Origin of the sequence: Actinobaculum sp. 352 (assembly GCF_003957265.1) — a bacterium.
In the GTDB taxonomy this organism is placed as follows: domain Bacteria; phylum Actinomycetota; class Actinomycetes; order Actinomycetales; family Actinomycetaceae; genus Asp313.
On record NZ_RQSN01000003.1, the window covers coordinates 115344 to 230686 of the forward strand.

Here is a 115343-nt window from a genome sequence, read left to right on the forward strand (position 1 = left end):
GCTAGGCGGCTTTGACGCCGCAGTGGTCTCCTGCGTGCCACTGGGAGCGGGGCTGTCATCCTCGGCGGCGTTGGAATGTGCGATGGGACTTGCGCTCGACGAGGTGTACGGGCTCGGCCTTGCCACATCCCCCGCAGTTCGAGCCGAATTGGTAGCTGCGTGTGTCAGCGCTGAGAACGACGTCGTCGGTGCACCAACCGGGGGTATGGACCAAGCGGCGTCGTTACTCACTACGAAGGATCATGCGCTACAGCTCGACTGTCTGACGGGAGCAACAACGCAAGTGCCATTCGACCTTGCCGCGCAGGGCCTGACAATACTTGTTATTGACACGCAGGCCAAGCATTCCTTGGTGGATGGGCAGTATGGGCAGCGGCGTGCGGTTTGTGAGCGGGTCGCGGCACTGGAAGGAGTGGAGACGCTACGGCAGTTGCCTGATCCGCAGGGTACGCTTTCGCGCCTGAATGATCCGGAGGCGGTGCGAAGAGTCAGGCATGTGGTTACCGAGATCGAACGCACGCAGGAGTTCGTGGAACTGCTGACGGAGGGTGAATACGGCGAGCTCGGCGCTCTCATGAATGCATCACACGCATCGCTGCGTGACGATTACGAAGTGAGTTGCGCCGAACTTGACACTGCGGTGGAGGCTGCCCGTGCTGCTGGGGCATGGGGTGCCCGTATGACCGGTGGCGGCTTCGGCGGCTCCGCCATTGCGCTAATAGAACAGGGCAATCTGGAGGCAACAATGGCTGCAGTGGATAGGGCGTTCGTAGACAATGGATGGATCGCGCCACGATTTTTGGAGGCGACAGCCTCCGAGGCCGGACGGCGCATCAACGAGGAGGAAGAGGCACTATGAGCGATAAGGGTCTGGAGGCTGCCGCCGTGCGTATGCGTGCAGCGGGAATGCCGGAACTGTTCATCCGCGTCTTCGGTGAGTACTACCGCCAATTGGAAGAGGGAAGCACCGGTTTAATACCGGAGCACAGCATTCAACCCGTGACTGCGGTGGCGGATGCGCGGGGCATTGAGCCGCCCGTGTCTGAACAGGCGGAGGCCTTGCGCCATACCGTCTTCATCAAACTCAACGGTGGACTCGGTACCTCCATGGGCATGGATCGTGCCAAGTCTCTGTTGCCGGTTCGTACCGGTCCCCCCGACGGCGCCATGCTGAGCTTCTTGGATATTATCGCCGGTCAAGTGCGCCATGTGCGCAGCGCCTTCGGTGTTCGGATGCCACTGATCTTCATGGATTCCTTCCGCACGCAGCGCGACACCCTCGCCGCGCTCGCGGCGTACCCGGACCTGGTGCAGGAGGGTTTGCCGCTAGACTTCGTGCAACACCAAGAGCCGAAGCTGCGGGTGGACAATCTGGAGCCGGTTGACTGGCCGGAGGATCCCTCCCTGGAATGGTGTCCGCCCGGGCACGGGGATATCTATGTGTCACTGTTGGATACTGGGTTGCTCGACACCTTGATCGAGCGCGGATATCGGTATGCCTGCACTTCGAATGCGGATAACCTCGGCGCCGCTCCGGATGGGCGTATTGCCGCCTGGTTCGCCGCCTCTGGAGCTCCCTACGCTCCGGAAGTGTGCGAACGCACCCCCGCCGACCGCAAGGGTGGTCATCTGGCACGGCGGATCTCCGATGGGCGCATCGTGCTGCGCGACACCGCACAGACCCCCGCGGATGATATGAAATGGTTCACCGACGAAACCCGGCACCCCTTCTTCCACACGAATAATCTGTGGTTCGACCTGCGGGCATTGCGCGAGGTACTGAACGAGGGTGGCGGCATGGCTGGACTCCCACTGATCCGCAACCAAAAGACCGTGGACCCCTCAAATCCGGATTCGCCGCAGGTGTATCAGATTGAGTGTGCTTTGGGTGCCATTGTGGAACGTTTCGACGGAGCGTTGCCGGTGTTGGTTGATCGGTCACGTTTCCTGCCGGTGAAGACAACTGACGATCTGCTGCTGTTGCGCTCGGATGCCTACGAGCTGGGAGAGGATTTCCAGTTGCGGCTCGTCCCGCAGGCGGCGCCATTGGTGGAGTTGGACTCGCGTTACTACAAGCGCATGGCCGATTTCGATGCCCGCTTCCCGCACGGTGCACCATCGCTGCGAGAGGCCACGCGGTTGGCCGTGACCGGCGATTGGACCTTCGGTTCCGAGGTTCACCTGCGTGGCGATGTGGAACTCGTCGCCCGCGACCCGCAGACCATTGCCGACGGCACTGTTCTCGATGCAGGGGTGGAGGCATGAGCGGCGCGGAAGCGGTGTCGAATCGCGGCAATGTCGGTAGTGCCGAAGACGTTAGGATCGCGTGCGGCGATGCGCAGGCGCTTGTGACGCCACGTGGAGCGGGCCTGCGCGCGTACCGGGTGGGCTCGCGCGACGTCGTCGTGACCTACCCGGGGCCAATACCCCCGGCCATGCACGGAGCGATTCTGGCTCCCTGGCCGAATCGGCTCGCTGACGGTCGATACGAATTCGGTGGCAACGAGTACCAGCTCCCGGTGACCGAACCCGCGCGCCGGGTGGCGAATCACGGTTTTGTCCATGACCAGATATGGGCGGTGACAGATCGCAGCGCCGATAGCGTGGAGTTCCGCTTTGATATTGGCGGGGAGCTGGAGGGTTACCCCTTCCCCTTAGAATTACGGGTTCGTTACCTGCTCGACGACGAAGACCTGGTGGTGGCCTTTACCGCGACGAACTGCGGCGAGGTGGCCGCGCCCTTCGGGGTCGGTTTTCATCCCTGGCTCTCACCGGGGGAGGCCACGGTGGATGAGTGTGAGTTGCGCGTTGCGGCAAGTGGATGGGTGCGCGCCAATGAGCGTCTACTGCCGGAGGAGTTCTGCGCTCTGCCGGCGGATAAGGACTTCCGCACACCTCGATCATTGCGTGGAGTTTCGCTAGACGACGGCTTTGCGCCCGCAGTCTTCTCCGGGGAGTACACCTGGGCCGAGTTGATATCGCCCGATGGCATGACCGCCGCGGTGTGGGCGGAGCACCCGCTAGAATACTGGCAGATCTGCACGGGGGATTTCCCCGAGATCGGAGCTTTTGAACGTTCCGGTGTTGCCGCCGAACCGATGTCGTGCCCGGCGGACGCTTTCAACTCCGGCAAAGGGTTGGTCACGCTGCAACCCGGTGAGACATATTCGGTGAGGTGGGGGTTATGCCTGCGAAGGACGAGCGATCACGCGCGGTCCGTTTAGCGTCAGATGGTGAGCGGAGTGCCGATACGCCCAGCCATTTGCCGGGAAGGGGTGGAGCTGCGGTCGAAGGCATTCCAGCGAGCGGGCGTTCGCGCCTGGGAGGGCGAGGAGTGTCGATCCGCGACGTCGCTGCCCTGGCGGAGGTCTCCCCGCAGACGGTATCCCGCGTGGTGCGCGGCCAATCGAATGTGCGCGAGCAAACCGCGCGGCGGGTTCGCGAGGCAATGGATCAGTTGGGTTATGTGCCGAATCGGGCGGCGCGTGCCCTGCGTTCTGGGACGCTGGGCACGATCGGCGTCGTCGGTCATCAGCTCTCCCGTACCGGTGAAGCTCATATCACCGAGGCTGTTGTTGCGGCTCTTCGTGAAGCTGACCGTCCCGTGACCTTGGTGGATACGCCCTCCAGCAATCCCGAGGATATTTCACGCGCACTGGAATTCCTCGGGCAGTATGTGGATGGTCTGATCGTGCTCCGCCTGGAGACTCCATTGGCGGCACTGTCCAGCGGGCGGCGGAATTTGCCGATAGTGCTGAGCGATTTCCGCCCGTCGGTGCAGTACACCGCGGTTGGAAGCGACCAGGCGGCGGGCACGAGAGCGGCGGTCAGCCATCTGCTCGAACTCGGGCATGAGACCGTCCATCACATTGCCGGTCCAACGCATTCTTTACAGGCATTGGCCCGCGAACGCGCATGGATGGAAACATTGTGGGAAACCGGGCGTAGCGTTCCTCCCGTGTTTCGCGGGGATTGGACGCCGCGCTCCGGATACCAACTGGGTCAACGGATTGCCGAAAACCCGGATATTACTGCGGTGTACTGTGCCAACGACGAAATGGCGCTGGGCCTCCTGCGTGCCCTGTACGAGGCGGGCAGGCGTGTTCCCGACGACGTCTCGGTGATCGGCTTCGACAATCTGGTGGCGGAATGGATGTGGCCACCGCTGACCACCATCTCGCAGGACTTCGCGGCGGTAGGAAGAAATCTGGTGTCGGCGCTACTGGCGGTTATGGAGGATCCGGAAGGCGTGCAACCGCAGCAGATTCTTATTCCCACGCAATTGATCGTGCGGGAAAGTACGGCTCCGCCGCGCACTATAGGCCCATCCACTCTTCACCGCGTACTCTGAGGAGCATGGTTGCGCCGCGCATGGCCATGAACACCCCGGCGTAGGCGGCCCATAGCGCCAGCAGTCCTACCTGCCCGCGCCCGAAGGCCACAACAGCTGCGATGCATGGTGCTAGTACCAGCAGGGATGCCAGCATATACCAGGCGAGACGGCGAGCGTCGCCCGCTCCGATAAGAACACCGTCGAGCATGTAGGCGACGGCGGCGATCGGCAGGCAGAGCGCGGTGACCCACAGCGAGTGGGTGGCAAGGCTGTGCACGGCGCCGTCGCCCGTCATGAGGAGCGGGATCAACGGGCTGAGAATGATGAGGAGTGCTCCGAGCAGTGCTCCAGTTGTAACCCCACGATTGAGGCATCGGGCCAAAACTGCGCGAACACGTACTTTATCCTTCGCACCAAGTCCCTGACCAACCAGTACCTGCGCCGCGGTGGCGAGGGCATCGAGCCCGTAGGCCGCGAAGTTCCACACGGTCATGGTGATCTGGTTCGACGCTAACTCCTCGGTACCCAGACGGGTGGCCGCAGTTAACTGCCCGATGATGGCTGCACGCAGGCAGAGTGTGCGGATTATCAGCGGCATGGCGCTGCTGAGCGAGGCAAGAACTCCGGCGCCGCGGAAGGATGTGCGTGCCCCTTCTCGCCGCGCTCTGCGCACGACGACGCTCACCAGCCACAGGCCCATTCCGGTCTGGGCAAGCGCTGTGCCGACGCCTGCTCCAGCCACGCCCCAGCCCACGGGGTAAATGAGAAGAAAGTTCAGCGGCACATTGGCGGCGGCCCCGCCCGCGGCCGCATAGAACGGAGTGGTGGTGTCGCCCAAACCGCGTAGCGTACCGTTGGCGGCAAGAACCACCAACATGCCGGGCAGTCCAAAGGCGGAGGTATGTAGGTAGCGGCGTGCTTGTAGTGCGACGTCGGAGGAGGAGCCAAAGAGTTCCAGCAGCGGTCCACCGAAGGCCAGCAGTCCGGTTGCAAGTATGACAGCCAGAATGAGTGCCAACCAGATGCCGTCGATACCGCGACTAAGCGCCTCCCGGTGGCGGCCGGCACCGAATAGTCTTGCGGTCGACGCCGTCGTCGCGTAGGCGAGAAAGATACACAGGCCCACAATCGTGGTGAGGACGGTTGATGCCAGCGCTAGGCCGGCCAATTCGGAGGTTCCGAGGTGCCCGACCATGGCCGAATCGACGGCCACCAGAAGTGGCGCGATGAGGAGCGCACCGAGCGAAGGAAGAGCAAGACGCCGAATCTCTCGGTCTATATCGCGTTCAGGCACGCCGCGATTGTACACGGAGGGCTTGCAACCGTGTGGGCTGGGTCGTCATCCGTTGGAGTCCTTGGTGTGGAAGCGGAGATGAGTCGCGCATAGAGGGGAGTCCGCCCTACTGACCGGCTCTCGTATCGGATCGACTGGTAGATGCAGGCGTTGTGTGGAGTACGTCATCGCGCGATCAAATCGGCTGCATAACCTGCTCCGAGGGCGTATTTTGCTAGGTGGACATTTGTTTCCATAAATGCGGATTTGCGCGATTCACTACTCGTTTCCACTTGGAGCGCACGACGCGTGTTATCTGGTGATGAGTGCGTAAGGAAAGGAAGCCCAGCCGATGAGTAACCGGGCTGCGAAAGGTCAATCAACCGTTCAATCGGTCAGCCGAGCACTCGAGATTCTCGAAATTGTTGCACGGGCCGGCATGCCGATTGGTATCACGGAGATAGCGGAAGCAACGAAGCTTCCGATGCCGACCATTCATCGCCTGCTGCACACCCTGATCGCATCTGGGTACGTGTACCAAACCCCGCGGCGCAGATACGCCCTGGGAACCCGGCTCATTTCGCTGTCCCGTTACGCAGGGGGTGCCCTCGGCGTCGCTCTGCGGCCACTGTTGACCAAGACGGTGGAAGAGCTGGGTGAATCTGTGTCGGTGGCCATGCTCGATCAGGACTTCGCACGATACATCGCGCATGTTCCCTCGGAGCGTTCGATGCGAATGTTCACAGAGGTAGGGAACCAAGTGTCGCTACATGCGACGGGGGTGGGGAAGGCCATCCTCGCGGCAATGCCATCGAGCCAGGCCGGAAAAACGATTGACCGGTGCGAGTTGCGTGCCCTGACTCCGCGCACGATCACCGATCCGCAAGCATTGCGGGAACATATCGATTTGGTGCGTGAACGCGGATATGCCATCGACGATAACGAGCACGAGGTGGGCGTGTGCTGCGTTGCGGTAGCCGTACCGGGTGATCTGTACTTGGCAGTGTCAGTTGCTGCGCCCGTTGGGCGTATCGATCTGGACACGGTGGAGACGCATGCTGTACCGGTTCTTCGAGAAACGGCGAGCAGTATTGCGCAGCTTCTTGCGGAAGAACGGCGTGCTGCGGAGGAGGAGCGTCAGGCGGCGGGAATCGAGTAATCGCAGCTGAAAGGTTCCTAGCTTGTAGTTCATTCGGTGTACTCGGCTCGTGTAGGGCGCCGGTGATGCGTTGTTGTGTGGATGTGTGGGCATACGCTCCGCCCGGTGCAGATAAGCCATGTTGCCACCGACGGTGCTTGCGTGCACACCGATCACATAGACTCGCACCGGGACTTGTGCCCGGGAACAGCGATCCCCTCCCTACGGGTCGGCTCCTCTACCATGCGCAGCCCCAATGTGTCTGAGAACACATTTCCATAGACGTGCTGCATGGCGGCTACAGCTCCCAATGGTGGGAGGAGCAAGGGCCTCCAAATACGCCTATACGAATGGCGGTGGCACCTCTCTTTCCCGTATGACGGAAAAGAGAGGCACGCCCTCAATCCCTCGATGTGTGCCCGTTTTTGCGTGATATCAAGCCGATTTCTGCGCAACTCGTACTTTTTATGCCCTTCTTACGCTGCGGTACCTTCTTCTAACTAGCGAAAAAAGTATTCCATCTGACGGAAAGCCGTGGTACTGTGATCGAAACGAAGAGGAGGACTCGATGAAGATCCTTGTAGTCAATGTGAATACAACGGAGAGCATGACGCAAAGCATCGGCGATGCGGCACGGGCCGTCGTGGGCCCGGGAACGCAGATCGTCGAGCTGACTCCGTCATTCGGTGCGGAGTCCGTGGAAGGGAACTTCGAATCCTATCTAGCGGCGGTGGCCGTTATGGATGTTGTCGCGACCTACCGGGACTCATATGACGCTGTCGTGCTCGCTGGATTCGGAGAGCACGGCAAAGAAGGGGTTATGGAACTGGTGGAGACACCGGTGGTTGACATAACCGAGGCTGCTGCACATATGGCCATGCTGCTCGGTGATCGCTTCTCCGTGGTGACCACCCTCGACCGAAATGTGCCTCCGATTGAAGATCGCCTGCTTTCATACGGGCTTGATCGCCACTGTGCGTCTGTGCGCTCGACCGGGCTCGGTGTTCTTGAGTTGGAAGACACTGTGACCGCAAAAGCGGCCATCACGCGGGAGGCCGAACGAGCGGTTGCCGAAGACCACGCGGAGGTGATTGTGCTCGGTTGTGGCGGAATGGCGGGACTGGACCGCGAAATATCGGCGCAGCTGAGCATTCCCGTAGTCGAAGGAGTTACCGCGGCGGTCAAGCTCGCCGAGTCGCTGGTTGCGCTCGGGTTGAGTACATCGAAGGTTCGTAGCTATGCAGCTCCGAACCCAAAGAAAGTAACTGGCTGGCCGCTCAGCGGAAAATAGACGCTGCGCAGCGAGCAATTGAGCGGGCGAATGGCCCAATGAGAAAGGACGGAAAGGACGGAGATGTCCGCAAACGCTAGACAAACCGTCGTCATTGCCGTTGGCGGCAATGCACTTATACGCGACAAACACCATGTTGCAGTAACCGATCAGGTGGAGGCTGTCCGGGAATCGTCATCGTATATAGCCGACTTGGTCCAGGAGGGCTACACCCCGGTTATCACGCACGGCAATGGGCCACAGGTAGGGTTCCTGCTACGGAGAGTGGAGCTCGCCTCGGCCGAACTCCCTGCTATTCCGCTCGACTACCTCGGCGCTGATACGCAGGGCGCGACCGGGTACATGTTTTCGCGTTCACTTCGTAACGAACTAGCGAACCGTAACATTGACCGTTCCATTGCTGCAGTGGTCACGCAATCCATCGTGGATAAGAACGACCCAGCTTTTGCCGATCCAACCAAGCCAATCGGCTCTTTTATGGATGAGGAAACGGCAAAACGGCGCGAGGTCGAGGATGGTTGGGCCGTGCGGGAGGATGCCGGACGCGGATATCGCCGCGTCGTTCCTTCACCCATTCCGCGCGATATCGTCGAGAAGGACGTCATCACAACGCTTGTTGCAGCGGGCTGCCTGGTGGTTGCCGTAGGTGGCGGCGGAATTCCGGTATCACGCGAAGAATCGGGAGAACTAAGCGGTGTAGAAGCCGTGATCGACAAAGATCGCGCCTCTGCACTTCTTGCTTCCTTGCTCGGGGTGGAAACGTTTGTTATCTGCACTGCCGTGGACACGGTCGCGATCAACTTCAACACCCCCGAGCAACAAGAGCTGCACCGACTCACCGTGGCTGAAGCCAAGAAGTACCTTGCCGAGGGACAGTTCGGCGCAGGCTCGATGGCGCCGAAAATCGAGGCTGCCATCAACTTCCTCGAACAAGGGGGAAAGAGAGTCATCATCACATCTCTTCCTCTCCTGAAAGACGCCGTTGCCGGCAACGCCGGCACAAGCATCACGCAATAACCAACACACACTAGCGGCCCTGGCCGCCGTTCGCACCAGAAAGGTACGACATGAGTTCACAAGTTCCGCAGACTGGTGGTGAGATCACCCCCAGCCTAATCAATGAGGATCTTGCTCCTGCCAAGACCAGGCACTGGAGCTTCTACTCCCTTTTCGCTATGTGGATGTCTGACATCCACTCTATCGGTGGCTACACCTTCGCGGCGGGGCTCTTCGCCCTGGGCCTAGGCGCGATCCACGTCTTTGCAGGTCTCTCGATCGGCATTATCGCCGTCTTCTTCCTTATGAATCTGGTGGGATTCGCCGGGCAGAAGACTGGATTGTGTTATCCCGTATTGGCACGTATTGCCTTCGGCACTATCGGTTCCAACCTACCGGCCTTGACCCGCGGGTTTGTGGCAATTTGCTGGTACGGCATTCAGACCTGGTTGGCCTCCCGCGCCGTGATTGTGCTGGCGGCAGACATCTGGCCCGACATCAACGAGTGGGGCCAGCAGAAGTTCTTAGGGGAAACACTCCTTGGGTGGCTGGCATTCCTCTTCATGTGGGCGTTGCAACTGTTGCTGCTGCGCAATGGCATGGAGACGATCCGCAAGTTCCAAGACTTTGCCGGTCCAGCGGTTTGGGTTGTTATGGCGGCGCTGACCATCTGGGTTATGTACAAGTGCGACTGGAACATTTCTCTGACCGTCGCCTCCGGAACGGCGACTTGGGGAATGTCTCATGCCTTCCTGGCCGCCATCGCGCTGACCGTCACTTACTTCTCGACTCTGTTGCTGAACTTCTGTGACTTCGCCCGGTTCTCTCCGACGAAGAAGGCCGTATGGTGGGCCAACCTCTGGGGCCTTCCGGTTAACTTCATCGCCTTCTCGGTGGTGTCTGTGCTTGTGACCGCAGGATCCTTCCAGATCTACGGGGAGTACGTCTACGACCCGGTGGAGTTGGTAGGACGTATCGATTCCGTTACCGCTTCGATCCTCGGAGCCTTGACATTCACGGTGGCAACACTGGGAATCAACGTGGTTGCCAATTTCGTCTCGCCCGCCTACGACCTGGCAAACGCATGGCCGTCGAAGATCAACTTCGTTCGTGGCGGTCTCATCTCGGCGGTGATAGCGCTTCTGATCACCCCGTGGAATCTCTACAACAACCCCTTCATTATCAATACCTTCCTTGCTGCCCTCGGCGCGGTACTTGGACCGCTGTTTGGCATCATCATCGTTGACTACTTCATCCTGCGAAAGCAGAAGGTGCAGGTCTCGGAGCTGTTCAAGGCCAAAGGCATGCACAGTTTCGACAACGGATGGAATATGCGAGCCGTGGCAACCTTCTTCATTGCCTCGATTCCGTCAATTCTTGTGGCCGTTGGTCCGTGGCAGTGGGCGAAGTTCCTCAGCCCCTTCTCGTGGTTCATCGGGGCAGGCATTGCCTTCGTGGTCCACTACTTCATTTCACGCAACGACCCGTACCTCTTGGCCGCTGTCCAGCAGGCCATGCAGGTTGATTTGGATGCTGACCGGGACTCGGTTGAGGTTCCCGGCTCCGCAGCCTCTGAGGCGACGGCGAGTAACTCAGCGGCTGCTGCAACAGCAAAGGAGAGCAATCAACAATGAGTACAACACTAGTGATCCGGGCCCAGCGCGCGGTTCTTCCAACGGGAATTGAGTCCGCTGCCGTCGTCGTGACGGATGGAGTCATTACCGATATTCAACCGGTCGACGCCGAGATCGTTGCCGACGACGAAATCGTGGTACCGGATGACCAGGTACTTCTGCCCGGTCTACTCGACTCCCACGTGCACGTTAACGAGCCGGGGCGTACGGAATGGGAGGGATACGAGTCGGCGACGCGTGCGGCACGTGCCGGTGGAATCACCACCATTATCGATATGCCGCTGAACTCCGATCCGCCCACTACAACGGTGGAGAACCTGGAGTTGAAGCAGGAGGCCGCCGCCGGAAAGCTCTCCGTTGACGTTGGCCTCTGGGCGGGAGCCGTACCGGGAAATCGTGGAGAACTCGGGCCGCTGTGGGAGCGAGGAGTCTTCGGCTTCAAGTGTTTCACCGCGCATTCGGGTATCGATGAATACGGGTACCTCGGCTACGACGAACTGCGCAATGATCTGGAGGAGATCGCGCGCCTCGACGCCGTCATGATTATTCACTGTGAGGATGCGGGAATCCTGGCACAGGCACCGCAGAACTTCGGCCCGTCCTACGCCAATTACCTCGCCTCGCGGCCGCGCGAGGCGGAGAACGAGGCCATCCGGCAGGTCATTGCTGCGGCACGCGACACCGGTGCCCGGGTACATATCCTGCACCTGGCCAGTGCGGAGGCGCTGCCACTGATCCGTGCGGCGAAAGCGGACGGAGTCCGCATCACCGTGGAAACCTGCCCGCACTACCTCACATTCGCGGCGGAGGAGATTCCCGACGGCGCAACTGAGTACAAGTGTGCGCCGCCGCTGCGTGAGGAGGAGAACCGCCGGGCCTTGTGGCAAGGGCTGTTGGATGGGACGATCGATCATATTGCCTCGGACCACTCTCCCTGCACAGCCGATCTCAAGCGGCGCGAGAGTGGTGATTTCGGAGCCGCATGGGGAGGTGTGTCGTCCGTCCAACTCGGACTGTCGGCCGTACTGACCGCCGGAGCCCAGTTCGGCGCCACACTCTCCGACATTGCACGCTGGTTCGCCTCCGCTCCGGCTGCAACCTTCGACCTTCCGACCAAGGGCGCCATCGCAGTGGGCAAGGACGGCGATTTCGCGGTGGTGGACCCGGAGGAGACCTTCACCGTGGACGTCGAGAGACTTGAGCACAAGAACAAGATCAGTCCCTACAACGGTCGCATGCTCAAGGGGGTCGTCCACCAGACAATCCTGCGCGGGAGGGCGGTGGACCGCGATTCCAAGGCGGGGCGGCTCATTCGCCGCGGCTGAACGCAGTGACCCGGTCGGTCGTGCACCAGAGAGTGCGCACCACAAATTGGCGGGGCGCCGCAGGCCGACCGGGCCGCAAACCAACACCAGAAAACAGGCAAATCAAAAACTAAGGAGATAACCGTGTCCGAATACATGCGTTCGATGAAGGAAATGATTGAAGCAGTCGACAATGTCGGCAAGTCCTTCATCTCCATTAACGACCTCAGCCCCGAGCAACTGCTCAAATTGTTCGAACTGGGTAAGAGCCTCGAACTATTCAACAGGTCGAAGATCGACCTGTTCGACGACAAAATGCTGGCGTTGATGTTCTTCCAGCCCTCCACCCGCACCCGGATGTCCTTCCAGACAGCCATGGAGCGTATGGGCGGCCACGTCATCGTGGAAGCGAACCCGAAAGTGACTTCCTCGGTTGCCAAGGAGGAGTCCATTGAGGACACCATGCGTTGCATCTCGCAGTACGCAAATGTGGCGGTGATTCGCCACTACGACGAGGACGAAGCGCGGCGCGGAGCCGAGGCTGCTGAGTGTCCGGTGATTAACGGCGGGTGGGGCCACTGGGAGCATCCAACACAAGCCCTGCTCGACCTTTACACCATCTGGCGTCGCTTCGGGCACTTCGACGGTCTGAAGGTCGCCGTCGTCTCGCCGAATATGATCGAGGCCCGCACCGGCCACTCCATGGCCTACGGCCTGGCACGCCTGGGTGCCGATGTAACCATCTGTTCCGACTCCGATCTGCGTACCCCCAACGAGGTAACTGATCGTATCCGCACAGAGTTCAACGTCGACTTGAAGGAAGAATTCGACTTCGATCAGGACGGCTTCAACAACTTCGTACGCACCCAGGACTACATCTACCTACCCGGCTGCTCGGCACCGGCGGGCGCGGAGGCGGAAGCCTTCAAGAAGTTGATGGACCGTTACCTGATCCGTTACGACACCCTGCGCGACGAGGCGGAGAAGGGCCACATGGTGTACGTGACCCACACGCTGCCCCGCCGTGCCGGCGAGATGGACCTCGCCATCGATAACACCCCGCATCAACTCTACTTCCGGGCGATCCTGCAATCCGTGTCCATCCGCATGGCCCTATTGGCATCGATCCTCGGCCTGTGAGAGTAGCAACGACTCAAAAATTGTAGCGACGAAAAGATTGGAGAAATAACAATGAAGCTCGAGATAACCGCCGGTGGTTTCACCTTCATCGCAGAGTACCAAGAAGAGGAAGGACCGAAGACGGTCAAGGCCTTCCGGGAAAAGCTCATGCCTCTGACCTCGCGCATGATTCACGTGCGCTGGTCAGGTCAGGCGGGCTGGATCCCCTTCGGTGATCTGGACCTGGAATTGGAGCCCGAGAACGGCACCTGCTACCCACATCCGGGTGAAGTCGTGATTTACCCGGGAGGCAAGTCCGAAACGGAGATCCTGCTGGCATACGGGTACACGAATTTCGCGTCCAAGGCAGGGCAGCTGCCCGGAAATCCGCTGGCACGGATCGTGGAGGGCAATGAGCACCTGGCGGAGCTGGGCGAGAAACTCCTGTGGGAAGGCGCGCAAGAGATCACCTTCCGTGAAATCGACGACTGAGGAGATTGACGAACCACAGGCCGGGGGCCGGTCTCTTCGCCGGGGCCGGCCCCGCCCCTTCGGGCTTGCACCGGACGCAAGCGCCCCGATGCGACAGAACCCACAGTAAAGAAAAGGTGACAAGCGTGGATTCAGAAGAAACAAGCAAACTGCGCGATATTGCCAAGGAATGTCGACGCGATATCGTCCGGATGGTTCATCATGCGGGAAGTGGGCATCCAGCGGGATCACTGTCGGCGATTGACGCCATGGTTGTTCTCTACTTCCGGCATATGAATATCCGCCCAGAAGAACCCGAATGGCCCGAGCGTGACATGTTCTTCCTCTCCAAGGGGCACTGCACACCCGCCTATTACTCGGTAATGGCAGCCCGGGGCTACTTTCCACGAGAGGAACTCATGACCTTCCGCGACCTCGGGACTCGGTTACAGGGGCACCCATCCAATACTCATCTGCCAGGAGTTGATTCCTCCTCGGGATCGCTCGGGCAGGGGCTGTCGCTGGCCAACGGCGCGGCGATGGCCGCGAAAATGGATGGCTTAACCTCACGCTACTACGTGATGATTGGCGACGGCGAGGCGCAGGAGGGGCAGATATGGGAAGCGGCAATGACATCCGCCGATCACTGCCTTGACAACGTGTGCGCAATCCTCGACGCGAACTCCATCCAGCTCGATGGTCCGGTTGATTCCGTGAAGTCCCTGGGCGACATCGTCGCCAAATGGGCGGCTTTTGGCTGGTATGTGATCGAAGTGGACGGCCACGATTTGGGTGCGCTCGACGATGCCTTCGCCGACGCGGCTGCAAGCAGTGGCAAGCCCACCATGATCATCTCCCGCACCGTGAAGGGCAAAGGTGTGTCTTATATGGAGAACACCGCAAAATTCCACGGTTTGGCACCTACCGATGAAGAACTCGAGCAGGCTCTGGAGGAACTGCGATGACCACGAAGACTGCACCTCGTGAAGGGTACGCGCAAGGCCTTCTGGAACTCGGAGCCCAGCACAAGGACGTCGTTGTGCTGGACGCGGATTGCGCAAAATCCAATTTCACTGATCGCTTCCGCGACGCCTACCCGGATCGCTTCATCAACATGGGGATCGCGGAATGCGACCTCGTTGGAACGGCGGCCGGACTGGCGGCGATGGGTAAGGTGCCCTTCGCCAACGCCTACGCCAACTTCCTTACGGGACGAGGCTTCGATCAAATTCGAGTTTCCGTAGCCTATTCGGCGCGCAATGCCAAGATTGTGGGGCATAACGCCGGGATGTCGGCCGCGCAGGAAGGTGCGACCCATCTTCCGTTAGAGGACATCGGGCTGATGCGTGCCATCCCGGATATGACGGTGATTGTGCCGGCGGATTCGGAAGAGGCCCGCAAGGCCGTGGTGGCCGCCTATGAGTTGCAGGGACCGGTGTACCTGCGGATCGGCAAGTTGCCGGTACCCGATGTGACAACGGCGGGCACGCCCTTTGAAATCGGGAAGGCACATACCATGCGCGAGGGCGCCGATATCACGATTGTCTCCACCGGTTGCGTGCTATACGAGGCGCTTGCGGCTGCCGAGGAACTGGCACGGGAAGGGCTCAGCGCCGAAGTGCTCAACGTTCATACCGTCAAGCCTTTGGACGCGGCTGCCATCCTCGCTTCCGTAGCTAGGACGGGTTGCGCCGTGACCGTGGAGGAACACTCGATTCTTAACGGTTTGGGTTCTGCCGTGGCGGAAGTATTGAGTGAGGGTCACCCGGCTCCGCTCGAACGTGTTGGATCACGGGATGTTTTCGGACTTTCCGGCACGTTGGATGAGCTCTTCGACTACTTCGGTTTGCGCGCTGGGAACATTGCCGACGCCGCCCGCCGCGTCGTCGCCCGTAAATCCGCATAGCTTCTTGTTCCTCGCACAACGGAGCGGTGGGTTGCTGACAGAGAGGGAATGACACCAGCGTTGCGGGGTCTTTCCGGCTGCGGCAAGTTCCTGCCGCCCAAGGGCAGAGCACGTAGCACTGTGGAGCAACCCGGTTGGCGCAGCGGACCATGCCAGCGGATCATCGCCTGTGCCGCGAGTGATCACGTGAGGACCGCGGGTGCTGCGCGCGGACCCGGTTTACCTACCCGACGAAGTGAAAACGTTATCAAACCGCAGCTGTTGCGCACGGACGCGGTGCAAGCACTGACTACACTATCCACCCCTTGCACGACACCATCACATATTGAAAGGACATCATCATGAAGGACGATCTGCATAACTATATTCGCCCCGGCATCATTCACTTCATGGCCTACCCCTTCGCCAGCTCAGGAGATGGCCCTATCGCGGAGTCTGTGGAACGCATCGTCAACGATGACTTCTTCGAGGCCATCGAGATTACGCGGATCAATGGTGCGAAGGAACGGGCCGCAGTGAAGAAGCTGATTGACACCGCCGGCATGGCCGTCGGCTTCGGAGCTCAACCCTACATTCTGAAGCAGGGGCTGAACCTCTCGGATTTCGATGAGGAGAAGCGTCTGCATACAGTCGAGGTGCTCAAGGGCGCCGTCGATCAGGCCTATGAGATGGGTGCGAAAAAGTTCGGTTTTCTCTCCGGGCCCAAGCCGAAGAACAAGAAGGACACAGATGAGGCCCTGGAACGGCTGGCCCAATCGATTATCGAAATCGGCCGTTACGCCAAGTCGAAGGGCGACATCCTCCTTTCGCTGGAGACTTTCGACGACTCCACGGAGAAGTTCGCGCTTATCGGTACCAATCGACTCGGCGTCGAACTGGCACGAGAGGTTCGCAAGGCGATACCGGACTTCGGACTCATGGTTGATCTGTCGCATCTGCCCATGCAGGGCGAGACGGTGAAGGAGGCCATGACGGTGACGGCCGAATACCTCAACCATGCGCATATCGGCACGTGCGTGATTTCCGATCCGGAGGATCCCGCCTATGGTGATAAGCACCCCTACTTCTCCCATCCGAAGTCGGAATGCCATGTGCCGGAGGTGCGCGAATTCCTGGCTGGACTCTTCGACATCGGGTACCTGCGGGAGGACGCCCCGGAGCGCAATATCGTCTCCTTCGAGGTTCAGCCGCTCGGCGACGAGAAGGTTGACGGTGTTATCGCCGATGCTAAGCGCGTGCTACGTGAGGCGTGGCGCCTGCTTTGATCGGCCCTGGCTGAGCGAACCATGCACCCGCACAAGCGGCAGAGGGCCGGAATGAACAAGGGAAGAAGCCTAGCTTTCCGCCCACGCAAGCGGCGGAGCCACCTGCAGTGGGGAACCGTCACCGCTGGTTTTCGCCCGTGTGGGCGGAGAAGGAAGCCAAGCAATCGGTCGTACTCGGTATCCGGCCTAGCTGAGGGCCGGATACCGGAGCCCGGCGGTGGGAGGCAGGCCGAACCTATGAAACAACACTAACCATTCAAGCTGCTAAAGAAATGAGTGAAGACTAATGCCCCGTATGCGCGTCGTCGACGCAATCGTTGAGATCTTACAGAAGGAGGGATGTACCCAGGCTTTCGGTGTTCCAGGAGCGGCCATCAACGGTCTTTATTCCGGCATGGAGAGAAATGGGAATATCCGCCACATCCTCGCCCGCCACCCCGAGGCTGCCGCCCATATGGCAGAGGGCTATACCCGGACAAAACCCGGTAATATCGGCGTGGCACTGGCGACATCCGGCCCGGGAGGTACCGACCTAATAACAGGTATGTACTCGGCCTGGGCGGACTCGATTCCAATCCTGTGTATCACGGGTCAAGCCGCGCGGCCCATGTTGCATAAGGAGGAGTTCCAAGGCGTTGATATTGCGTCAATCGCCGCGCCGGTAACGAAGATGGCCGTCACCATTTTGGAGGCGGCACAGGTTCCCGGCACCTTCGCGAAGGCTTTCCAGCTCATGCGAACCGGCCGACGTGGTCCGGTACTGATCGACCTGCCGGCCGATCTGCAGGTTGAGGAGATCGACTTCGATATCGACGCCTACGAGCCCCTGCCGATTGCGGTGCCGCAGATGTCCCGCACCCAGGCCGATCATATCCTCGACATGATTGACGCGGCTGATCATCCTATTCTGCTGGCTGGAGGCGGAATACTCAATGCTGGCGGTGAGAAGGAGTTTGTGGAGCTGGCGGAATATCTAGGTATTCCGGTGATTTCGACACTGATGGGATGGGGCAGCATTCCGGATAATCACCGCCTGGCGCAGGGCATGGCCGGATTCCAGACCTCGCAGCGCTACGCCAACGCATCCTTCCTCGAATCGGATCTAGTCATTGGATTCGGCAACCGGTGGGCGGCCCGCGCCGTCGGCAATCTGGATGTGTACAGGGCGGGGCGGAAGTTCGTTCATATCGATATCGAACCGACGCAGATCGGGCGGGTCTTCCCGCCGGAGTACTGGTCGGTATCGGATGCGAAGGTGGCGGCCGAGGTGCTATTGGGGGCAGCCCGCGAGCGCTATGGTGCCTCTCCGGCTCAGCGTTATGAGCAGTGGGTGGCGGAATGCAACGAGCGGAAGGCAACTATGCTCCGCAAGACGCATTTCGACAACGTACCGCTGAAGCCGCAGCGCGTGTACGAGGAGATGTGCCGTGCATTCGGACCGGAGACCAGGTATGTCACCACCATTGGTCTCAGTCAGATCGCCGCCGCGCAAATGCTGCACGTGTTCAAGCCGCGGCATTGGATTAACGCCGGCCAGGCCGGCCCGCTGGGCTGGACGATTCCGGCGGCCATTGGCGCGGTGACGGCCGATCCTACGACGCCGGTGGTGGCGCTTTCGGGCGACTATGACTTCCAATTCCTTATCGAGGAGTTGGCCGCCGCGGCACAGCACGAGGTCCCGTGGGTGCACGTGGTGGTCAACAACGCCTACCTTGGTCTGATCCGCCAGTCGCAGCGCGGTTTCAATATGGAATACCAGGTGTCACTGGCATATAAGAACATCAACGTTCCTGAGACCGATGGCTACGGGGTGGATCATATCGGCGTTGTCGAATCCCTGGGATGCAAGGCGATCCGCGTGCGCACGCCCGAAGAACTGGCCGAAGCTCTGCCACGTGCCCGCGCCATGGCGGAAACCTTCCGCGTGCCGGTTGTCGTCGAGTGCATCGAAGAGCGTGTGACGAATATTTCCATGGGCACGGCGCTGGATTCGATGACCGAGTTCGAGCCGCTGGCAGAGGACCTGCCGGTGGACGCACCAACTGCGCTGGCGTTCCGGGACGATTTCGCAGGTCCGGCTGATCCTGGAAGTCGCAGCGACGGCGCGGGCCTGGTCGATTTTGGAAGTGCGACCGGTGACCAGAGCCTGGTCGATCCTGGAAGTGCGCGTGGTGATGGTACCGCAGACAACTGACGGGCCCAGGTACGCGGTCTGTTCCTTCGGAGGAACGATCGCCATGACCGGCGATGACGGTGTAGCGCCGGCGCTCGACGGCGACGATCTGGTCGCCGCTGTTCCGGCGCTGGCCGACATTGGTCGGATGGAGTGCCGCGCGGTGGCGAACGTGGGTTCGCCCTCGGTCTCCTTCGACATGTTGCTGGAGGGCCTTGCTTGGGCGCACCGCATGGTCGACGACGGCGCCGCCGGGGTTATCGTCACCCACGGCACCGACACGATGGAGGAAAGCGCCTATCTGCTCGACCTTCTCTGGGATCGTCCGGAGCCCTTGGTGGTGACAGGCGCTATGCGTTCGCCGGAGGAGCCGGGAGCGGACGGCCCTGCCAACCTGCTCGATGCCGCCATTGTGGCGGCGTCTTGGCAGGCGTGCGGGGCAGGGGTCCTCGTCGTGATGAACGGTGAGGTCCACCGGGCGGTGACCGTGACGAAGACGCATTCCTTCGCCATGGATGCTTTTGCAAGTCCGTGGATGGGGGCACTTGGACGCGTGGTGGAAGGGGCATTCGAACCCGTCACTCGGCCGGATGGGCCGTGCCCGGCGGCGCTGCCGATTCCGGAACGCGTCGTCAACGTGCCGATTGTCTACCCCGGAATGGGGTGCGATGGGACGGTGCTGCGTGCCTTGCTGGCCACGGAGGATTGCCCGGGGATTGTCATTGCGGGCATGGGGGCCGGGCATGTGCCCGAGTCCTATCTTGATGCGGTAGACGAAGCCGTAAGCCGCGGCATCCCACTGGTGATGACCACGCGCACGTGCGGAGGCCGCACCGGGCGTACAACTTACGCCTATCCGGGTGCGGAAATCGATCTGGAGCGCAGAGGCGTGATCTTCGCCGGCATGCTCCAACCACTAAAAGCTCGGATTCTGCTGGGCGTTCTGCTGGGGCTGGGCGAATCCGGGCAGACCATCGCCGAACAGTTCGAGAGGAGAGGTTATTTGCTGTAATGCCGCCGGGCGGCCCCACATCTTGGGTGGATGTCGGCACCCAGGCCGACATTGGCACTCGGGTGGAAGTCGGCATCCGGGCCGGGTATCGCTCGCATAAGGGTGGGTCAACGCCCGCTGAGGGTCAATGCTCGCGGTCACCGCCCGCGTGAGGGTCAACGCCTTCACAGGGGCGGATGCCGACGCAAAGGTCGGATGGCCCTCACCCGGACCGCCGTGGGCGCCATCGGGGTCAATCCGGACGTTCGGGGAGGCGCGGCAATATCCCGGGCAGGTGCGGAAACCCGGGCGGTTCCGGGAAACCGGCCAGGTGCGGAGATAAGTGCCCCGAGTGGGCCCGGCCACACACGAGGTGCTGCAGAGCGGGGCACGGGTCGTATGCCTGGCCACGCATGCGGCCGGTGCCTGACCACATATGAGCCCGGTGTCTGACAACGCATGCGGCCGTCCGAAAGAAATGCCACCAGTCCCTCCCATCGGAAGGACCTCAACAACGATGTTAGGAGAACAATTATGAGAGCCGAAAGCGTCAGCTATGACGAACTACGAGCCGGTGATAAAGACGGGCGACTATTTAACGAGGACCTCGCCCCGGCTCTTCCTGATGACCGAAAATGGTCCAGCTATTCACTGTTTTCACTGTGGATGAATGATGCACATAATGCCTCGAATTACACCTTTGCGGCAGCGCTATTCATCGGCACGGGAACGCTTATGGGTATGACACCTCTGGCGATAGTGATCGGGGTGCTTATCGCGACATTCATCATCTTCGTCGCATGTTGCGTATCCGGAATCATGGGCTATGAGACGGGCGCCCCCTATCCAGTGGTATCGCGTGTAACGTGGGGAATCTGGGGAGCCAACTTCCCGGCAATGGTACGCGGTATCGTCGCTATCGCCTGGTATGGGATTCAGACCTACCTGGCGTCTATATCACTCGAACTATTGATGATGCGAGTTTTCCCCTCCATGTTGGGGTGGAATGCGAGCTTCCTTGGCTTGCGTGCATCGGGCTGGCTGGCATTCCTTATCTTGTCAGCTGTTCAGTTGGTCATCGTGTGGCGTGGCATGGAGGCGGTGCGGCACTTCCAGGGGGCCGCAGGTCCGATTATCTGGGTGATTATGATCGGCCTTGGTGTGTGGATGCTGTACCAGGCCGACTGGAACTTCAGCTGGACCACGAATGCCGACGGCGTATCTCCCGCTCTCGGCCAGCAGACGTACCAGATTTTCGTGACGGTGGGTCTGACGATCGGCACCCTTGCGACTCTTATGCTCAACTTCGCGGACTTCGCAAGATATGCGCCGACGAAGCGCTCCGTCGTCGTCGGCAATGTTCTTGGCCTGCCATTGAACTGGACGGCTTTTGCGCTGACGGCAGTTCTCTGTTCCGCAACTGCCATCCAGGTGTACGGGGAAGCATTCGAGGATCCGGGTGATTTGCTGGCCCATATTGACAATGACTTCATGTTCTATGTGGTCTCCTTGGCCTTTATCGTGGCGACGATCGGTGTGAATATCGTGGCGAATTTCGTCTCCGCCGCATTCGACCTCTCGAACCTGAATCCGAAGCGCATCTCCTTCCGTATTGGAGGAATTGCTGCGGTAGTACTCTCGATCATTGTCACGCCGTGGAACCTGTACGGAAGTCCGACTGCTATCACCTATTTCCTCGGGTCTTTAGGCGCGCTGCTCGGCCCGTTCTTCGGAATTTTGGTGCTCGACTATTACTACTACAAGCGCTCGCGGGTGGATCTGCGCGACCTGTATTCGCCTGACAAGAGTGGCAAATACTACTACCAGCACGGTTTGAATATGAATGCGGTGTGGGCGTTCATTCCCTCCGCTGTCGTGGCACTATGCATCGCATTACTGCCGGTGCATTTCTGCCAGGTGTTGGCACCGTTCTCCTGGTTCATCGCCGCGCCATTGGGGGCTTTGTGCTATTGGGCGATTCATGCTTTGCGGGGGCAGAAGGCAGATGCGCCGCTGACTGCCGAGGAGCGAGCGCGCGAGTAGCAAGAACGAGCGCGCTAGTAGTAAGAAACGAGCGCGCTAGTAGTAAGAACTGAGCGCGCTAGTAGTAAGAACTGAGCCGCGATGGATTGGCGACGGCGAATGTTCACAGTAAGGCGCAATATACCTGGGCAGCCCGACCTCGGGGCGGCGGGCGGGCCCGCATAGGATCCGGTTCTTGGGATAGGCACGTCCGGCTTTAGGCGGCGCCGGACTGCGAAATGGTCAGTGCTGGATCCACGGGTGTGGCGGTTCTGGGGAGGGCCGCCACACCCCTACTGGGAGGGAGTTGATCGGCAGTGTGGGCAGTGGGGTCGAGGAGCCGACACCATGACCACTGATAACAGGAGCCCATTGGTCGCGTGGGGAGTGGGGTGCGATTTCTGGATTGGAGAGTCCGTCGGCAGTGTGGGCAGTGGGGTGCAATCCTCTCTGCTCCCTTGGCAGGGGAACCCGTCAGCTGCGCGGAGAATGCAGGTACGGTCCACGCTTGATTGCCACTTGTGGGGCAGAACCTGTTACCCGCGCGGGGGACGCGGAGGGCGAATCAGTCGCGGGAGCGACAGCTACGGGAATCTGTTACCGGCGTGGGGAACGCGGAGGCATCTGAGGGTTCACTCAGTGGGTGATTTACCGGGGTGGCGGCCTTGCTGGGGGTGAGGTCTCCCAGCACTACCGATCATCTTGGGAAGCCGATATCCATTCGAAACGAGGTCAGTGTGACTACCCGGTTGGCGCGGACTGAGCTTGAATCTCATATTGTGGGAAGGTCAGGCGGAACACTTGGCGCAGGGTGGTGCTTCGTATGTTCGTTGCATCGCGCTTAGCAGGGCGGCTACTGCTTAACGGTTGAGACTCGAGACAGCGCGGGAGTGTGGCGACTGGTGCCGCGTGTCTGTACCTGTAGTCCGCGTGTGGTTCGGCCTTGCCACGCTCACAAAATCTTGGTTATTGCGCTCGTGGTATCCCAATTGTCTCGCCGGTAGAGCTCCGATTGTCTCGCCGACGACCTCCCGCGGTACATGGAGAAGCGGAATCCCCGTCGGTGAACCTCAACTTGGGGTTGAGCTTTTCTCACGGCGAGCCAGTTTGCAAAAAGTTGACCTTGATTTTGGACTTATCCACGCTTGTGGACAAGTATGGGGACGGAATCGCAAACACTTCACCCCCTTTATACACAGTTGGGGATAAAAACCTGCAAAAAAGTGGATAAATCGGGGTCTTTACACACAGGTTATCGACAGCTTATCCACCGTGTCACGGCGTGTATTAACAGGGCGAATGTGATCGGCACGATTTCGTGTCGGAGCTTGTCGGTACCCTTGTAGTGTTCCCAGCGGCGATGCCTGAAGCAGGAGGCTGCGTGGCAGATCGGTGGGGCATGGAGGCAACCCTTTGGCAAGGCTATTGGCGATGAGATCAACGGTACATCAGCCGTTGATCTGGCATTGCTTGATAGGTAGAGGCGCGATAGGGAGTTGACGCTTCACGTGGTTGGCGGTCGCTGGCTGGCGAACGCCAGGTACAGGTCATCTCCTGAGCGCGCACTGAACTATCGGCACGGCTCATGAACGGCGGTCGGCTTGGTCGAAGGGTGAAGATCCGGAGTGTCGGTTTAGGAGACGTCGGCACACCGGGTATACAAGGAGGAATGGGCATGACGACGGTGAGTGAGCAGACGCGAGTTGGCTCTTCATTCGAACGGGTTCCACCACGTAACATCGAGGCCGAAATGTCGGTACTCGGCGGCATGATGCTGTCCAAGGACGCCATTGCCGACGTCGTGGAGATCGTGAAATCTACGGATTTTTACCGCCCAGCGCACCAGGCGGTCTTTTCCGTCGTCGTGAAACTCTTCGGCGCCGGTGAGCCGGCGGATGCCGTGACGGTTGGTGCGGAACTGCAACGCACGGGCGATCTTGAGCGTGTGGGCGGTTTGCCCTACCTTCACACGCTGGTGGCGTCCGTACCCACGGCCGCTAACGCCGCGTACTACGCCCAGATCGTCCGCGAGCAAGCCCAGTTGCGTTCACTGGTGGAAGCCGGTACCCGCATCGTCCAACTCGGTTACACCACCGACGGCGCCGATGTCAAAGGCCTGATTGACATGGCCCAGGCCGAAGTTTATTCCATCACCGAGGATCGTGCCACCAACGAGTACATGACGCTGGAGGAAATCGTTCCCGGCCTGTACGACGAGCTGGAGAGCAATGAGAACCGCGATGGAGGCCTGCAGGGCATTCCCACCGGATTCGTGGAATTGGACAACAAGCTCAACGGCTTGCGTGGCGGGCAGATGATCATCGTTGCCGCCCGTCCGGGTGCGGGTAAATCAACGCTCGCCATGGACATTTGCCGTAGCGCGGCCATTGCCAATGGTCTTCCCACGGTGTACTTCTCGCTGGAAATGAACCGTAATGAACTGTCGATGCGTGTGCTGGCGGCTGAGGCAAAGGTGTTCCTTGACCGCATGATTAAAGGCGAGATGACTCCGGAGGACTGGCAGTCGGTGGCACGCACGCTCGACCGTATCTCGCAAAAGCCATTGATCGTGGACGATTCACCTAATCTGACGCTTACGGAGATCCGGGCCAAGTGTCGGCGTATGAAGCAGCAGCATGACATCCAGCTGATTGTTATCGACTACCTGCAGCTCCTCAGTTCAGGCGCGCGGGCGGTGGAATCGCGGCAGCAGGAAGTCTCGGAGTTTTCGCGCTCTATCAAGTTGTTGGCAAAGGAACTGGATGTGCCGATTATTGCGGTCGCCCAGCTCAACCGAGACTCGGAGAAACGTAACGATAAGCGTCCGCAAGTGGCTGATTTGCGTGAGTCTGGCTCTCTGGAGCAAGACGCCGACGTCGTACTGCTCATCCACCGGGAGGATATGTACGACCGAGACTCGGCGAAGGCCGGCATGGCCGAGATCATTATCGGCAAGCAGCGCTCCGGACCGACGGGAACGCTTGAGTTGGCCTTCCAGGGCCATTACGCGCGATTCGCCGAGCTGGCGCAGTAGAAGCGCGTTTTCGCATGCGCGGTTATACCGTGGCGCGGTGCGGAAGGTAGTTGGTTAGGCTGCGGCGGCCAGATCTGCTTTAGTCGCAGATGCGTCGGACCGAAAGGTACCCGATGAGCGTCTGAACGGTGTCAGTCTGGATTGATTCATTTCGAGCAGTGGCGGAATTATGCGGACTAGCGCACCTGCCTGGGCTGCACCGTTCTTGTTTGGATGCTAATGGAACATAGCGGATGTAAGTGGCTGCTCGGTGCGGGTATGCGGCTCGGATCCGGACTGGCAGTTCGGTTGGGTTTGTCTTGAAGGTGACCCGTCCCCGTTGCTATTGCGCGTTGTGTGGCACAACACGTGCCTGCCTCATGCCCCTGGACCCGTCCCCGTTGCTATTGCGCGTTGTCCTGGTCTCGATGCTAGTGGAGATTCTGATCGCTTGTGAAGAGCACGAGCGCTCGCATCGGCGCCCGTCGGGGTGATCGATCACGATATGCTCCTTTACGCTTTGGTACGTGAAATCGAATGCGGCGCGTACTTCTTTGGGTTGGCGGCTGTGCGCCGCAGTAGTCGCCTCGCGACATCGCCATAGAGCAGTTCCCAGGATAATGACAGCCAGACCGATCATCACTGGCTGCGGGAGGTGATTCGCGAGAAATCCGAGCAGCTGCTCTGTATTCACGGTGATGTTCATTTCAACTCTCTCGGTGTCATGCAGGCGATGGGTGCCATATGACCCATCGGTGCTGGGTGGCCGCGTATTCAACTCGGCGGGAGGGTAACGCCCTCTTGAATGGAGTAGTGTGCGGGGCCGTCGATAACGCCGGACTCGCAGCGATTGGCGGCAAACAGACAACCCACTTCTGAAACAGACAAGTCACTTCCGCGGTCTGGGATGGGAGCGCCGCGTTTTTCTGGGGTTGTTCGGATCGGGGCACCTCTGCGGCCGGAGATAGGGTGTTTGAGTCGGTCAACTCAACGTGCCTGGTGCCTCCGGGGCGTGGCATGAGTGGAGGCTGTCCAAATCCCGTCCAAACGGAGGTAAAGTGGAATTGCTCCATTTAAGGAATGGCGGAATCATGCGGATTTGAGGCGATGGCTGTTTGGCGAGCTCATCGTTTGGACGGGATTTTGACACTGTCCCCTCGAATCCCTACCGTCAGGGCCCCGCACGATGGGCAAACAGCAGAAAAGGCGTGGGGTGTTGGCTCGCGTGCTGCACTAATACGACGAAGGTCGGACCGGCCGCTCAGTGTGCGACAACCGCGAACGCGGGGGAGGAGCAACTGCCAATCGGGCGGGCCACTCAGCTGGCGCAACTCGGCGCGGGTGCGTGGTCGTGTGGTTTGCGGAGGCGGAACTAGAAAATGCGCCTGGGAGTGGGGGATATCTGCTGTGCGTTGGACGACGCAAAGACATATCCCAAGCGGTCGCGGCCGGAGATGAGGGTGTCAATGCCGGTGAACTCACCATGCCTGGTGCCTCCGGCTCACTCAGTATGAGACAAGATGCTAGTTCGCACGTTGCGCCAATGCCAGTCAATTGCCTGCCGCACCACGGCGCCTACCCTTTTTGTTCTCGCAGCAAGAGTGTGCCGGGAAGCGCCGCCGCAATCTGCGCCTCTAACGCGGCGAAGTACTCATTCTGCGCGTCAAGTGCTTCAATCCAGCGCCGTTGGCAGGCGCCGGTGGCGCATGCGTATTCGCGTTCTCGCGCTAGACGCTGCCGGTAACCGGCAATGAAACTGAGCTGCTCATTGAGTTCCATTCCGAGAAAGTCCACGTATTGCAGAGTGTCATAAACACGGTAGGCGCCAAAGCGGTCAACGTTATCGCAGTCGCCGACCGAGCGGGCAAGTACGCTCGGCTCCTCAGAGTAGTCAATGGCGCCGGTGTAATCGGGGGACTGCGGTGGGTAGTTCCATCGCCCGTCCGTGTGCATGGCAATCCCCTGACATATCTCGTCAATAAGAGCGGGGTGCGCCCCCTGCTCTGCAAGGAAACGCCGGGCTAATTTTGCGCCAGCGCGACCATGGTCGACATGCCAGGCGGGATCGAATTTGCCGACATCATGCAGAACACATGCCAGTTCTAAGGTATCTGCATCCATGCCCGCTTCTTCCGCAACGGCTCGCCCGATTGCTGCGACCCGCAGACAGTGCTGGAAGCGATAGCGCTGCTGAGCAGCGGCGACGTCGCGCGTGCTCAGGTGCTCGTGTACGAATCGGACGGCCGCAGCGAAATAGGGTGATGTCATCGGGGTTCCTTCCCAGAATGCGAGTGGCGATATAGCGACTGATACGAAACAGAGGTGTGCGCGGGCCGCCCTAGTCGTACATTGATCCACCCGCTGAGCCGGGTGACTAGATGAGCTGCGGGTAGCTTCGCCGCCGCAATGAAGGCCCACGACCCCGCTTCCCAGAAAAGGGCGTGTGGAACCCTGCCCGGGGAAACATGTGCTCCGCGCATGACCGGCCGAAAACCGGCGCGCCGAGCCAGGAACTGAGCCCGTGCCACATGCGGCCACGAGGTGACAATAACGGCCGGCAACTTCCGCTGAGCAGTGAATCCGACAGGAGGGGCAGTTGCGAGCGAAGGGCTGACACCTCTGCCCGCAGAACCGGGATCTACAGGCCGGTCGCCGCCGGAGCCAGTGGGTCGCGTACCGCCGGAGCCAGTGGGTCGCGTACCGCCGGAGCCAGTGGGTCGCGTACCGACCTGGCTCACCGACTCAGCACTCACCGAGCCCGTCGGCCATGTACCGTCCGAGGCTGAGGGTTTAGCACCGACGAGGCCCACAGGCTCAGTACCGCCGGACTTCGTCGGTCGCGTGGCACTCTGCCTTCTAGGCGGGGCGCTTACCGCAGTCGTGCCCGCATGATGAGCCCGGTCGTCATGATCGGCCATATGCATGCCGGAGGTGACGTCGAGGAGAATACGCTGCGCATTCATCAGGTTCTCCTCGGTGGAATGCGAGGCATCTTCTACAAGCAACAGATCCTCCGGAATGCCGCGATCAGCGAGCCAACGCGCCATCACAACCGATTCCGGCTCGAGTTCGTCCTGTCCTTGCCCGCCACAGCACAGAACATAGGCGGTGATTCCGGCGTTGCGTGCCCTTTCGAACTCGACCAGCGCGGTTTCTAATCGGAAGCGCAGCGTCCGCGTGGGGTCATGACCGATCGTACGGCACCCGAGTACGACAATGACGGGCACGGCGGCGCGATTGCCGTCCTGCCCGTCATATGCCACTATCCTGCCTGTCATCGCGATCAGTCGCGCGGCGTATACGCACCTTGCCAGACGGTGTCGAATGGTGTGTTGGCGCTTACGCGCGCTTCGATGCCAGCGGTCACCATGTTCTTTGCCGTCTGTACGGCAGCGTGGATGTCCTGGCCCTTTGCCAGCTCCGCGGTGATCGCGGCGGCAAGGGTGCAACCGGCACCGGAGACCCGCTCCTGCCCGATCTTCGGCACCTTGAAGGGGGTAATCTCTTCGCCGTCCCACAGAACGTCCACGGCATCCGGACCGGGGAAGTCGATTCCGCCCTTGACGACGACGTAGCGCGGCCCCTGGTCGGAGATACGCTTTGCCGCCTCACCAAGATCTTCGACCGTGGCCAGCTCTTCCATGCCTGACAAGGTCAGTGCTTCGAAGTGATTCGGCGTGGCGACGGTGGCCAACGGCAAGATCTTGGCGCGCAGCGCCATATCCGTATCGAGCGCGGCTCCCGGTTCTTGGCCCTTGCAGATGAGGACGGGATCCACCACGATATTTCGCCACTGCTGTGACGCAAGGCCTTCCGCTACGGAGTCGATGGTGTCCGGATGTCCGAGCATGCCGATCTTGACCGTGTCGACGGCCTGCGCAGCGAGAGTGGCCTCGATCTGGTCGCGGATTACCTGCGGATCAACCGGAACGAAGCGATGAGCCCAGTCATGTGCGGGGTCGAAGGAGACGATACAGGTCAATGTGCCCATTCCGTAAACGCCGAGTTGTTGGAACGTTTTCAGATCGACTTGGAAACCGGCTCCGCCGGTTGCTTCCGACCCTGCAATTGTGTACGCAAAGTCAACCATGATTCTCCTCTTTCTGTTTTCGGGATCGCGTATGGTCCAACCGAATGCTGGCACCGAAGGTGCTGGCGCCGAGCTGGCAACCAGCTCATACCGGTTCATACGGTACCGCTCGCGGCAACATGTGGCACCGGACGGGTGCGTCATGCGTGGCGATCCTGACTGGGATTCTAGTTAATACTTGTGCCCGGAGTCTCCTCCGGGCACAAGTTGGACAAGATAAGCGAATCTGTGCCTACTTGTCGCCAATGGAGCCCTTGACGCGCTCCATGGTGTCTGGATGCATTCCCGTGCGGCCCAATTCGCCGCGATCCAGGCTACTGATCTGTTCGACTTCATCCACGGTCAGTTCGATCATCGCCGCGGCAAGGTTCTCTTCGAGCCGCTCGCGATGTACAGACTTCGGGAAGATGATATGCCCTTTGGCAAGATGCCACGCCAGTACGGCTTGTGCGGCCGTACAGTTGTGGTTCTTCGCAACACTTGCCACGCCGGGCTCGTCGGCCACCATTCCGCGTACAAGCGGTGCCCAGGCCTCGACCGCGATTCTGTTTTCGCGGCAGAACTCGGCAATCACCTGGTTCTGGAAATACGGGTGCAGTTCGATTTGATCGACGGCGGGAACCGTCTCCGAGCCTTCGACAATCGTCTCAAGGTGATGGCGTTGAAAGTTGGAAACGCCGATTGACCGCGCACGCCCGTCGGCCGCAAACTCCTCCAAGGTCTTCCAAGTGGAAAGATAATCGCCGTCGTACTGATTGGGCAGTGGCCAGTGGATGAGGAAGAGATCCACGTAGTCGGTTCCCAGCTTCTCCAGTGATTCCGCAAAGGACCGCCGCGCGTCTGCCGACTCGTGGTTCGGGTTATCCAGCTTCGTCGTGATGAAGATTTCTTCTCGCGGCACGCCTGATTTTGCGATCCCGCGGCCGACGGCGGCTTCATTTCCGTACATTTGGGCGGTATCAATGTGCCGGTAGCCGAGTTCTAAGGCGGTGGCGACGGCGTGTTCGGCGTCGTCGCCAAGCATCTTGTACGTTCCGAGGCCCAGCTGGGGTATGCGCTGGCCGGTGTTGAGTGGAATGGTTGGAACGGTCATAACGCTGTCCTCTTTTCTGCTTGGAACCGGCTCTTGCAGGGTGCGAGAACCGGGTGTTGCTGAAAGTTCAGAAGCGAGTCTTGTGCAGGTTCAGAACTGGCTGTAGTCGAAGGTTGCCGGATCGCCGGTCTGGCGAAGACCGGCCTCCAAGCCGTCGATCACGGCGATGTTCTCCTGCGTCAGTGTCACGTTGGCGGATTCCAGATTCTCCGCCATGCGCTCGCGGTGCACGGACTTCGGGATAATGATCCGGCCCTTGGCCAGGTGCCATGCCAAAATTGCCTGTGCCGGGGTGCAACCACGCTCGGCGGCCACTTGTTCAACCACGGGATTGCTCAGGTCAACGCCGCGGCCGATCGGGGAGTACGCCTCGATGGCCATTCCCGCAGCCTTGGATGCCTCCTCAATCTCCCGTTGTTGCAGCGAGGGGTGGCATTCGAACTGGTTGATCATCGGACGCACCTCGCAATGCGCGAGGAGGTCTTCAATATGCTCCGGCAGGAAGTTGGCGACGCCGATCGCCTTGGCACGTCCGGAGGCGTAGATTTCCTCCAGCGCCTTCCACGTCTCGTTGTACAGGCCCCATTTCGCCACTGGCCAGTGAATAAGGTATAGGTCCACGTAGTCCAGGCCGAGCCGTTCCAGAGAGGCATCGAAGGCAGCGAGAGCCTTATCATGGCCTTGATTGCCGTTTTGCAGTTTGGTTGTTACGAAGAGTTCTTCGCGTGGTACGCCGCAGGACCGAATGCCCGCGCCCATCTCCACCTCGTTCTGATAGGCGGCGGCGCCGTCTAGGTGCCGGTAGCCGAGTTCGACGGCCTCTTCAACGGTTCGTTGTGCTTGGTCTGCCGGAACTTCCCAGAATCCGACGCCGATTGTAGGAATTGAAACACCATTGCTGAAAGTCACGTGAGTACTCATAGCTACATTCTGCCTTCTTCTGAACTACTATGCGACTACTATCCGATCACTGATAGAGCAAATGGGGTGTGCGCGAGTGGCGTACCGCACGGTACTAGGACTTAAAGTACAGGTTACCTGCGCGTAAGCATGCCAAAGCCGCATGGGCGCAGTTGGCGCCGAGTAGACTGGAATAGACCTCAGACAGTGCTGTCGGGGCTGTTCGCGAGAGGACGCGGGGCATGGTGACGGTTCGTCAGCCTGCAGTGGCGGGCTTGTTTTATCCGCATGACGCACAAGAGTGCCGTGCGAGTGTAAGAGAATGCCTGGATTTCGCGCGCCAGAACTCGTGCTTGTTGGCGGCGCCCCCGCATGCGATTATTGCCCCGCATGCGGGTTACGTCTATTCAGGCCTGGTGGCAGGCTTGGCATACCGTCAGTTGGAACCATTGCGTGGTCAGGTGACCCGCGCGGTGGTGATGGGCCCGGCTCATCGTGTGCCAGTGCGGGGCATTGCCTGCAGCGAGGCTGACGCGATGGCGACGCCGCTGGGAGTGATGCCGGTTGCCCGCGAGGCGGAGCAGGAAGTTGCGCGGTGTCTGCCGCAGCTCGTTCCCGATTCGCTCGTACATGCGCAGGAGCATTCGGTAGAGGTTCATCTACCGTTTTTGCAGGAAGTTCTGGGCGATATCGAGGTTATTCCGCTTGTAGCCGGCGATGTCAGTATTGATGATGTCGCAGCGGTGTGGGACGCGTTCTGGGGTGACGACGAGACGGTTGTAGTGGCCAGCTCCGACCTGTCCCATTACCACTCTTACGCGCAGGCGCAGCGGATTGACCGAGGCACCATCGGGCAGATCCTTGACGGCGACTGCGCTATCAATCATTTCCAGGCATGCGGTGCCACGCCGATGAACGGTTTGCTGCTGGCGGCGCAACGCCGGGGTCTAATGCCCCGCTTGCTCGGCATGTGCAATTCCGGAGACGTCGCACCGGACCGCTCGCGAGTGGTTGGCTACGCGGCTCTTGCACTAGTTGGCGACGCGTACGACGACGTCGTACTGGACGTTGAAGCGCAGGTGCCGGAGGTGAAGGTGCAGTCGTCGAACTCAGGTACGCCTGTGCCTGGGCTGGATGCGCGGGCGCTGGACGCGGATACACCAGTGCAGGAGAGGAACCCACCTGCGCGCAAGTCCAACATGCAGGTCGTAGACGCGAACGCTCCGGCACCGGGTACGGAAGGCGACGCGTCTTTCCAGAGGAACACGGAAGGTGAGAATAATGACTGACACAATTGCCACCGGTTTCGATGGTGCTGTTCTTGTTCGTTTGGCGCGGGAAGAGATCGAGAGCTGGCTGAGTCTGGACGAGTCGGCCGTCGCTCGCGGGAGGGCAGAGAGGGCGTATGGCGGAGTGCCCTCCAGGGCCGTTCACAGGACTACCTCCGCTAGCGACCGGAGCAATGCGGGAAGTGTGAACTCTGTGCGCGATGGTACGCGTTCCGAGCCCGCTTCACGTTCCATCGCCGACAGCGTGGACTCCGTGCGCGATGGTACGCATGATTCCGTCAAGGTTAAGGCTTCTGGTGCTCTGGTGGACTCCGTGCGCGATGGTACGCATCGCGGGCAGAACGATCAGGCGGCGGAAACGGCGAAGAATGCATGCGGCGTCGACGTCGAAACAGACGCCGAAACAGGTGACCGGGAGGCGAAGGACGTGGAGCTTATGCGGTTGTACCCCCGGCTGGCCGAGCCGGGTGCGACTTTCGTTTCTTTGCACAAGGGTACGGAGTTGCGCGGGTGTATTGGGTCGCTGGTTGCCCACCAAAGCCTCTTGGGTGATGTGCGACGCAACGCCTTTATGGCGGCCTTCAGCGACCCGCGTTTTCCTCCGCTGCAGCCCGACGAATTGGCCGATCTGCACATTGAAGTCTCGCTACTATCACCCCCGGAACGCATGCTCTTCCTTGACCGGCTCGATCTTGAGGAGCAGTTGCGGCCCGGCGTGGATGGGCTGATCTTGGAGTTTGCGCGCCATCGAGGCACCTTTCTCCCCCAGGTGTGGGATCAGCTGCCATCGCCCCGTGATTTTGTTGATCACCTGCTTGTAAAGGCTGGGCTACCGCCATCGTTTTGGGCGCCGGAGATTGCGGTGTCACGCTACACGGTGACGGCATGGAGTGAGGAGCCGGTAGGAGGGGCCTGATGCACGGCGCGGAGCGACAAGGCGGGGCAGACGACGCCACGATGCCAAGCACGCAGACCGCATCCGCCGGTGTCGTCGCCCGATATGGGCACCAAGTGGGTGATCGGGTTCAGTGCGACCTTTGCCCACGCGAGTGCCGCATTGCAGATGGTCAGCGGGGCTTTTGCTTCGTCCGCATGAACCGAGGCGGCGAACTCATTCTCGACACCTACGGACGTTCGTCGGGATTCTGCCTGGATCCGGTGGAGAAGAAGCCACTGAACCATTTCCTTCCCGGCACCGCCATCCTCTCCTTCGGAACAGCAGGGTGCAATCTTGGTTGCAAATACTGCCAGAACTGGGATATTTCCAAGTCGCGAGAAGTTGATCGGCTCGTGGACGAGGCGGGGCCGGAGGAGATTGCCGAGGCCGCGCTGGCCTGCGGTGCCCGCGCCGTCGCATTCACGTACAACGATCCGACGATTTTCACCGAATATGCCGTTGACGTGGCGGCGGCCTGCCATGAGCGCGGTATCGCCGCCGTCGCCGTCTCCGCCGGATACATACAAGGTGACGCCCGCCGCGATCTATTCCGCGCAGTGGATGCAGCGAATATCGACCTAAAGTCTTTTTCGGAGGAGTTCTACCGGAGGATCACTGGCGGGCGGCTGGGGACCGTGCTGGAGACTCTGGAGTTCATTGCCCATGAGACGGCTTGTTGGCTGGAAATCACGACCCTGGTGATTCCCGGTTACAACGACGGCGACGCTGAGTTGGAGGCGCTCAGCGGATGGATAGTGGAGCATCTGGGCTCGGATGTTCCGGTGCATTTTTCGGCCTTCCATCCGGACTTTCGTATGCTGGATGTGCCACGCACTCCGCCGGAAACCCTCACCCGGGCGCGCAAGATCGCTCGGGGTGCAGGGTTGCGCTACGTCTATACCGGTAACGTGCATGATCGGGAGGGAGACACGACGCGCTGCCCGGGATGTAACGCCGCACTGATTGAGCGTGATTGGTTCGCTATCGGTAGCTATCGGTTACGTGTTTCGGATCAGCGGCGCGAATCTGGTGCGTTGCGCGGCACGGGAGCGGGAGTGTGCCCGCAGTGCGGCGAGGAGATTCCGGGCGTGTTTGATCCGGCGGGCGCAGGGGAGTTTGGTCCGCGACGCGTGCCGGTGTGGCTTGGTGCGAGGTGAAAGGACGGAATGCGCGTATCCTAGGGCGGCAAGTCGGGCGGATACGCGGCTTGCGGCGCACCGGAACGGAATCCGCGTGTGCAAGGGAGGCAACCTCCCACATCCTGAACGACACTACTGCCCGCACGGAATCCGCGTATGCTAGCGCGGCAACTTCCCCCGACGGCCGGAGTGACTCTTCATCAGGTGAGGGGTGTGCGGATCAGGTAAGGGGTGTGGTCTCGGGTAAGGGGTATCCGTCAGTTCAGAAGGTTGGGGTTGATGTTGAAACCGTCTTCTGGTTCGAAGCAGAAGGTGGCGAATCCGCCCTCGCCATCAGCGCCGGAGGAGCTGTTGGAGGGTGACGTATCGATGAGTGTGAACGTGCCGACGCCGTCGTGGGTGACGGATTGCCCAAGTTGGAGTTCTTCGTGGATGCCGGTCGACCTGTCTCCGCCGAGGATGGAGGCACGCCTGTTGCCATCTTCGGCTGTGACGCCATGTACGGTGTAACTCGGCCCGTCTGCTTCTGCGCTCAGCCGCAGGTTTGTTGTTTCTTGGATGGTGATGATGGTGCCGTTGTCGCAGTTGAGTTTGTCGGCGGGGATGGTGACCGGCGTGGTTGTTGGCGTGGTGGGCGTCGGTGAGGTGGGCGTGGTGGTACGAGTTGGCGTGGTACGAGTTGGCGTGGTGGGAGCCGGTGAGGTGGGGTGAACCTCGGTCGTCTGCATGCCACAGCCGGACAGTGCAAGGAATAAACAACCAACAACCAAGGCGGCGGGGTAGTGTGAGCGGGTCATAATCTCTCCTTCCGAGTGTTGTGGTGATCTCCTGAGCTATGTGGGTGACTGGCACATATTTGATGCCAGGTCAGCAGTGCCGGGAAGCTGTCAACTGCGCAGTTTCGGATTGACCTGGAAACCAGGTGCAGGCACGAAACTGAAGGTGGCGTAGTTACCCTGCCCGGGCCGCAGCGGCATCTTTGCCACGGGCGTGACATCGATCAAGGTGAAGGTACCGACTCCTGGGTGTGTTACAGACTCTCCTAGCCATAGCTTTTGGTGGATGCCGGTCGATCTGTCCCCTCCGAGTAGGGTCGCCTGCATAATGCCGTCCTTTATCATTACGCCGTGAACTGTGTAACTGGGGCTGTCGTAACCGATGCCGAGCCTGAGATTTGCTGTTTCTTGGATCGTAATAACGATGCCATCATTGGTAGGCATGGAATCTCCTTTGCAAGTCTGATAAGAACAGAAGGATGGGCTGCTGCGCCGTTGTGTAGAACGTCGCGCGATTGCGCGTTTACGGTATTTCGCCCACTTCGACTCCACCGTAGTAATAGCTGAAGTCTTCCCATGACATGGTGAAGGTACCGCCAACCCCCACTCCGGAAGGAGTCCTGTTAGATCCGTGCGGATTGCGGAGGGTAACACCGTTTTCGTCCGCACCGACGACTGCGTATTCGTGTGAACCGTAGATGATGATCGTCTGCGTGGAGCCATCGGGGAGTTGGACACTTGCTTGGGCTGTCCCGTCCTTGTCAAAGTGTTCTCGAGGTGCCGAAGCGGTCTCCGCGGTTGCCGGACGATGCTGAGAAATGGCGCCAATGATCTCCCGCCGCTGGGATTCGCTGTAGTCCCCGTCTCCATCAATCCTGCCGGCGCTGCTACCTGTCACATCTTGTAGCGCTTCCTGCCCCCAACCTCCACTAATACCGCCATCTGATCCATCCAAAGTGCCGCCCGGGTGAAGCTGCCCATAGGCGGACTCAAAGATCGATATGACAGAAGGCGATCCGTCGAGGCCGGTGGCGCCATGTGCGTACACGTCGGTGACAAGAACGGTCTGTTTCGCCTTTTCGTCCGGGTGGAGTGGGTCGTCGTATACCGTAACCAGGTACCCATCCTGCTTGCCGTTCTCGTCGTAATGGGGAGAGATACACGAGCGAAGCCAATCCTGCCCCTCGTCGTACTGCATTACTGCCATTAGGGCGGAGAGGTAGTAGCAGTCGCCGATCGATCCCTGCTGGACGTTGTTGAAGTTGAGATTCTCCAACTCCCTATTGATACGCTCGATGTCCTCCTCGGTCAGTTCTTCGCTCGCGCCAACATTGGTGCCATTGCTGCGGCGGTTCACGGGCTCGAGGTCCAGAGAGTTACGCAATTCTGCCGCACAGACCTCGGCGGCCTCCTTCGCTTGTGAGACGCGGTCCGCGTATTCCTGCGTGATCATCTTGGCGGGGCGGATCAGGGCAGGAAGTACCGCCGCTTTATCGGGTGCGGCGTCATACTGCGAGTCAAGTTTGAGCAGTTCATCGTGTAGTTCCTCGACACGATCTTCGTGGGTTCGCAGTGTCCAGGCGTAGCGGAGGAGCGACTTGCTGCCGTCCTCCGTGCCGTCGGCGAGGACGCAAATATCGTGAATCTGTCCGCGAATCGACTCCTGGTACGCGTCCGCCGATGCTCCGCTCCAACTCGGAGTCATTGAGCGCGAGGATCTAAGACTGGTTTCCGCTTCTGCGGTCCTGCTGGCTGAGTGTTGCACCATATCGGCGTACTCAAAAACGGCCTGGGAGTGACCGGGCATATCACCAATCAAATTGCTGAAGATAGTCATAGTGAGTGGCTCTCGTGTCGGGGATCTATCTGCGAAGCGGGATGGGAGAGTGCCTATTCGTACTTGTCCTGGTGTTTGAACAGCTTATCCCAAGAGAACGTATGCGCTGGGGTGGCGGGGACGTACGCGGGATCAGTAGGCAAGTGCTGGGCATACCAAGCCTGTGCGACATCCTCGTCGGTCTGACCGACGAATTGTGCGGTGAATTGCACTCCATCGGCATTGTTTTGGCACCAGTCTGCGCAATCGGTGCGCCGCGTTTCTTCGTTCGAAGAGAACTCGGCCGCGGTCTCCGCCAGAACCGTAGAGCCAAAGGCGTTTGCCCCAGGGGCGGTGAGAGTGGGTTGTGATTCAAGTGAATCGCCAATTCTAAGAAGGCGTGAATGCAGATTATCCATTTCGGAGGGGTCGAGCCGTATGTCTCCCACGGTGATGTCTCCTACGACTGGTCGTTGGTGAACAGGTACGCAGTCAGCTTAACAGTCTCGTCGGAATTGCGCTAGGATAAGTGCCCGCGACGCCGGGATCCAGCCAGGCGAGGCAGCCTCGTCCGCGTCGCGCGAAGGGGCAGCGGATGTTGACCTGTTCGGCTTGCGTGGCCAGGGCGCCTCGTCCGTATTGCGCAAGCGGCAGCGCTACGGTGCGCGGCTTGTAGAGTGGAGCGCGGCGGTGGGGTTCGCCAGGATTCAGAGTTTTGCCTGGTACTTCGAATCGTGCCGCATTGGTACGCTGTTGGTCGGGTCAACGCCTTTTCCAATGGGGGTCGTCGATTCGGGCGTTATGTTGTCTGCTCCCGTCGGATTCCTGCGTTGCCAATCAAACAACACGCATCGGACTTATCCCCCTTCTGCCTGACAAGCGCGCTGTGGATCGGGTTCTTGCCCTAACTGGTCGGTGCGTTACGTGCTGTACCCGTGATCCGACCGTCAGCTCGCTACGTTGCCGGCCAGGACGCTTGTCGGCTCGAACTGTGCCGCAGCGGGTTGGAATGTCAAAATCCCGTCCAAACGAAGCAAGACTGGATCGGTTCAATATAAGAACTGGCGGAATCATGCGGATTTCTCGATTCGACGAGACCGACTGCCTCTCGTTTGGACGGGATTTGGACAGCTTGGTGCTCCGTACGCCAACAACCGCTGCTCGCGCAAGGCTCGATCATCGGGGCGTAGTAGTCCGGTCCGCCATCCCGGCCCGAAGCAGAAGACCATGGGGCTGAGAGCCCGTAGCTGACACCGACACGGCTTCGCAGGCCTGATCGTGGGGCATAGTGGTCGCCGTGTCCACATCCCGGCCCGAAGCTTCGACCTGAGGTCAAGACCATGAGCCTGAGAGTCCGAAGCTGAGACCATGGGAATGAGAACCTGAAGCATAAGACCACTCAGCGAGAACCCGGAGCTTCTCCCCTGAGGTCAAGACCATGGGTCCAAGAGTCCGAGCCCAAAATCTAAAACCGTCAGGCTAAAACCGTCACGCATCACCCGCGCCGTGCGGGTAGCCTGGTCGCATGGATATGGCGACGTACCGGCTGGAGGGGCATACCCTCAACGAGTATTGGATTGAGGTTCCGCTCGACTATTTTGGTGCAGCGCAGAGCCTATCGGACGATGCGACGGGGCGTTCGGGTGAGGGCTTACCGGACACCATCAACGTGTTTGCTCGCGAGTATGTGCGCGACGGCCATGAGGCCGACCCGCGGCTGGTTTTCTTCCAGGGAGGGCCGGGGTCAGCGGCGCCTCGCATGGCCCCCATCAATTCCTGGCTGAGCACCGCTTTGGACCATTTCCGGGTGGTCCTCCTCGATGAACGCGGTACCGGCAACTCCTACCCCTTGGAGGCCAACGCGATCACTGCGGTGGGACGCCCGGAGGCGCAGGCCGCCCTCCTTGCCTGTTTCCGGCAGGATTCCATCGTGCAGGACGCCGAACGGCTCCGGGAAGCCCTGCAAGGTGACGAGCCGTGGGCCGCGTTGGGGCAGAGTTTCGGAGGATTTACGGTCACCTGTTATCTTTCGCAAGCGCCCAAGGGCCTTTCGGAGGCTTTCATCACCGCCGGTCTGCCGTCCACGCATTTGCACGCCGACGCCGTCTACCGGTACACCTACCCGCAAACAGCGGTGCGTAACCAGGAGTTCTTCGCCCGATACCCGGCCGACGAAGAAACCGCGTGGTACATCGCTCGGCATTTGGCCGATGTGGAGGAAGTGCTTCCCACTGGGGAGCGGCTCACCCCTGCTCGGTTCCGCCAGCTCGGCCTGTACCTGGGATATTCCTACGGCCCGGACAGCCTGCACTTCCTTCTGGAAGACCCTGTGTGGTTCCATCGCGGTGAGCGGCGTCTTCGCCCGCAGTTTCTCGCCCGCGCCGGGCAGAATCTCTCTATGGCGAGCCATCCGCTCTACGCGGTGTTGCAGGAGTCCATTTACGCGCAGGCCTCCACAGGCTCGACGGCGTGGAGCGCGCAGCGGGTGCGGGGAGGGTTTCCCGAATTCCGTCTTCCAGACCTCTCAGCCGGTAGCGAGGGAGAAAAGGAGCTGCGTGCCGAGGGCCACGGCTTCCGGTTCACCGGCGAGCATATGTATCCCTGGCAGTTCGAGCAGGACCCGGCACTGACCGGGCTGGAAGCTGCGACTGAGCTTCTCGCCCTGAAACGTGACTGGCCGGAACTCTATTCGCGCGAGGTGCTGGCGGAGAACACGGTTCCTGCGGCTGCTTGGATATACGTGGACGACATGTTCGTGCCTTTTGATCTCTCCCGGGAAACCGCACGTGAAATCCGTGGATTGAAGCCGCTGATGACCAATGACTTCCACCACGACGGCCTGCGCACCGGCGGACCACAGATGATCGAACGCCTTCTACGAGCGGTACGCAGCTAGGGGAGAGTGGTTGCTGGGACAGCCAGCAATGGAGCAGACAACATTGTTGCGGGTGCTCGCGGGTAACAGTGCGTACCAGCACGCGTCGATCAGGCTCTTCAACACATCGACTGGATGCGCAGCTAGGGGGAGAAAACCGGGACCGGAGTGGGCAGGTCCCGGTTTTCTCCGTGCTGTTCGACCAGCTTCGACGAACCACTGCCCGTATCTGCCCGGCGGGCTCCCGCGCTGATCGCCCCGCCGTGCTACTGCTCGACGAGCTTCGAGTACAAATCCTCGTAGCGTTCGCGCGCGGCGGCGTAATGTGCTCCATGCTCCGCGCGGGGCTCAAAGGTGGCTCCGGTGGTGGGATCCGCTCGCTCCACGTCGGGGGCGAGAGTATCAAGTGCCAGGAGAGCCGTGCCGTGCAAGGTGGCGCGCTTGATCGTTACGGGGAGCACGGGAAGCTGCAACATATCGGCAAGAATCGCGAGCCAGGTGGGATGCGCCTGCATGGCACGACCGGACATGCGAATCTCGCCCGGGCGGCCGGAGACTTCGGCCAGTTGATCGAAAACGCGTGCATAGGACTGGCAAACGCCTTCCATCACGCCGCGTGCCAACTTCGGCCCCTGCGCGTCGAAGGTGATGCCGGTAATGGCGGCCTGTGCGCGGGCGGCCCAGCCGGTGGAACGTTCACCGGTGAAGTACGGCAGCACATGCGGAGTGTCACCACTGGGCTCCCGGGTGAACACCTCATCAAGAGTCGTCTTCTTGAGCCGCAGAGTTTCCTCCATCCAGGTGACGGCACGGCCGACGTCGTTCAACGCTCCACCCAGAATCGCCTTCTCGCGCGATACGCGGTAGGCCCACAGGCCGCTTGGAATGTATTCCGGAATGCCATTGACAATGACGCGCATTGCTCCCGATGTCGCCGCGCTTGCGGCCATCGTGCGCGAATCCGGTGCACCGGCGCCGATATTGGAGACGAGGCCATCCGGTACCACCGGGAACCAGCGCGCGCCGACCAGTCCGGGCCATTCGGCGCTCGCCTTGCCGTGGAGATCCTCAAGCGGCTGGTCGGGGTCGCGGATTTCACCCAGCTGCTCCACCTGCACCCCGCAATGGTTCAGCAGTTCGCCATCCCACTGCCCGGTGTGCCGATCAAGGAGGCCTGTCCATGCCGCTGCGGAGGTGCCGATCGCCGTCGTTCCCAGAAGCTGGAGCCAGATGTACTCGCCGAGAGCCATCCAGCGGTGGACGCGCCCGAACAAGGTGGGATCCGTTTGCCGCAACCAGGTTAGGCGGGGTGCCAGGTAAGAGGAGTGGAAACGCGTACCGGTACGTTGCTGAATCTGGCCTTCATCAAAGGTGGAACGCAGCTCCTGCACTTGGTCTGCGCAGCGTCCGTCGGCATAGGTGTAGCACGGTGTGATGGCGTCTCCGCGCTCATCGACACCCACCAGATTGGCGGAAAATGTATCGATGGCGACCCCGGCGATACGGCCGGCGAGTTTGGGGCGGGCTGCGAAGTCGAGGATCTGACGGCACTCGGTGACGATCTGGTCGGCGTCGATAATCGACGTCCCATCCGAGGATGTGGTGAAGGTGTGCGCGAAGCGCGCCTTTGTATCATCGATCGGAAGGCCGCGCGCGTCATACAGACAACCGCGAGACGCGGTGGAACCAATATCAATGGCGAGAACGAAGGGCTCTTGCGCGTTCTTCAGTTTGGTCCGAAATCCCTGGGCCATGGTTGTGCCTTTCCGTGCTTCGCTGCGCGTCCGAGTTAGCAGTTTAGGGTTAAGTCTAACCTGATTGGCCGCTGTAAGCTACAGCACTGCTTCGACGACGCCGGAGAGCACCGGGCCCCTGTGACGCTGCGGCGTCGACTAGTTGTTTAGCTGGTTGGGGGGCGGGGATGGACCAGGTCCCTGTGACGCTGCGGCGTCGTTCTCGGCAGCGACCTCAGCCGCACAAGGCGGATACGTCACGGTATACCCGTTGCAGGTGTGCGCGGCGGCGATCAGCGGAGGATGCCACCTGACCGAGATTCACCCAGTCGCGCTTGGCAATGCCGAGCTGTTTCATGGAAGCACCGAGGAATACTTTGCCTACGGCATTGCCGCATATGAGCCGCAGGTAGAACGTAGGCGAGGTCGAGGTAGTGAATACCTTGACTCGGCGAATATGCCCGAGCTTGCCCTTGACTCCCCGCCCGGTGGACTCGTATGCCCACTTCTGCTTCATGACCTTTTCTACGAAGCCTTTGATGATTGATGGCACGTCGCTCCACCAGATCGGCGAGATGAACACCAAAGCGCTCGCCTTCTCGATGAGTCCCTGATACTGAGTCACCAAAGGATCCAGGGTTCGCCCCTGAGAGAAGAGGGCGAGCTCCTCCGCAGAGTAACGTGGATCAAAGCCGTCGGCGTACAGGTCGATAACGTTGTAATCCGCGTGTTTTTCCTCCAGAGCGCGCACGGCTTCATCCAAAACGGCATGCGCGAACGACTGCGGGTAGGGGTGGGCGTAGACGACGAGGATGTTGTCCATCATTCTCCTTCTTTCATTGTGAGTAATGCGTTGAGTGTGCGGGCAAGAAAATCGGGGTTGTGATGCGCTGCGCCGCTGGCGACCAGCTTCGAGTAGCCCTGGATAGCGGACCACACGGCAAGGAAGACCTGCTGCCGCAGTTTATCCGGGCCCTCCGGCAGCAGAAGGTCTATGGCTTCCTGGACGGCGGAGAGGAACGGGAAGGCGGCGGTTTGCGAAGTGGTGTCGCGCAATGCCTCCAGCGAGAACGGACTGAAAAGGAGGAAGTCGAGTAGATGCGGGTGATGGACGGCGGTGTCGACAATCTGTTCGGCAGCGTTGAGGAGCACGCCATTTGGATCGGCATCTGCGTCTGGCGGGAGTGCGTGTTGCATGCGATGCGCGGCTTCAATCTGCATGCGATGCGAGACTTCGGTCAGCGCTGCCTGGAGTAGCTCCTCCTTTCCGGCGAAGTGACTGTAGATGGCAGGTGTGGAGACTGAACAGGCGCGGGTGACGGCTGCCAGCTCCACGTGGGACCAGCCGACTTCGTCAATGATCTCAATGCAGGCGCTCACCAGCCGGTCTGCGGTGTTTTGCGACGACGTGCTGGGGCGCATGAGTGCGTCGGTGGTAGGTCCACTTGATCGACGTCGTGCTTGGTTTGACGAGCGTGCTGTTGTCATGCGACGAGCTTAATTTGATTAAGCTGTGATTGTCAAGCGAAAGCCGCTATGAGGCGTCTCTACTAGTCGGTGCCAAGTAGGTGGGCGCGGGCGGCGTCGTCGTCCTCGGCACGCAGGCGTGGCACTGAAGTATTCTCGGGATTGAAGCCGGTCTTCCCGGCATAATAGGCGCGAATGCGATCCATATCGGCGCTGACGTCACCGGTGATCGTAACGTTGCCGCCCCAGCCGTATTCGCGCTTCTTCCGGTTGATGAAGCCAAACTGAACGGGGAAGCCGGTCTCGAGCGCGATCCGGTAGAAGCCGGACTTCCAGTAAGGCTGCGGCGAGCGGGTGCCCTTCGGGGCGATGATGAGGGTGAATGTATCGCTGGCTGCCGCTTCTTTTACGATTTCTCCGACGACGCCGTGGTGACCGGATCGGTTCACGGAGATCCCGCCGACCCAGCGCACAATACGGCCAATGACCGGGGCGCGCATGGCCGAGTCCTTCACAAGGAACTTATACGGTCGGTTGATCCGCCAGAACGCCATAACCATGAAAAAGCCGTCCCAGTTGGACGTATGCGGAGCACCAATCACAATGGCCTGCGGCGGGATGTCCTCGTGCACGAAGGTCCAACGGGAAAAACGCATATACGTGGCGGCAATGGCGCTTTTCAGGCTCATACGGCTCCTCGGGTCCGGTGTTGGCAATGACAACCGCACTGCCGCTCGAAGGGCCCGCCCTCCAAGCAACAGTGGCGTACTGCTCTGATTCTATGCGAGAGCGCGACCGCGAGGGATTTGTGCCACTTACAGCAGGAAGGAGAATGCCGGCGAATTCGGTTCCAGCTTTTCGATATGCAGCGGCGACTTCTCCATGCGTCTTAACAGCTCGCTGATACTCGCTGGATCCTCAATCTCGATTCCGACCAGTGCCGGCCCGGTTTCCCGGTTGTTCTTCTTGGTGTATTCAAACAGGACGATATCTTCGCCATCGGAGAGAACGTCGTCGAGAAAATGCCGCAGTGCGCCGGGCTCCTGCGGGAAGGTGACCAGGAAATAGTGCCGCAAACCCTCGTAGACGCTGGAGCGCTCCACGATGTCGTCGTAGCGCGAGACGTCGTTATTGCCCCCGGAGATGATGCAGGCGACCGGTCCGTCCGGTAGGTCCGGCAAGAAGCGCGAGACGGCGGTAGTGGCCAGGGCACCGGAAGGCTCGGCGATGATACCTTCCACCTGATAAAGCTCGAGCATCTCCGTGCAGATAGCCCCTTCGGGTACGGCGATGACCTCGTCTACCATGTCGCGGGCAATCTGGTAAGGAATATCGCCGACGCGCGCAACCGCCGTACCGTCGGCGAAGGCATCTATTTCCGGCAGGGTGACCGGGCCGCCCTTTTCCAGTGCTGCTCGCATTGACGCAGCACCTTCCGGTTCAACACCGATGATGCGTACGTCGGGGTGGAATGTGCGCAGCCAGATCGCGGTTCCCGCCAGTAGTCCACCACCGCCGACGGGTACGACGACGCCGACTGGCAATTCACTCGCCTGTTCAAAGATCTCTTTGACAACGGTTCCCTGCCCGGCGATGGTGCGGGGGTCGTCGAAGGGATGAATGTAGGTGGCCCCGGTTTGTGCGGCGTAGGTCATGGCGGCGTCGGAGGCCTGATCAAAGGTGCCGCCGCCAATGACCTGCTCGATCCACTGCCCGCCGATATCGCTGATGCGGGCGCGCTTCTGCCGTGGCGTCGTCGATGGTAGGAAGACCTTGCCATGGATGCGTAACTGGCGGCAGGCGAAGGCTACGCCTTGCGCATGGTTGCCGGCCGAGGCGCAGACGACGCCGACGGCCCGCTCCTCCCCAGTGAGAGAAGAGATGAAATTGTAGGCGCCGCGCACCTTGTAGGAGCGACCGACCTGTACGTCTTCGCGTTTGAGAAGTACGGGCTGGTGCCGTTGCCCGGACAGGCGCAGGGAGAGGTCGAGAGGAGTCCTTCGGACCGTGGTCCCGAGAGTCTGTGCGGCGACGACGACGTCAACCCCGGAGGGCAGCTGTTCCGATGCGCTGGTCATGGCTTCTAGTGTGCCGTGTTTGCCAGCCCTGAAGCCAACTGTGCTCAGTTGGGCGGTGAGGCGAGTCGCGTGTAGGCGGGTTGAAAACCACCTGTGGTGGCAACGGGTGTGGTTACGTGCGGAGGGCTACGACCGGTGCGCGGAAGGGGCTGCGCCTGGTGCGGCTGGGGTGTGGATGGTGCGGAGGCGGTGCGGCTGGGGTGTGGATGGTGCGGAGGCGGTGCGGCTGGGGTGTGGATGGTGCGGAGGCGGTGCGGCTGGGGTGTGGATGGTGCGAAGGGGGTGTGCGGATGTGCCCACGGCTGCGACGTCGTGCGAAGGGATACGCGGAGCCGCATATGCTAGTGCTATGAGCGACAACCCGGACGTGGATCAGTTGGAATTCGAGTTTGAACGCAAGTTTTTTGTGCGGGAGATTCCGGCCGAAGTTCTGGAGCACGGATCGCGGCAAGTAATTGTTCAGGCGTACCTATTCGCCGAGGATGGCTACGCGGTGCGGGTACGCATTGCCTTTCCGGGTCGGCAGGTTGATCTGCCGTCCTTCAACGATGCGCTTGACTTCTGTGGCGCCTATGAGCGGCGGCTGCTGGAGAAGCTGTTGCGCACCGATGGTGAGGCTGCGGCTGCGACTATTGCTGTTAAGTCGCCGACGGTCGCGGGCGAGCGCTATGAAATGGAAACGGAGCTGGACCTCGACGTGGCCACCCAAATCCTGCGCCGGGCGCCCAATATGATCCTCAAGAACCGCCTCTCACTCTGGTACGACGAAGACGGGTGGGAGTTCGACGTGTTCGGTGGGCAGAACGAAGGTTTGATCGTCGCTGAGTGTGAGCGCTTGGCACCCGTGGTTGGCCTACGGATTCCGGAGTTTTGTGTGACAGAGGTGTCCGATGATCTGCGCTTCACCAACGACTATCTATCCAAGGAACCTTGGCGGCAGTGGGGTGGCATGTATATGACGGAACTGGCCGCGCGTGGCCCGCATTTCATGGACTTGCCCGGTCCACAGGAGGGGACGGACCGCCACGGATAGCCCAAGCGTTATCGTGATCAACTTGCGCACTCCACAGGATGGTACGGAGTCCGGTCCACAGGATGGTACGGACTTCGCATGAGGGCGCGAATTGAGCAGGCTGTGCGTGATTTTGTGCTTGACCGCCTTCCTGCCAGGATGAGCCTTGCCGTTTCCTGCCTGGATGGATGGCCGACGAAGGTCATGCGGGCGCAATGTTGCCAGTTTTACCCTTTCTACCCGGGTGAAGGCTGCGTGAGGAGCCAGGGCTGTTATGCGCGGCGTAGTTGGAGATTGGCTCAGGTGCGGGCTCTGCGTAGTGAGCCTTGTAGGAGTGACGGTTGAGGCTATGAGAGGGCGTGAAGGTGTGGAGGGCTTGACGTTGTGAAGGCTTGAGGCTCCGAAGTACTGGGTTGGACGCCGGACAGCGGAGCTCCGGCAGCCACGCCGTGGAGGTCCAGAAAGGGGAAGTGATGAACATCACGCGGCTGTTTATGATAGCTGAGAGCGGAATTTTGCGGGTTCTCGGCCGGTCTAGCGGGCGGTCGTGGTGCAGAACTGGCGATATTCCGCCATTTCAGCGAAGGAATTTGGAAACAAAACTGTTACCGAATTGATTCGTGCCGCATTGGAAAATTCTCTGCGGGCAGGTCTATGATAGAGACACAGCGCCGGGAGGTGCTGGATGAAGCGACAGTCGGCTTGGGTCGAAAGTTGCACAAGAAAATAGGGCTTGCGCCGCCTACGTGGTGCGCGCACGGTAAGGAACTTCCGTCCCAGCTGAGGTGAGCGGGTGGGAAAAGGGACCCTTACCCTTCCGCTGGGTGGTACGGGAATGCTGCTGTCGTCCTGTACCACCCAGCTTTATATTCTCTGTCGGCGATGTTTACGCCTGCTGCGGGCGGGCCCCCGCTGCTGGGGGTGGGCCCAGCCTTTGGACTGAGGGCCGACGGGTAGGTTGTGGCCCGCTGCGTAGACCGTAACCCGCCGCGTGGCTGAAGATCAGTGCGTCAGCCTGAAGTCTCCGGCCGTTAGGCCCTGACTTCACACCTGGCGTTCGTTTCCCGCTGCACAGATCATGACAACCAGGCCACGGACCTGCATCGCGCTGGCTATGAGCACCAGCATGGGTACGAGTATGCCATCACCAATAGCCACAGTCGTTGATCGCACGGTCGGGGCGACGCGATTTGCTCAGGTGACTTGCACATGCCGCCGCGTGCCGCAGCATCTACTATCGTCCGCCGACACAAAGAGTCTGCGGGCCTAATGTTCCGCAACCAGAGTCTGACAGCCTTATCTGCGAACGCGCCATTGAAGACTCTTGCAGTAGAAGAGTGGAGGAAGTCAAAATCCCGTCTATTCGATTGACGTTGTCGCACACGACCTTGCGGTTGACGAGCGGCGGGTGTCAAAATCCCGTCCAAACGATGAGTTCGGCAAACACCGATCTCTTCAAATCCGCACGATTCCGCCATTCCTTAAATTGAGAGACTCCACTTTACCTCCGTTTGGACGGGATTTTGACACGACCCCGCAATTGCCCCGACAGGACTTCTGGTATTGGCCGGTGCAACGTTGGTTTCCATGAGCGCCAGCGTTGCAGGCAGATTGCAGCACCACAACCGACCCTCCGCCATCGCTTTCCATGACCGCCATGGCTGCCGCCCCTGAACTGGTCGCTAGGGTGGTCAGCGGAGCTCAGTTCCTCTCCGCTAGGGCTGCCAGGCAGCGGGGAGTGGGATGGCAGGAGCCAAGAAGTGTCGGGTTTTCAAGAAACTCCGCGAAAAACACGACACTTCTCGACAAAGGCGACACTTCTTAGGCGGGTGTCCAGGCTCATCGGGTCTTTTGATCAGTGGTCGAGGTCGGCCAGCTTGATCGGAACATTCGCGACGGCGTTGGCAATAGGAGTTGCACCGTCACGGAACGGGATCACGCGGCCGATACTGCTCGGCTCTGCCAGCACTGCGGCAATGACTGCGGCCACATTCGCTCGCGACGTCGGCGCGGACGACTCGCCCTCCACGCGCCCGACATCAATCTGCCCGGTTGGTTCATCGAGGGTGAGAAGTCCGGGCCCGACAATCGTCCAATCCAACCCCGAGGCGGCGAGATGACGGTCGGCGTCGAGCTTCGCCATCGCGTATGCGCGCAGTGGGTGGTCGGGAGCGACGGGGTTATCTCCGTGCGAGCCGGCCCAGGACACCATGACATAGCGGGAAACGCCCGCTGCCAGCGCCGCGTTGATCGAGCGAATGGCCGCTTCGCGGTCTACGGCATTTGTGCGCGTGGGGCCGCCCTTCCCGGCGGCGCCCGCCGACCAGACAATTGCGTCGGCGCCGGTGAAGGCGGCCGCAAGCTCGTCCTCATCGGCGTCCTCGACGGACAGTACGACGGGTGCGGCGCCCGCTGCGGTGACGTCGCCGCTCTGGCTCTCGTCGCGGATCAGTGAGACGACGTCGTCGCCTCGTGCGGCCAAGAGGGGTGCAAGCAGCAGGGCGACTTTGCCGTGGCCGCCGATGATAATGATGCGGGACATAGAAGACCTTCTTCCCGTTCTGGCGACGATCACGACTTTGCCAGAACATGCGGATGGTTTGCGACTTGCGGAATATTCTCGTCCGCACGGGGAGTGATGTCTGTAATCGAGGTCATATTCCTGGCTGAAGGCGGTCACCATGCCGCGTGCCGCTCCGGTGCAAGCGCCGAGGGCAATGCGGGAAACGTGTAGTGCGAATGCGGGGGTGCGAAGCACGATGCGGGAAGGATGATGCGGTGCCGCCAAGGTGAAGTGCGACGTGAGAAGCATGAGGTATGGCGTCGCCAACGTGCAGTGCTCTGCGGGAAGTGTGTTGTCACAAACGTGGAGCGCGATGCCGCCAACGTGTAGTGCGAATGCGGGGGTGCGAAGCACGATGCGGGAAGGATGATGCGGTGCCGCCAAGGTGAAGTGCGACGTGAGAAGCATGTATGTTGGCGATGAAAAGATGCGGCCATTTGAAAGGACCTCCCTACGCCATGAGCCAGCAGTTACCATCGTCTGCGATCCATCCGCTTGCGCCGGAGTTCATCTCAGCGGCTGCGCTGTATTCGGCGCCGATTGATGTTGACAGCGCCGTGGCGCGGTTGCCGCAGCTTTGGAATGTCGACATCACGCCGCACTGGGAGGAAATCCCCGCCTCGGAGACCTCGCCTGGGGGCCGCTTGCTGCACTTCGATGTGGACGGAGTGACGAGCATGCTCTCAGTTATTCCGCGCCCGCTGGAGGTGGAGCGAGGCCGACTTCCGGAGCATTCCTTCTACCTGGCAATTACGCTTTATGCCCCCTTGCTGGGAGAGCAGGCAGGCTCATCGCACGAGGCGAATGATCTGAGTAATGCTTCGACGCCGCAGCAACAGGACGTGGGCTTGCGACGTCGTGCCCGCATGGTTGCCGCACACACTATGCTCACGCAACTATCCGACGCGTTGATGCGGGAGCCTGCCGCCGTCGGTGTGTACCGCACCGAACTGGGAGTGGTGCATCCAACGGAGATGATCACCTCACTGGCGGAGCTCCTTACCCAAGGGCGTGCGCCACTTCCTTTGTGGGTTGGCGTGCGGACGTTTCACCCTGACCTCACTCACGGGCGCACACTCGGCTTGCCGATGTTTGGGCATCTCGATCTCGAAATCATGGACTCCACTCGCAGCGAAGAAGATGTGTACGAACTGTTGGCCAATGTGGCTGACTATATCGTGGTCGGTGATAGCTATCTGCTGCCCGGCCAAACGGTGGGTTTCCGCGACGGCGAGGAACTGGCACTGACGCAGGCGACTAGTCCAGCCGATCAGATGCCGGTGGTGCGAATTGCGTTTTAGTGCTCTTGGCTCGGTAGGCCTTTACCCAGCATGCGAGTACGCAGCCGGTGTGAGAGCCCCAGCATTGGGGCGAATGCGTGCCGTCGGCGGGAGCACACGGTGGATACGGGAGCGCTCAGCGGACGGGGGGAGTACCCGGCGGGCATGAAAGTGCTTGGGAGACACAAGAGCACTGCGCGTCTGTAGGAGCGAGGTGTCTGTGAAGTACTAGACGATATGGAGCACTCTTCCATGTGAACGCGCTTATCTGCTCTACATGAGCGTACTCATCTTGTAGGCAGGTGTGCCTTCCGGACCCACAAGTACTTTTCCCGATGGGGCGTCGGGATGGAGGATAGGGGTGCGGTCCTGCTAGCGGGCACTTTGGATCAAGGAGACGCCGCGCAGGTCAACGCTGTCATGCCGTCTGCCGTCACCTGCACCGCTCGCGTCACCCGCGCCGCCAGGTTCACCCTCGCCTCCGAGTAGTTCAACGCCGGTGACAACACGCCCCTGAGCCTGAGGGGGAACAGAGAAACGAAGTGTGGCAACGGTGTAATCGCCATTGTCTTCCGCAGTCCGCAAGTCGCTGAGTGCCTTCTCCGAGCCCAACGGCGACAGGGGGAGCCGCGAACCGTCTTCCATGACCAATACGACTTGCAGAGGGGTGTGCGTCAGCTCGTCACTACGACTCCCGGTTGGTGCCAGGTGAAGATGTACTTCCTGCACATCTGATGCCTGAATCGACAATCGGGCGCCACCGCCGCGCGGAAGGCTGATACGCGCCGTCGTCGAGCGCATGGATTGCACTCCGCTCTCGGGGTCGGGGCAGCGATCAGGGTATTGATTCGGGTCCATGCTGGCGTAGGTCCGGCAAAGCTTCACCTGCCCGCCTCCAACGGCTTCGACAGCTCCGTCTGCGTTCTCTGCGGATGTCGCGGTCCAGTGGGCGGCAGCACCGGGCGCGGTCACCAACCACTGCACGGGCACGTCGGCGAGTGTTTCCGGCAGAGGAGCATCGGAGGCCGTTGGAAATGGCCCCGGCTTTCCACGTAGCGTCTGGTCCAACCACTGACTGCTGAAGCTGGTGAGTAGCGCTTCATGCGCTGCGGCATCTGGTGCTGTGTCGCCGTCGATCACGCGGTCGTCAAAATCTCGCTCGGATAAAGCGCGATTAATGTAGTTGTGGCCATATCCGGGCACTCTGACGCCGATGGCCGGGGCGGTACGCTGCTGTGTGATGTGTTCCGTGAGCCAAATGGTTCCCGCCTGCTTGACGTCGCGGTCGGCGTCGCCGTCGACGACGAGGAAAGGTACGTCTGTGGGTGGAGGAGGGCTGAAATCCGGGTCGGGTCCGTCGGGAATCACAAAGTCTCCCCCGTAGGTCATTAGGGACGTGATCGGGGTGGGAGAATCCTTCCAGGCATCAACCGTCGAATTGAACACGGCGGCTGAGCGCGAGTGCATGATGAGCGCGGTGCCACCAGGGCTGATCACGCCGCGCATGCCTGCGCCGAAGGCGGTAGTTCCGCCACTCGACGCGGTGAGAAGCTCGTCGCGCATGCGCTCAACGGTCAGGCGCCAGCCGCGGACCTGGTCATAGGGTGTGGCGGTCTCCTCCCCGGACCACAGAGGCGACAGATCTGGGATGAGCACCGCGTACCCCTGGGCCGCCAACGCCTTACCAAGGTAAATCATGCCTCGATCGGCTCGGATCTCTTCGACACCCGGGAGGCAGGGGTAGCGGAATGTCTCGTCGGCGCAGCCGAAGGTGCGCAGGTGGCTGACAATAACGAGCGGAGCGGCGGGTGCTTCTGCGTCCGGGGTCGTCCCTGTGTTGGCTGTCACCTCGATATCTGGCGTTACCAGAACGCCGCGCACGGGAGCGCGGAAGGTGTCGGCATTGCCGTGCCCACCCAAGGAGATATCGCCGAGATCGAAGTCGCGCACCACCACTCCATCGACGTGTTCTACCTGGGTTTTGGCTGGGGTGCGGTCTTTCGGAGAGTGAGGTCCGGCTTGGTCTGTGGCGGTACTCTCGCTGGGCACCGGGGGCCGGGCAGATGACGAACGCAATAGGTGGTGCAATCCCAAGGCGCAGCAGACCGCTAGCAGTGCCATGAGAGTAACGAGAAGCGTCAAGCGGCGTGGAGGCATCAGGTGCTCCTTTGGAACGACGAGTATCGAGCCTGTTTGGAAGGCAGTAATGATCAAGTCTGGCGCGATGATTACTGTGCAATCTTACGTTGAGATGTGCCTGTAGGTCCAGTCGCGTGGATGACCTGGGTTGCAAGTGGGCATGTACGGACTCCTGGGAGTTCAGGCGGTAAACGGGCACCTGTCAACCATTAGGTGTGCCTCTGGGTTCTGGCGAGTGGAGGTGCTCGGTATACTCTTTGCGGGTCGCCGCGTGAGCGGCGTTCTCCGTGTGGATCGAACCGCGGGGCGAAACACGGGCAGTTTTCGCTACGGCGTCGCCTACCGCTTGGTGGCTCCTCGGTTTGTCGGCCTATTAGTCGGATCGACCGCTTGCCGGATCTACCGCTTGTCGGTTCTTCCGAGCAGTGGCGTCTGATGGGCCGGTGCATGGCACGGGCCGAGGCCGCCGACTGGACCACGGGTCTGAGTGGCGCTGGTCGCTCCGGCTCGAACTGATTCGCCGCGCTCTGCGCCCACACGGGTTCCGGTGGTGGCAGCACCGGGCGAAGGATAACTGTATCCGGCGTATAGCCGTCAGGCGGGTATCGCGCTCGCAGGCGGCGTCGTCGACCATCCGATAAGGAAAGCATGTCTGCCACCGAAAGTCATTCAGCCGGGCGAACGCCTGTGCACGAAACATTCCCCGCCAGTGCCGCGCCGTGCGTCGGCCTATCGCATCCCGTAGATGAGGCATCTGGTCCTCGCACACAGGCCCACTATGCCGCCTCGACTCACGGCTTCTTCGACATCGTCGCCGTCTGCTTCGTCGCCTTCCTTCTACTCTCGAATATCGGCGCAACCAAACTTATAGGCGTGCACCTTGGCCCGTTAGCGCTTGTTTTCGACGGCGGCGCCATCCTCTTCCCCTTGACCTACATCCTGGGTGACGTACTCTCGGAGGTCTACGGCTTCAAGGCCGCGCGCCGCGTGATTCTTACCGGTTTCGTCGTGCAGCTCATCGCCTCCCTGACATTCTGGCTGGTGCAGATTGCGCCAGTGGGCCCCGACTACACGAGCCAGGAGGCCTTCGAGGCGGTGCTCGGCGTGGTGCCGCGTTTCGTGGCGGCCTCGATCATTGGGTACATCGCCGGTCAGCTTCTTAATTCCTACGTGCTCGTGCGCATCAAGGACCGCTTCGGCGAGAAGCGTCTGTGGGTGCGCCTGTTGACATCCACGCTGGTAGGCGAGGCGGTGGATACTATTCTGTACTGCACGATTGCGTGGGTTGGGGTGGCTGGCTTCGGCACCATCGCGAACCTGACGATCACGGGTTACGTGTACAAGGTGGGAGTCGAAGCGTTGTTCCTGCCGCTGACGTACCAGGTGGTTGGGTGGTTTAAACGGCACGAGTCGAGTTATGCAACAGGTGCTAGGAAGACTGCAGATGAGGCGGGTGCCGACGACGCAGGTAGCGGTAGTGCTGGTGGGGCCGTTGCTGCTGTGAGTAACGCCGACGAGCTCGCCCGCGTTACGGCAGGTGACAACCGCAGCAAGGTTCGTAGCGGGGTGGGGGCGAGCCCCGCGGGCGAGGTCGGCGCACGCGAACACGGTCACCTTGCGCCGCCACGCCGGGTGACCCGCGCGGGCGAGACCAGCGACATGTGCGCGGAGATGATCACTGGCGGGACCGGCGAGGATTCGATGGGCGTTGATGCGGGTCCCGGTGGACTAGACGAAAGGAACAACGGGTGAGTGAGGCGACGTCGTCGGAGAACATCGGTTTTACCGTGGGTACGCGCCTGGAGTTGGCGCGTGATGGTGCTGAAACTTCAGCGGGTGCGGGCGGGCGCGTCAGCGTTGGTGCCGCGAGGGCTCGCGGTGCAGGCGTGCGTGATACTGGTGTGCGCGGTGCAGGTATGCATGATACAGGTGTGCGCTCCACCGGCATGCAGACTGCCGCGCTGCGCTCCGGCCGCGGCGGCCGCCCACTTGGCCGCACCGGGGTTATCCACACCCCGCACGGGGATATTCGCACGCCGGCGTTCATTCCGGTGGGCACGAAGGCCACCGTCAAGGCGGTGCTACCCGAAAGCGTCGCGGCTCTCGGGGCGCAGGCCGTGCTGGCCAACGCCTACCACCTCTACCTGCAGCCCGGGTCGGATATCGTGGACGAAGCCGGCGGTCTGGCGCGCTTCATGAACTGGAGCGGGCCGACGTATACCGACTCCGGCGGTTTCCAGGTGCTATCGCTGGGATCGGGATTCAAGAAGGTGCTCTCGGAGGAGTTCTCCGGGTCGTCGCGCGCGGATTCGGACGTCGCCCCTACCAAGGAGCGGCTTGCCGACGTCGACGACGACGGCGTCTGGTTCCGCTCCCACCTGGACGGATCGCGCCATCGTTTCACCCCCGAAGTCTCCATGCGCATCCAGCATGAATTGGGTGCCGACGTCATCTTCGCCTTTGACGAGTTGACGACGCTAATGAATTCGCGTGGCTATCAGGAGGAGGCGTTAGAGCGTACGCGGCGCTGGGCGCAGCGGTGCCTGGCGGCGCATCGGGAGTTGACCGAGGCGCGAACGGGTAAACCCTACCAGCAGCTATTCGGAGTGATTCAGGGGGCGCAGTACGAGGACTTGCGGCGTAAGGCCGCGCGCGATCTGGGTGCCATGGAGATCGACGGGCAGCGCTTCGATGGCTTCGGCGTGGGCGGCGCCTTGGAGAAGGAGAATCTGGGCACGATTGTGGGCTGGGTGTGCGAGGAACTGCCGGAGGATAGAGCACGGCACCTGTTGGGGATATCCGAGCCGGACGATTTCTTCGCCGCGGTGGAGGCGGGGGCAGATACCTTCGATTGTGTCAATCCCTCGCGGGTGGCGCGCAATGCGGCGATCTATTCACCGGATGGGCGGTTTAATGTGGTCCGCGCACAGTTCCGTCGGGACTTCGAGCCGCTGGTGCCGGGATGCGAGTGTTATACCTGCACGCATTATTCGCGTGCGTACTTGCATCATGCCTTCAAGGCGAAGGAGATGATTTCCTCGACGCTGGCAACGATTCACAATGAGTACTTCACGGTGAAGTTGGTAGAAGGCATTCGCGACTCTATCGAAGGCGGATACTACGCCGAGTTCAAGGAGGAGACCCTGGGGCGGTTCTACGCCGGGCAGTGGGGGCGGAAGTAGCAGACGTTGGATGGGTATGTGACCAAATGGTACCCAAGCGGCGCCTGTGGGGAGCGGTGTAAAGCCTGTGGGGAGTGGTAGCCGCCAGGGTTCGCCATGCTGCCCGCCCTCGGTCCAGCTGGTGCTTGTGTGGAGGAGCGACGTGACTGAGGTGGCGGTCATCTGTCCAAATCCCGTCCTGACGGTGCTTGTACGGAGCGGTGCGTGACGGAATCGGGCGTTGATGTGATGGAGCTTGGTGGTGACCTGTCCAAATCCCGTCCAAACGTAAAGATACTCGCTCAGGGCGGGCGTCAAGATCCGCATGATTCCGCCATTCCTTAAAGTGAACCAGTCCAGATTAGCTCCGTTTGGACGGGATTTGGACACTGTGATGCCTGCATACGCGTGTTGATGGTGGAATGAGCATTTTGATGTTGGTTTTTGTCAATTCGGCGTCGTCTGGATAGGTTGATGTCGATATGCGCGTTGATATCAGCCCAAAAGCCTTGATGCTGGCGCGCGCATGTTGATGCTGCTTATACGCTTTGATGCTCGCGCGCTTTTATCGGCGATCATTTCTGTGGGGCATGGAGGTGGTTTACGGTAGACCTGCATTGGCGAAACGAGGAGATGGAGTTGCGGCAGCTTGTGCATGACCTCATGCCGCTAGATCCGCATTCGGATGAGTTCTCTGACGCAGATGCAGACCTTCTGGAACTCATGGGGCACGATTCTTCGACGGCCCTGCGGGTTTTGTTGATCGAACTGTATGAGGGCTGCGTTAGCGTCCCGCAAGAGCTCATGGATCGAGCATGGTATTTCTCGAAAGACTGTGCCTATCTGGAGGAAGATTGCAGAGACCTCATGTAGTCCGTTGGAAGGATCGTTTCCGCAGGCTTCGGCTGGTCGTTTTGGTCGGCTTATTGGAATCGCTTTGGCCGTGTCAATGTCTACAGACAAGTGACCTGGCGATCTGCCATATGGCACACGTGTTTACGCTCCGCAAAAGTGGAAGTCGAGGATAGTTGGTATTTTCTGCCGATTTTCCGGCATATATGCCCCGAGTGATCGGGGGAGAACTAGTTTGTATGAAGCAGGAGGTCTCATGGAAAGGATGGTGCTTCCAAGCTTCTCCGAGGTGTTCCTTGACGCAGCCGGTTGTCGTTTCTGTGGTGGTCCGCTCCGCGCATGCGGAGGCCGAGAACTTCGGGCGCATGAGACGGTAGATGTCACGACGTCCGCTCCGCGCATGCGGAGGCCGAATTTCTTCGGCTTGGTGGCGCCGGGCGCAGCCGGGTGCCGACTCGCCATGGGTGAATATACACGGACTGGGTGTGTGCGTGCATCCTGCGCAACAGCATGAGCAACCTGCGCGGTATCATCCGGCTCAGAAGCAGGGTCCTGACAGAAACCGTTAGTTAGCGCCCGCTGCAAGCTCTTTCTGCAGGTCCGCAAGATCAAGATAGCTTTCCTCCAGGTAATAGTCACCGACGGAAAGATTACGGAGATGCTGGAGGAGATCATCTGAGATGCGGATCCTGTCCTCGTAGAACTGGTCCATCAGTGACACGAGAGCAGCTGCGGGGTCTCCGTCTGCGAGCTCAAAAATGATGCCTTCCATGTCGGGACAGTAGGCAAGCATTTCACGGATAGCTGACAATATGTCCACGGCATGTCCCCTTATTCTAGCGAACCAGGCAGCCCCTGATATGTTGAGGCTACCTCGTTTCGTGCCTGCATATATGCGAAGCATGATGCCTTCGCCTGTGCCAGCACTGTGGCGAACAGCGTCACCGCGGGGAACAAGTGGGGGTGCTCCAAGCAGAGTTTCCCTAGCCAGGGTCCCACACATCCCATGGTGTCCAGCCAGTGGGGACCTTCGGCGGTCGTAAATTGACCCGTAACCTGCGGGCTGTACTCAATGGTATTCATCGTATCCGTTAGGTTAGTGTGTTGATCCGTAACTTGTGGGCTGTACGCTACTGCGTGAGACAAGCCAGGCTGCGAGGAATTTAACCGCTTCCTCGTCCGAGGCCCCGTCATCGGAGCTTAGTCATCGGGACCTTTGATGATCCGAAGCTGGGGTATTTCTCTGACTTCCCCAACTGATGGTGTGCGAGTCATCGGTGAATGGGAAGGATAGCTCGCAGGCTATGGTTGGAGACGTGTTGCATGCGAGTTCCATCTGGCGGCCCCTCGAATGCGCCCGCGCTGTGGTGGGCTGGCTTTTCAAGAACAACCGATTCTCTCACGAGGAGGGAGCCTAGGGTGTAGCTGCAGGAAGGCATCGGCATTAAAGCGGGCCACGCGCATGTCGCTCCGATGTGGCAATATACGTATAACGTTGATCTTCCCAGATTGGGATGCGGTGCAAGGATGGGAAATGAACCCAGGTGACTATGTGGCCTACTGGCGCGGTATGGAAAAACCCCGCCAGCAGCTTGTCCGTGACCTCATCCCCTACTCGCCTGAAGACCCAACTCTTCTTATTGAGCTAATCCGCGCGATTCGTGGGCTGCGCTTCAAACCATGGTCTGGGGCCTTTTGAACGCGAATGCGTACGTTCCAGAAGACTTGCTGGGCAAGATCGAAGAACATGTTGCCGGTGATCCGGAAATGGAGGAAGACTGCCGGGATCTGCGCAAGATTCACGACGAGCTTGAGCGCGAAAAGCAAAATTCATAGGGGTGCCCTCTTGTATCGTCGACGTCGTCTGAAGGAGGAGGGCGTGTCTCGATTCTTACCTGATGGGGTCATGGTGACGTTAGCCGACGATCTCGCCAACGCCTACCTGCAGGCAGGCGGAAACGAGCGGTACATTGAGATCGGTTTAGGCACTGCCAAAGACGAACCGGATGTGGCGCTCTCCTACTTCGCCGACTTCTACCTCGGAGACCGCATCCGCGTCCCCGATGACCTGCTGGCACGTTTCCACGACATCGCAGACGGCGACTATTGCTTATACTCCGACTATGAGGACCTTCTGGCACTCAACAAGGAGCTCGACACCGACGCGCAAGGTTAATTCCCCATGATCTCTTGCGCGGCCGTCACTTGGTCGTGAACCGGGCGATAAGCCTGGGTGTGCGGCGTTGTTGGCCCGGGATCCAGGCATGTGGGAGGTCGGCCGGTAAAACCACCATGCTCAACGTTGTCCAGCACCGGGATCCAGGCATGTAGCAGGGTCCGCGCTACGCGGACCGCCCACCTCCATCCCGGATTCACGCCCGCAGCAGGGTCGTCAGGCGGGTATGTGTCAAAATCCCGTCCAAACGACGCCAATCTGGATTGAGTCATTTTAAAGAATGGCGGAATCATGCGGATTTTGGCGCCGCTCAAACCTAGGAGCTCTTCGTTTGGACGGGATTTGGACATTTTGATGCTCCGGGCCAGGCTGACGACAGTGCAATTGGCTGTGCCTACCACCATGGCGGCGACCATGCTCCGGTTTGCCGAGCAACTGTGAAGCAATCCCATAGAGTTCTCACAGGCTTGAGAACGCTGGGGGCCATGGGGCGCGTGCTCCACTTGCGAGGCCCAGCACGCCCACGCTGACTCACGCCGACCCGAGTGGCGCCCGTCCCGACCCAAGCTGACTCCCGTGCTACCCGCGCTGACTCACGCCGGCTTAGCGGGTGGTGGTCACCGCGTGGGATCGAGGCGGGTTTAAGCGCGTGCGTTGCCGTGCAATAGCACCAACTACGCTCGCGCGGCGTCGATTGATTCACGCGCGGCGGCACACAGCTCGGTGATCTTCTCGAAGCGATGCGCCATGATATCTGCCTCCGGGCACACCCAGCTCCCGCCGACCGCCACGACGTAGGGGGTGCGCAGGTAGTCGCCAGCATTCCCGCTGTTCACGCCGCCGGTGGGGAGGAACAGCATGTCCGGGAACGGCCCATGCAGGGCCTTGAGTGCCTTGAGACCGCCATAAGCACCTGCCGGGAAGAACTTCACCAGTCGCAGTCCCAGGTTGCGGGCGGTGTTGATATCCGTTGGCGTCGCCGTCCCCGGCAGCACGGGCACGTCGGCATCCAAGCAGTGCGTCACGACCTCCACATCCAGTGCGGGAGACACCACGAAGTTCGCTCCTGCCGCCAGCGCGCGGCGGCATTCATCGAGATTACGCACCGTACCGGCGCCCACCAGCATTCCGGGGACCTCGGCGGTGACCGCGCGGATGGACTCCTCCGCGGCGTCGGTGCGGAAGGTGATCTCCATGACGTTGATACCACCGGCCAGCATGGCCCGCGCAAGCGGCACCGCATCCGCTGCGTCCTCCAGCACGACGACGGGCACAAGCCCGCACTTCCTACACTCGTCGATTACATCTACCATCAGAACCTCCTGATCACGCCATCATGACAATGGGACTGTACGCTGTCAGCAAGACTGAGGTTACCGCAGGGGCGGGACCAGATTCGCGCAGGTCCCACTTTCCAACACGTCAACGACGTTCTGCGCCGCCATCAGCGACATCTTCGCGGACGCCTCCCGCGTCGCCGCGCCGGCATGAGGTGTGAGAATGCAGTTGTCCAGCTCCCGCAGCCGGTTATTCGCCTCGTTACTCTCATCGGCAACTGCGTCGAGCGCCGCCGCATATATCTCGCCGTCGCGCAGCGCGTCATACAGGGCATCCTCATCTACAATGCCGCCGCGCGCGGTGTTTACCAACACAGCTGTACTCTTCATCGCCCGGAACTGCGCGGTGCTGAACATGTTGTGTGTCGAATCGTTCAGATTGGCGTGAATGGAGATGAAATCGGACTCGCGGATCAGCGTCTCCAGATCCACGAACTTCCCGCCGACGGCGTCGGCAAACTCCTGGTCCTGATAGAAGGCGTCATACAGCAGCACATCCATGTCGAAGCCCCGGCAACGCCGCGCCACGCCCTTGCCAATGCGCCCGACGCCGATCACGCCCAGGGTCTTCTGGTACATCTCGAGCCCGGACGGGCGTTGCAGCGTCCTGTTCATGTAGCAAATGTTTCGGGCCGCGCTGAGCATCAGCGTCACGGCCAGATCGGCCACCGAATCCCCGTTGGCTCCGGGGGTAAAGGTGACCGCGATCCCGCGCGCCTTCGCGGCCTCCACATCGACCTTGTCATACCCGACGCCATAGCGCGAGATGACCTTCAGATTACGTGCGCTGGCGATAACGTCCGCGTCGTATTCCTCCAGTCCGGCGACGACGGCGTCGGCGTCGACGATTTCGCGCCGCACTTGCTGTTCTACGGCCTCTGTTCCCGCGTTGATCCGCACGACGTCGCAGCCATGCTCCCGTAGAAGCTGCTCTGCTTCGTCGTTGGTTTTCCCGAAGGACCGGGCGGTCACAATTACCTTGCTCATACTCACTTTCCTTGCCCTGTGTCACTGCTTGGCTGTGGCGGTTCGAGTCCGGGCGGTGCCTCGCAGTCGGCGATGCGTTGTCCTATCGATTCCACTTGTCCTATCTATTCTGTGTGTCCAATCTGTTCTACCGCGTGTTGGCCCGTGTCGCATCTGAACAGTTGCCGCACCGTCGCACGAGACTGTTGCACCATGGCGCGAGGTCGCTGCATCACGGCACGGGATTGCTGCACCATGGCGCGAGGTTGTTGAACCACGGCCGACGATTGCCACCTCACAGGCCCGACTCTCGCAACACGGCAAGCGACTCTCGTATCACGGCAAGCGACTCTCGTATCACAGGCCGCGGTCTTCCCACCACGATCCGCGGTCCTCGCATCACAGCCCGCGGTCTTCCCACCACGATCCGCGGTCCTCGCAGCACCGCCCCAGAAGCGTGCAGCTACGATCATTTGCAACATTGCGGCCCACATGCCACGGCACACCACCTGATCTCAGCAATTGTTCTCGTAGCACTCGAGGTAGCGAGCAAACTTCTCCTCGTAGAAGTCACGGCGCGAAGGGTCGGGATCGATGGTGCGAACGACGGTCGGCTTGTAATCCCGCACATCGTCGATGAGCCCCTGCTGCTCCATTCCGAGGATAATCGCCCCCAGCAAAGAACCCTGCTCAACGTCGTTAACGGACATGGGCACACCGAAGATATCCGCTGCCATTTGCGTCCATGCAGATGACTTGAGAATCCCGCCCGAGAGCATTACCTCGGTTGGAACTCCGTTGGCTTCCGCAAGAACCTTGTAGCACTGGTAGAGGTTGAAGAGTACGCCCTCCTGCGCGGCGCGATAGAGGTCATTGGCGGTGTGGCTGGCTTCTACGTTCAGGAAGCCGCCGCGCCGCTCATCATTCCATCCCGGGCATCGCTCGCCGAACAGGAAGGGGAGGAACACCGGTGCATCCGCCTCCTCTGTCACCCCGCTCTCGATCTCCTCGTAACTCGTTCCACTCGGGAAAAAGCGCTGTTTGACCCAATCTGTACAGTTGCAGCACCCATTGGTGGCGGCGCCGGAAAGGTAGGCCTTCGGGGAGAGGTAGCACCAGGTGCTGGGTCTATCGGGTATTACCGGGGTGTCGGAGCTGAGACGAATGGCCCCAGACGTGCCGACGGAAAACGTTGCGACGCCTTTCCGAATCGCCCCCACACCCACTTGGTTGAGTCCGCCATCTGAGTTGGTTGGAATCACGGGAATGCCGCTGCGTACGCCCAGCAGATTCGCGGCCTCTTGCGTCAGAGGGAAGGAGGCGTCGTCGTCCACGAGGCGGCTGAGCTGCCATTCTTGGATGCGGTGTTCGGCCAGAATCTGCGGATCGTATTCTCGGCTGTGGATATTCATCAGGCCGGTGCCGCTGCTCAAGCAGCGCGTGGAGACCCGCCCACCCGTCATGCGATAGGTGAGGTAGGCACCTTGGCTCATGATGTAGGAATTGTCTACATCCCGTCCCGTCTCGCGTAGCAGATCAAGTTTGAATACGGGATAGATGGCATTGACCATGCAACCGGTGCGCTGATAGAAGTCACGGACATATGCGTCGTCCTGCCGATATCTCTTGCAGATATCCTTCGCACCCGTGTAGTTCCACAAGTACACAGGTGTGGTGGGGCGCATGGTCCGATCACAGAGGAATACGCTGTGCCAGGTGCCGCTGAGAGCAATCACATCGACGCTGCGCCAGTTCAAGACCTCGCGCCCCACTGCGATCATTTGCTGGTAAACGGCTTCAGCCTGGTTGATGTCTTCCACGGTGGAGTAGTCGTCGCTGTACTCCCGCGCGACGCTCTCGAACTTGTCCGTTTCGCTGTCGTAGAGCATGGCTTTAGCCGACGTCGTACTCGCTTCCAGTGCAAGTATTCGCATGTTGTACTCCCTTGTCTCTCGTTGCCGCGCAGGGGCGTTCCGATCACATGAACTGCACGAGGCATACCGGACCTTCAGCGAGGCCATGACCAGCATGCCCCATGTGGTCCGTACCACGACTCTCCACCGAGATGGGATGCGGCGCGCGCCACATGCACGATCAGTGCGGTTCGGTTCGCAAGCACGCAGCACCGGAACCGCATGACCGGCACGGCCCACGTGATTCGCCTGATCCACCTTGTCGACTACGACGGTGCATCTGCGGCTCTGCGTGGTGCCGCTGCTTCTACCTAACCTATCTTTGCCTTCTTTAAGACAATCGCTATGGGAAAACCGTCCCTAGGTGGTCCTCGGTGAGAATCTCGCGACCGTCGGCACGGAGTCAGTTTGCCGCAATGACCAGCGGCATTCCTTTACGGCAGGGCGCAGGCGGCCACCACGGCATATCGGTTATGTGGAGGGTTTCTCAGACCTGCCAGTACTCGCCTAAACGAGAGATGCGCCCCTCCAAGAGCAGCCCTCGATCATGCGGCGCGCGTGGAGAATACGTGGCCCTCGATCATGCGGCGCGCGAGGTGGAGTTGGCCTCCTGGGATCGCGCAGCCTGCGACGCGATCATGGACCCGCTGCGCGGCACCACACCAGGTGAATGCGCCGCCCCGCGCCGTCGCGTTGCTCAGAGTTCGGGATCGCGAGTATCGATGAGCTGCTGCAGCTGCCCGGGCGTCGGGAATCCGCGGATCTCCCAGCGCGGTGGCCACACGTTCTCCAGGCGGTGGATTTCATCCGCCAGGACCTCTCGTGCCACACGCGAGCGCACGGTTACGACGTCGCCCCGGTCCTCGTCCCAGGGCAGTCCACTGGGGCGGCGCACGAAGGAGATGAAATCGGTGTCTGGAATAGACCCATGCTCATCGCGATTCGACCACTGGGCCAGTGACACACGTTGCCCGGCACGTGGGCGATGCACGTTATACGGTTTCAGCACGCCGAGGTCCTGCGGCCAGGAGCCCATCGCTGCGACCTGTTTCATGTAAATGCGCCTTCGGTAAGTGGTGCGTAGGATGTCTAGCATCGCAGTGGCCGGGTGATCCCGCATCGGAATCCACTCCCGCCAGCCATCGGCGCTTACGGTATGGGGGAGTGGGTAGATGGCCTCTGCCTCTCCGTCGTGGCCGCGCAGCGAGGAGAAGAACTGCGGGAGGCGAGGCTCGTCGGCGAATACGATGACGAGTGTTGTGCGGTTTACCGGCACAAAAAGTGGCAGCCGGTTGCGATGTTCTTCCGATAGAGACTCGGCGAGGGTGCGGGTCATATCAAGATCCGCAAACCAGGAACTCTGGTATGACGGCGGCGACGTGAGCAGGAAGGTCTGTGCGCCCGCAGTACGGGCTCTTGCTAGTTCAACCCCGGTTTGCCCGTCTCGCATACTCAGCGAGCGCAACGTGGTCACGGATTTGCCGAACAATTGGCCGATGTCGTGAGAAGCCTTACTCTGAGCAAGGTCGGCGAAGAAGATGGGGTCCGTGCTGTCAGCGCGATTTCGCGCAAGGCCAACCCCGATGAAATCGGTCAACGGCAGGTAAACCATTGAGTTGTCCACGCCGTGGTCGTGTGAGGATACGAAGTAGTCGGCTGCCCGCACGATCGGAAGTATGGTGTCCGACTCGAAGTCGATCAGGTCGTCGGCGCCGGAAGCACCTGCGGATGCGTCCGGAACGATGGTTGCGGCTGAAGCTTCGGATTGAGCGGCGGGCTTCGCCTGTTGAATACCGATTGAGATCAGGCGGTCAAGCCTGCGCCGTCGTTCTTCTTCCGCCAGTGTTGGCTTAACCATCTGCTCTGGACGAAAGCGGAAAGTCCTGCCATCGGAGAGGAGGATATCCAACCAGCTTCCATCAACTGTGACGACGGCATTCACCAGTTCTGGATGTTCGGCGGCCACATCGGCCACCCAGTCCATGAAGGATGACGTCATGCCTCTATTCTTCCCTTTTTTCCGCGATAGGTCAGTCACATTCGCGCCGAGTGGAATTCTCGGCCACAAATGGCCTTAGAATGCTGGTACCGATTATCTCGTGTATTCGTAGGTGGTCCGCACTCACTGGCGATTAGGGAAATCAGCTCGTGCTTCGGCGGGGCACGCCGCGATGCGGACAGTTTCTGCGGCAGCTCTGGCGAGACAGGTTCCAGGCTCCTATGGGCGCGCAGACAGCGTGACGCATTCGCAAGTCGCGTATACGGGTCACCGATGAGGAGGGACATTCGTGTCACTGTCACCATCCGAGCCGCGTCGTTCGCTCCGTGGCCGCAGGCTCTCTGCGCGTCGCTCTATGTCGAAGAGGGCCCAGCGCGCCGTGTCGATCATGCTCACTGCCATCTTGGTTGCTGTTTACATCGTCGTCGTCGTGAACAACGACGGGATCGACCGCACCGAACTCTCCCTGGACGATAACGGCGTCTGGGTAATCAACAACCGTGAGCGTCTGGTGGGCCACCTCAACTATCCGGCCCGTTCCATTGACGCATCCGCCGGCACCAACGCGGATTCTGACGTTATGCAGGAGAAAGACACCGTCTTCTCGGAAAACCTCACTGACAACACCCTGGCCTCACTGGTGGCATCGGATGTGACAATCGGTACGCCGCACGCGCTCGGTGGCGCCAACCAGACGGGAATCGGCAATGGGACACTCGGCATTCTGAACTCCGCCACCGGAGAGGCGTGGATTACCCCCACCGAGACCTTCGATACCTTCGCGACCTCCGTCGACGAACCGATTTGGACTGACCTCACCGACGGCGCACTGGCCGTGGGCCAGAACGGGGCGGTACACGTGGTTTCCGCACAGGAGGGGGTCTGGCGCTCATCCGTTCCCGAAGGCTCGACGCGGACCATCACCGAACACAAACTCCCGGCCAATGTGGCCGGGGGAGATTCCGTTCAGATCACAGCGGTTGGGAAGGATTCCGTGGTTCTGGACGCAACCAGCGGAGTCGTCGTGCTTCCCAGCGGCAGCATGGTTGATCTCGGAGATTCCGAGCAGCTGCAGCTGCAGCAGGCCGGCCCGGAGGCGGATGAGGTGCTTATCGCGTCCGCCACCACCCTGTATGAGGTCAATCTCACAAGCGGAGGAATAACGCGGGTTGCCTCCGACGCGGACAACCCGCAGGCATCCGGTGTTGCCGCCCAGCCGGTGAGGCACGAGGGGTGTGCATACGCCGCCTGGTCGGGTAGCGGCCGTGTCGTGCGCGACTGCGCCGGAACGGAGAACGACGACGCCGTCGGCGATCCGGATCTGGCCCAAGCGCAGCAGCCGGTGTTTCGGGTCAACCGCCGGGTGATCGTGCTCAACGACATATCCGACGGCAAGGTATGGCTGCCCGACGAGGACATGTTCATGATCTCGGACTGGGATGAGGATCTGAGCGAAGAGAAGGTGGAGACGGAGTCGCAGGAGAACAGCGCCGATTTGACCGAGCAGCGTGCGGATCCGGATCGGGAAGAGGAGAACCAGCCGCCGGTGGCGCAAGACGATGAGTTCGGTGTGCGCCCAGGCCGTACCACCACCCTCCCCGTGACGATGAACGATTCGGATAAGGATGGCGACATACTGACCGTTGCCCCGGTAACCGAGCCCGGTTTCGGCACCTTGAACCAGATACGCAACGGCGAGGCATTGCAGATCGACACCCCGGAGGATGCCGCCGGTTCAACGGTCTTCGACTACGAGGCCAGCGATGGTCGGGGAGGTAGCGATACCGCGACGGTGACGGTCAACGTGCATCCCTTCTCGGAGAATGAGGCACCAACGCAGTGGATGCTCAGTGAGGCGGAGATGAGCGCCGGAGGAACGCTGACACTGCAGGTTCTGGGTGACTGGATCGACCCCGACGGCGACGCCATCTATTTGGCCGGAGCGATCGCCCCGGAGGACTTCGACGTTTCTTACCAGGAGAATGGCTCGCTGACTATCTCCCATCTGGGGGGCATGCCCGGAGAGCAGGAGATTAAGCTGCTTGTTTCGGACGGGCAGGCCACCGGGGAGGGAACCTTCACCGTCAATGTGACCGAGGGCGGAAACAAACCGCCGCGCGCCAACGCCGATCATGCCCGTGTGGCCGTGGGAGAGACGGTGACGGTGGCGCCTCTGGAGAACGACGTTGATGCCAACGGCGACCAGCTCTCCCTGGTCGGAATCAGCACCGCCCCCAGCGGTCTTATTGCCCAGATTTCCGCCGCTCTCGGAACGGTGACCGTTTCGGCGGATAAGCCGGGAACCTACTACCTGTCGTATTCCGTATCCGACGGTCCATCCACTTCGGTGGGAGTGATCCGTGTTGATGCCTTCGAGGCGGACAATGAGACGCCACCTGTGCTGGAGGACGATCTCGCACTATTGCCCTCCGGTGGGCAGACCGTCGTCGACGTGCTTTCCAATGACACCGACCCGGCGGGCGGGGTGCTCACGGTGCAATCGGTGCAGACTGTGGACGGTTCACCACTGGTTGTCTCTCCGGTGAACCACGAGACGGTTCGTATTACCGCACCCTCTGGCCTGACCGAGCCGGTCGAGTTCACATACACCGCATCCAATGGCGTGTCATCATCGACGGCGCGGGTAACGGCCATCCCGACGCCGACAGCCGACGATTCCCAGCCCCCGGAAGCCGGAGATGACACCCTGGTGGTGCGCTCGGGCGACGTGGGCTCCGTCGCCGTGTTGGACAATGACCGTTCCCCGGCGGGGTTGACGTTGACCGTGTTGCCGGATGTGCAATCCAATGCGGATCCGGCCATGGGCGAGGTCTTCCTCTCCGACAACGTGATCCGTTTCCGTGCCGGCGAGAAAACCGGTTCCACGCATGCCGTCTACACGGTGCGGGATTCCCTCGGTAATGTTGCTTCCGCCAGGGTGAATATTACGGTGACCGCGGTCGACGAACAGAAGAACACCGCTCCCACTCCGCAGAACATCACGGCACGTGCCATTGCCGGCCAGACCGTTACCATCCCGGTGCAACTGGACGGTATTGATGCCGAGGGTGACTCGGTTGAACTGGTGGGTGTGGGCGAATCCCCCCATCTGGGCACGGCGTCGGCGGGAACCGTATCGATCACCTATAAGGCGGATCCGCGTTCTTCCGGCACCGACACTTTCACCTACATTGTGCAGGATGCTTTCGGTAAGACCGCGACGGCGCGCATCCGGGTGGGCATTGCGCCGCCCACCACGGTGAATCAGGCGCCGGTGGCGGCCCGCGACGAGGTCAATGTTCGCCCAGGTGTGCGCATCGCGGCGCCGGTCACGGAGAACGACACCGATCCGGATGGAGACCCGATTACCTTGGTGCAGGACTCGGCGCAGACCAGTGAGACATCAATGGATTTGTCGCAGCGTGGCAATTCCGTGGTGATTGAGACCCCGGCGCAAGAGGGTTCTTACCAGGTTTCCTACCAGATCACCGACGGTCGCGGCGGCTTCGCCAACGGGTTACTCACCGTGAATGTGTCGCAGACTGCTCCGGAGCGAGCACCCGTAGCGCGCGACGACGCCGTGGACCGGCAGGACGCCTACGGCAAGAAAACGGTACGCGTCAACGTGCTCGCCAACGACGAGGACCCGGATGGAGACATCCTGGAGAGCACGGTGAGCAGCGGCGACGAAGGCGTCAAGGTGAACCAGGATGGCACGCTGACCATTGACACGGCCGAGACGAGGCGCGTCATTTTGTACACGGTCACGGACGGCTCAGATCTGTCTGCTTCGGCGATTGTGCGCGTTCCGGCCAACACTCTCAGCGGCCCCACCGTCGATTCGACGAAGGTTCCCATTCTTGTGGAATCCGGTAAGAGGACGACGATCAACCTCAATGACTACGTCATGTCGCGCCCCGGACACTCGGTGATGATCGCCGACCCGAGCAAGGTGGCTGCTTCCGTAGGTTGGGACGGATCGAGCCTGGTTGTGGATGATGACACCCTAGCGTTTACCGCGCGGGAGGACTTCTCCGGGTCCACCTCCATAACCTTGCCGGTCACCGATGGCAGCAGCCGGGATGATCCGAGCGGCAGAACCGCCACGGTGACTCTTCCCATCGAGGTGTCACCAGAAGGCAACCGAGCCCCGATCTTCACCCCGACGTCCGTGGAGGTAGAGGCCGGTGGAGATACGGCAACCGTCAACTTGAACGCCATGACCGTGGACGACGACGGCGATCCGTTGGAGTACTCGGTAGGCACCACTCCCGATGGAATATCCGCCGATCTCAACGGCTCCGTTTTGCGTATCAAAGCGGCAGCCTCCGCGCAGGTGGGCACGGCGGGCACAGTCCGCCTCACGATCAGTGATGGCAAGGACGATGTGCAGGGCGCGCTCCCAGTTGTGATCGTGCGAACCGACAAGCCTCTGATTCAGATCAGCGAACATGTGGCAACGGTCAGCGCCGGGTCGACAACGCGTTTCGATGTGACGGAGTTTGCCATTAATCCCTTTCCGAATGAGCCGTTGACTCTCTCCGGTACTCCGACGGTGACCTCCGGCAATGCCACGGTGAGTGCCGCCGGCACCGTCGTAGCGGTGACAACGCCGGATAATGTGCACGGGCAAGTCATCGTCGAATACCACCTACAGGACGCCACACGGGATCCCTCGCGTACCGTGCGGGGCATCCTGCGCCTGAACGTGCAGGGCCGCCCGGATCCGGTGACGGGAATCTCGGCTCAGGCCACCGACGCGCATACGGCCATTATCCGCTGGACGAACGGTTCGCCGAACGGTTCCGATTTCACGCGCTTCGTGGTGCGGGATCTGACATCGGGGAAGGAGCAGAGTTGCCCGGTTGGCTCCCAGTGCATCATGGGCGATCTCGAACTGGGCGACCACACCTTCGAGGTAATCGCATACAACGCGGTGGGTGGTTCAGATCCGGCACGTTCCGGGACGATCAGGTTGGACGTGGTGCCGAAGGCGCCGCAGAACGTCACGGGGGAGGCCACCGATGGGCACGTCTCCTTCCGTTGGGATGCCGCCGAGACCGAGGGCAGCCCGGTGCAGTCATATACGGTGAACTACTGCACCGGCCATACAACGGTCTCGGCGACGACGGTAACCGTCGATGTTCCCAACGGCACCGCCTGCACCGCCACGGTGGTGGCCAACAATGCACAGGGCTCATCGGCAGCCTCGGCGCCCTCACAATCCGTCACCCCCTACGGGCCACCCGGACCGGTGAAGGATCTGAAGGCGGAGAACACCACCTTCGGAGAGACGTCTGGTAGCGGTGGCACGGTTGTTATTTCTTGGGCTGCGCCCGATTCGAATAACGGCCGGGCGATTGAGAACTACGTGGTGCAATATCCCGGTGGAACGCAGACGACTACCGCTACTTCGGTGACTGTCGATCTGCCCTACGGTGACCATTCGGTCGCGGTGTATGCCGTAAATGATGCGGCGCGTGGCTCCAACTCCGAGACGAAGAACGCCACCGTCGCGGTGCGCGGCGTACCGGGCAAACCAACCGGCGGCTCCGTGCGAGCCACCGGTCAGGCCGGGCAACTCGCCGTTACTTCGCCGAGTGGAGGCGGGGCCGTCAACGGCTGGAAGGACAGCGAGATTGCCTATGAGATGAGCGTGAACAGCGGTCCGTGGCAGGCCGTCTCCGGAACGATTGATGGGCTGGAGGACGGTAAGGACAACTCGGTGAAGTTCCGAGCCACAGCCACCTTTAACAGCCAGAAGTACTCGAGTGCGGAAAGCGACACGGTCTCTGCGACCCCATACGGAACCCCGGAAGCGCCCAAACTCGAATGCCGCAATGTCAGCAGCAATTCGCGTACGGTGACGTGCTCCTGGAGCGGAGGCAATTTCCACGGGACGGCCGGCGGGTTTGAACTGTCGGGGTCCGCAAGTGGCAACGTGGACGCCTCCGGTAGCACCACCTTCGATCCGGGCTGGAGTGCCGACTGGAGAGTCTGCATCACCGCCTACCGCAGTACACCCAGCGGTGGCAACGCCGCTGCCCAGAACTGTGCGAATGGCAGGACCGGCGACAAGATTGAGCGTTACACCTTCTCCATCGGAGACGAAAACAAGATCCAGGTGCGATTCGACGGTTACGACACACCTCAAACGGGCACCGGCGAAGTCAGTTGCACCGGTCCCTCCGGTGCGCGCAGCGTGATCTTCACCGTGGATAGCAACGGTAATGTCAGCCAACGTGATTTGGAGCTAGAGGGAGGAGGCATCGCACGAGCAGGAGATGTCAATAGCGCATATGACAACTGGAAGTGCACCGGTAACGCGGCACCGCACTAGTCATCCCGCCACACGAACGGGATATCCGTCCGGCAAGGTCTACGCGCAGGTGTTGCAAAAGTGGCGGCACAAGGCTTTCGAGAATGCATGATTCTAGAGGAGGACATCACGCAATGCTAGAGATTCAGCAGGTCACCGAGGAAAACGCGGCCTGGTTCGCCGATACCTACGGGCGTATCACCGGAAACGTCGGCCGTGCGCTGCTCGGCCGCGAAGAAGTGGTGAGATTGGCGCTCGCCTGCATGTTCGCAGGTGGACACCTGCTCCTGGAGGATGCTCCGGGAACAGGGAAGACGGCACTCGCCCGGGCGCTGGCTGCCACGGTACAGGGCACGCATTCTCGTATTCAGTTCACACCGGACCTGCTTCCCTCCGACATCACGGGTGTGGAGATCTACAACCAGAAGAGTAACGAGTGGGAATTCAACAAGGGTCCAATCTTTGCCTCGATCGTGCTGGCAGATGAGATCAACCGCGCGTCGCCGAAGACTCAGTCAGCGCTATTGGAAGTGATGGAGGAGAGCCGGGTGACGGTCGGACGCGTCACACACGAGGTCGATACTCCGTTCATGGTGATCGCCACCCAGAACCCCGTTGAGCAGGCGGGTACGTACCCGCTGCCAGAGGCACAATTGGATCGTTTCCTCGTGAAGACTATGATCGGATACCCGGATCGGAGCGTCGGCGTCGAGATCCTCAAGGGGTCGGCCGAACCGGACCGCTCACGAACTCTGCCGGCGGTGATCTCCACCCAGGCCGTGCAGGGCATGGCGGTGATGGCGGGTGTCAACTATGTCAACGACGCCATCCTCGACTATGTGCAACGGCTGGTTATGGCAACTCGCTCGCATAAGAATGTGCGCCTGGGTGTGTCCACCCGTGGAGCTATCTCCATGGTGCGTGTGGCACGGGTATGGGCGCTGTCGCAGGGCCGCAATTTCGTGTTGCCGGATGACATCAAGTTCCTCGCCGAACCCGTGTGGGCACATCGGCTCGTGATGGACCCCGACGCGGAGTTCGCCGGAGCCACGGCACAACAGGTGATTGCGGAAACGCTGAAGGACGTCTCCGTCCCGACCGTCCGAAAGTAAGTAGATGTCGTCTCCGTACCTCGTCGAAAACCACTCCCGCCGTGACGCCGCGTCCGCCGCGCTGCGTGAAATCGGTGCGCTGGCCGCCCAGTGGGGTGCTCGCATGCGTGCCTGGCTGGACCGTGTCCCGCTATTGCGGCACATTCCGGGTGCACTCGGTACCATCACCGGCTTCGGTTGGGTTGCACTGATACTCGCTATTGCCGCTTGGAGCGTGGGAAGGACACGGAATTGGATGGAACTCATCGTCCTTGCGGTATTCTTAGCGATTGTCTTCCTGCTTGCCATTGCTTGGGTGATCGGCTCGACCCGCTACCGTGTGAGTTTGGATTTGGCCAGTGGCCGCGTCACCGTCGGGGAGGCCGCCGTCGGGGAGCTGCGCGTGGTGAACGAGGCCACTCGCCCCAGTCCCGTCGCCACAATTGAGATTCCGGTGGGGGAGGCGACCACACAGTTCCCGGTGCCGACGCTTGGCAGCGGAGCGGAGCATTCCGAGATTTTCACGATTCCGACGTCGCGACGGGGTGTGATCACCGTCGGCCCGGTTCGTTCGGTCCGAGGCGACGGTCTCGGCCTGTTACGGCGAGAGCAACAGTGGGTGGAGGCCCAGGATTTGTACATCCACCCGCGCACAGTCCCCATGAGTTCGCTGGCGGTCGGCTTCATCCAAGACATTGAGGGTGCAACCACGCAGGATTTGTCCTCCTCCGACATCGCTTTTCATGCGTTGCGTGATTATGTACCTGGAGATGACCGGCGCTCCGTGCACTGGAAGACAACCGCCCGCATGGGTCGGCTCATGGTACGGCAGTTTGAAGAGACTCGGCGCGCGCAGGTCCTCGTTCTGTTTGACGACGACGCTCTCTCCTGGGCGGACGATGACGAGTACGAACTTGGCATCTCGGTGGCTGCGTCCGTGAGCACAGCGGTGATACGCGAAAGACGGGAACTGGGTTTCTTCAGCCAACTCGGCATGCTTCCCACCCGATCCGCGTCACGCCTACTCGATGCCATGACCAGGTTGGAAGCTCAGCAGGGTCTGGCGCCCGTGCGCGAGCTGGCGGCAAGCGCGGCCGACCGAGTACCAAATGCCTCCGTCGTCGTGCTGGTTACCGGTTCACAACTGTCGGTCTCAGAATTGCACCGCGCTTACCAGCGCATCCCCATCAACGCGCGATGCCTGGCTCTCCGCGTCGATACGGGTGCAACATCCGAACGGCGCAACGTTTCCGGCCTGACGATTGTGACTATTGCGGACCTCGAGTCGCTCGGTCTGGCTGTACACAAGGCGGTGGGAGCATGACGAAACGACTGACCTGGCGCGATGTGCTGCCCCTTATTGTGCTTCTTTTTGCCGCCGCAGCAACTTGGGGGCCACTGTACGGTGACGCCAACGGGTACCGGGCTGCTTTTGGTGGCGTGCTAGTCGGTCTCGCGGTGGCAGTATTGTGCCTGCGGCTGCGTCTGACCGCTTGGTTAACAGCCGTGTTGGGCGTCGTCGCCTACTTGCTCTTCGGTGGTGTGTGTGCGCTGCCGTCCACTACCATTGCGGGGATTCTTCCCGGTTCGACAACCCTGCGTATCCTGCTCGTGCAGGCGATCAATGGCTGGAAGGATCTGCTGACAATCTCCCCGCCGGTCAGCGCCTTCCCGAATGCGACCGTGCTTCCGTACCTGGTGGGGGTTGCCGCAGGCGTGCTCGCCCTGTCGATAGCGATGCGCACGAAACGCCCCGAATGGTCGCTGCTGCCGGTGGGGCTGCAACTGCTTCTCGGCATTCTCTGGGGGTCGCAGTATGCGCCGTACGCCCGTTGGATCGGTTTGGCTCTGGGCGTGCTCGGGCTGGTGTGGTGTGCGTGGCTCCGGGAACGGCGGCGAGTAACGCTCGCGGAGACAGCGTCACAATCAGCCCTGCGGCGACGGCGGCTCAGCGCGGCGGCAATCGTGTTGACCGGTGCTCTGGTGGCCGGATTTGCCGGACCGGTACTTACGCACAGCGAGAGACGGTTTGCAATTCGCGACCATATTACGCCACAGCTGAATGTGCGCGAATACTCCTCACCCCTGTCACGCTTCCGCTCCTATGTTGACCAGCAGGGCAAAGAGACCATGTTCACGGTCAAGGGTCTGCCACAGGGCGGGCGGATTCGCCTGGCATCACTCGACGTCTACAACGGTATTGTGTACAACGTATCGGACAGTCCTTCCGAGGCGTTCCGGCGCATCGGTACGGTTGCCACGCAGGACGTGGCGCCCGCCGGATCCACCGAGCAGACGCTGGAGATCACCATTGATAAGTACAACGGGGTGTGGATTCCCGGAGGTGGAGACCTGCAGGAGATTAACTTCACCGGCCCTCGCTCCGACGATCTGACCTCATCGCTGTACTACTCGCCGCAGTTGGAAACCGTACTGACAACCGAGGGGCTGACCAGTGGCGATACCTATACGACCACGGTGAATGTTCCGCAGGAGTATTCGGACGCGGAGCTCGCCGGGCGGAGCTTTGGCGCGGTCGAAATGGACGACAACACCGGTGTGCCCACCATTGCCGTGCAAAAGGCACAGGAATTCATCGGTGGCAAGACGGATCCCATCGAACAGGCGCGTGCCTTGGAGCAGGTGCTCTACACGACCGGATACTACACGGATGGAACAGAGGGCTACCGTTCCTCGCGGCCCGGACACCGCGCGCAGCGTATAACCTCGTTGCTGAACGCCGACCATATGCAGGGCGACGATGAACAGTACGCCGTCGCCATGGCACTGATGGCGCGAGCATCGGGTATGCCGGCGCGGGTGGTGATGGGCTTCTACCCGGATAGTTACGGCGATGGAACCATTGAAATCACCGGGCGCGACGCGCATGTATGGGTAGAGATCTACTTCGACGGCGTGGGGTGGGTGACTTTCGATCCGACGCCGCCGCGCGATCAGAAGTGGACGGAGCCGGATCCGGACCCGCAGCCGAATCCGCAGCCACAGGTGTTGCAACCGCCGGATCCTCCGGACGATCCGGTTGAGCTCGAAATCGAGTCGGCCGAGGACAACCGGAACGATTCTGCCGACGAGCGGGAAACTCCGCGGTGGCTGGTCTTCTTGCTGATCGGCGCGTTGGGGATCCTGCTCCTCCTGGCACCGTTCGTCATCATCCTCCTTTTGAAGCGATGGCGGACGAAACGACGGCGGACCACCGGCACTGCGGATGTAAGAGCCGCCGGAGCGTGGGAGGATGTGCTTGATACGGCGCGTGACGGGAACATCGCGGTCGATCCACGGCAGACGCGCGGCGAGCAGGCGCGTTCCATCAGTGCTGCGGTGACGAGCAGACTGAGGCAGCACAAGCCCGATGAGGCTTCGTCGGATGCAACCGCAGCCGCGGCAACGCCGACTAGAGCCGTATCTGTGCCCGCTGGCGCCGCTTCCGTGCCGACTGCCGTAACACCGGTGGGAGCGCAAAATGCCGCGCAGCACGGTAGTGGTGCAACTCGCGGAACCGATTCGACTGGTGCGACGGGTCTACGAGGCGACACTGAGGCGCTTGTCTGGGGACCGCACGCGCCATCGGGTGCATCCGCATCCATCCCGGCGGACCCCAGGCCGCGGCAGGATCAGACGGCACGGCGATCCCGAGCGGTAATTTCCTCGACGGCGTCGCTAGCGGACCGAGCGGTCTTTTCCTGGCACGACATCTCCCCGCAGGATCTCAATGTGACATGGGACATTGCGGAGCAGGCCAAGGCGGCGATCCGCCGTGTCAGTTCGCGGAGATCACGGTTCTCACTGCGATCTCTGCGGTATTCTCGCCATAAGGCGCCTCGCCCTTCCCTGTGGAGTCGCCTTGTTGCACAGCTGCCGCGCCGGGGGGACGACGACTCCGCTTCCGCCTCACCCGTGATAGGAGAAGATAACTAATGGAACAGCAGGTGTTTTATAAGCCCGCCAGTGGCAGAAGGCGGAGAACCGCCAGCCTGCTATCGGCGTTGATCTTGCTTATCGAGTTGGCAGCCGCCGCGTTACCCATCATTGACGCGGGGTTCCCATCGTTCTCGGAGCAGAAGGTGCCCTACGTTGCTGCGGGCGCCATCTTGCTGATACTCGCCATCTTGGACGTGCTTTTCGGTGCGATCACCGGCGCATTGCCCGGTCTGCTGTCCACCGGCGTTATTTCGGTGCGGGTGAATGATGGCAGTGCGCCAGGCCTTTCTATTCTGGTCAAGTACCTGCTCATGGTTGTGGTCGGCATTTGTACCGTCCTGGTGGGTCTCGTGCTGATTCTGCGCGTGTCACGTGATGATTTGGGGCGGACATGGTTCGACCGTTTCGCCGGGCTGATCGTTGTAGATACGAGGCAGCCCTACGACGAGGACGAACTGGCGGCCAATGCGTCTTACCTGGCGCAGTCGGAGAAACCGGTACCGGAAGGTACCCATATGGACCCGGTTCCGGCCCTGCGCCCGGGGGAGTTGTTGGGAGGTAGAGGGAATCAAGTTCCTCTTATCCCGCCGCCGCCGGTTTCCGCGGCGTCCCCTGCCTACGGCTGGTCGGCTCAGCCCGGTGTACCCGGAGCGGCACCCTATCCGATGGATCCGAATGCGGCGTTTTCAGGGCAATCTGCAGGAAGCCCGGCAGCATTCCCGGTGTCTGCTGCTTCCCCTCTCGTCGGCCAACAACCGGGACCGTGGAGCGCTCCCAGCGCCATCTCCGCCGGGCCCGCGGGTGTTGGGGGTGAAATGCCTGCGCAACCTCCGAATCTCCCCATACAGCCGGGGGTGGCACCGGTTTTCGCCGCCCGTGCCCGGTTGATCTTCGATGATGGCACGGTCCGTTACTTGAATGGCACCCTGGTGCTCGGCCGTAACCCTGCGCCGGATCCGGCACATCAAGGGGCCGACATGCTTCCGATCACCGATCCGAGTCGCTCTGTCTCGAAGACCCATGTTGCGCTCACCTTGCGGGATGGCATGGTGCTTGTCGAGGATCTGCGGTCCACCAACGGCACCGTCGTCGTCGCCGCGGGTGGTGAACCACAGCAGGTGACGCCGGGTAACCCCGTGTGGGCGCGCGACGGCGACTCCGTGATTCTGGGAGGCCGACGGTTGAAGGTAGGGATGTACTGATGGCACGCGCCTCGGCACGCTCCGGTTGGGCGACGGATATCGGCATGCGGGAGCTCAACGAGGACTCATATCTCGCGGATTCCCCGGTATTTCTGGTGTCTGATGGAATGGGTGGCTATGCGGCGGGTGAGGTCGCATCGCAGACTGCGGTGCGGTGCTTCCGGCCCCTGACCAGTTACGAGTTTGTGACCGGCGAGCAGTTGGAGGCGACGATTGCGGATGCCGCGCGGGAAGTCGATGCTCTTGCGCATGCCGGTAAGGCGCCAGGCTGCACTCTCAGTGGCATCGTGTTATCGCGGCAGGGAAAGTTCCCGTGTGCCCGAGTGTTCAACATTGGCGACTCACGCACATATCATCTTTCCGGAGCAGGCTTTTCACAGGTCACTCGCGACCACTCCGAGGTCCAGAAACTTGTGGATGCGGGTCGCCTCAGTGTCGAGGAGGCGCGTTATTCGCGTTATCGCAATGTCATTACTCGTGCGCTGGGCGCGCGATCCGGACCGTCGGTACGGGCGGATACCTTTTTGTTACCGCTGAACATGGGGGACCGTTTCGTTATCTGCTCGGACGGGTTGAGCGGCTCCGTGAGGGAAGAGGAAATTGCGGAAATCGCAAGATACATGGAGGATACGAAAGAGACAGCCGAAACCCTGGTTCAGCGTGCGCTAGGAGCCGGGACAACGGATAATGTCACTGTAGTTGTGGTCGACATTCTCGATTGTGCCCCCCAGTGGGAGTACTCGGATTCGAACGGGATTACGGTTTCAGCGGCACCACGTTCGGCCAGGGACGACACCGTGCCGCGGCAGCTACGGGGGTAGGAGGGTACGTGCATATCGAACAAGCGAAAATGCATCCCGGCGGACTTGCGGGTGCTGTGGCGCCACGCGGAGCGCTGCTGATGGATTGCGACGATAGCGACTTCGCTGCGGAGATCTGGCAGGCGATTCGCTCCGGCGCGCGGTTCTCGCAGTTGCTGGAGGCGATTAGCGGGCGTTTTGCGCATTTTGACAAGCTGCCGTCATTCGCTCTGGCATGCATGGAGGGCGACTATGTGCGGATGGCTGTACGTGGTCCGATGATCGTCGCGCGGGAGTCCGGTGAGATTCTCAGCGAGGGCCATGGCGCTGCCAGTTGGATCGAGTCGCGCGTCTGGGGGCTTAGTGGCTTCGTGCTGCGGGCCGGTGAGGTCGAAGGCTCGGCATCCGACGGTGAGAGTTTTGACTCCGACGACGCGGAGATGAGCATGTCGTCTACGTCGGTGTTGACGAGTGGTACATGGGGTGCGCCCGCAGTGGGCGAGGAGATGCTATTGGGTGACGGTGTCACGCGCACCATGGATATTACCGTGAGCCTGGGCGACGACGACGCCCCTGCTATCGGCGCTATTGCCGCCTTGCCTGCGGTGGGCGTTCCGGATCTTATCCACGCGATCAGTTCTGCCTGGGGGTCGAATTGGGCCGCCTCGGCACGCGCGGTGGAACAGGTAAAGGTTGAAACTCGTGGCCCGTTCGACACCGGAGAAATGGAGGCGATTTCCGCTCCAATCGCGGAAACATCGCTGCCCGAGGGCGATGTCGTTGATGGTCCCGTGCTGGCAACTGCGGCCGCCGAAATGCCGGTTGTGGCCGACGAACCCAAGGATTTCTTTATCGATGAGGTTCCCGGTACCGAAATGTCGCCCGACCCGGCGAACACCGTTTCGTCGGGGGAGGAGTCCGTTTCTGAACCGGATGGCGCCACCGATCAGGATGCCGCCATCATCTCGGAAGGCGGTGTCGTCGACGCCGCAGCGCAGGGCCTCGCGGTCGATTCGATGCCGCACGAGCCTGGGGATGCGGTACGTGCTCAGGCCGATACGACGGCGTGCACCGAGCCGGTTACGGGTGGCGCAGACGAAGCTTTGGACGATGTTCAAACGGCCGTGAGTGAGGTGGCGCCGGACGAGGCGCAAGCGGTGCAGCAGGCCGGATCCGCCAGGGTTGATGAGTACCCGCATGAGTTCTCCCATGCCGAAGCGGAAGAATCCACAGCCGAGGCACTCAATGCCGCGGATAGCGGCCCGCAAGAGGAGTGGGTGCCCGCCGCCGATACGGGTACGGTGCCTACCGGAAATGGTGCGGCAGGCGCCACGCCCGACCAAGCGAATGTCGGAGAGGCAGCGCCCGCCGCTGTGGAGGAGGACGCGGTGGAGGAAGGTGCTGCGGAGGAAAGCGCTCCTGCTTCAGTCGGTGTCGAGTCTCCCGTGGCCGAACCAGTTCACAGGGAAGAGAGCGGAGAGTGGGACGACGCTAACGAACTCCATGCAGACGAACCAGAGGAGACAGCCCGGCCAAACGACTCCTCTGCTGCAGAGGAAGGAAGTGAGGAAGTGGGCGCGTCGAAAACGGGCAAGCTTTCCCTGGAGGCCATCTCCGCGGCTGTGCTAGAGCCGACGGCCACGCTGCCCACCGTGGAGCTTTCCCTGTCCGTGGCGGAACAGATACTGGCGGAAATGCAGGCCGCTGCACAGGAGGAAGCGGCCCAAGCAAGGGCGGCCACACAGGAAGGGCCGCGGGAGGTCTCCCCGGCAAATGTGGGCCCGCTCGGTTTCCCGTCTCCCGCCGAGAATGCGGAGGCCGGGGACGCCCAACAATTTGCGGGCAATCCCCCCGCTGCCGTGGCAGGCAGTGCCAGTGCTGCGGACGGTCAGGACGTGCGAAACGCGGACACGATTACAGCCGATATCAGCGAGATCTTCACCGAATTGAAGCAACTGGATAATCACACACCGCAGGCTGCTCCCACACAGGCAGGATCGGCTGAGTCGGCGGCACCGGAGCAGGCACTGTTCCCGTACCCGGCGCCGCAGGAGGAGTCTGGATCTGCGGCACAGCAGTGGGAACCCCCCGCCTCGGCGGATCAGCCACCTTTGGTGGACCAGTCGGCGAGCGATCCTGCGGTGGATCGGGTAGACTCTGCGCTTCCGGTTGAGGAAGCTGCGCCTGATCCCGCTTCCGGTACCGAACGAGAGCCGATGGTAGGTGACGAGTCCGGCCAAGAGGCCCATAGTGGGCAAGGCGGGGCCGACGGCGAGCAATCGGCTTCGGATATTGGCGGCCAGCCAGAGCCTGCCCCGGCGTCGGGCGGCGACGTTGTCGCGGATGACATCGCCGCGCTGCCCACCGGTCAGTACGAAGTCGAAGAGGCACGGCAGGAATCGCCCGCGGATCGCTCGCCGTTCTCGCCGGAACTAGCGCCCACGACACGGCTCAACCCGCTTTTCGAGCACCAGCCGACGGCCAAGTTCCCGCCAGTGTCGGAGACTGCCGCCAGCGCGCAAAATGACGGGGTCGCCTCGCCACCGCCTGCCGGGCAGGGACTCCCCACGGCCGAGAGCGGCTTGCCGCGCGCCGATCAATTTGACGCGGAGAGATTTGCTCCACCTCGTTCGGAATCCGTGGGCGATGCCTCCACGATGGCACAGGATGCGGTTGTGTTCACTGAACTCACACAGTTCGGTACTGCGGGGGAGCAAGCGGATATCGCAGACGATGGCGACCACGACGGCGAGACGGTGATGGGGAAGGCGGCGCAGTCTTTGCGTCAGGCCATTGAACCGCCGGCAATGGTGTTGGCCATGCTGTGTCAATTCGGGCACCCGAATCCTCCGCACGCCCCGCTCTGCCGGGTGTGCGGGAACCCGGTAGTCGGCCAGGCCAATTGGTACCCACGCCCCTCGCTGGGAATGGTTTTGGTGTCTACCGGCCTCCAGATCCCTATTGACGCGGATATCGTCGTCGGGCGCAAGCCCTCCGCTACCCCGGAGGAAGGCCGTCCACGTGCCCATCTGGTCACGGTTCCGAGCCCAGAGCGGCAAATCTCTCGCGTGCACTGCGAGATTCGCGTTGACGGCTGGGACGTACGGCTGCTTGACCGGAATTCGAATAACGGCACTTATGTGCTGCGGCCGGGTGAGAATCCCGTGCGTGTGACCAGTTCGGCACCGTACTTCGTGCAGCCGGGTGATGTTATTGATATCGGTGAAGATGTCACGTTAACGATGATGGGGCCGCAGTGAGTACTCGTCGTCCGGCCACGCCGCCGCGCATCCCGGGCGCCCGGTATCTGTCGTTTCTTGGTTCCGGCGGATTCGCCGATGTCTATTTGTATGAACAACAGATCCCGCGTCGCGAGATTGCCGTGAAAGTGATGCGCCGGGGTGCGACAGAGGAGATGCGCCGCGCCTTTCGGGCGGAGGCGAATCTCATGGCGCGCATGAGTTCGCATCCATCCATCTTGTCTGTGTACGGAGCCGGTGAGGCGGACGACCACCGCATGTACTTGATGATGGAGTATTGCCCGCCTCCGCATTTGGGCGCGCTGCTGCGCGAGCGCCGCCTGACGGTGTCCAATACCTTGGAAATGGGCATTCAAATCGCCGGGGCGGTGGAGACACTGCATCGTGCGGGTATCGTCCACCGTGATATCAAGCCGACTAATATCCTGATGACCGCCTTCCATCATCCGGTTCTCACTGATTTCGGTATCGCGACCTATGTGGGTGATCCACGGCCCGCAGAGGGTTTCTCCGTGCCTTGGTCATCCCCCGAGCAGGCAACCGGCGTGGGCGAAGCCGGCGTCGCCGGGGACGTCTATTCACTGGCCGCCACCGTGTACACCATGCTCGCGGGCCATGCTCCCTTTGAAATTGAGGGTGGCGACAACTCCGAGATTGCTGTGATCAACCGGGTGTTGCGTTCTCCGGTGCCGTCAACCGGCCGCTTCGATGTGCCGGAGGAGATGGAACGGGTCCTTGCCACGGCGATGGCGAAGGAGCCGCAGCAACGCTACGCGGACGCCTTGGAGTTTGCGCGCGCCTTGCAGAGTGTGCAGTCTCTGCTGCACCAGCAACCGACGCCGGTGGACGTGTTGGCGCAGGCTCCCGCCGAGCCGGATTTTTCCGAACCTGACGACGATGCGACCCGCATGGCGGTTCGGACGATCAATCCGCTGCCTTCCGATGGTGCGACGGCGGCAACGGGGAACACGGAGGAGTCCGGTTCGCGGCGACGTGCGAGAGTGAAGGACGACGCCGATGTGACCGTCCAGGAGGATCCGGAGCCGCGTGGAAATGGCTTGGTGGGATGGATTATCACGCTTGTTGTCGTTGCTGCGATCATCGGCGCCGCATGGTGGGCGATTTTCCATACCGACGCCGAAGAGGATCCGCATCCGATACCGACAGAGCCCCATCCGACCACCTCACTCGATGACTACGTGTACCCAGTTACGGGTTTGCGTGGCGAACTGTCTGCCGACGGCGAGCACGTGATCTTTTCATGGAAGAACGGCGACGGGAACGAGGGTGACACGTTCCAGTACACCCTGGTTGGAGCCGATCAGGTTGAGGTATATGAGAGCACAACAGAGATGAGTGTCACTGTGCCAAAGCGCATACCTGAAACGTGTCTCAAGGTTCTGGTGGAGAATGAGAATGGATTCCAGTCGAAGGAGGAACATGCATGCGTGACGACGACACAGTAGCAGACATGTCAGCACAGCCGAGTTCGCCTGGTGATATCCCACCGTTGGAGGTTGAGTTTTGCGGGGAGATTTACCGGGTGGACCCGGGCAGTACCTTCACCATCGGGCGCGTCGGTGACCTCGCCATCGACGATAACCCTTTCCTGCATCGCAATTTCCTTGTGATCGAGTATCACAACAATATGTGGTGGGTCCGCAATGTCGGTTCACGTATTGCCGTGACCGTGGCGGAAAACGCGGGAATGTTGCAGTCGTGGATCGGTCCCGGGACGCAATTGCCGCTAGTTGTCAGTGACATGAGCCTGGTTTTCACCGCCGGGCCGACCACATACGAAATCGATGTGACCGTGCCGGACAACGTGTACGAAATATCGGATAGGAACCGGACTTCTGTCGGTGAGACCACTGTTGGTCAGATCGTTCTGTCGCCGGCACAGAAGCTTGTGATTCTGGCACTTGCTGAGCAGTGGCTGAAGCGTGTGGGCACCGGGTCCGTTGATATTCCTCGCTCAGAAGAGGCGGCGGAGCGGATCGGCTGGACGCGTTCGCGTTTTAACCGGAAACTCGACTACGTCTGCGACAAACTTGACCAGTTAGGCGTGAAGGGCCTGCGCGGCGGCCAGGGAGCGCACGCCACTTATCGCCGCGCACGCCTGGTGGAGTACGCCGTCGCCGCCCAGTTGGTGAGTATTGATGACCTCCCGATGCTGGACGAGGAGCTCAAGGCGAACCAGCGGGCGCGCGAGCTCGCAAGAATCCAGCGGGCCGAGCGTGCCGCGGAGAAGAAGCGTAACGCCGCCTTGCGCAAGTAGTCTGCTCGGGTAGGGGCTGGTTCTCGTCCCGTCTGCGGAGTGACGGGCCCTTCGGAAATTGTCCGCTCGGGTAGGGAATCGACGGCGCGTGGTGTGGCACTCCGCCTGCCGCCCGGCGATCCCTGCACGCTGCAAGCGGCTTGGGAGAACCGTAGGCGGTGTTTCTAGGTTCCCAGGACGATGGAGACATAACTGAATCCGCCGCCGGGCACCGCTTCGCGTTGCGGATCCCCTAGCACGCAGAACCCGGCTTCCAGAACCGCGATGAGTCCGGCGACGTATTTCCAGTGTGGAAATACGTCGCCCGGGGCAGGCGTGTGGGCCGCCTCCATAGACGCGGTTTTTCTCACGGTTGGCCTGTGGTGCAAACTCGTCGGGATCGTCGAATGCGTGCTGATCGCGATTGGCAGCCGTCCAGTTGATGATGACCCGTTCATGCGCCGGGATTCGCACGCCGCCGAGCTCTACTTCCCGGGTGGTGACGCGGCGATTCGAGCAGCAGCGCGGTTCTCTTCCATCCAGGTGAGTAAGGCCTTCTCATGCGACTGGTTCCATCCGAGCCAGAGTGACTGGCAACGGACGGTGACAATGGATCCGATATCGGTGACGGCATCGACGATCTCACCTCGGGGGAGGTTGTCGACTACCGTGCGGGCGATATCGAGGAAGTCTGGAAACAACGGATTGACTGCCGCGTCACTGAGGTACCGCTCAATGAGCTTTCGGAAGCGTTGGTGCTCTTTGCCGTCCAGGGCGTTCGGAATATACAAATGCCGTGAGACTCTGCTGGAGAAGGTTTGCGCGTCCTCGGCGGCCATCCGCGCCTCAGCATTGCCGATGGGGGTAATGGACAGAATGTAGCCCCAATTGCGTCGCCGGTCCCTAAAATACGAGCCGGGACCCCGGCTAGATGGGGCCCCGGCTAACTCTGGGTCCTAAGTAGGAGGCGCGGACCCTCTGAGTACCCGACTGGGCAGGTCGGGCGTAAGCGCCGCGGCGTTATTGGAGGCTCGCGCACGGCGCCCTGGGCAAGCAACCACAATAGCTTGCGGTAATTATGCTAGAGCAGATACGCAAACTTCGATACGGGTATCATTACCCATTGTTTGACCACGGTTTGAAATTGACAAGTCGTGCAATTACTCGTAAAGTTGATGCTTTACACGCTCACCCGCCTTCGTGCACTCGCGTCATATGTACTTGTAGCAGGCGTTGCGCACTTGCCTTGCCTCCGATCATCGGGCGAATGCATGTGATCCCAATTCAGTTATGCCCGCACTCATCGCGCCCGATGAGTCAGGGCGAGATGTAACCTTCACCTGCCGTAGAGATACACCGCCATAGTGTCATGTCTGCCGTAGAGGCACATCGGAACCAGGAGCAATCCCACATTCACATGCGTGTTGTACGCGTCACGGTCAGCTCCTTCCGCTCCACCGACCAGTGCAATTTCACGCGCGCGTGTGAACGGCGCGAGCCGGAACCAAACAGACCGGAGCATGAGCGTGCAATTCACGCGTACGCGCGAACGGCCAACGGGCAACTGGTCAACGCGCGAACGGCGGTGCCAGCGAGGATGTCCGAAATGAAGATAACGGAGCGATTCACGTACGCGTGGAATGGTGGGGTCTTTCTGTCTGGGTTTCGTGTTGTCGTGGCGCGATTTACGTCCGTGTGGAATAGTGCGATGCTGTCGGAGTCGATCCTGTGCTTGCACGGAGCGATTCACGTACGCGTGGAATGACGACTACAACGCGGTGAGGTGACTGCGCACAAGCCGAGTGATTCACACGCGCCGAATGGCGGTGACCCGCCTAGAGGGAATAACCTTTTGCCCGTGAATAAACTGGCCCACGCGTCGTTGAGGAACCGACCCTTCGTTGCATTAGTCTGCGTCGTCGCATCTGTGCTCGGCGTACTGTCATTGCAGTCAATGCGAAGGGAACTGATTCCTCCCGTAGAGTTGCCTGCTGTTTCGGTTATCGCCATTTCGCCGGGTGCAACCTCCGAGCAAATGAATGAGCGTATCGCAGTTCCAATTGAGCAGCAGGTTGCGACCATCCCGGAAGTTAAATCGACGACGACGACGTCTTCGTCGTCGTACGCGATGATCACGGTCGAGTTGGAGTATGGCACCGATACCGCGCGAGCAACGGCGAAGGTCGAACAGGCGGTCTCTCGCGCCGATACGAATTTCCCGGAGGACACGAGCACCGAGGTGGCCTCGGGCGCGTCTTCGGATATCCCGCTCGCCATGATCGGCGTCACCAGTGACTCCGACGCCCTGCAGACGGCCGACAACATCAGAACCGCCGTTGTTCCTCAACTGGAGAAGATCGATGGCGTAGCCTCCGCGACCCTGGTTGGTGCGCCGGAGCAGCGGGTGACCATTGAACTCAATGCCGAGGCTGCGGCGGCGAATGGCGTGACGCCGCAAGCATTACAGGATGCCATGGATTCCAACGGGTTGGCGGTACCCGTAGGCACGGTAGCGGAAGATGGCAAGAATCTCGATGTCACGGTCGGCCAGCGAATCGATTCGCTGGATGCGCTACGAGCAATTCCTGTCATCACCACCGATCCGGCCACCGGAGAGACTAACGGCTCTGTGCCGTTGGGCGATGTGGCCAGCGTGGAGCTCAGCGGCGCGGATGCAACACTCTCCGCCCGCATCAACGGAAAGTCTGCTGTTGCGTTAGTTGTGTATCCGACGTCGAACGCAAATGTCGTCGACACCTCGCATGAGCTGACCGATACCCTCACCGAGCTACAGCCGTTGGTGGGTGGAGACGCCGAATTCACCACGATATTCGACCAGGCGCCCTTCATAACGGATTCGATTTCGTCGCTCGCCGAAGAGGGCGTGATGGGGCTTGTGATGGCAGTATTGGTGATCCTGTTGTTCCTCCTGTCCCTTCGGTCCACTCTGGTGACGGCGATCTCCATCCCGCTATCGCTGCTGATCGGATTCATCGGGATGAGGGTAGCCGGCTACTCGCTGAACATTCTCACCCTCTCCGCACTGACCATCACCATCGGGCGCGTCGTGGATGACTCCATTGTGGTCATTGAAAACATCAAGCGGCACATGGAGTATGGCGGCGACAGACGCACGGCCATCACGAACGCCGTGCGCGAGGTGGCCTCGGCCATCACCGCCTCTACGATTGTCACCTGCCTCGTCTTCCTGCCAATCGGTTTTGTCTCCGGTATGGTCGGCGAGCTTTTCCGGCCCTTCGCCTTAACTGTGGTGCTGGCAATGGCCGCCTCACTGTTCACCGCCCTCACCATCGTTCCCGTGCTCGCTTACTGGTTCTTGCGCCCCAGCCGCGCTGCACGAGCCGCAGTTGAGGCGACGCCGCAGGGTACGGAGAAGGCGGCGAGGTCGGCGGAACTCTCCGAGCAGAAGGATTCCGACGATAGTGCAGTGGACGCCGATAAAGACGATAGTGCGGCGAGTGCGGATGAATCAGTGCCCGCCATCTCCCCAGCGTGCGAGGACGAAGACGCCGTTCGATTGCGAGCCGAGGAACGGGAGGAAAACACGTGGCTGCGCCGAATGTATCGGCCCGTATTGCGCGGGACACAGCGTCATCCAGTTGTCACCCTGCTTGTTGCCATTGCCGTGCTGGTCGGCACGGGTGCTCTTTTCCCTCTACTCAAGGTCAACCTCTTAGGGAGCACGGGCCAGAATATGGTGTCGCTGTCGCAGAATGCTCCGGCGGGTACAGACATAGAGACCCTAACCGCACATGCACAGACGGCAGAAGCGGCGTTGGAGCAGGTCGACGGCGTGGAAACCGTCGCAACCACGATCTCCCCCACTGGAATCAATTTCAGGGGTGCATCGATCTCCTACACCATCGTTACCGATCCCGACGCGGATCAGGAGGCACTGCGCGATGAGTTGGAGCGGACGCTGCAGGACAACGCGTCGGGCGACGTAGTTTCTGCGGCTGACGTCACCGGACTGACCTCCTCTGCGGTGGAAGTGAATCTGGTTGCCAGCGACGACGAGGCACTTACCGCGGCGAACGACGTACTGTTGGCAGAGCTGCAGGATGTCTCCGGTGCGAAAACGGTAAGTTCCAACCTAGCGACCGAGCAACCGTCGGTGAAGATAACGGTTGACCGCGATGCCGCGGGGGCAGCGGGAATGACGGAGAACGACGTCGTCGGCATGATCTCGGCGCAGATTGTGGCGCCATCCATCGGGCAGATCACGCTGAACAATGTGGATACCGATATCTACGTCAAGCTGGACAGCCCGGCACAGACCGTTGATGACTTACGGAATCTCCAGATCGCGGGGCAACCCATCTCCGCATTCGCTACCGTTGAACAAGTATCCGTGGTACCAACCGTTGTGACCGTGAATGGCCAGCGCACCGCCACCATAACTGTGACACCAGAAGATGCCGACGATCTTGGCGCACTACGAACCGCCGTGAACAACGCGGTGGACTCCGCCGATCTACCCAGCAACGTCATGACCGTCGAGGCAGGTGCCGGAGAACAGATCGGTGACGTTTTCGACCAGCTCGGGCTGGCGCTTGCTGCCGCGATTCTCATCATCTATGTGGTGCTTGTCTTCATCTTCAAGAGCCTGGGCCAGCCCCTGTTGCTACTTATCTCCATACCGTTTGCCGCCACCGGAGCATTCCTCGTGCTGCTAGTGGCCGATATGCCGTTGGGTATTTCTTCTCTGGTGGGCATTCTCATGCTTACCGGCATTGTGGTGACGAACGCGATCGTATTGATTGATCTGATCAACCAACTTCGTCGCAATGGAATGGGGTTGGATGAGGCGATCAGCATCGGAGCCCAGCGGAGGTTACGCCCCATCATCATGACGGCCGTTTCCACCATCGCGGCGCTGCTACCGATGGCCTTCGGCGTCACCGGCTACGGCGGCTTCATTTCGCAGCCGATGGCAATTACTGTGATTGGCGGGCTGACATCGTCTACCATTCTGACATTGGTGTTGTTGCCGGTACTCTATCGATTAACACAGCAAAGGGGAGAGCGTAAACGCTCTCGTCGTCACTGAGGCGGTGCCGCCTCCCGCTGGACCGAGTTCAAGAGATTTCCGGACTAGCTGGGGTTGCCGCTGGAAGAAGTGCTGGGCGAGGTCCTCGGTCGGTGCGTGGGTGATACCTGCGGTCGGCAGGGTGACGACCCGGTAGATGTCTTCGCGCTCATTGCGGTGCAGAGACAGTAGTTTGGAGGTCTAGAGATGTTTGCAGCGGAAGAAGCACCCGTTGACCCATTGACGGAGGCCACTGGAGCGTTCTCCGACTGGGTGTACACCTACGTTTTGATCGGGCTGCTGCTCTTGGTCGGTCTCTACTTCACGATCCGTACACGTGGTGTCCAGTTCCGTGAGTTCAGGCAGATGCTCCGCGGGATCTTCGGTTCGCGCGACAGCGACGGTGACGGGATCTCCTCCTTCCAGGCTTTTGCGATTGGATTGGCCTCACGTGTGGGAACCGGCAATATTGCGGGCGTGGCTCTGGCGATTGTCGCGGGTGGCCCGGGCGCCGTTTTCTGGATGTGGGTCGTCGCACTGGTCGGTATGGCCACCGCCTTTGTTGAGGCGACTTTGGCGCAGCTCTTCAAGGTCCGGTGGAAGGATGGGACGTTCCGGGGTGGACCGGCTTTCTATATCGAGCGTGGCCTTGGCTCGCGTTTCTGGGGTGCGGTATTCGCCGTATTCCTCATCTTCTCTTTCGGTGTTTCATATGAGATGGTGCAAGCCAACACCATCTCGGAGACGCTCGCGAACCATGCCAATGTATCCCCGTGGGTGACTGCCATACTTCTTGCTCTGCTCACACTGCCGATCCTCTTCGGCGGCATTAGGCGGATAGCAAAGGTGACGGAGGTACTTGCCCCGATTATGGCGGTGGTTTACATCTTCATCGCCATTCTCGTGATTCTGCTGAACTATGACCGAATTCTCCCTGTCTTCCAGATGATCTTTGAGAGTGCTTTCGGACTGCGTGAAGCGGTGGCAGGCACCGAAGGTGGCATCGTCGCCGCGATGCTGAACGGCACGCGCCGCGGCCTTTTCTCCAACGAGGCCGGCGAGGGATCGGCACCGAACGCTGCATCCACTGCGCAGGTCACCCATCCGGCCAAACAGGGGTTCATCCAGTCTATTGGCGTGTTCGTCGACACGATTCTGGTGTGCTCGGCGACGGCCTTCATCATTCTGAACGCCGCTCCTTCTGTGTACACCCCGGGCGTGGAAATCGAGATGAAAGGAGCCTCGCTCACCATCGCCGCGCTGCAGAGCGAACTCGGCACGTGGATTGTGCCGGTCATGCTGTTCTTGCTTTTCGTCTTCGGATATTCGTCGATTATCGGCAATTTCGCCTACACCGAGGTCAATGTGGACTTTCTTAGCAAGGGATCGCCGCGGAGTTTCCTGATCGTGTGCGCGGTGACGGTGGCTTCCGTGGTTGTCGGCGCGGTGGCGCCTTTGCAGGCTGTATGGAACTTCGCGGATATCACCATGGCGGGGATGGCGCTTATCAATCTCGTTGCCATCACGCGCCTTGGGAAGTGGGCGTTCGCTGCGCTGCGAGACTACGACGAGAATCCGGAGCGCCCGTTCGTTGCGACGAACAATCCCTATATGCCTGGGGAGTTGCCCACCGATATCTGGGTACGACGCGAGCGTGCGCTGGCTTAATTCGGGAAGCCTGTGACCGCACGCCCTCGCGCGGTGGCGTGGCGCGGGCGGGTGTGCCTCATGTCACACCATTGCTTGGGGTAAGAATACATCTATTCTGCGAATTGCGCCAATTTATTTCCGGTTGGTGGCATGGGTATTGATGCCCATGCTTCTAGCGTGACTCAAGGGCCCCGGGCGGATAACAATAGAAACGTCCGGATGACGGGTTGCTGAACCGCCCGCTCGCCTTAGGCCCACCCGCTCACCACCAACCCTCACCGGGAAGGTTGAAGGAGGAACGAGGAATATGGTCCACTACCGAGCCGCTCTCACGGCCTGTTCCCTTGCAGTTGCACTGGCTCTGGTCGGTGGATGCAGTCGTAACGTCGCGAGTGATGCCGCTGCTGCAGAGAACTCTGCGGCGCCCGGAATTGTGTACGCGAACCCGTCCAATGCCACAGCCGCAGCGGCGCCCCAGGATGCCGCCGCAGATGATTACGAGGATAGTACCGTGGGCGCGGACGTCAATCGCCCGACGCCACTGACTGGCGAGGTCGGCGCTGTTGCCTTGGATGGTGACTACTTCGTATTCGCGGCCGGGGAGAGCGGATACGGCTACATGCGGGTGCCTGCCGACTACGAGTTGCTGGAGCGGCCATACTCGGAGAGTGGAGTTATCGGCGTGCAGGGCTCATCGGGCGAGCGGGTCACATTACATCCGGTGGTGGGGATGACCATCCTCCCCACCGCTGACGAAGCAGTGGAACTCCTGGGAGGCAATGCGCGAGCCTCTGCCGTTCCGGATGATACGGTGTCATCATTGGGTGGATTTCCCGCGTGCGCCGTTCTTGCAACCGAATCCAACGGCAGCGTCTCGCGTATCTACCTTGTTGATTCTGGCGATGGGCTGTGGAACGTGACGGCCACGGGTCCCACATCTTCGGCATTGGATGACGTCGACGCGGTGGCGCAAGGTCTCGTCGTCGTGACGGATGACTGAATGTGGCGGATGGCGCGAGTCTCATGGAGGAGGGCTCTTCGCACCCGCGTCTGTCGCTGGTGTTTCGGCACACGCGCCGCTGTTTCGGCACACGGCATGCGACTTACGGTGCATGCTTGCCGTGCGCGTGCTGACGCCGTCTTGCCGAGAAGACCTTCGGTTGATGATTGCGAGCCGGTGCGTATGCGGTGTTGCAGTTCGGGCAGATGGATGGGAAAACCGGGTGCTCGTCTGTGGGTCAGACGGTCAGGCCCGCTTGCTGTGCGGCGTCGCGCCAGATGCGGGCGTTGCTTTCCGAGGTTACTGCCACGATGATCTCTTCGATTGCGCCGGTGGGGAAGGCATCAGCCGCAGGCTGGCCCGGCTGTGACGTCAGCACCGCAAAAGCGCGGCAGGCGATAGTGGCGCATTCGGTCATGTCCCAACCGTAGGCGCCCGCACCGATTGCGGGGAAGGCAATCGAGTGCAATCCCATCCCCTGGGCGATGTGGAGAGAGTTGGTGAAGCAGGCTGCCAGCTCGCTCGGTGCGACCTGACCGGCGTATCGATTCGGGCCGACCGTGTGAATGACCCAGCGGGCGGGGAGATTGAAACTAGGGGTGGCAACGGCCGTACCGACGGCGAGTCCCTCGGGCAGTGCACTGGCACGCAACTCGCGGCAGGCCGCCAATAGCTGGGGGCCGGCTGCACGATGGATGGCTCCATCAACGCCACCTCCGCCAAGTAGGCTGGAATTGGCTGCATTGACAATGGCATCGGCGCCGACTTGCGTGAGATCCGTAACCGAAATCAACATTCGCATGCCTACACCTTACGCGGGGTCGCTGGGTAACGGCTGGAGTATCGCGAGGGGTATCGGTGCTTCCACCGCTCCAGGTATTGCGACATTGGCAACGGAACAGCGGGGCGACGCCAGCGTACTGCGTGTTGTGGCGCGCTGCATTAGAATCGTCGCAGACCTTTCCGGAGGTGCATATGGACGAGTCGGCGAGCCACAGGGTAGACCGTGCGCGCGTGTGGTTCCGGCACTGGATCGCGGGCGATCCACGGCCGGTGATCGGGGTGGTTCTTGGCGTCGTACTCGCAGTCGTGTGTGCCGCTATCGCCCTTTCCGCGCATGCAAGCATACCGAACCTGGCACTAATGCTCTGTGCCTGTGCAGCGGTTGCCACGTCCGGGATTTGGCCGATCTCGTCTGCGATTTGGCTTGGTGGCGTGCTGACCTTGGTATGGCTCATACCGGGACGGTCGATTTCCGTGGCCGCGGTGTCAATGTTCCTTATGACAGCCATGCTCATCTGGGCTGGGCATCGCCGGGCGGCATTGCCATTTACCGTGTGGTATCTGGTGTGCGTGATCGCAGCGACGGTTCCCGCAACAAGTTCGCGCGTCGAGATGCTGCAGGGTGTTGTGCTGTGGAGCCTCTTCGCCTTGCTTTTCGCGGCGATAGGCGAGCTACTCTTCCGGCAACGCCAGGCGAATATGCGCCTGGAAGAACAGCGTAAGGCAGAGCTGCAAGCCCAGCGGCGTGCTATTGCACGGGAGTTGCACGATACCGCAGTGTATGCAAGTACGATGATCGTTATGCGAGCAGAAGCGGCTCGGTTGCGTGGTACAAATGATCCCCGGTTAGCGGAGGACCTTGACTTTATTGCACGAACTGGACGTGTGGCGACTGCGGACCTCCGGCGCATGTTGGATGTCTTAAGAGTCTCCGACAATATTGATCTTGCCGATGGCGTGACGGCCGCGGAACGCTTCACAATCTCGGACACCTCGCTAACTGCCACTTTGAACGCCCAAATTGAAAAAGTGCGGGCAGCGGGCGTCGTCGTCAATGCGTCCATAGATGGCGATGTGGACGCACTGCCGGAGATCGTCTCCTCAACACTGGCGCGTGTGGCCACCGAGGCTTGTTCAAATGTCGTCAAACATGGAAGTCGTGACGTTCCAGCGACCATAATGATTGATGTCACCGAGGATGGTGTGGACGCACTCTTTATCAACGGGCGTAATCTTCCGGCGAGAGCAGGAGGAGGGCAACTGGCCAACTGGTTCGGGGACTCTAATGCTCGGCCGAAGCTTGGTTTGATCGGCCAACGTGAGCGGATTGAAGCCGTGGGTGGCACCATTGACTTCTCTGGAACAGAGTCGCGTTGGCTTGTGCGTATCACGATTCCGATTGGGAGGTAGGGTGAAACCGTCATGGAGGGGCAGAATCCAACACCGAATCAACAAGCCGCGGCGGTGAACGGTGTGAATCCCTGGGCGGGGTTCACGACGCCGCCGACGAGTTCGCCATCGCATGTGCGAGTTGTGGTGGTTGACGACGACCAAGCGGTGCTTGATGGGATTGCGACCTATCTGGCAACGGCGGATGATATCGAAATCGTGGGTGTGGGAACAACTGGTTTCGATGCGATTCGCCTCGTCCAGGAAAAGATGCCCGATGTTCTCATGACGGATGTGCGCATGCCGGAGATGGATGGCATTACCGCCGCTGCCCAAGTACGTGAGAGGTTCCCACAGGTCAGAGTTGTGCTGCTGACAACTTTCGACGACGACGAAGCGATGCTCACCGGTTTGCAGGCCGGTGCTGCCGGATTCTTGCTGAAGAATACGGCTCCTGAGGACCTCATTAGCGGACTGCGTCAGGTTGCTGCCGGGGGTACCGTCGTTTCGCCCGGCCCGACCTCGCGGCTTGTGAAAAACTACCTTGTTGCGCCGTCGTCGGACTCGGACTACGTTCCGCTTTCACCGCGTGAACTTGAAGTGCTGCAGTTGCTATGCCAGGCGTATTCGAATTCTGAAATCGCCGAGAAGCTCTTCGTCAAAGAGGCAACCATAAAGACCCACGTGGCATCCATTATGACGAAGTTCGGTGTGAATACCCGGCTCAAGATTGTGGTGCGCGCGCACGAGCTGGGGCTGGTGCGGCCTTGAGGGCGGTGCTGCGCTGGTTGCGGAAGCATGCACCCGCTGGTCGTAGATTCCCTGGTTTGGGTGGCAGTGGTGTGTTGATAACGGCTAGCTATGCACCCGCTCGGGCTCGCAGTACATGGTCTGCGGGCCGCTGGTTGCGGCATAGGTGTGCACTTCGCGGTACTACTCGTCCACAAGCTGAAGTTGATAGCGCCTCAATGACTAGCAACATGGCGGGGTATCCCCGCTTTTGAGACGGAATGTGAGCGGGACTTCACCACGACTTTTCGGCGTCAAATGGTCGCTCTCATACTTTTGGGGGATATGGTGCCTTTGCCACCTTCGCTACGCTTGAGTATGTAGGGGAAGGAGGGGCTATGAAAGTAACACACGCGATTGCTGCTGCGGCCCTAGTTATTGGTGGAGGCGCTTTTGCCGCACCTCAGGTAGATCATGTTGCTGTGGAGAATAGCGATGTCGCAAAGGTTCGTGTCATCGCAGGCTCGAATGCTGAGCCGGAATTCCTGTGCACATGGTTCCCGTTCTTGCGTCCGCTATGCGGACCGCTGAACAAATAGGCGGCGGAAGTTTAACGAGAGGCGCGACCATGCGGCTTGCGTATGGCCTTGTCGGCCTGTAAGCAGTGGGTTTCGTGTTCGCCTCAGAATATCGGTCGTCCGTGGCGGCTGGTTGCTAAGCGTTCGGAGACAATTTCATAGGCATCAGGTATCGGATTTGAGGATATTTGCCATTTGGCAAAGCTCACCTCGGCGCCGGGTTTCCGGTATGGGACAGTCCCAGAGGCAAGAGCAGGTCCCGTAGGGAGGTCTCCGTCCCATCCGACTGCGTGTGCCTGATGTATGTGCGTCGGGGCATGTGCCTCTGGAACCGGCGTACGAACGAGGCCCGGGTGGAGCGTGAACATCCGGGCCTCGTTGTTGTCTAGTCGACGGGGTGCGGCCCGGTTGGCGACGGCGCAAGGTTCGTTCAATTGCGCGGGTCAGCCCGCAGCGACGTCGCCCTGTAGCGCCTCGCGAATGCGGGGGACCGCCGCATCAACGCAAACGGCGGCATCTCCGTCGGCATCCCAAACGATAAGCAGCCCCATTTTCTGCATGGTGTTGACCATGCCTTGCCCGCAGTGATTGACGATCACTGCCTCGACGGCGTTTTCGCGCAGCCAACGCACGATTCGTGCATGGTGTGCTCCGTGGGTTCCTGAGTCATGCAGCTCATCCCAGCTGACTTCGTGAACATCCCAGCTTGAAACAGTGTCATCATCCGCAATGTCGACGACGGCGACGTTATGTGCTCTGCCCCAGCGGTGGTCAACTGCGCCATCGGGGGTTACGGGGATCGCGAGTTTCATAGTTCTTACAGTAGGCCATAGAAACGGTGGGCGTGGGCCGGTTGCGCGAAGGATTGCGCGGGTTACGCAGAAGGCGCGGCGGCGGACTGTGCGCGAAAGCCTTCCAGTATTTCGAATCCATCCCGGCCGCGGACTACCGGTACCGAGGGAGGCGCCGCGATTTCACGGCTCTCCATCGTACTTGGCGTTCCGTGTGAGAGAACCTGCTCAACTGGGTTCAGCTCGCGCAGGGCTATGGCCCGGATACGGGAAGGGTGATCGCGTGCCAGCTCGTCATATATGAAGGGATCGTGCTGGCCGTCGTCGCCGATGAGGTACCACTGGATATTCGGGAGAGTTATGAGAAGGTTGCGCAACTGAGTGCGTTTGTGGCTCTCACCGGAGCGGAAGAGGCCGGTGGGGGTGGGTCCCCAGTCGGTGAGTAGTAGTGGACCCTCGGGGAGGTTGTTCGTACGGATGAATGACTGCATGGCAGGTGCCGTGTTCCACGCGCCGGTGGACAGGTAGAACACCGGCGCGTGCGGGTCTCCGGAAAGGAGGTGGCGGTAGAGCTCCGGCATGCCGACGACGGCTTGGCGCGCATCGGTGGGAAGAACAAATGAGTTCCAAGCAGCCAGCAGCATTCGGGGTAGCCAGGTGACCAGGATTGTATCGTCGATGTCTGAAACGATTCCCCACTTCGCCCGCGGATCCACCACGATCACAGGGGCGGTCACCGCCTCGCCAGCTGCGGGTGTGATGGTCGCGTTATGCCATCCCGGTGTCAAGCCATGGTTGTCCGCCACAATGTCGATATAACCGGAGTGGTCCGTGCGGGTGGAGATGACGACGTCGCCGATACTGACGGTGACTGGCAGATACCCGACCTGGGTGGTGAAGAACTGACGCCAGCCACGCTGCGCCTGCGCTTGAGCGTCCACCGCCCGCTGGGTGGCGCGCTCAACCATCTCATTGACGCGGTTGCCTGCCGACGACGGGTTGCCCGCGCCGGTGCGCGGAAGGAAGGGAGTTTTGCCGGTGTGCAGACGCTCGCCGTCGGCGCTGATGTTATTAGGTTTGTACATCAATTGCCGCTGCGTAGCGATGTGTCGGCCGGGCTGTTTGGTGTGAGCGGCAGGCGGTTCAGCGCAGGCGGCAGGGGGATCCGAGTGGTGATGGGCGGGGTCGGCCATGACCGCACGGGCGAGGACGCGAACAGTATCGACCGACCCGTAGCCGGTGTAGGGAAGAATTTGGGGAAGCCAACCGGCAGCGCGGCGGCGCACGATGCCACGCTTGTTGTGTTGGTTTTCTATGGAGCGAACGATGTCGGCCAAACCCATGCGGTCAGCTTACCAAGCCGCAGCATGCGCTTGCGGGCGCCGGTGGCGTCCCGTAGGCAGTATTTGGCCGCCTGAGAGGTATGGCCGTGATGAGCTCGTTCCAGTCGGCACCGTCCGGCCCAGGGGCTCGGATGCGGATGGCAGGCTGACCTTTTCGAAGAGGACTAGAGTAACCCTCACATGTGCAGGCGCGAGAGCCACTAGCAGACCGATATGTCCCCCGAGAGTAGCCCTCACATGCGCAGGCGTGAGCCGACGCTGCAGGCGCGTGGGGGTCCGCCGGTTCTGGCGCACCGCCCACGCGAGCGGCTGCGGAATTGGTCAGATCTCGTAGGTGTTAACCGTCCACGCACGCAACTGGTCGGAGAGTGTGACGCCCAGACCCGGGCGGTCGGAGACAATCATGCGGCCATCCTTGATTTCCATGTGCTCGTTGAAGAGCGGGTCGGGCCAGTCGAAGTGCTCCGCCCACGGCTCCAAGGGATAGGTCGCCGCCAGATGGGAGTGAATCGCCATGGAGAAGTGCGGTGCCACTCGATCAATGAGGCCGCCCCGGATACAGATGGGAGTGAATCTTCATGGAGAAGTGCGGTGCCACCTGAAGCCCGGCCTCTTCGGCCAGAATCAACAGTTTGCGGAACTCGGTGATGCCCCCGATTCGCGGCGCATCGGGCTGGATGAAGTCGCATGAGTGCATTTCAATACGCTTGCGATGCTCGGCCACGGAGGTCAGCATTTCTCCAGTGGCAATTGGGGTGGCAATTTCGCGGGCAAGTTCCGCGTGCCCGGCGTAATCGTAGGCATCCAACGGCTCTTCGATCCAGATGAGGTTGAATTCCTCCATTGCCTTGCACATGCGCATGGCGGTGGGGCTGTCCCACTGCTGATTCGCGTCCACCACAAGCGGGAAGTCATCACCCAGTAGATCACGCATCGCCGTTAGGCGCTCGAAGTCGATCTTGTGGTCCGGGTGTCCCACCTTGATCTTGATGCCGCCAATGCCTGACTCCAGTGCCTCTTTGCATTGTCGAGCACTTCCGGAAGAGGTGAATTGAGGAACCCGCCGGAGGTGTTGTAGCAACGTATCGAATCACGATGCGTGCCGATAAGTTTGGATAGTGGAAGTCCGGCGCGTTTCGCCTTCAGATCCCACAGGGCGACATCGATGGCTGCAATGGCCTGTACGGCCACGCCCGAACGGCCGACCGAGGCTCCCGCCCGCAGTAATTTGACGTGTAGGCGGTCAATATCGTTGGGATCTTCACCAATGAGGTTGTCGGCGATTTCATTCGCATGCGCAAATTGGGCGGGGGCACCGGCACGCTTGGAGTATCCGAATCCGAGGCCCGTGTGGCCGTCACTGGTTTCGAGTTCGCAGAAAAGGAAGTTGACCTCCGTCATCGGTTTCTGCCTGCCGGTGAACACCTTGGCATCGGAGATCTCGTTCTTAAGCGGGAGTACCACATGGGATAGTTTGACGTTCTTAATGCTGTCGGGCATGAATCGCTCCTTGTGTAATCACTGTATCTGAATGACTCTGCGGCCCGTCGGCTTCGATCTGCCTGCAGATTAAGTCCGCGTGCGCATTTCGAGCACGCCACGACGGGCAGGCGATCCAACCGACGTGCCGAGACGCTTCGAGGGGACCGGCAATCAGTGGCTGCGCGAGTCCGTTGGATTCGCGCGACGGAAGTGTGGAGAATGCCGACGGTGCCCCGCGCAATTCGTTGGCAATGCATCGCTGCGACGCCAATGCCGGACGGAACCATCTGGCGAGCCCCAGGCTTGGGAGAGGCAGTGGCGCCGGCATTCATGTACTGATCGACAATCGGTGGGTCTCACATCGGCACAATGACCCTGCCGAATGCGGCGGCCGAACATGAGGCGAATCCGCCCCGCAACCTCGCGTTGGCGGGCCGGATATCACACCATCGCTGATGCGACTACCATGTGTTCATAGTGTCGCGTTTTTGCCCGCCGAACAGGGGACATTATTCGATGACTGAATGTGGCCGAGCCTGTTAGCGCCGCGTGTTGCTGTCATCCTCTTCGGCAGCTCGATGTGTCCAAATCCCGTCCAAACGAAGAACATCCGGTTTTCACCGACGCCGAAATCCGCATGATTCCGCCATTCTTTAAATTGAAACATTCCATTTTGCCATCGTTTGGACGGGATTTGGACAGGCGCGAGCGTGCAGGGCCGCAGCCGACCCGGCCACGGCCCCGCACTATGGGCTCACAGCCACATCTCGACCAGAACCTTGCCCGAAAGATCAGAGTTCTTCGCCGTGACGAAAGCCGCCACCGGATCGTCGGCGGACACGGTATGGGTAATGACGGCGTCGGCAATCTCCGGACGGTTCGCCAGCAACTGAACGGCGTCGTCAATCTCATTGTTGAAACGGAAGCTGCCGCGAATCTCAATCTCCTTGGAGATAACCGGTGCGATGGTCAGCGGCTGCGGACCGCCCGCAAGCATTCCGACCTGCACATGCAAACCGGCCGGCCGCACTGCCTCGAACGCGTTGGAGACCGCAGCGGGCACGCCCGTGCACTCGAGGATGACGTCGAAGTAATTGGTCGGAAGCCCATCACGGTCCGAGCGCAGGGTGCGCGTGACGCCGAGCTGCGATGCTCGCGAAAGCGGCCCGTCCAGAACGTCGGCGGCAACCACCTCAGCAGCACCTTTACTGAGGGCGCCGGCAGCGGTGAGTAATCCGATGGGTCCCGAGCCTGAGACAAGAACCTTCTTCCCCTCCAGGTCGCCGGCAATATTGATTCCATGCAGGCCTACGCCTAGCGGTTCGGATAGTGCCGCCACACGCAGGTCCATTCCAGTGGGTAGCACACGGACCATGTCCGAGCGGACCACCAAGTACTCGGCCATACCGCCCTGTGTGTGTGGATGAGTCGAGGCGGAGCCGAGATAGCTACCTCCGGGGAAGACGCTGGGGCGATCCTCGGCGCCCGGCACCGGCGTTCCGAAGGTAGCTGGGTGAACCGTAACAGGGGTGCCAGGCTCCAGCTTGCCGGAGGGGTCGAGGTCAACGGTTGCTGAGAGCTCGTGGCCGGGGGTCAGGGGCTCGGTAATTGCGTAGGCACCTACCGCGCCGTCGAAGTAGTAGTGCAGGTCCGATCCGCAAACGCCAACATAGGCGACGCGGAGCCGAACCTGCCCCTCACCGGGTTCCGGTAAGGGTACCTCCTCTATATGTAGATCTTCTTTGCCGTGAATATAAACGGCACGCATGGCAACCTCTTTCTTTTGTGATTGTTCCTTCTATGGAGTGCATATGCCGTGATGAACCGCGCGACACCGCGGGGTTCATCACGACGTGTGGATAGTGGTGGTGACTGGAGTATGTGGATGGACTAAGCGCGTGATCTTGGCGGATGGAGTAGGTCTTTGAAACTGTTGGTACTACAACGATTCATCGCACCGTGCGGAACCTACGCTGGGTTGAGGCTGCCACGAGTCGGACTAGTGCAACTGTGATGGTCCGACTCGTGGCGACGAGAGCAATCAGAACATGCCGCCGACGACGAAGATGACCAGAGACAGAGCGAACACCATCACCGATTCGAGCGCCTGCTGGACTGTCCAGGTTCGCAGCGTGGTAGCGGTATCCATGCCGAGCAGGCGGCCAACGAGCCAGAATCCGGAGTCGTTGACGTGGGATGCGAAAACAGAGCCTGCCGCGCAAGCCAAGGTGATCGCCACAACCTGCATGGGACTGAAATTACCGTCTAGTACCGCAGGTGCCATCAGACCGGCAGCGGTCGTAAGAGCGACTGTGGCTGAACCCTGCGCCAACCGTAGCGCGACCGCAACCAGATATACGGCAACGATCACCGGCATGCCCAGATCGCCAAGTGCCTCTTTCAATGCGTTACCGATACCGGACTGGCGCAGCACTCCTCCGAACATGCCACCGGCACCGGTAATGAAGACGACCGAGGCGATGGGGCCAAGCGAAGAATCGAGAAGCTTCTCCAGCGCTGAGCCGCCCTCGTGGCGCCGCAAACCGAGCACAAGGATAGCAACGATCACCGCGATGAGCAGCGCGATACCGGATGTCCCGAGGAGTGTAAACACCTTGGCCCATGTGGGTAGGGAGACCTGGGAGAGTTCGGGTTCGGGGTTGTACTTGCCGAATACATCCGCCTTCGTCATGAAATCGACGCTCGTGTTCAGGAAAATCAAGAGCATCGGGAGTAGCAACACGCTGATAACGGTTCCCGTCTTCGGCGGATTCGCCACCGTACGAGTCTCGCCGCCGAAAATCGTGTTCGAGATGTCGATATTCGGGAATCGACGCGCACAGTAGCGGCCCCACAGAACGCCGGTGACGTAGAAGGTCGGAACTGCCACCACGATACCAGCGATAATAAGGACGCCTAGGTTGGTGCCGAAGAAGCTGGAAGCAGCGACCGGGCCGGGATGCGGCGGCACGAACACGTGCATCACCGAGAAGGCGACGGCGGTGGGGAAGGCGTAGAGCAGGATGGGGCCACCCAGACGTTTCGCAACAGCGAAGACGATTGGCAGCATCACGACGAGGCCGGCGTCGAAGAACATTGGGAAGCCGAGGAGCAACGAGGCGATGCCGAGTGCGAACGGTGCGTTTCTCTCACCGAAGGTTCGGATCATAGAATCGGCCAGTGCCTGTGCGCCGCCGGAGTTTTCTATAAGTTTGCCCAACATTGCGCCCAGCCCGACTAATATACCGACGCTTCCCAGCGTGGAATTGAAACCACTCATGACCACGTCATATAAGCTGCCAATCGGGATTCCGGCTGCCAATGCGGTCAGAACGGACACGATAACAAGCGTCAGGAATGCATGCAATTTGCAGACGATGATGAGCAGCAAGATCAAAAGAATCGCTGCGGCCGCGATCCCCAGCAAGGGGCCGGCACTCATTGTCTGTTCCCAGTTTTCCATGGAGGTCTCCATTGACATTACAAGCAGGACCAGGATCCCGATAAGCGGGATGTGTGTGCCCCGATCACCGCTTTGTGGCGGACAAATGATGTACGCCGAGCGTGCGGGCGCGTGACCCTTCTGCTACGGCACCTGCCATCTTAGTACGGCTGGTAGACTCAATTGTACAAACCCGAATCTGAGCCGTTTGGGCCCTATGTCCACTCGCGTCTGGCCTCTGGGTTGTCCAGTCAGCTATCGATGTCCGCGGTAGTCACGTGCGCGGGCGGCGCAGTCTTGGAATCCTGGACGAAAGAGCCGAACGCAGCGGCTCACAACGGCATACAGTGGTAAGGAGCCTCAATCGCTGCGGTGATTGGCGGCTCCAGCGGTGAACAAGGGAGTAGCCGCATTCAAAAGAGAAAGGTGGCGGAATGCAAAGGTTGCACCGAGATGACCTGTATCAAGACAAGGTACTTGCCCAGCGCCTGATCGGAGCAAGTGCTCCTGAGAAGACGGGGATTGTCCATATTGGCCTGGGCAATTTCCATCGTGCCCATGCGGCTGTTGCGACGGCGGAGGCCCTTGCGGCGGAGCCCGGGGACTGGGGTGTGGTTGGAGTGGCGATGCATAGCCACGGCGTCGTTGATCCAATGCGCGAACAGGGCGGCGCCTACTCGGTACTGCAGCTGACACCGCGCGGCGAAGATGTGGGAATCGTGGACGTACACCGCGCCTTTTGCGTTGCCGCCGACGAACCTGAGGCCGTCGTCGCGCAAATCGCCGCTCCCGAGCACAAGATCGTCACACTGACGGTTTCCGAGCAGGGATATCACAAGGATGAGATGACCGGAGGACTCGACACCGCCCACCCGGACGTGGCTGCGGATATCGCCGGCGCCGGCCCCAGCACGCCGGTGGGACTGTTGGCACGTGGGCTGCAGAAACGGTTTGCCGACGGCGGGGCACCGCTGACGATTCTGTGCTGCGACAATATGCAGGCGGGTGGGGCGCTTGTGCGCCGCCTTGTCACTGAGTTCTTGCAGGCTGTGGACGCGGAGTCGGCATTGCTGGATTGGATGGCGCACTCTGTCACCTTCCCCAATTCAATGGTGGATCGTATCGTTCCGGGAACGACGGATAAGACGCGCGCGGACGTTGAGCGTATTGCCGGTTATCACGACGACGTGCCGGTTCCTACCGAAGAGTTCACCATGTGGGTGATTGAGGATAACTTTGCTGCGGGTCGGCCTGCATGGGAGAAGGCGCGCGGAGTCATCTTTTCCACCGAGGTGGAGAAGTACGAGCTGGTCAAACTGCGCATTCTCAATGCCTGCCACTCCCTGATCTCCTATCTCGGCGTGCTCGACGGGCGGGGCACTGTTCCTGATGCGCGCACCCAGCAGTTCATTGAGGATTGTGTGCGCCATCTGATCGGTGACGAGATGCTTCCCTCGATTGACCTGCCGGAGGGATTCGATCCCGAGAATTACGTGGCGCAGCTCTTTGATCGCTGGACGAACTTCGCGCTGGGAGACAGGACGGCGCGGATTTGTTCTCATGGAATCGTGCGGCTCAATCAGCGAGTCATCATCCCTGGTACTCGACTGTTGGCACAGGGGATAATGCCGCAACAAATCGCGTTGCTTTTCGCCTCCTGGCTGTGCTGCACATGCCCGCCGCCCGGCTTCGTGCCGGATGCGCTTGTGGAAGAGATCGTCGAGCCGCGGCAGCCCGAACTGCGTGCCGCCTCTGATGCTGCCCTCGCTGCGGCCGGACCGGACGCCAATCCGGTAGCGGTCCACGTCGACGCGATTCTGCGCGGGGGATTCTTTGCCAGCGAGTTGACTGCCTACGAGGCCTTCAATCAGCGTGTGACGGAACTGGTACAGCTGATCGTGAGTAGTGGAGTACGTGCAGCTGCGCAGGACGCCTTGAGTAAGAGGCTTTCAAGCATCTAGGCGTGTGGCCCCGCCGGGCATAGCAGAGGTTGTGCCCGACGGGACGTCTCGCCTCGTTACGCACTGCGGTCGTTACGCACCGCGACTGTATCCCCACCGGGGTTTACATTCGGTCTGCGAAAAGTGTGAGGCGGATGGAGTAGAGGCTCGCGTTGTAGAGATGGTTGCCGTACTCAACCACACGCCCGGCGGCGTCGTATGTGGTGCGTTGCATGGTCAATAACGGTGCGTCAACCGGGACGCCAAGTTGCTCCGCGTCATCAGGCGTGGCATTGCGTGCGCCGACCGTCTGATGAGCTGTCATCATGGAGACTCCGGATTCCTTCATGGCGGCATAAAGGCCCTGCTTTGAAAGGACCTTCAAGGAGGGGCAGACGTCCAGAGGCACCAGATTCGTCATAATCGCCAACGGGCCGGTCTCGATCGAACGGATGCGGCGCATGCGGACGATTTCCGTATCGCGAGCGCATTCCAGAGCTTCCATTTCCGCGTCATCGGCGAGCACTATCTCATACGATATGACTCTCGTACTGGGCGTGAAACCGGCACGTTTCAGGTCGTCATTGAAGGACGTGAGGCTGAGTGGACGGTGAATTCGAGTGGGTGCGACGCGTGTACCGGACCCGCGCTTACGGCGGACGAGGCCTTGGCTAACGAGTTGCTGCAGTGCGTGCCGTGCGGTCGGCCGCGATACTTCCAGCCGTTGTGCCATGGATACTTCATCTTCGATTAAACTTCCCTCCGGGATCTCGCCGTTCAAGATGAGGCGTTCGATCGGAGCTGCAATCTGCTTGTAAAGGGGAACCGATGAGTCCCTATCCAGTTCGATGGCAGGAACGAAGGGGGCAGCATCGGCTGGCTGGCCTGAACTACCGGTTGCTGGGTTCATCTCGCCGCCTTGGAGTGTCGGTACGAAGGGTATATCCGGCATTCTAGCGTCTCCACCGCCGGTGTGGCGGCCCTTACGTGTGGGCTAGGTCATGGATAATGAAGTTATTAAGCGAATCAATATTGGCTAACAGTCCTCCGACCAGCACATTTGCGTCGCGCGATCCAGAGTTTCGAAGTCGCAGATAATCGACTATCTGCTAACGCGTCGGCGTGTTGCGTTCTTCTCTCGTCAGTTCTTCTCCCGTCAATTCTTCTGTCATGCCTTCCTCTCTGGTCAGTCCTCCTCCTTCGCCAGGGCTTTCACACCGGCCTCAAGAGTTGCGATGATCTTGTCGACGTCGTACACGCATCCGCGCCACATGCCGCCGGAGACATCCTGCAGGGCCGCCCACAGCCGGGTGTCATCGGGGAGATCGGGATCGGGCCGCAGGCTGACGGGAGTGTTGCGGGCAGCCAACTCGGCTGCTCCTTGCTGCGGAGTCAACGGTTTCTCCGCGGTTCCGATAAAGTTCAGGGAGCCATCGAGTTTTCGGGTATCGACGACGATCTCCACGACGTCGCCGTTGCGCAGTTTCCCAATCGGCCCTCCGGCCAGTGCCTCCGGCCCAACATGGCCGAAACACGCCCCGGTCGAGACTCCGGAGAAGCGAGCATCGGTAATGAGGGAGACGTGCTTGCCAAAGGGCAGTTTCTTCAGGGCGGAGGTCACCTGATAGGTCTCCTCCATGCCTGTGCCACGTGGCCCGGCACCGAGGACCACCATAATGTCTCCGGCAACGATATCGCCCGCCTTTATGGCGGCGATAGCCGCCTTCTCCGAGGTGAAGACCTTGACGGGAGCGGTATGCCGGAATACGCCGTCGTCGTCAATCACACTCGGATCAATGGCCGTGGACTTCACGACGGAGCCTTCCGGCGCGATATTGCCGAGAGGGAAGGTGACGGTGGAGGTCATTCCGCGGGCAGCCGCATCATCCGGGGTCATGATGACCTCGTCGGGTTCCACGCCGTCGACCTCGCGTAGACGCTGGCGAATGCGGGCGCGCCGCTCACTGTTTTCCCACCAGTCGAGGTTCTCGCCGAGGGTCTGTCCGGTTGCCGTGAGAACGTCTTCGTGCAGTAGGCCCAAACGCCGCAGGTGTAGCATGACTTCGGGAACGCCACCGGCCAGGAAGACGGAAGCGGTCGGATACATCACCGGGCCGATGGGTAGCACGGAGACCAGACGTGGCACCCGCCGGTTGATGCGCGCCCAGTCGGCGACGGAGGGGACTCGGCATCCGGCGTGGTAGGCAATGGCGGCCAGATGGAGTAGGAGGTTGGTGGATCCACCGAAGGCGGCGTGCAGCACCATGGCGTTCTCGACGGCGTCGTCGGTGACGATGTCCTTGGTGGTGATTCCGGCATTCTTGAGTTTGAGCAGTGCCCGAGCCGAGCTGCGGGCCAAATCAATCCAGATCGCCTCGCCCGAGGGTGCAAGAGCGGAATGCGTGATCGCCAACCCGAGCGCCTCGCCGACCACCTGCGAGGTACCGGCGGTGCCAAGGAACTGGCAGCCGCCTCCGGCGGAGGCGCAGGCACGGCACCCCAGGGTGACGGCATCCTCAAAGCTCATCTCACCACCGGCATAGCGCACTCCGATGGTCTGGATCGTTCCGGCGTCTTCACCGTGGGAAGGCATCAGCGTAGATCCACCCGGAACCAGGACGGTTGGCAGATCGTGCTGCGACGCCAATGCCATCATGAGGGCGGGAAGCCCCTTATCGCAGGCGGCGATTCCGAGCACGCCCTTGCGGTCCGGTAGAGAACGGATAAGACGCCGGAAAACTGTTGCGGCATCGTTGCGGTAGGCGAGGGAATCGAACATGCCGGTTGTGCCCTGAGTGCGGCCATCGCACGGATCGGAGACATAGGCGGAGTAGGGCAGGGTGTTGTGCGCAGCCAACTCCTGCGCCGCAGCCTCCAACTGGAGACCGAGCTCGTAATGGCCGGTGTGCAGCCCGAGGGCGGTCGGAAGGCCATCGCGCTCGCGAATCCCGGCGAGCGTGCTGATCATCATGATGGCGTCGTTGCCGAGCTCGGCCGGATTCCACCCCATTCCCGCGTTGAGCGTCATTCCGAAGATACTGCCGCTGGGAAGTGTGCGTAACTGGTCCGGGGTCAGGGGCAGACGGCCCGCCGGGCCGTCGCGATGGGTGTGCGCCTGGTAAATTGCCGGGTCGTCTTCGGTGTAAATGTCTTGCATGATCGTGTCCTCGTTGAAAGGTCGGTGTGTTTTGGGGCCGGATGTGTGAAGGTTCGGATGTGTGAAGGTTCGGATGTGCGAGGGGTTCTGTTGTGTGAAGGGCTCTGTTGTGTGCAAGGTTCGGCACAACTCGTTTGACGGCGCGCGCAACACGTTGTGCCGCAGCGCTACGTCGCATGCAGCCGTGGCTGTCTCCCATGCACTATGTTCCACGTACCCGTGTTGGCACAGGAAACGAGGCTGTGTGCAGACAGTGTCATAAGGGGCGCGTGGCGGGAAGGAGGCGGAGTCCGGCCTCAGCGATAAGGGCGGTGGCGCGCTGCAGAATCGCGTCGACGGCCTGCTTCTGTGCTTCGTTCAGCGGTGCGCACGAGGTACGGCACGCCTGCGCGACCGGTACGCCGCGCCATGCCATGGCGTATTTGAGTATGGGAGTGAAGTTAGGGGTGATGTTGTATAGGGGTGCAAGGGTGTCGATTATGTGCTGCAAGCGCGCGCTTGCCTCCCAGTCCTGGTCGCGGCACGATTTCGCCCAGGCGGCGCATACCTCCGGGTAGATGTTGGAAAGGCCGGCAATACAGCCGCTGCCTCCCGCCAGAGCGTTGTGCGCGAAGTTCTCATCCAGCCCGGAGTAGATTTGGAACTCCGGGCGATTCGGCAGAATCGTGTCGATGAGCTCGCGGGTATGCGACATTTCGGGGAGAGTGTCCTTGATGCCTACGATATTTGGGTGATCTGCCGCTAGGCGCCGCACCAGCGCGGCACTCAATGGGTTTCCGGTGCAACCGGGGAAGTTGTACAGGTAAATGCTTCCCGTGACGGCTGTGGCGACGGCGTCGAAGTGATGGTAGAGATCTTCCGGTGAGAGCTGGAAATAGTAGGGCGCGATGACGACGACGCCGTCGGCGCCCGCCTCCAGCGCGTAATGAGACATTTCAATGGTCTCGGTCACCGAGTTACAACCGGTTCCTACCAGCAGGTGGGTTCTACCCGCGACATGCGCGGTCGCCAGGTCGATGAGGCGCCGCTGCTCCTCATGAGGGATGGCGTAGAACTCGCCGATGCTGCCCAGTAGCAGTAGTCCATCGACTCCGCCGTCGATGAGGAAGTCATGGACGGCGCGATTGGCCGCCTCGTCCAGAGTGCCGTCGTCGGTGAAGGCGGTGATAACTGGTGTGATGTACCCAAGTTTGTGCTGCATGTTCGTTCCTTTACGTGTTAGTGCCGGGGTGATATCCCGGTTGGTACCGGGGTACCGGGGTGGGGCCGGGTTGCTGCCGAGCAGATTTGCCGTATCGGGAAGTGGGTACCCCGTTGTTCTCCCTATAGACCGCGGTCACCTCCATTTCCCGGTTTTCGCCAGTTCTCCGCGAATCACCCGGAGCCTTAGCGAAAATCCGGAGGTCTTAGCGGCTTGGCTGCTGGGATGCAGCGCGCCCGCGCCCTGCCGACCAATCTGACCGAGTCGATGCAGCGCGCCCGCGCCCGGCTGAGTCGGACGCGGGCGGTGTTGTCGTCGGCAGCAATGAGCCGCTGCTGGCGATTAGCAACGCTCAGCTCTGCAGTTCCTCCGAACGGTCTCCACTCCACAGGGTGTGGAAGATGCCCTCCTTATCAACACGCTGGTAGGTGTGTGCGCCGAAGTAATCCCGCTGCCCTTGGATGAGGTTGGCGGGAAGGCGGTCTGCGCGCACGCCGTCGTAGTACGCCAGCGATGAGGCGAACACCGGAATGGGTACGCCGGTGCGGGCCGCGTAAGCAACAACCCGCCGCCAGGAAGGAACGGCCTTGCCGATCTCCTCGGCGAAGTAGCTGTCCGCGAGCAGCAGGGGGAGCTGCGGGTCACGCTGGTAGGCGTCGGTAATCCTGCCGAGGAATACTGCACGGATAATGCAGCCACCGCGCCAGATACGCGCCATGGCACCCAGGTCAACGTTCCACTCATATTCGTCGGACGCCTTCCGGATGAGTTCGAAGCCCTGCGAGTAGGCGACCATCTTCGAGGCATACAAGGCCTGGCGGACATCTTCGATGAAGGTTTCCCTATCCTCGACGGGCACCGTCTCGACCCCGGCGGTCAGGCCACGCCCGGCCTCGCGCTGCGCGACGGAACTGGACAAGCCACGAGCAAAGGTGGCCTCGGCGATTCCGGTGACCGGTACACCCATCTCGGCGCCGTTCTGCACGGTCCACGTTCCGGTGCCCTTCTGCCCGGCGCGGTCGAGGATGATATCGACGAAGGGTTTGCCGGTCTCGGCGTCGGTATGTGCCAAGACCTCGGCGGTGATCTCGATCAGGTAGGAACCGAGTTCGGTTTCGTTCCACTTGCGGAATACCTCGCCGATCTCCGGCGCGGACATTCCCAGCGCGGTCGACATGATGTAGTACGCCTCGGCGATAACCTGCATATCCGCATATTCAATGCCGTTGTGCACCATCTTGACGAAGTGTCCGGCACCGTCTGGACCCACGTGCGTACAGCATGGCTCGCCATCGACATGGGCAGAGATCTTCTCGAACATCGGGCCGAGGCGTTCGTAGGATTCGGCCGTTCCACCGGGCATAATCGACGGGCCGTTGAGCGCGCCCTCTTCGCCACCGGAAACACCGGAGCCGACGTAATGCAGCCCGCGTGCCCGGATATCGGCTTCGCGGCGGCGGGTGTCGTGATAGTTGGCATTTCCGCAGTCGACGATGATATCGCCGGGTTCCATCAGGTCAGCCAGATCGTCGATAACCGCATCGGTTGGCGCGCCCGCCTTCACCATGATGATGGCGACCCGTGGCCGCGACAGTGCAGCCACGAAATCGCGCAGAGACTCAGCGGGGTAGAAGACGCCCTCGTCCCCATGTTCGGCTATAACCTTCACGGTCCTGCCTGCCGAACGATTATGAATTGCAACCTTGTAGCCATTGCGGGCAAGATTACGTGCCAGATTTGATCCCATAACGGCCATGCCGGTGACGCCGATATCGGCGGTTCCCTGCGGCGGGGTAGGGATGGACATACTCACTCCTTAGGTGTTGCGGCGACAACGTCACCTGTTTATATCAGCAGTACAGCAGCAATTGCCGCCGCGTGATGTGATTCGGCGGCAATTGACATACACGCTGCCGCACCGGTGTGGTTGAAGGGATGGAAGGTGACCACACCGGCACGGCGGCTCCCACTCAGGTCTTATCCGAGAGCGGCGGCGACGACTGCCTTCGCCTCGTCCTGCACCTGCGTGAGGTGCTCCTCTCCCTTAAAGGACTCGGCGTAAATCTTATACACATCTTCGGTGCCTGATGGGCGCGCTGCGAACCAGGCATTCTCCGTGCAGACCTTGAGTCCACCGATCAGGGCATCGTTTCCGGGGGCGCGAACCAGTTTCGCGGTGATGTGCTCACCGGCGAGGGTGCTGGCGGCGACATCCTCCGGCGCGAGCGCGCCGAGCTTGGCCTTCTCCTCCTTGGTGGCGGGGGCATCGATACGCGCATAGGAGCTGGCTCCGTAACGCGCAACCTGATCCTCATGCAGTTGCGACGGCGATTTCCCGGTCACCGCCATGATCTCCGCGGCAAGAAGATCCATAATCAGGCCGTCTTTGTCCGTTGTCCACACGGTGCCGTTGTTACGTAGGAATGAGCCGCCGGCGCTTTCCTCGCCACCGAAACCGATGGTGCCGCTCAGGAGGCCGGGAACAAACCACTTGAAGCCTACGGGAACCTCGACGAGTTGCCGTCCCATACCGGCCACCACCCGATCAATCAGCGAGGAAGACACGAGCGTCTTTCCAACCCCCGCCTGGGCGTTCCAGCCGGGGCGGTGTGAGAACAGGTATTCGATGGCAACTGCGAGGTAATGGTTTGGATTCATCAGGCCGCCGTCGGCAGTGACGATACCGTGCCGATCCGAATCGGCGTCGTTGCCGGTGGCGATATCAAAGGGCGTGGAACCGTCCGCACCCGGCGCCATGCGTTGGCGCAGGGATGCCATGGCATTGGGTGACGAGCAGTCCATGCGGATCTTGCCGTCCCAATCCAAGGTCATAAATGCCCAGCGTGGATCGACCTGCTCGTTGACCACGGTCAGATCCAGTCCATACCGTTCGCCGATGGCTCCCCAGTACTCGACAGAGGCTCCGCCCATTGGGTCGGCGCCAATGCGCACCCCGGAGTTATGGATCGCCTGGAAGTCGATCATGGTGGAAAGCGACTCGACATAGGCGGAGAGGAAGTCATGCCCTCTCACCCGATCACTTTTTTCGGCCTCCTCATAGGGGATCCGCTTGATGGACTTCCAACCCTCGCGCAGGATTTCGTTGGCGCGGGCGGCAATCACCTTGGTGGCATCGGTATCCGCCGGGCCACCGTTGGGCGGGTTGTATTTGAAACCGCCGTCGCGTGGCGGGTTGTGCGACGGAGTGATGACGATACCGTCGGCAAGACCGGGCCCGGTGGTGCGAACCCCGGCGTCGGTTCCGGCACCATTTGCCGTCAGGATGGCCAGCGATACGGCCGGGGTCGGTGTCCATGAACCGCGGGCATCCAGGCGCACGTCTACGTCGTTGGCGACGAGGACTTCCACTGCCGTACGCTCGGCGGGTTCAGACAGTGCATGCGTATCACGGCCGATATACAGCGGGCCATCAAAGCCCTGCGAGCGTCGGTAATCGATGATCGCCTGAGTAGTGGCGGCGATATGCGCCTCATTGAAGGCACCGTCCAGGCTTGAGCCGCGGTGGCCAGATGTTCCGAACACGACGGCCTGCGCCGGGTTCGCGGGATCGGGCTCAATGTTGTAGTAGGCGGAAAGGAGCTCGTCAACATCGATGAGGTCCTCGGGTAGGGCGGGAGTTCCAGCACGTTCATTCATAGTTCTGATTCTTGCACGTTCCGTGCGAACGTGGGAGCCCAGTCGGCGAATTGCCCGGAATTCGCATGGTGGAAGTATCTTGTTATACCTTGCACGGGCTGGCAACCGGCGCACGTACCTGGCAGTGCACGTGGAAGTACCTCGTCGTACACGCACTGGGCGGTGCCAGTATTATTCCGCGATGCGTTGCGCGATCCGGAATCCTTCGCTGGAGTAGGTGATCTCCCATTGGCCGCCGAAGTTCTCCGCCGCCCAACGCGTCAGTTGTTCCGGGGAGAATGGCATGACCGCGCTTTGCGGGCTTGCGGCGACGACGTCGATGGCTTTCTGCGCGCCGGATCTCGTGCCATCAGTCGAGGTGCCAGTGGACGGGTCGTAATAGAGCCCGGCCGTCGAGTTGCCGGAGTTGACCGTGCCCTCCCAATACACCGTATTACCGGGTACCAGGTAGGCCATGAGCCAGATATCCGTACACACGTTGTGCCCGGTGCCCAGGGTGTCCACGAGGCCCCATGCGGCGTCGCGCGAACTCTGACTGGAGTAGCCTCCGATGGTCTCGCCGCGCAGCATTGTTCCAATGGCGCCGTTGAAAGTCATGGTGGCGCTAGTGGCAAGTGCGAGGCAGGTGCCTACGGCGGCGGCCTTCTTCTTCCAGTGGGAACGGAGCCGCGTGCTGCCGCGCAACCGCTCCACCCCGTCAATAAGCGCGATAGAGGCGATTGGCATCAAAATAGCGGAGTAGTGCCAGCCCCATCCCCAGTAGTGCGTCACATTACCGGCGAAACGCCACACCAGGGTGGGGAGCATCAGCCATATGTAGGGGCTGCGCAGGCCGACAACGCCGCTCGCGAGTATCAGGAGGAGGGCGGTGACCTCCTTTTGCCCGGGTCCGAAGAAATTCGTGAGCCAGCCAAGAATCCCGGGGATGTCCGTCTGTGTTTCGCTGAGATTTCCGGTGTAGTTCCACGTGCCGTACACGTTGAACAGGGGCAGGATGATGAAGGTAGATACGACGAACCAGAAGAATCCCCACAGGATGCACAGCAGCCCGGTTGTGGCTTCGCGTGTGTGGAGGGTGCGGCGGAAGAAAGCGTAGGTCCGTGCCGGGAATTGAGAAGCGGACGCGTTGAGCGACGTCGACTCGTGAGTGGCAACGGAAGTGACGGCAGGCAAGGAACTGACGGCATCGGGTTGCGACTGGGCTGCAGGTAGATCCGCCCGGTCCTCTCGGGCAGTGACAGCGGCGGCGGGGGCGGACTCCCGCCCCCATTGCATCCAGATGAGCACGGCTCCGAAAGCCACAACGGTTAGCCCGAGGTCTTCTTTGACGAACACGATTGCTGCGAGTTCGATAAGAGCCAGGCGGTGCCGTCCTTCCAACCAATGCGAGAGCCCAAAGGCCAGGAAGACCACGGCGAAGCAGTACTCGTGGAACTGCACGGACAGTGCGGAGGCGAGGCCCCAGGAGAATAGGTAGGCGATGCCAACGAGCGTTCCCCACAGTCGACCGAGCCGTGCCCGGGCCACCCGTGTGATGGGTTCGGCGGAAAGGGCGAACAGGAGTGCCTGCAACACCAGTAGCGAGAGCCCGCTCGGCCAAATCTTGAATACGATGCCCGTTACCAGTAGCACGGGATGGAAATGATCGCCCCACAGATTGAAACCCGGCTCTTTGATATCGACGATGGGCGTCTCAAGATTTGCGTAACGTTGGGCGAGTTGGGTGAAAATACCCTGGTCCCAGGACGAGGAGAAGAAGGCATCCCACTGCCGGATGGCGTAAGCGGTGAAAAGCACGGCCCCGACTGCGGTCACGATCCATGCCACGGCGTCGAAACGTGGAAACCTCGCTGCGAAGCGGTGTGATGTACCCGCTTCGGAGGTTACGGACTCATCGGAGGTGACAGGTCCATTTGGGGTCACGTGTGTGCCCTCCGACGCCATTAGACCACATCCTTCTTCGTAAGTCGGCGCAGCGCGAGCCAGCCGATCGGCACCGGTCCCCAGAAGGTGAGAAGGCGGTAGAGAACCGCGGTGGAGAGAGCCACCGAGTAAGGCACGCCAGCTAGCGTGAGGCCGCCGGTAAGCGCGGCCTCAACCGGGCCGATACCACCGGGGGAGGGCACAACCGAGCCGATGGAGTTGGAGACGAGATAGGTAACCGCGAGGGTCACAATCGATAGGGTCTCGTTGAAGGCGGCGAGGCAGGCGCCGAACGCCGCCACATACCCAACCGTCTGTACCACGCATCCGAAGAAGCCGTAGAAGATGCGCCGCGGGTGAGTGGCCAGCCAGACGAGACGCGGCCACACCTTGTCAAGAGTTGGGCGAATGCGTTCCAGCAGCCAGCGGCGCAGGGGCGGAATCAGCCAGATGGCCACGATGACGGCGACGACGATACCCAAAACTAGCAGTATTGTGCCGGAGGGAATAGACAGACTGCCGACTTGGTCGGTGAGTAGCCCGAGGAGTATGAGCAGCAGAATTGTGGTGACGAACTGCGCTACCTGCACCAAGGATACGGTTGCCACCGCAATGGCGATGGGAACCTTTTGCCGTTGTAGGAAGCGGAGATTCAACGTCGCGTGGCCAATACCGGCGGGCGCCACCAGAGAGACGACCGATGCCGCCAACTGCACCATGGTGGTGCGCCCCAGGGTGAGGTGCTCTGCTGTGAAGGCTTTGAGGGTGATGCCGGCGCCGAGGTAAGTCAGGCCGCTGGCGATAATGCCGAGCAGGATCCACAGGGGCTGGGCTTGGACCAAGGTCTTCTTCAAGTCCTCGAAGTTGATGGATCCAAGCAGGATGAATACCGCGATAAGACCGACGGAGACCGTGATAACGGTTCTGGCGGAGAAACGCCGCAGTTGCATGGGCTGGGTTTCGGCTGCTGCGGGAATCGCCACCGTCATGGCGTCGCGAAGTCGCTGCAATTCGCGTTTATCTGTCAATGCCGAGCGGGTCTCGTTTGGAAGGATGGCAGCCTGCAGAATCGGTGCCAGGGAGACAATCTGATCGACCGGCAGGCACCGCTTCGCCGAAGCTATGGCCCGATCAAAGCCAACCGTGGTTGCCAACATGGCCATCGCCTGCGCCATATCAATCCGCCGGGTAATCTCCGAGGCTGCCAATGACCCATTCTCCCAGTGGAGGATTTCGGCATGGCCGTCACGCAGGGCGACGACGCCGGCCCGGATGTCTCCATGCGAGAGGCCGCGGCGATGCGCGCGTTGTAGGACGTCCCATACCTCGTCGAGGGCACTATCCGGGATAGTATCGGCATGAAGTGCGGAAAAGGCGGTGGCGCCGTCCACTTCAAAAGCAACGGCCATGGACGTGTCCGAACCTGCCACTCGTACCGGACGCTGTGGGCACACTCCCATGTTTGCAGCGGTGAGTTCCATAAGCACGACGCGATCAGTTGACGCCTCGATTGTGCGCTCTGATCGGCGGGTGGAGGTGGTCAGAACAATGCGGTTCCACATCGTCGCCAACAGTCCGACGATTTGCTGATCAGCGTCGAGGAGGGCGAGGTGGAAATGTCTGCCCGTAACGTCCGTGACAATGTAGTTGCGGGAGGCCTCCTCTCCGAGGGGCGGATGGTGTGCATCTATGGTGACAGCCCGCAACTGCCAGGCGTTCAAATCATCGGCAACGGTAAGGGATCCGGATGAGGTATCTTCCGGGGGTGCGATAACTGAAGCATCACCCGCACCACCGCTCGGAGGTATCTGATCGACCGGCGATCCTTCGTTGCCTACCG

General features: G+C 60.8%; 83 protein-coding genes and 2 pseudogenes (2 of these 85 cut by a window edge). 46 read left to right on the plus strand and 39 right to left on the minus strand.

What is annotated here, in order from left to right:
• The 4 genes in view from galK to EKN07_RS04605 are tightly spaced (each overlapping or abutting the next) and all read left to right on the plus strand, a layout consistent with a single transcriptional unit that may run on beyond the window.
• Positions 1 to 859 carry the 3' portion of a galactokinase gene (gene galK, locus EKN07_RS04590; protein WP_126145749.1) on the plus strand. The gene continues 356 nt to the left of window position 1, outside the view, so only the last 859 of its 1215 coding nucleotides appear in the window; its start codon lies beyond the left edge, outside the window; its stop codon occupies positions 857 to 859.
• Positions 856 to 2265, plus strand: a complete 1410-nt coding sequence (locus tag EKN07_RS04595; RefSeq protein WP_126145750.1) for a UTP--glucose-1-phosphate uridylyltransferase — start codon at positions 856 to 858, stop codon at positions 2263 to 2265. The genes galK and EKN07_RS04595 overlap by 4 nt, the downstream gene beginning before the upstream one ends.
• A complete protein-coding gene (locus EKN07_RS04600) occupies positions 2262 to 3224 on the plus strand; it encodes an aldose 1-epimerase family protein (protein WP_126145751.1) in 963 nt (320 codons plus the stop codon). The genes EKN07_RS04595 and EKN07_RS04600 overlap by 4 nt, the downstream gene beginning before the upstream one ends.
• Complete coding sequence (locus EKN07_RS04605; protein WP_108716524.1) at positions 3185 to 4351, plus strand: LacI family DNA-binding transcriptional regulator; 1167 nt, start codon at positions 3185 to 3187, stop codon at positions 4349 to 4351. The genes EKN07_RS04600 and EKN07_RS04605 overlap by 40 nt, the downstream gene beginning before the upstream one ends.
• Here EKN07_RS04605 and EKN07_RS04610 read toward each other — a convergent pair.
• A complete protein-coding gene (locus EKN07_RS04610; RefSeq protein ID WP_126145752.1) occupies positions 4317 to 5627 on the minus strand; it encodes an MATE family efflux transporter in 1311 nt (436 codons plus the stop codon). The genes EKN07_RS04605 and EKN07_RS04610 overlap by 35 nt on opposite strands.
• 331 nt (positions 5628 to 5958) lie before the next feature.
• Between EKN07_RS04610 and EKN07_RS04615 the strand changes: the two genes are divergently transcribed.
• From EKN07_RS04615 to dnaB, 14 genes and pseudogenes are all read left to right on the plus strand, one after another.
• Positions 5959 to 6765 carry an IclR family transcriptional regulator gene (locus tag EKN07_RS04615; RefSeq protein ID WP_108716523.1) on the plus strand — a complete coding sequence of 269 codons (807 nt, stop codon included), beginning with the start codon at positions 5959 to 5961 and terminating at the stop codon, positions 6763 to 6765.
• A gap of 547 nt (positions 6766 to 7312) precedes the next feature.
• The gene (locus tag EKN07_RS04620) at positions 7313 to 8035 is read left to right on the plus strand and encodes an aspartate/glutamate racemase family protein (protein WP_108716522.1); all 723 of its coding nucleotides are present in this window, start codon (positions 7313 to 7315) and stop codon (positions 8033 to 8035) included.
• Between the two features lie 63 nt (positions 8036 to 8098).
• Positions 8099 to 9052, plus strand: a complete 954-nt coding sequence (gene arcC, locus EKN07_RS04625; protein ID WP_126145753.1) for a carbamate kinase — start codon at positions 8099 to 8101, stop codon at positions 9050 to 9052.
• A gap of 50 nt (positions 9053 to 9102) precedes the next feature.
• Positions 9103 to 10665: an NCS1 family nucleobase:cation symporter-1 gene (locus EKN07_RS04630; RefSeq protein ID WP_126145754.1), complete on the plus strand. Its 1563-nt coding sequence runs from the start codon at positions 9103 to 9105 to the stop codon at positions 10663 to 10665.
• Entirely contained in the window at positions 10662 to 11990 is a 1329-nt protein-coding gene (allB, locus tag EKN07_RS04635) for an allantoinase AllB (RefSeq protein WP_108716520.1), read from the plus strand. The genes EKN07_RS04630 and allB overlap by 4 nt, the downstream gene beginning before the upstream one ends.
• Positions 11991 to 12113: 123 nt before the next feature.
• The gene (locus EKN07_RS04640; protein ID WP_108716519.1) at positions 12114 to 13109 is read left to right on the plus strand and encodes an aspartate carbamoyltransferase; all 996 of its coding nucleotides are present in this window, start codon (positions 12114 to 12116) and stop codon (positions 13107 to 13109) included.
• 51 nt (positions 13110 to 13160) lie between these two features.
• Positions 13161 to 13580 carry a DUF3830 family protein gene (locus tag EKN07_RS04645; protein WP_108716518.1) on the plus strand — a complete coding sequence of 140 codons (420 nt, stop codon included), beginning with the start codon at positions 13161 to 13163 and terminating at the stop codon, positions 13578 to 13580.
• A 125-nt stretch (positions 13581 to 13705) separates the two neighbouring features.
• Entirely contained in the window at positions 13706 to 14524 is an 819-nt protein-coding gene (locus tag EKN07_RS04650) for a transketolase (RefSeq protein WP_108716517.1), read from the plus strand.
• A complete protein-coding gene (locus EKN07_RS04655) occupies positions 14521 to 15465 on the plus strand; it encodes a transketolase C-terminal domain-containing protein (RefSeq protein ID WP_108716516.1) in 945 nt (314 codons plus the stop codon). Before EKN07_RS04650 ends, EKN07_RS04655 begins: the two co-directional genes overlap by 4 nt.
• A 341-nt stretch (positions 15466 to 15806) precedes the next feature.
• A complete protein-coding gene (locus EKN07_RS04660) occupies positions 15807 to 16730 on the plus strand; it encodes a TIM barrel protein (RefSeq protein ID WP_108716515.1) in 924 nt (307 codons plus the stop codon).
• Positions 16731 to 17016: 286 nt separating this feature from the next.
• Positions 17017 to 18792 (plus strand): annotated as a pseudogene (gcl, locus tag EKN07_RS04665) (glyoxylate carboligase); the annotation flags it as partial.
• Between the two features lie 112 nt (positions 18793 to 18904).
• Complete coding sequence (locus EKN07_RS04670) at positions 18905 to 19915, plus strand: asparaginase (RefSeq protein ID WP_277600497.1); 1011 nt, start codon at positions 18905 to 18907, stop codon at positions 19913 to 19915.
• Positions 19916 to 20428: 513 nt separating this feature from the next.
• Positions 20429 to 21937, plus strand: coding sequence for an NCS1 family nucleobase:cation symporter-1 (locus tag EKN07_RS04675; RefSeq protein ID WP_108716511.1), 1509 nt, complete (start codon positions 20429 to 20431; stop codon positions 21935 to 21937).
• A 1654-nt stretch (positions 21938 to 23591) separates the two neighbouring features.
• Positions 23592 to 24950, plus strand: coding sequence for a replicative DNA helicase (dnaB, locus tag EKN07_RS04680; protein ID WP_108716756.1), 1359 nt, complete (start codon positions 23592 to 23594; stop codon positions 24948 to 24950).
• A 1554-nt stretch (positions 24951 to 26504) separates the two neighbouring features.
• Here dnaB and EKN07_RS04685 read toward each other — a convergent pair.
• From EKN07_RS04685 to EKN07_RS04705, 5 genes are all read right to left on the minus strand, one after another.
• Positions 26505 to 27197, minus strand: a complete 693-nt coding sequence (locus tag EKN07_RS04685) for an HD domain-containing protein (protein ID WP_126145757.1) — start codon at positions 27195 to 27197, stop codon at positions 26505 to 26507.
• On the minus strand, positions 27194 to 28207 hold the full coding sequence (locus EKN07_RS04690; RefSeq protein WP_126145758.1) for a YdcF family protein: 1014 nt from the start codon (positions 28205 to 28207) through the stop codon (positions 27194 to 27196). The genes EKN07_RS04685 and EKN07_RS04690 overlap by 4 nt, the downstream gene beginning before the upstream one ends.
• Positions 28208 to 28212: 5 nt before the next feature.
• On the minus strand, positions 28213 to 29019 hold the full coding sequence (gene thiD / locus EKN07_RS04695) for a bifunctional hydroxymethylpyrimidine kinase/phosphomethylpyrimidine kinase (protein WP_108716507.1): 807 nt from the start codon (positions 29017 to 29019) through the stop codon (positions 28213 to 28215).
• Positions 29020 to 29251: 232 nt separating this feature from the next.
• On the minus strand, positions 29252 to 30112 hold the full coding sequence (locus tag EKN07_RS04700) for an aldo/keto reductase (RefSeq protein WP_108716506.1): 861 nt from the start codon (positions 30110 to 30112) through the stop codon (positions 29252 to 29254).
• Between the two features lie 90 nt (positions 30113 to 30202).
• A complete protein-coding gene (locus EKN07_RS04705) occupies positions 30203 to 31033 on the minus strand; it encodes an aldo/keto reductase (protein WP_126145759.1) in 831 nt (276 codons plus the stop codon).
• A 221-nt stretch (positions 31034 to 31254) separates the two neighbouring features.
• Between EKN07_RS04705 and amrB the strand changes: the two genes are divergently transcribed.
• From amrB to amrS, 3 genes are read left to right on the plus strand one after another with little or no spacing between them, the layout of a single operon-like run.
• A complete protein-coding gene (gene amrB / locus EKN07_RS04710) occupies positions 31255 to 32301 on the plus strand; it encodes an AmmeMemoRadiSam system protein B (protein WP_126145760.1) in 1047 nt (348 codons plus the stop codon).
• On the plus strand, positions 32294 to 33217 hold the full coding sequence (gene amrA, locus EKN07_RS04715) for an AmmeMemoRadiSam system protein A (RefSeq protein ID WP_126145761.1): 924 nt from the start codon (positions 32294 to 32296) through the stop codon (positions 33215 to 33217). Before amrB ends, amrA begins: the two co-directional genes overlap by 8 nt.
• A gap of 41 nt (positions 33218 to 33258) precedes the next feature.
• A complete protein-coding gene (amrS, locus tag EKN07_RS04720) occupies positions 33259 to 34395 on the plus strand; it encodes an AmmeMemoRadiSam system radical SAM enzyme (protein ID WP_108716754.1) in 1137 nt (378 codons plus the stop codon).
• Between the two features lie 239 nt (positions 34396 to 34634).
• Here amrS and EKN07_RS04725 read toward each other — a convergent pair whose 3' ends face one another.
• From EKN07_RS04725 to EKN07_RS04740, 4 genes are all read right to left on the minus strand, one after another.
• Positions 34635 to 35174 (minus strand): hypothetical protein, encoded by a 540-nt coding sequence (locus EKN07_RS04725; protein ID WP_126145762.1) that lies wholly within the window; start codon positions 35172 to 35174, stop codon positions 34635 to 34637.
• Between the two features lie 90 nt (positions 35175 to 35264).
• Positions 35265 to 35597 (minus strand): hypothetical protein, encoded by a 333-nt coding sequence (locus tag EKN07_RS04730; protein WP_126145763.1) that lies wholly within the window; start codon positions 35595 to 35597, stop codon positions 35265 to 35267.
• 79 nt (positions 35598 to 35676) lie between these two features.
• Complete coding sequence (locus tag EKN07_RS04735) at positions 35677 to 36990, minus strand: C2 family cysteine protease (protein WP_126145764.1); 1314 nt, start codon at positions 36988 to 36990, stop codon at positions 35677 to 35679.
• Positions 36991 to 37043: 53 nt separating this feature from the next.
• Positions 37044 to 37418, minus strand: coding sequence for a hypothetical protein (locus EKN07_RS04740; RefSeq protein ID WP_108716501.1), 375 nt, complete (start codon positions 37416 to 37418; stop codon positions 37044 to 37046).
• A gap of 1076 nt (positions 37419 to 38494) precedes the next feature.
• On the opposite strand from EKN07_RS04740, the gene EKN07_RS04745 reads away from it, so the two are divergent.
• Positions 38495 to 39865: an alpha/beta fold hydrolase gene (locus tag EKN07_RS04745; RefSeq protein WP_108716500.1), complete on the plus strand. Its 1371-nt coding sequence runs from the start codon at positions 38495 to 38497 to the stop codon at positions 39863 to 39865.
• A gap of 245 nt (positions 39866 to 40110) precedes the next feature.
• Here EKN07_RS04745 and EKN07_RS04750 read toward each other — a convergent pair whose 3' ends face one another.
• From EKN07_RS04750 to ilvA, 5 genes are all read right to left on the minus strand, one after another.
• Positions 40111 to 41598 (minus strand): gluconokinase, encoded by a 1488-nt coding sequence (locus EKN07_RS04750; RefSeq protein WP_108716499.1) that lies wholly within the window; start codon positions 41596 to 41598, stop codon positions 40111 to 40113.
• 214 nt (positions 41599 to 41812) lie between these two features.
• Positions 41813 to 42403: an NAD(P)H-dependent oxidoreductase gene (locus EKN07_RS04755; RefSeq protein ID WP_206435674.1), complete on the minus strand. Its 591-nt coding sequence runs from the start codon at positions 42401 to 42403 to the stop codon at positions 41813 to 41815.
• Positions 42400 to 43065, minus strand: a complete 666-nt coding sequence (locus EKN07_RS04760) for a TetR/AcrR family transcriptional regulator (RefSeq protein WP_108716497.1) — start codon at positions 43063 to 43065, stop codon at positions 42400 to 42402. The genes EKN07_RS04755 and EKN07_RS04760 overlap by 4 nt, the downstream gene beginning before the upstream one ends.
• Positions 43066 to 43127: 62 nt before the next feature.
• Positions 43128 to 43733, minus strand: a complete 606-nt coding sequence (locus EKN07_RS04765; RefSeq protein ID WP_126145765.1) for a 1-acyl-sn-glycerol-3-phosphate acyltransferase — start codon at positions 43731 to 43733, stop codon at positions 43128 to 43130.
• Between the two features lie 126 nt (positions 43734 to 43859).
• Positions 43860 to 45122, minus strand: coding sequence for a threonine ammonia-lyase IlvA (gene ilvA / locus EKN07_RS04770; protein WP_108716495.1), 1263 nt, complete (start codon positions 45120 to 45122; stop codon positions 43860 to 43862).
• Between the two features lie 349 nt (positions 45123 to 45471).
• On the opposite strand from ilvA, the gene EKN07_RS04775 reads away from it, so the two are divergent.
• Entirely contained in the window at positions 45472 to 46155 is a 684-nt protein-coding gene (locus EKN07_RS04775; RefSeq protein WP_108716494.1) for an adenylate cyclase, read from the plus strand.
• A 1834-nt stretch (positions 46156 to 47989) separates the two neighbouring features.
• On the opposite strand, the gene EKN07_RS04780 is transcribed toward EKN07_RS04775, so the two are convergent.
• Positions 47990 to 48676, minus strand: a complete 687-nt coding sequence (locus tag EKN07_RS04780; protein ID WP_126145766.1) for an NAD(P)H-binding protein — start codon at positions 48674 to 48676, stop codon at positions 47990 to 47992.
• Between the two features lie 479 nt (positions 48677 to 49155).
• Between EKN07_RS04780 and EKN07_RS04785 the strand changes: the two genes are divergently transcribed.
• Entirely contained in the window at positions 49156 to 49998 is an 843-nt protein-coding gene (locus EKN07_RS04785) for a DUF4261 domain-containing protein (RefSeq protein ID WP_164546600.1), read from the plus strand.
• Positions 49999 to 50349: 351 nt separating this feature from the next.
• Here EKN07_RS04785 and EKN07_RS04790 read toward each other — a convergent pair whose 3' ends face one another.
• Complete coding sequence (locus EKN07_RS04790) at positions 50350 to 52134, minus strand: hypothetical protein (RefSeq protein ID WP_126145768.1); 1785 nt, start codon at positions 52132 to 52134, stop codon at positions 50350 to 50352.
• A 630-nt stretch (positions 52135 to 52764) separates the two neighbouring features.
• Between EKN07_RS04790 and EKN07_RS04795 the strand changes: the two are divergent.
• The 3 genes and pseudogenes from EKN07_RS04795 to EKN07_RS04805 form a co-directional block, all read left to right on the plus strand.
• Positions 52765 to 53526: pseudogene (locus tag EKN07_RS04795) on the plus strand (queuosine precursor transporter); the annotation flags it as partial.
• A 536-nt stretch (positions 53527 to 54062) separates the two neighbouring features.
• Positions 54063 to 55298, plus strand: a complete 1236-nt coding sequence (tgt, locus tag EKN07_RS04800) for a tRNA guanosine(34) transglycosylase Tgt (RefSeq protein ID WP_240611498.1) — start codon at positions 54063 to 54065, stop codon at positions 55296 to 55298.
• 618 nt (positions 55299 to 55916) lie between these two features.
• Positions 55917 to 56150: a hypothetical protein gene (locus EKN07_RS04805; RefSeq protein ID WP_126145770.1), complete on the plus strand. Its 234-nt coding sequence runs from the start codon at positions 55917 to 55919 to the stop codon at positions 56148 to 56150.
• Between the two features lie 544 nt (positions 56151 to 56694).
• Here the strand turns inward: EKN07_RS04805 and EKN07_RS04810 are convergent.
• Complete coding sequence (locus EKN07_RS04810) at positions 56695 to 56949, minus strand: hypothetical protein (protein ID WP_108716487.1); 255 nt, start codon at positions 56947 to 56949, stop codon at positions 56695 to 56697.
• A 714-nt stretch (positions 56950 to 57663) separates the two neighbouring features.
• Between EKN07_RS04810 and EKN07_RS12505 the strand changes: the two genes are divergently transcribed.
• From EKN07_RS12505 to EKN07_RS04815, 3 genes are read left to right on the plus strand one after another with little or no spacing between them, the layout of a single operon-like run.
• A complete protein-coding gene (locus tag EKN07_RS12505; protein WP_164546601.1) occupies positions 57664 to 57828 on the plus strand; it encodes a hypothetical protein in 165 nt (54 codons plus the stop codon).
• A complete protein-coding gene (locus tag EKN07_RS12510; protein WP_164546602.1) occupies positions 57810 to 57965 on the plus strand; it encodes a hypothetical protein in 156 nt (51 codons plus the stop codon). Before EKN07_RS12505 ends, EKN07_RS12510 begins: the two co-directional genes overlap by 19 nt.
• A 43-nt stretch (positions 57966 to 58008) precedes the next feature.
• Positions 58009 to 58305: a hypothetical protein gene (locus tag EKN07_RS04815; protein ID WP_126145771.1), complete on the plus strand. Its 297-nt coding sequence runs from the start codon at positions 58009 to 58011 to the stop codon at positions 58303 to 58305.
• 674 nt (positions 58306 to 58979) lie between these two features.
• Here the strand turns inward: EKN07_RS04815 and eda are convergent.
• The 4 genes from eda to EKN07_RS04835 form a co-directional block, all read right to left on the minus strand.
• Positions 58980 to 59618: a bifunctional 4-hydroxy-2-oxoglutarate aldolase/2-dehydro-3-deoxy-phosphogluconate aldolase gene (eda, locus tag EKN07_RS04820; protein WP_126145772.1), complete on the minus strand. Its 639-nt coding sequence runs from the start codon at positions 59616 to 59618 to the stop codon at positions 58980 to 58982.
• Between the two features lie 60 nt (positions 59619 to 59678).
• Positions 59679 to 60629: a phosphoglycerate dehydrogenase gene (locus EKN07_RS04825; protein ID WP_206435675.1), complete on the minus strand. Its 951-nt coding sequence runs from the start codon at positions 60627 to 60629 to the stop codon at positions 59679 to 59681.
• 494 nt (positions 60630 to 61123) lie between these two features.
• Positions 61124 to 62542, minus strand: a complete 1419-nt coding sequence (locus EKN07_RS04830; RefSeq protein ID WP_126145774.1) for an FGGY-family carbohydrate kinase — start codon at positions 62540 to 62542, stop codon at positions 61124 to 61126.
• Positions 62543 to 63218: 676 nt separating this feature from the next.
• Positions 63219 to 64520: a hypothetical protein gene (locus tag EKN07_RS04835; protein ID WP_108716481.1), complete on the minus strand. Its 1302-nt coding sequence runs from the start codon at positions 64518 to 64520 to the stop codon at positions 63219 to 63221.
• Positions 64521 to 64809: 289 nt separating this feature from the next.
• Between EKN07_RS04835 and EKN07_RS04840 the strand changes: the two genes are divergently transcribed.
• From EKN07_RS04840 to EKN07_RS04880, 9 genes are all read left to right on the plus strand, one after another.
• The gene (locus EKN07_RS04840; RefSeq protein WP_126145775.1) at positions 64810 to 70860 is read left to right on the plus strand and encodes a fibronectin type III domain-containing protein; all 6051 of its coding nucleotides are present in this window, start codon (positions 64810 to 64812) and stop codon (positions 70858 to 70860) included.
• A 113-nt stretch (positions 70861 to 70973) separates the two neighbouring features.
• Positions 70974 to 71951, plus strand: coding sequence for a MoxR family ATPase (locus EKN07_RS04845; protein ID WP_126145776.1), 978 nt, complete (start codon positions 70974 to 70976; stop codon positions 71949 to 71951).
• A 4-nt stretch (positions 71952 to 71955) separates the two neighbouring features.
• Positions 71956 to 73254, plus strand: a complete 1299-nt coding sequence (locus EKN07_RS04850) for a DUF58 domain-containing protein (protein WP_126145777.1) — start codon at positions 71956 to 71958, stop codon at positions 73252 to 73254.
• On the plus strand, positions 73251 to 75866 hold the full coding sequence (locus tag EKN07_RS04855; protein WP_164546603.1) for a transglutaminase domain-containing protein: 2616 nt from the start codon (positions 73251 to 73253) through the stop codon (positions 75864 to 75866). Before EKN07_RS04850 ends, EKN07_RS04855 begins: the two co-directional genes overlap by 4 nt.
• Positions 75866 to 77071, plus strand: coding sequence for an FHA domain-containing protein (locus EKN07_RS04860; RefSeq protein ID WP_108716474.1), 1206 nt, complete (start codon positions 75866 to 75868; stop codon positions 77069 to 77071). The genes EKN07_RS04855 and EKN07_RS04860 overlap by 1 nt, the downstream gene beginning before the upstream one ends.
• Positions 77071 to 77892 carry a protein phosphatase 2C domain-containing protein gene (locus EKN07_RS04865; protein ID WP_108716473.1) on the plus strand — a complete coding sequence of 274 codons (822 nt, stop codon included), beginning with the start codon at positions 77071 to 77073 and terminating at the stop codon, positions 77890 to 77892. The genes EKN07_RS04860 and EKN07_RS04865 overlap by 1 nt, the downstream gene beginning before the upstream one ends.
• Positions 77893 to 77900: 8 nt before the next feature.
• Positions 77901 to 81131: an FHA domain-containing protein gene (locus EKN07_RS04870; protein WP_126145779.1), complete on the plus strand. Its 3231-nt coding sequence runs from the start codon at positions 77901 to 77903 to the stop codon at positions 81129 to 81131.
• Positions 81128 to 82597: a serine/threonine-protein kinase gene (locus EKN07_RS04875; RefSeq protein ID WP_126145780.1), complete on the plus strand. Its 1470-nt coding sequence runs from the start codon at positions 81128 to 81130 to the stop codon at positions 82595 to 82597. Before EKN07_RS04870 ends, EKN07_RS04875 begins: the two co-directional genes overlap by 4 nt.
• On the plus strand, positions 82576 to 83409 hold the full coding sequence (locus EKN07_RS04880; RefSeq protein WP_240611281.1) for a hypothetical protein: 834 nt from the start codon (positions 82576 to 82578) through the stop codon (positions 83407 to 83409). The genes EKN07_RS04875 and EKN07_RS04880 overlap by 22 nt, the downstream gene beginning before the upstream one ends.
• Positions 83410 to 83573: 164 nt before the next feature.
• Here EKN07_RS04880 and EKN07_RS12820 read toward each other — a convergent pair whose 3' ends face one another.
• Together EKN07_RS12820 and EKN07_RS04890 are read right to left on the minus strand one after the other, a co-directional pair.
• Positions 83574 to 83759, minus strand: a complete 186-nt coding sequence (locus EKN07_RS12820; protein WP_206435679.1) for a hypothetical protein — start codon at positions 83757 to 83759, stop codon at positions 83574 to 83576.
• 114 nt (positions 83760 to 83873) lie between these two features.
• Positions 83874 to 84227 (minus strand): hypothetical protein, encoded by a 354-nt coding sequence (locus tag EKN07_RS04890; RefSeq protein ID WP_108716467.1) that lies wholly within the window; start codon positions 84225 to 84227, stop codon positions 83874 to 83876.
• A gap of 1019 nt (positions 84228 to 85246) precedes the next feature.
• Between EKN07_RS04890 and EKN07_RS04895 the strand changes: the two genes are divergently transcribed.
• The 3 genes from EKN07_RS04895 to EKN07_RS04905 all read left to right on the plus strand — a co-directional run bounded on the left by EKN07_RS04895 (position 85247) and on the right by EKN07_RS04905 (position 91088).
• Entirely contained in the window at positions 85247 to 88459 is a 3213-nt protein-coding gene (locus EKN07_RS04895; protein WP_164505532.1) for an efflux RND transporter permease subunit, read from the plus strand.
• Positions 88460 to 88645: 186 nt separating this feature from the next.
• The gene (locus tag EKN07_RS04900; RefSeq protein ID WP_108716464.1) at positions 88646 to 90106 is read left to right on the plus strand and encodes an alanine/glycine:cation symporter family protein; all 1461 of its coding nucleotides are present in this window, start codon (positions 88646 to 88648) and stop codon (positions 90104 to 90106) included.
• Positions 90107 to 90395: 289 nt separating this feature from the next.
• Positions 90396 to 91088 carry a hypothetical protein gene (locus EKN07_RS04905; RefSeq protein WP_108716463.1) on the plus strand — a complete coding sequence of 231 codons (693 nt, stop codon included), beginning with the start codon at positions 90396 to 90398 and terminating at the stop codon, positions 91086 to 91088.
• A gap of 238 nt (positions 91089 to 91326) precedes the next feature.
• Here the strand turns inward: EKN07_RS04905 and EKN07_RS04910 are convergent, their stop codons facing one another.
• Positions 91327 to 91890 carry a macro domain-containing protein gene (locus tag EKN07_RS04910; protein WP_108716462.1) on the minus strand — a complete coding sequence of 188 codons (564 nt, stop codon included), beginning with the start codon at positions 91888 to 91890 and terminating at the stop codon, positions 91327 to 91329.
• 173 nt (positions 91891 to 92063) lie between these two features.
• Between EKN07_RS04910 and EKN07_RS04915 the strand changes: the two genes are divergently transcribed.
• The 3 genes from EKN07_RS04915 to EKN07_RS04925 all read left to right on the plus strand — a co-directional run bounded on the left by EKN07_RS04915 (position 92064) and on the right by EKN07_RS04925 (position 94588).
• Positions 92064 to 93281: a histidine kinase gene (locus EKN07_RS04915; RefSeq protein WP_125482530.1), complete on the plus strand. Its 1218-nt coding sequence runs from the start codon at positions 92064 to 92066 to the stop codon at positions 93279 to 93281.
• Positions 93282 to 93293: 12 nt separating this feature from the next.
• A complete protein-coding gene (locus EKN07_RS04920; RefSeq protein ID WP_108716460.1) occupies positions 93294 to 94031 on the plus strand; it encodes a response regulator transcription factor in 738 nt (245 codons plus the stop codon).
• Positions 94032 to 94387: 356 nt separating this feature from the next.
• Positions 94388 to 94588, plus strand: coding sequence for a hypothetical protein (locus EKN07_RS04925; protein ID WP_108716459.1), 201 nt, complete (start codon positions 94388 to 94390; stop codon positions 94586 to 94588).
• 422 nt (positions 94589 to 95010) lie between these two features.
• Here EKN07_RS04925 and EKN07_RS04930 read toward each other — a convergent pair whose 3' ends face one another.
• The 7 genes from EKN07_RS04930 to EKN07_RS04950 all read right to left on the minus strand — a co-directional run bounded on the left by EKN07_RS04930 (position 95011) and on the right by EKN07_RS04950 (position 101646).
• Positions 95011 to 95379: a NifB/NifX family molybdenum-iron cluster-binding protein gene (locus tag EKN07_RS04930; protein WP_108716458.1), complete on the minus strand. Its 369-nt coding sequence runs from the start codon at positions 95377 to 95379 to the stop codon at positions 95011 to 95013.
• Between the two features lie 62 nt (positions 95380 to 95441).
• Positions 95442 to 96701 carry a phosphatase domain-containing protein gene (locus EKN07_RS04935; RefSeq protein WP_240611280.1) on the minus strand — a complete coding sequence of 420 codons (1260 nt, stop codon included), beginning with the start codon at positions 96699 to 96701 and terminating at the stop codon, positions 95442 to 95444.
• Positions 96702 to 97022: 321 nt separating this feature from the next.
• On the minus strand, positions 97023 to 97235 hold the full coding sequence (locus tag EKN07_RS13105; protein ID WP_277600495.1) for an enolase C-terminal domain-like protein: 213 nt from the start codon (positions 97233 to 97235) through the stop codon (positions 97023 to 97025).
• A gap of 4 nt (positions 97236 to 97239) precedes the next feature.
• Positions 97240 to 97680 carry an enolase C-terminal domain-like protein gene (locus EKN07_RS13110; protein WP_276308083.1) on the minus strand — a complete coding sequence of 147 codons (441 nt, stop codon included), beginning with the start codon at positions 97678 to 97680 and terminating at the stop codon, positions 97240 to 97242.
• On the minus strand, positions 97641 to 98201 hold the full coding sequence (locus EKN07_RS13115) for a hypothetical protein (RefSeq protein ID WP_277600496.1): 561 nt from the start codon (positions 98199 to 98201) through the stop codon (positions 97641 to 97643). Before EKN07_RS13115 ends, EKN07_RS13110 begins: the two co-directional genes overlap by 40 nt.
• Positions 98202 to 98937: 736 nt before the next feature.
• Positions 98938 to 99951 (minus strand): L-idonate 5-dehydrogenase, encoded by a 1014-nt coding sequence (locus EKN07_RS04945; protein ID WP_126145781.1) that lies wholly within the window; start codon positions 99949 to 99951, stop codon positions 98938 to 98940.
• 273 nt (positions 99952 to 100224) lie between these two features.
• On the minus strand, positions 100225 to 101646 hold the full coding sequence (locus EKN07_RS04950) for a GntP family permease (RefSeq protein ID WP_108716457.1): 1422 nt from the start codon (positions 101644 to 101646) through the stop codon (positions 100225 to 100227).
• Positions 101647 to 102059: 413 nt separating this feature from the next.
• Between EKN07_RS04950 and EKN07_RS04955 the strand changes: the two genes are divergently transcribed.
• Positions 102060 to 103586, plus strand: coding sequence for a mannitol dehydrogenase family protein (locus EKN07_RS04955; RefSeq protein WP_108716456.1), 1527 nt, complete (start codon positions 102060 to 102062; stop codon positions 103584 to 103586).
• A 103-nt stretch (positions 103587 to 103689) separates the two neighbouring features.
• On the opposite strand, the gene EKN07_RS04960 is transcribed toward EKN07_RS04955, so the two are convergent.
• From EKN07_RS04960 to EKN07_RS04990, 7 genes are all read right to left on the minus strand, one after another.
• A complete protein-coding gene (locus EKN07_RS04960; protein WP_108716750.1) occupies positions 103690 to 104475 on the minus strand; it encodes a GntR family transcriptional regulator in 786 nt (261 codons plus the stop codon).
• 276 nt (positions 104476 to 104751) lie between these two features.
• Complete coding sequence (locus EKN07_RS04965; protein ID WP_126145782.1) at positions 104752 to 106722, minus strand: YjhG/YagF family D-xylonate dehydratase; 1971 nt, start codon at positions 106720 to 106722, stop codon at positions 104752 to 104754.
• Between the two features lie 256 nt (positions 106723 to 106978).
• Entirely contained in the window at positions 106979 to 107923 is a 945-nt protein-coding gene (locus tag EKN07_RS04970) for a dihydrodipicolinate synthase family protein (RefSeq protein ID WP_126145783.1), read from the minus strand.
• A gap of 352 nt (positions 107924 to 108275) precedes the next feature.
• Positions 108276 to 109730: an NADP-dependent phosphogluconate dehydrogenase gene (gene gndA / locus EKN07_RS04975; RefSeq protein WP_126145784.1), complete on the minus strand. Its 1455-nt coding sequence runs from the start codon at positions 109728 to 109730 to the stop codon at positions 108276 to 108278.
• Between the two features lie 170 nt (positions 109731 to 109900).
• Entirely contained in the window at positions 109901 to 111580 is a 1680-nt protein-coding gene (gene pgm, locus EKN07_RS04980) for a phosphoglucomutase (alpha-D-glucose-1,6-bisphosphate-dependent) (protein ID WP_126145785.1), read from the minus strand.
• A gap of 171 nt (positions 111581 to 111751) precedes the next feature.
• Positions 111752 to 113524: a DUF2079 domain-containing protein gene (locus EKN07_RS04985; RefSeq protein ID WP_126145786.1), complete on the minus strand. Its 1773-nt coding sequence runs from the start codon at positions 113522 to 113524 to the stop codon at positions 111752 to 111754.
• On the minus strand, positions 113524 to 115343 hold the 3' portion of the coding sequence (locus tag EKN07_RS04990; RefSeq protein ID WP_126145787.1) for a lysylphosphatidylglycerol synthase transmembrane domain-containing protein. 928 nt of this gene lie beyond the right edge of the window; 1820 of the gene's 2748 nt are visible here — the last part of the coding sequence; its start codon lies beyond the right edge, outside the window — the gene reads right to left on this strand; it ends in the stop codon at positions 113524 to 113526. The genes EKN07_RS04985 and EKN07_RS04990 overlap by 1 nt, the downstream gene beginning before the upstream one ends.

What these genes read in the sequence shown, in the direction of transcription:
- EKN07_RS04595 (WP_126145750.1), top strand. Translation starts at nt 856, where the DNA reads ATGAGCGATAAGGGTCTGGAGGCTGCCGCCGTGCGTATGCGTGCAGCG.
- EKN07_RS04600 (WP_126145751.1), top strand. Translation starts at nt 2,262, where the DNA reads ATGAGCGGCGCGGAAGCGGTGTCGAATCGCGGCAATGTCGGTAGTGCC.
- EKN07_RS04605 (WP_108716524.1), top strand. Translation starts at nt 3,185, where the DNA reads ATGCCTGCGAAGGACGAGCGATCACGCGCGGTCCGTTTAGCGTCAGAT.
- EKN07_RS04615 (WP_108716523.1), top strand. Translation starts at nt 5,959, where the DNA reads ATGAGTAACCGGGCTGCGAAAGGTCAATCAACCGTTCAATCGGTCAGC.
- EKN07_RS04620 (WP_108716522.1), top strand. Translation starts at nt 7,313, where the DNA reads ATGAAGATCCTTGTAGTCAATGTGAATACAACGGAGAGCATGACGCAA.
- arcC (WP_126145753.1), top strand. Translation starts at nt 8,099, where the DNA reads ATGTCCGCAAACGCTAGACAAACCGTCGTCATTGCCGTTGGCGGCAAT.
- EKN07_RS04630 (WP_126145754.1), top strand. Translation starts at nt 9,103, where the DNA reads ATGAGTTCACAAGTTCCGCAGACTGGTGGTGAGATCACCCCCAGCCTA.
- allB (WP_108716520.1), top strand. Translation starts at nt 10,662, where the DNA reads ATGAGTACAACACTAGTGATCCGGGCCCAGCGCGCGGTTCTTCCAACG.
- EKN07_RS04645 (WP_108716518.1), top strand. Translation starts at nt 13,161, where the DNA reads ATGAAGCTCGAGATAACCGCCGGTGGTTTCACCTTCATCGCAGAGTAC.
- EKN07_RS04655 (WP_108716516.1), top strand. Translation starts at nt 14,521, where the DNA reads ATGACCACGAAGACTGCACCTCGTGAAGGGTACGCGCAAGGCCTTCTG.
- EKN07_RS04660 (WP_108716515.1), top strand. Translation starts at nt 15,807, where the DNA reads ATGAAGGACGATCTGCATAACTATATTCGCCCCGGCATCATTCACTTC.
- EKN07_RS04670 (WP_277600497.1), top strand. Translation starts at nt 18,905, where the DNA reads ATGGTACCGCAGACAACTGACGGGCCCAGGTACGCGGTCTGTTCCTTC.
- EKN07_RS04675 (WP_108716511.1), top strand. Translation starts at nt 20,429, where the DNA reads ATGAGAGCCGAAAGCGTCAGCTATGACGAACTACGAGCCGGTGATAAA.
- dnaB (WP_108716756.1), top strand. Translation starts at nt 23,592, where the DNA reads ATGACGACGGTGAGTGAGCAGACGCGAGTTGGCTCTTCATTCGAACGG.
- EKN07_RS04685 (WP_126145757.1), bottom strand. Translation starts at nt 27,197, where the DNA reads ATGACATCACCCTATTTCGCTGCGGCCGTCCGATTCGTACACGAGCAC.
- EKN07_RS04690 (WP_126145758.1), bottom strand. Translation starts at nt 28,207, where the DNA reads ATGACAGGCAGGATAGTGGCATATGACGGGCAGGACGGCAATCGCGCC.
- thiD (WP_108716507.1), bottom strand. Translation starts at nt 29,019, where the DNA reads ATGGTTGACTTTGCGTACACAATTGCAGGGTCGGAAGCAACCGGCGGA.
- EKN07_RS04700 (WP_108716506.1), bottom strand. Translation starts at nt 30,112, where the DNA reads ATGACCGTTCCAACCATTCCACTCAACACCGGCCAGCGCATACCCCAG.
- EKN07_RS04705 (WP_126145759.1), bottom strand. Translation starts at nt 31,033, where the DNA reads ATGAGTACTCACGTGACTTTCAGCAATGGTGTTTCAATTCCTACAATC.
- amrB (WP_126145760.1), top strand. Translation starts at nt 31,255, where the DNA reads ATGGTGACGGTTCGTCAGCCTGCAGTGGCGGGCTTGTTTTATCCGCAT.
- amrA (WP_126145761.1), top strand. Translation starts at nt 32,294, where the DNA reads ATGACTGACACAATTGCCACCGGTTTCGATGGTGCTGTTCTTGTTCGT.
- amrS (WP_108716754.1), top strand. Translation starts at nt 33,259, where the DNA reads ATGCCAAGCACGCAGACCGCATCCGCCGGTGTCGTCGCCCGATATGGG.
- EKN07_RS04725 (WP_126145762.1), bottom strand. Translation starts at nt 35,174, where the DNA reads ATGACCCGCTCACACTACCCCGCCGCCTTGGTTGTTGGTTGTTTATTC.
- EKN07_RS04730 (WP_126145763.1), bottom strand. Translation starts at nt 35,597, where the DNA reads ATGCCTACCAATGATGGCATCGTTATTACGATCCAAGAAACAGCAAAT.
- EKN07_RS04735 (WP_126145764.1), bottom strand. Translation starts at nt 36,990, where the DNA reads ATGACTATCTTCAGCAATTTGATTGGTGATATGCCCGGTCACTCCCAG.
- EKN07_RS04745 (WP_108716500.1), top strand. Translation starts at nt 38,495, where the DNA reads ATGGATATGGCGACGTACCGGCTGGAGGGGCATACCCTCAACGAGTAT.
- EKN07_RS04750 (WP_108716499.1), bottom strand. Translation starts at nt 41,598, where the DNA reads ATGGCCCAGGGATTTCGGACCAAACTGAAGAACGCGCAAGAGCCCTTC.
- EKN07_RS04755 (WP_206435674.1), bottom strand. Translation starts at nt 42,403, where the DNA reads ATGATGGACAACATCCTCGTCGTCTACGCCCACCCCTACCCGCAGTCG.
- EKN07_RS04760 (WP_108716497.1), bottom strand. Translation starts at nt 43,065, where the DNA reads ATGACAACAGCACGCTCGTCAAACCAAGCACGACGTCGATCAAGTGGA.
- EKN07_RS04765 (WP_126145765.1), bottom strand. Translation starts at nt 43,733, where the DNA reads ATGAGCCTGAAAAGCGCCATTGCCGCCACGTATATGCGTTTTTCCCGT.
- ilvA (WP_108716495.1), bottom strand. Translation starts at nt 45,122, where the DNA reads ATGACCAGCGCATCGGAACAGCTGCCCTCCGGGGTTGACGTCGTCGTC.
- EKN07_RS04775 (WP_108716494.1), top strand. Translation starts at nt 45,472, where the DNA reads ATGAGCGACAACCCGGACGTGGATCAGTTGGAATTCGAGTTTGAACGC.
- EKN07_RS04780 (WP_126145766.1), bottom strand. Translation starts at nt 48,676, where the DNA reads ATGTCCCGCATCATTATCATCGGCGGCCACGGCAAAGTCGCCCTGCTG.
- EKN07_RS04785 (WP_164546600.1), top strand. Translation starts at nt 49,156, where the DNA reads ATGAGCCAGCAGTTACCATCGTCTGCGATCCATCCGCTTGCGCCGGAG.
- EKN07_RS04790 (WP_126145768.1), bottom strand. Translation starts at nt 52,134, where the DNA reads ATGCCTCCACGCCGCTTGACGCTTCTCGTTACTCTCATGGCACTGCTA.
- tgt (WP_240611498.1), top strand. Translation starts at nt 54,063, where the DNA reads ATGCAGACTGCCGCGCTGCGCTCCGGCCGCGGCGGCCGCCCACTTGGC.
- EKN07_RS12505 (WP_164546601.1), top strand. Translation starts at nt 57,664, where the DNA reads ATGAACCCAGGTGACTATGTGGCCTACTGGCGCGGTATGGAAAAACCC.
- EKN07_RS12510 (WP_164546602.1), top strand. Translation starts at nt 57,810, where the DNA reads ATGGTCTGGGGCCTTTTGAACGCGAATGCGTACGTTCCAGAAGACTTG.
- eda (WP_126145772.1), bottom strand. Translation starts at nt 59,618, where the DNA reads ATGGTAGATGTAATCGACGAGTGTAGGAAGTGCGGGCTTGTGCCCGTC.
- EKN07_RS04825 (WP_206435675.1), bottom strand. Translation starts at nt 60,629, where the DNA reads ATGAGCAAGGTAATTGTGACCGCCCGGTCCTTCGGGAAAACCAACGAC.
- EKN07_RS04830 (WP_126145774.1), bottom strand. Translation starts at nt 62,542, where the DNA reads ATGCGAATACTTGCACTGGAAGCGAGTACGACGTCGGCTAAAGCCATG.
- EKN07_RS04835 (WP_108716481.1), bottom strand. Translation starts at nt 64,520, where the DNA reads ATGACGTCATCCTTCATGGACTGGGTGGCCGATGTGGCCGCCGAACAT.
- EKN07_RS04845 (WP_126145776.1), top strand. Translation starts at nt 70,974, where the DNA reads ATGCTAGAGATTCAGCAGGTCACCGAGGAAAACGCGGCCTGGTTCGCC.
- EKN07_RS04850 (WP_126145777.1), top strand. Translation starts at nt 71,956, where the DNA reads ATGTCGTCTCCGTACCTCGTCGAAAACCACTCCCGCCGTGACGCCGCG.
- EKN07_RS04855 (WP_164546603.1), top strand. Translation starts at nt 73,251, where the DNA reads ATGACGAAACGACTGACCTGGCGCGATGTGCTGCCCCTTATTGTGCTT.
- EKN07_RS04860 (WP_108716474.1), top strand. Translation starts at nt 75,866, where the DNA reads ATGGAACAGCAGGTGTTTTATAAGCCCGCCAGTGGCAGAAGGCGGAGA.
- EKN07_RS04865 (WP_108716473.1), top strand. Translation starts at nt 77,071, where the DNA reads ATGGCACGCGCCTCGGCACGCTCCGGTTGGGCGACGGATATCGGCATG.
- EKN07_RS04880 (WP_240611281.1), top strand. Translation starts at nt 82,576, where the DNA reads ATGCGTGACGACGACACAGTAGCAGACATGTCAGCACAGCCGAGTTCG.
- EKN07_RS04890 (WP_108716467.1), bottom strand. Translation starts at nt 84,227, where the DNA reads ATGGCCGCCGAGGACGCGCAAACCTTCTCCAGCAGAGTCTCACGGCAT.
- EKN07_RS04900 (WP_108716464.1), top strand. Translation starts at nt 88,646, where the DNA reads ATGTTTGCAGCGGAAGAAGCACCCGTTGACCCATTGACGGAGGCCACT.
- EKN07_RS04905 (WP_108716463.1), top strand. Translation starts at nt 90,396, where the DNA reads ATGGTCCACTACCGAGCCGCTCTCACGGCCTGTTCCCTTGCAGTTGCA.
- EKN07_RS04910 (WP_108716462.1), bottom strand. Translation starts at nt 91,890, where the DNA reads ATGCGAATGTTGATTTCGGTTACGGATCTCACGCAAGTCGGCGCCGAT.
- EKN07_RS04915 (WP_125482530.1), top strand. Translation starts at nt 92,064, where the DNA reads ATGGACGAGTCGGCGAGCCACAGGGTAGACCGTGCGCGCGTGTGGTTC.
- EKN07_RS04920 (WP_108716460.1), top strand. Translation starts at nt 93,294, where the DNA reads ATGGAGGGGCAGAATCCAACACCGAATCAACAAGCCGCGGCGGTGAAC.
- EKN07_RS04925 (WP_108716459.1), top strand. Translation starts at nt 94,388, where the DNA reads ATGAAAGTAACACACGCGATTGCTGCTGCGGCCCTAGTTATTGGTGGA.
- EKN07_RS04930 (WP_108716458.1), bottom strand. Translation starts at nt 95,379, where the DNA reads ATGAAACTCGCGATCCCCGTAACCCCCGATGGCGCAGTTGACCACCGC.
- EKN07_RS04935 (WP_240611280.1), bottom strand. Translation starts at nt 96,701, where the DNA reads ATGGGTTTGGCCGACATCGTTCGCTCCATAGAAAACCAACACAACAAG.
- EKN07_RS13115 (WP_277600496.1), bottom strand. Translation starts at nt 98,201, where the DNA reads ATGCCCGACAGCATTAAGAACGTCAAACTATCCCATGTGGTACTCCCG.
- EKN07_RS04945 (WP_126145781.1), bottom strand. Translation starts at nt 99,951, where the DNA reads ATGCGTGCCGTTTATATTCACGGCAAAGAAGATCTACATATAGAGGAG.
- EKN07_RS04950 (WP_108716457.1), bottom strand. Translation starts at nt 101,646, where the DNA reads ATGGAAAACTGGGAACAGACAATGAGTGCCGGCCCCTTGCTGGGGATC.
- EKN07_RS04955 (WP_108716456.1), top strand. Translation starts at nt 102,060, where the DNA reads ATGCAAAGGTTGCACCGAGATGACCTGTATCAAGACAAGGTACTTGCC.
- EKN07_RS04960 (WP_108716750.1), bottom strand. Translation starts at nt 104,475, where the DNA reads ATGAACCCAGCAACCGGTAGTTCAGGCCAGCCAGCCGATGCTGCCCCC.
- EKN07_RS04965 (WP_126145782.1), bottom strand. Translation starts at nt 106,722, where the DNA reads ATGCAAGACATTTACACCGAAGACGACCCGGCAATTTACCAGGCGCAC.
- EKN07_RS04970 (WP_126145783.1), bottom strand. Translation starts at nt 107,923, where the DNA reads ATGCAGCACAAACTTGGGTACATCACACCAGTTATCACCGCCTTCACC.
- gndA (WP_126145784.1), bottom strand. Translation starts at nt 109,730, where the DNA reads ATGTCCATCCCTACCCCGCCGCAGGGAACCGCCGATATCGGCGTCACC.
- pgm (WP_126145785.1), bottom strand. Translation starts at nt 111,580, where the DNA reads ATGAATGAACGTGCTGGAACTCCCGCCCTACCCGAGGACCTCATCGAT.
- EKN07_RS04985 (WP_126145786.1), bottom strand. Translation starts at nt 113,524, where the DNA reads ATGGCGTCGGAGGGCACACACGTGACCCCAAATGGACCTGTCACCTCC.